108 protein-coding genes (2 of these 108 only partly in view) are annotated in these 111,280 nt (G+C 71.6%); 72 read left to right on the top strand and 36 right to left on the bottom strand.

Annotated elements, in window-relative coordinates; genetic code table 11:
- The 5 genes in view from ACZ7LS_RS13575 to ACZ7LS_RS13555 are tightly spaced (at most 1 nt apart) and all read left to right on the top strand, a layout consistent with a single transcriptional unit that may run on beyond the window.
- A protein-coding gene (locus ACZ7LS_RS13575) for an ABC transporter substrate-binding protein (RefSeq protein ID WP_382880935.1) crosses the window boundary here: on the top strand, window positions 1–1,528 show its 3' portion. The gene continues 128 nt to the left of window position 1, outside the view; the window shows 1,528 of its 1,656 coding nt (coding positions 129–1,656); its start codon lies off the left edge, out of view; the stop codon is at window positions 1,526–1,528.
- Window positions 1,528–2,547: an ABC transporter permease gene (locus ACZ7LS_RS13570; RefSeq protein WP_382529252.1), complete on the top strand. Its 1,020-nt coding sequence runs from the start codon at window positions 1,528–1,530 to the stop codon at window positions 2,545–2,547. Before ACZ7LS_RS13575 ends, ACZ7LS_RS13570 begins: the two co-directional genes overlap by 1 nt.
- A gap of 1 nt (window position 2,548) precedes the next feature.
- Window positions 2,549–4,570: a dipeptide/oligopeptide/nickel ABC transporter permease/ATP-binding protein gene (locus tag ACZ7LS_RS13565; protein ID WP_385129803.1), complete on the top strand. Its 2,022-nt coding sequence runs from the start codon at window positions 2,549–2,551 to the stop codon at window positions 4,568–4,570.
- A complete protein-coding gene (locus ACZ7LS_RS13560) occupies window positions 4,567–5,568 on the top strand; it encodes an ABC transporter ATP-binding protein (RefSeq protein WP_385129801.1) in 1,002 nt (333 codons plus the stop codon). Before ACZ7LS_RS13565 ends, ACZ7LS_RS13560 begins: the two co-directional genes overlap by 4 nt.
- Complete coding sequence (locus ACZ7LS_RS13555; RefSeq protein WP_385129799.1) at window positions 5,565–8,975, top strand: serine hydrolase; 3,411 nt, start codon at window positions 5,565–5,567, stop codon at window positions 8,973–8,975. Before ACZ7LS_RS13560 ends, ACZ7LS_RS13555 begins: the two co-directional genes overlap by 4 nt.
- Window positions 8,976–9,440: 465 nt before the next feature.
- Here ACZ7LS_RS13555 and ACZ7LS_RS13550 read toward each other — a convergent pair whose 3' ends face one another.
- Both ACZ7LS_RS13550 and ACZ7LS_RS13545 read right to left on the bottom strand, forming a co-directional pair.
- Window positions 9,441–10,790, bottom strand: coding sequence for a cytochrome P450 (locus tag ACZ7LS_RS13550; protein ID WP_385129797.1), 1,350 nt, complete (start codon window positions 10,788–10,790; stop codon window positions 9,441–9,443).
- A gap of 197 nt (window positions 10,791–10,987) precedes the next feature.
- On the bottom strand, window positions 10,988–11,587 hold the full coding sequence (locus ACZ7LS_RS13545; RefSeq protein ID WP_382529237.1) for a DUF1349 domain-containing protein: 600 nt from the start codon (window positions 11,585–11,587) through the stop codon (window positions 10,988–10,990).
- 142 nt (window positions 11,588–11,729) lie between these two features.
- On the opposite strand from ACZ7LS_RS13545, the gene ACZ7LS_RS13540 reads away from it, so the two are divergent.
- Window positions 11,730–12,143, top strand: coding sequence for a MerR family transcriptional regulator (locus tag ACZ7LS_RS13540; protein ID WP_382529234.1), 414 nt, complete (start codon window positions 11,730–11,732; stop codon window positions 12,141–12,143).
- Window positions 12,140–13,108 (top strand): aldo/keto reductase, encoded by a 969-nt coding sequence (locus ACZ7LS_RS13535; protein WP_385129795.1) that lies wholly within the window; start codon window positions 12,140–12,142, stop codon window positions 13,106–13,108. Before ACZ7LS_RS13540 ends, ACZ7LS_RS13535 begins: the two co-directional genes overlap by 4 nt.
- 46 nt (window positions 13,109–13,154) lie before the next feature.
- Here the strand turns inward: ACZ7LS_RS13535 and ACZ7LS_RS13530 are convergent, their stop codons facing one another.
- Window positions 13,155–14,054 carry a hypothetical protein gene (locus ACZ7LS_RS13530; RefSeq protein ID WP_385129793.1) on the bottom strand — a complete coding sequence of 300 codons (900 nt, stop codon included), beginning with the start codon at window positions 14,052–14,054 and terminating at the stop codon, window positions 13,155–13,157.
- A 132-nt stretch (window positions 14,055–14,186) separates the two neighbouring features.
- Window positions 14,187–14,834: a GNAT family N-acetyltransferase gene (locus tag ACZ7LS_RS13525; protein WP_382665648.1), complete on the bottom strand. Its 648-nt coding sequence runs from the start codon at window positions 14,832–14,834 to the stop codon at window positions 14,187–14,189.
- Between the two features lie 159 nt (window positions 14,835–14,993).
- Between ACZ7LS_RS13525 and ACZ7LS_RS13520 the strand changes: the two genes are divergently transcribed.
- Together ACZ7LS_RS13520 and ACZ7LS_RS13515 are read left to right on the top strand one after the other, a co-directional pair.
- Window positions 14,994–16,445, top strand: coding sequence for a serine hydrolase domain-containing protein (locus ACZ7LS_RS13520; RefSeq protein ID WP_385129791.1), 1,452 nt, complete (start codon window positions 14,994–14,996; stop codon window positions 16,443–16,445).
- 282 nt (window positions 16,446–16,727) lie between these two features.
- The gene (locus ACZ7LS_RS13515; RefSeq protein WP_382529219.1) at window positions 16,728–17,711 is read left to right on the top strand and encodes an LLM class flavin-dependent oxidoreductase; all 984 of its coding nucleotides are present in this window, start codon (window positions 16,728–16,730) and stop codon (window positions 17,709–17,711) included.
- Between the two features lie 120 nt (window positions 17,712–17,831).
- Here ACZ7LS_RS13515 and ACZ7LS_RS13510 read toward each other — a convergent pair whose 3' ends face one another.
- A complete protein-coding gene (locus ACZ7LS_RS13510) occupies window positions 17,832–19,103 on the bottom strand; it encodes a cytochrome P450 (protein WP_382529216.1) in 1,272 nt (423 codons plus the stop codon).
- Window positions 19,104–19,887: 784 nt separating this feature from the next.
- Here ACZ7LS_RS13510 and ACZ7LS_RS13505 point away from each other — a divergent pair.
- From ACZ7LS_RS13505 to ACZ7LS_RS13455, 11 genes are all read left to right on the top strand, one after another.
- Complete coding sequence (locus ACZ7LS_RS13505) at window positions 19,888–21,030, top strand: type III polyketide synthase (protein ID WP_382529213.1); 1,143 nt, start codon at window positions 19,888–19,890, stop codon at window positions 21,028–21,030.
- Between the two features lie 82 nt (window positions 21,031–21,112).
- A complete protein-coding gene (locus tag ACZ7LS_RS13500) occupies window positions 21,113–21,700 on the top strand; it encodes a cupin domain-containing protein (RefSeq protein ID WP_385129788.1) in 588 nt (195 codons plus the stop codon).
- Between the two features lie 37 nt (window positions 21,701–21,737).
- Entirely contained in the window at window positions 21,738–22,340 is a 603-nt protein-coding gene (locus ACZ7LS_RS13495) for a hypothetical protein (protein WP_385129786.1), read from the top strand.
- Complete coding sequence (locus ACZ7LS_RS13490; RefSeq protein WP_385129784.1) at window positions 22,337–23,419, top strand: PrsW family intramembrane metalloprotease; 1,083 nt, start codon at window positions 22,337–22,339, stop codon at window positions 23,417–23,419. Before ACZ7LS_RS13495 ends, ACZ7LS_RS13490 begins: the two co-directional genes overlap by 4 nt.
- 44 nt (window positions 23,420–23,463) lie before the next feature.
- On the top strand, window positions 23,464–24,117 hold the full coding sequence (locus ACZ7LS_RS13485) for a ScbR family autoregulator-binding transcription factor (RefSeq protein ID WP_382529201.1): 654 nt from the start codon (window positions 23,464–23,466) through the stop codon (window positions 24,115–24,117).
- Window positions 24,118–24,237: 120 nt separating this feature from the next.
- Complete coding sequence (locus ACZ7LS_RS13480; protein ID WP_382529198.1) at window positions 24,238–24,882, top strand: ScbR family autoregulator-binding transcription factor; 645 nt, start codon at window positions 24,238–24,240, stop codon at window positions 24,880–24,882.
- A 291-nt stretch (window positions 24,883–25,173) separates the two neighbouring features.
- The gene (locus ACZ7LS_RS13475) at window positions 25,174–25,959 is read left to right on the top strand and encodes an SDR family NAD(P)-dependent oxidoreductase (protein ID WP_382529195.1); all 786 of its coding nucleotides are present in this window, start codon (window positions 25,174–25,176) and stop codon (window positions 25,957–25,959) included.
- Between the two features lie 90 nt (window positions 25,960–26,049).
- Complete coding sequence (locus ACZ7LS_RS13470) at window positions 26,050–26,889, top strand: NmrA family NAD(P)-binding protein (RefSeq protein ID WP_382529192.1); 840 nt, start codon at window positions 26,050–26,052, stop codon at window positions 26,887–26,889.
- 97 nt (window positions 26,890–26,986) lie between these two features.
- On the top strand, window positions 26,987–27,640 hold the full coding sequence (locus ACZ7LS_RS13465; protein ID WP_382874442.1) for a hemerythrin domain-containing protein: 654 nt from the start codon (window positions 26,987–26,989) through the stop codon (window positions 27,638–27,640).
- A 67-nt stretch (window positions 27,641–27,707) separates the two neighbouring features.
- The gene (locus tag ACZ7LS_RS13460) at window positions 27,708–28,229 is read left to right on the top strand and encodes an anthrone oxygenase family protein (RefSeq protein ID WP_382529186.1); all 522 of its coding nucleotides are present in this window, start codon (window positions 27,708–27,710) and stop codon (window positions 28,227–28,229) included.
- Between the two features lie 142 nt (window positions 28,230–28,371).
- Window positions 28,372–29,361 carry an AraC family transcriptional regulator gene (locus ACZ7LS_RS13455; protein ID WP_382529183.1) on the top strand — a complete coding sequence of 330 codons (990 nt, stop codon included), beginning with the start codon at window positions 28,372–28,374 and terminating at the stop codon, window positions 29,359–29,361.
- 144 nt (window positions 29,362–29,505) lie between these two features.
- On the opposite strand, the gene ACZ7LS_RS13450 is transcribed toward ACZ7LS_RS13455, so the two are convergent.
- From ACZ7LS_RS13450 to ACZ7LS_RS13425, 6 genes are all read right to left on the bottom strand, one after another.
- Window positions 29,506–30,162 carry a 4'-phosphopantetheinyl transferase family protein gene (locus tag ACZ7LS_RS13450; protein ID WP_382665630.1) on the bottom strand — a complete coding sequence of 219 codons (657 nt, stop codon included), beginning with the start codon at window positions 30,160–30,162 and terminating at the stop codon, window positions 29,506–29,508.
- Window positions 30,163–30,166: 4 nt separating this feature from the next.
- Complete coding sequence (locus tag ACZ7LS_RS13445; protein WP_382518827.1) at window positions 30,167–31,015, bottom strand: alpha/beta fold hydrolase; 849 nt, start codon at window positions 31,013–31,015, stop codon at window positions 30,167–30,169.
- Window positions 31,012–31,500, bottom strand: coding sequence for an SRPBCC family protein (locus tag ACZ7LS_RS13440; protein WP_382518830.1), 489 nt, complete (start codon window positions 31,498–31,500; stop codon window positions 31,012–31,014). Before ACZ7LS_RS13440 ends, ACZ7LS_RS13445 begins: the two co-directional genes overlap by 4 nt.
- 85 nt (window positions 31,501–31,585) lie before the next feature.
- Complete coding sequence (locus ACZ7LS_RS13435) at window positions 31,586–33,094, bottom strand: FAD-binding protein (protein WP_382968355.1); 1,509 nt, start codon at window positions 33,092–33,094, stop codon at window positions 31,586–31,588.
- A 20-nt stretch (window positions 33,095–33,114) separates the two neighbouring features.
- Window positions 33,115–34,683, bottom strand: coding sequence for a flavin-containing monooxygenase (locus ACZ7LS_RS13430; RefSeq protein WP_382879782.1), 1,569 nt, complete (start codon window positions 34,681–34,683; stop codon window positions 33,115–33,117).
- Between the two features lie 10 nt (window positions 34,684–34,693).
- A complete protein-coding gene (locus ACZ7LS_RS13425; protein ID WP_382518837.1) occupies window positions 34,694–35,578 on the bottom strand; it encodes a class I SAM-dependent methyltransferase in 885 nt (294 codons plus the stop codon).
- 189 nt (window positions 35,579–35,767) lie between these two features.
- Between ACZ7LS_RS13425 and ACZ7LS_RS13420 the strand changes: the two genes are divergently transcribed.
- The 3 genes from ACZ7LS_RS13420 to ACZ7LS_RS13410 are packed head-to-tail and all read left to right on the top strand — an operon-like array spanning window position 35,768 to window position 37,778.
- The gene (locus ACZ7LS_RS13420; RefSeq protein ID WP_382518839.1) at window positions 35,768–36,028 is read left to right on the top strand and encodes a hypothetical protein; all 261 of its coding nucleotides are present in this window, start codon (window positions 35,768–35,770) and stop codon (window positions 36,026–36,028) included.
- A gap of 11 nt (window positions 36,029–36,039) precedes the next feature.
- The gene (locus ACZ7LS_RS13415; RefSeq protein WP_382665620.1) at window positions 36,040–37,026 is read left to right on the top strand and encodes a 3-oxoacyl-ACP synthase III family protein; all 987 of its coding nucleotides are present in this window, start codon (window positions 36,040–36,042) and stop codon (window positions 37,024–37,026) included.
- Window positions 37,023–37,778, top strand: coding sequence for a 3-oxoacyl-ACP reductase family protein (locus ACZ7LS_RS13410; protein WP_382518844.1), 756 nt, complete (start codon window positions 37,023–37,025; stop codon window positions 37,776–37,778). The genes ACZ7LS_RS13415 and ACZ7LS_RS13410 overlap by 4 nt, the downstream gene beginning before the upstream one ends.
- Before the next feature lie 75 nt (window positions 37,779–37,853).
- Here ACZ7LS_RS13410 and ACZ7LS_RS13405 read toward each other — a convergent pair whose 3' ends face one another.
- Entirely contained in the window at window positions 37,854–38,780 is a 927-nt protein-coding gene (locus ACZ7LS_RS13405; RefSeq protein WP_382518846.1) for an AfsR/SARP family transcriptional regulator, read from the bottom strand.
- Between the two features lie 392 nt (window positions 38,781–39,172).
- Between ACZ7LS_RS13405 and ACZ7LS_RS13400 the strand changes: the two genes are divergently transcribed.
- From ACZ7LS_RS13400 to ACZ7LS_RS13335, 14 genes are all read left to right on the top strand, one after another.
- Window positions 39,173–40,390 (top strand): aminotransferase class I/II-fold pyridoxal phosphate-dependent enzyme, encoded by a 1,218-nt coding sequence (locus tag ACZ7LS_RS13400; RefSeq protein WP_382518849.1) that lies wholly within the window; start codon window positions 39,173–39,175, stop codon window positions 40,388–40,390.
- 117 nt (window positions 40,391–40,507) lie between these two features.
- Entirely contained in the window at window positions 40,508–41,758 is a 1,251-nt protein-coding gene (locus ACZ7LS_RS13395; RefSeq protein WP_382518851.1) for a beta-ketoacyl-[acyl-carrier-protein] synthase family protein, read from the top strand.
- A complete protein-coding gene (locus ACZ7LS_RS13390; RefSeq protein ID WP_382518853.1) occupies window positions 41,755–42,645 on the top strand; it encodes a MaoC family dehydratase in 891 nt (296 codons plus the stop codon). Before ACZ7LS_RS13395 ends, ACZ7LS_RS13390 begins: the two co-directional genes overlap by 4 nt.
- Window positions 42,642–44,204 (top strand): AMP-binding protein, encoded by a 1,563-nt coding sequence (locus tag ACZ7LS_RS13385; protein WP_385129777.1) that lies wholly within the window; start codon window positions 42,642–42,644, stop codon window positions 44,202–44,204. Before ACZ7LS_RS13390 ends, ACZ7LS_RS13385 begins: the two co-directional genes overlap by 4 nt.
- A complete protein-coding gene (locus tag ACZ7LS_RS13380) occupies window positions 44,201–44,464 on the top strand; it encodes an acyl carrier protein (RefSeq protein ID WP_356518522.1) in 264 nt (87 codons plus the stop codon). The genes ACZ7LS_RS13385 and ACZ7LS_RS13380 overlap by 4 nt, the downstream gene beginning before the upstream one ends.
- A 2-nt stretch (window positions 44,465–44,466) precedes the next feature.
- Window positions 44,467–45,522, top strand: a complete 1,056-nt coding sequence (locus ACZ7LS_RS13375; protein ID WP_385129775.1) for an anthranilate phosphoribosyltransferase — start codon at window positions 44,467–44,469, stop codon at window positions 45,520–45,522.
- Window positions 45,515–46,354 (top strand): tryptophan synthase subunit alpha, encoded by an 840-nt coding sequence (gene trpA / locus ACZ7LS_RS13370; RefSeq protein ID WP_385129773.1) that lies wholly within the window; start codon window positions 45,515–45,517, stop codon window positions 46,352–46,354. The genes ACZ7LS_RS13375 and trpA overlap by 8 nt, the downstream gene beginning before the upstream one ends.
- A 2-nt stretch (window positions 46,355–46,356) precedes the next feature.
- A complete protein-coding gene (locus ACZ7LS_RS13365) occupies window positions 46,357–46,731 on the top strand; it encodes an ectoine synthase (RefSeq protein ID WP_129766282.1) in 375 nt (124 codons plus the stop codon).
- A gap of 98 nt (window positions 46,732–46,829) precedes the next feature.
- Window positions 46,830–47,975 carry an acyl-CoA dehydrogenase family protein gene (locus ACZ7LS_RS13360; RefSeq protein ID WP_382519431.1) on the top strand — a complete coding sequence of 382 codons (1,146 nt, stop codon included), beginning with the start codon at window positions 46,830–46,832 and terminating at the stop codon, window positions 47,973–47,975.
- Window positions 47,972–48,718, top strand: a complete 747-nt coding sequence (locus tag ACZ7LS_RS13355; RefSeq protein WP_385129771.1) for a phosphoribosylanthranilate isomerase — start codon at window positions 47,972–47,974, stop codon at window positions 48,716–48,718. The genes ACZ7LS_RS13360 and ACZ7LS_RS13355 overlap by 4 nt, the downstream gene beginning before the upstream one ends.
- Entirely contained in the window at window positions 48,715–49,425 is a 711-nt protein-coding gene (locus ACZ7LS_RS13350) for a beta/alpha barrel domain-containing protein (RefSeq protein WP_382518865.1), read from the top strand. The genes ACZ7LS_RS13355 and ACZ7LS_RS13350 overlap by 4 nt, the downstream gene beginning before the upstream one ends.
- 46 nt (window positions 49,426–49,471) lie before the next feature.
- Window positions 49,472–50,425, top strand: a complete 954-nt coding sequence (locus tag ACZ7LS_RS13345; RefSeq protein WP_385129769.1) for an alpha/beta hydrolase — start codon at window positions 49,472–49,474, stop codon at window positions 50,423–50,425.
- A gap of 159 nt (window positions 50,426–50,584) precedes the next feature.
- Entirely contained in the window at window positions 50,585–51,529 is a 945-nt protein-coding gene (gene metF / locus ACZ7LS_RS13340) for a methylenetetrahydrofolate reductase [NAD(P)H] (RefSeq protein WP_382518870.1), read from the top strand.
- Between the two features lie 222 nt (window positions 51,530–51,751).
- The gene (locus ACZ7LS_RS13335) at window positions 51,752–52,363 is read left to right on the top strand and encodes an anthrone oxygenase family protein (RefSeq protein ID WP_382518872.1); all 612 of its coding nucleotides are present in this window, start codon (window positions 51,752–51,754) and stop codon (window positions 52,361–52,363) included.
- Between the two features lie 98 nt (window positions 52,364–52,461).
- On the opposite strand, the gene ACZ7LS_RS13330 is transcribed toward ACZ7LS_RS13335, so the two are convergent.
- The 3 genes from ACZ7LS_RS13330 to rpmF all read right to left on the bottom strand — a co-directional run bounded on the left by ACZ7LS_RS13330 (window position 52,462) and on the right by rpmF (window position 54,096).
- Window positions 52,462–52,854 (bottom strand): SCO5389 family protein, encoded by a 393-nt coding sequence (locus tag ACZ7LS_RS13330; RefSeq protein WP_382518875.1) that lies wholly within the window; start codon window positions 52,852–52,854, stop codon window positions 52,462–52,464.
- 114 nt (window positions 52,855–52,968) lie between these two features.
- Window positions 52,969–53,922: an ATP-binding protein gene (locus tag ACZ7LS_RS13325; protein WP_382518877.1), complete on the bottom strand. Its 954-nt coding sequence runs from the start codon at window positions 53,920–53,922 to the stop codon at window positions 52,969–52,971.
- Window positions 53,923–53,925: 3 nt separating this feature from the next.
- Window positions 53,926–54,096: a 50S ribosomal protein L32 gene (gene rpmF / locus ACZ7LS_RS13320; RefSeq protein WP_382518880.1), complete on the bottom strand. Its 171-nt coding sequence runs from the start codon at window positions 54,094–54,096 to the stop codon at window positions 53,926–53,928.
- Between the two features lie 209 nt (window positions 54,097–54,305).
- Between rpmF and ACZ7LS_RS13315 the strand changes: the two genes are divergently transcribed.
- The gene (locus ACZ7LS_RS13315) at window positions 54,306–54,602 is read left to right on the top strand and encodes a hypothetical protein (RefSeq protein WP_382518883.1); all 297 of its coding nucleotides are present in this window, start codon (window positions 54,306–54,308) and stop codon (window positions 54,600–54,602) included.
- Between the two features lie 119 nt (window positions 54,603–54,721).
- On the opposite strand, the gene ACZ7LS_RS13310 is transcribed toward ACZ7LS_RS13315, so the two are convergent.
- Window positions 54,722–56,284, bottom strand: a complete 1,563-nt coding sequence (locus ACZ7LS_RS13310; protein ID WP_382519433.1) for an MDR family MFS transporter — start codon at window positions 56,282–56,284, stop codon at window positions 54,722–54,724.
- Between the two features lie 107 nt (window positions 56,285–56,391).
- The gene (locus ACZ7LS_RS13305; RefSeq protein WP_385129765.1) at window positions 56,392–57,081 is read right to left on the bottom strand and encodes a TetR/AcrR family transcriptional regulator; all 690 of its coding nucleotides are present in this window, start codon (window positions 57,079–57,081) and stop codon (window positions 56,392–56,394) included.
- Between the two features lie 64 nt (window positions 57,082–57,145).
- On the opposite strand from ACZ7LS_RS13305, the gene ACZ7LS_RS13300 reads away from it, so the two are divergent.
- The 3 genes from ACZ7LS_RS13300 to ACZ7LS_RS13290 all read left to right on the top strand — a co-directional run bounded on the left by ACZ7LS_RS13300 (window position 57,146) and on the right by ACZ7LS_RS13290 (window position 59,243).
- Window positions 57,146–58,138: an aldo/keto reductase gene (locus ACZ7LS_RS13300; protein WP_385129763.1), complete on the top strand. Its 993-nt coding sequence runs from the start codon at window positions 57,146–57,148 to the stop codon at window positions 58,136–58,138.
- A gap of 275 nt (window positions 58,139–58,413) precedes the next feature.
- Window positions 58,414–58,617, top strand: a complete 204-nt coding sequence (locus ACZ7LS_RS13295; protein WP_365743233.1) for a cold-shock protein — start codon at window positions 58,414–58,416, stop codon at window positions 58,615–58,617.
- Between the two features lie 200 nt (window positions 58,618–58,817).
- On the top strand, window positions 58,818–59,243 hold the full coding sequence (locus ACZ7LS_RS13290; RefSeq protein WP_382879054.1) for a pyridoxamine 5'-phosphate oxidase family protein: 426 nt from the start codon (window positions 58,818–58,820) through the stop codon (window positions 59,241–59,243).
- A 24-nt stretch (window positions 59,244–59,267) separates the two neighbouring features.
- On the opposite strand, the gene ACZ7LS_RS13285 is transcribed toward ACZ7LS_RS13290, so the two are convergent.
- Window positions 59,268–59,903 (bottom strand): histidine phosphatase family protein, encoded by a 636-nt coding sequence (locus ACZ7LS_RS13285; protein WP_382518891.1) that lies wholly within the window; start codon window positions 59,901–59,903, stop codon window positions 59,268–59,270.
- 259 nt (window positions 59,904–60,162) lie between these two features.
- On the opposite strand from ACZ7LS_RS13285, the gene ACZ7LS_RS13280 reads away from it, so the two are divergent.
- Complete coding sequence (locus ACZ7LS_RS13280) at window positions 60,163–60,426, top strand: type B 50S ribosomal protein L31 (protein ID WP_382879051.1); 264 nt, start codon at window positions 60,163–60,165, stop codon at window positions 60,424–60,426.
- A 148-nt stretch (window positions 60,427–60,574) separates the two neighbouring features.
- On the opposite strand, the gene ACZ7LS_RS13275 is transcribed toward ACZ7LS_RS13280, so the two are convergent.
- Window positions 60,575–61,033, bottom strand: a complete 459-nt coding sequence (locus ACZ7LS_RS13275) for a MarR family winged helix-turn-helix transcriptional regulator (RefSeq protein ID WP_382518896.1) — start codon at window positions 61,031–61,033, stop codon at window positions 60,575–60,577.
- 181 nt (window positions 61,034–61,214) lie between these two features.
- Here ACZ7LS_RS13275 and ACZ7LS_RS13270 point away from each other — a divergent pair, with 181 nt between their 5' ends.
- Window positions 61,215–62,432, top strand: a complete 1,218-nt coding sequence (locus ACZ7LS_RS13270; RefSeq protein ID WP_385129759.1) for an MFS transporter — start codon at window positions 61,215–61,217, stop codon at window positions 62,430–62,432.
- Window positions 62,433–62,604: 172 nt separating this feature from the next.
- Complete coding sequence (locus ACZ7LS_RS13265; protein ID WP_382518902.1) at window positions 62,605–63,429, top strand: aldo/keto reductase; 825 nt, start codon at window positions 62,605–62,607, stop codon at window positions 63,427–63,429.
- A gap of 46 nt (window positions 63,430–63,475) precedes the next feature.
- On the opposite strand, the gene ACZ7LS_RS13260 is transcribed toward ACZ7LS_RS13265, so the two are convergent.
- The 3 genes from ACZ7LS_RS13260 to ACZ7LS_RS13250 form a co-directional block, all read right to left on the bottom strand.
- Window positions 63,476–64,375, bottom strand: a complete 900-nt coding sequence (locus tag ACZ7LS_RS13260) for a ThuA domain-containing protein (RefSeq protein WP_385129756.1) — start codon at window positions 64,373–64,375, stop codon at window positions 63,476–63,478.
- Window positions 64,376–64,598: 223 nt separating this feature from the next.
- The gene (locus ACZ7LS_RS13255) at window positions 64,599–65,027 is read right to left on the bottom strand and encodes a protein-tyrosine phosphatase family protein (RefSeq protein WP_382665586.1); all 429 of its coding nucleotides are present in this window, start codon (window positions 65,025–65,027) and stop codon (window positions 64,599–64,601) included.
- Between the two features lie 66 nt (window positions 65,028–65,093).
- Window positions 65,094–65,801, bottom strand: a complete 708-nt coding sequence (locus tag ACZ7LS_RS13250) for a FadR/GntR family transcriptional regulator (RefSeq protein ID WP_385129754.1) — start codon at window positions 65,799–65,801, stop codon at window positions 65,094–65,096.
- 210 nt (window positions 65,802–66,011) lie between these two features.
- Between ACZ7LS_RS13250 and ACZ7LS_RS13245 the strand changes: the two genes are divergently transcribed.
- The 5 genes from ACZ7LS_RS13245 to ACZ7LS_RS13225 all read left to right on the top strand — a co-directional run bounded on the left by ACZ7LS_RS13245 (window position 66,012) and on the right by ACZ7LS_RS13225 (window position 73,487).
- Window positions 66,012–67,361: an SLC13 family permease gene (locus ACZ7LS_RS13245; RefSeq protein ID WP_385129752.1), complete on the top strand. Its 1,350-nt coding sequence runs from the start codon at window positions 66,012–66,014 to the stop codon at window positions 67,359–67,361.
- Between the two features lie 71 nt (window positions 67,362–67,432).
- Complete coding sequence (locus tag ACZ7LS_RS13240) at window positions 67,433–68,920, top strand: acyl-CoA synthetase (RefSeq protein ID WP_382665583.1); 1,488 nt, start codon at window positions 67,433–67,435, stop codon at window positions 68,918–68,920.
- Window positions 68,913–70,301: a carboxyl transferase domain-containing protein gene (locus tag ACZ7LS_RS13235; RefSeq protein ID WP_382665581.1), complete on the top strand. Its 1,389-nt coding sequence runs from the start codon at window positions 68,913–68,915 to the stop codon at window positions 70,299–70,301. The genes ACZ7LS_RS13240 and ACZ7LS_RS13235 overlap by 8 nt, the downstream gene beginning before the upstream one ends.
- 104 nt (window positions 70,302–70,405) lie before the next feature.
- The gene (locus tag ACZ7LS_RS13230; RefSeq protein ID WP_382665579.1) at window positions 70,406–71,446 is read left to right on the top strand and encodes a DUF2510 domain-containing protein; all 1,041 of its coding nucleotides are present in this window, start codon (window positions 70,406–70,408) and stop codon (window positions 71,444–71,446) included.
- Between the two features lie 562 nt (window positions 71,447–72,008).
- A complete protein-coding gene (locus tag ACZ7LS_RS13225) occupies window positions 72,009–73,487 on the top strand; it encodes a UDP-N-acetylmuramoyl-L-alanyl-D-glutamate--2,6-diaminopimelate ligase (protein WP_382518926.1) in 1,479 nt (492 codons plus the stop codon).
- Window positions 73,488–73,592: 105 nt separating this feature from the next.
- Here ACZ7LS_RS13225 and ACZ7LS_RS13220 read toward each other — a convergent pair whose 3' ends face one another.
- Window positions 73,593–74,147, bottom strand: a complete 555-nt coding sequence (locus tag ACZ7LS_RS13220) for a cupin domain-containing protein (RefSeq protein ID WP_382665577.1) — start codon at window positions 74,145–74,147, stop codon at window positions 73,593–73,595.
- Between the two features lie 243 nt (window positions 74,148–74,390).
- On the opposite strand from ACZ7LS_RS13220, the gene ACZ7LS_RS13215 reads away from it, so the two are divergent.
- The 15 genes from ACZ7LS_RS13215 to ACZ7LS_RS13145 all read left to right on the top strand — a co-directional run bounded on the left by ACZ7LS_RS13215 (window position 74,391) and on the right by ACZ7LS_RS13145 (window position 90,491).
- Window positions 74,391–74,888: an RrF2 family transcriptional regulator gene (locus ACZ7LS_RS13215; protein WP_385129749.1), complete on the top strand. Its 498-nt coding sequence runs from the start codon at window positions 74,391–74,393 to the stop codon at window positions 74,886–74,888.
- 59 nt (window positions 74,889–74,947) lie between these two features.
- Entirely contained in the window at window positions 74,948–75,970 is a 1,023-nt protein-coding gene (locus ACZ7LS_RS13210) for a DsbA family oxidoreductase (protein ID WP_385129747.1), read from the top strand.
- A gap of 671 nt (window positions 75,971–76,641) precedes the next feature.
- The gene (locus ACZ7LS_RS13205) at window positions 76,642–78,267 is read left to right on the top strand and encodes an ABC transporter substrate-binding protein (protein ID WP_385129745.1); all 1,626 of its coding nucleotides are present in this window, start codon (window positions 76,642–76,644) and stop codon (window positions 78,265–78,267) included.
- Window positions 78,264–79,403: an ABC transporter permease gene (locus ACZ7LS_RS13200; RefSeq protein ID WP_385129743.1), complete on the top strand. Its 1,140-nt coding sequence runs from the start codon at window positions 78,264–78,266 to the stop codon at window positions 79,401–79,403. Before ACZ7LS_RS13205 ends, ACZ7LS_RS13200 begins: the two co-directional genes overlap by 4 nt.
- Window positions 79,400–80,500 carry an ABC transporter permease gene (locus ACZ7LS_RS13195; protein WP_385129741.1) on the top strand — a complete coding sequence of 367 codons (1,101 nt, stop codon included), beginning with the start codon at window positions 79,400–79,402 and terminating at the stop codon, window positions 80,498–80,500. The genes ACZ7LS_RS13200 and ACZ7LS_RS13195 overlap by 4 nt, the downstream gene beginning before the upstream one ends.
- Window positions 80,484–81,674: an ABC transporter ATP-binding protein gene (locus ACZ7LS_RS13190; RefSeq protein ID WP_385129739.1), complete on the top strand. Its 1,191-nt coding sequence runs from the start codon at window positions 80,484–80,486 to the stop codon at window positions 81,672–81,674. Before ACZ7LS_RS13195 ends, ACZ7LS_RS13190 begins: the two co-directional genes overlap by 17 nt.
- Window positions 81,671–82,738: an ABC transporter ATP-binding protein gene (locus ACZ7LS_RS13185; protein WP_385129737.1), complete on the top strand. Its 1,068-nt coding sequence runs from the start codon at window positions 81,671–81,673 to the stop codon at window positions 82,736–82,738. Before ACZ7LS_RS13190 ends, ACZ7LS_RS13185 begins: the two co-directional genes overlap by 4 nt.
- A gap of 129 nt (window positions 82,739–82,867) precedes the next feature.
- Window positions 82,868–84,043, top strand: a complete 1,176-nt coding sequence (locus ACZ7LS_RS13180) for an LLM class flavin-dependent oxidoreductase (RefSeq protein WP_385129735.1) — start codon at window positions 82,868–82,870, stop codon at window positions 84,041–84,043.
- Window positions 84,040–84,339, top strand: coding sequence for a hypothetical protein (locus ACZ7LS_RS13175; protein WP_385129733.1), 300 nt, complete (start codon window positions 84,040–84,042; stop codon window positions 84,337–84,339). The genes ACZ7LS_RS13180 and ACZ7LS_RS13175 overlap by 4 nt, the downstream gene beginning before the upstream one ends.
- A gap of 154 nt (window positions 84,340–84,493) precedes the next feature.
- Window positions 84,494–85,681 (top strand): acyl-CoA dehydrogenase family protein, encoded by a 1,188-nt coding sequence (locus ACZ7LS_RS13170; RefSeq protein ID WP_385129731.1) that lies wholly within the window; start codon window positions 84,494–84,496, stop codon window positions 85,679–85,681.
- 160 nt (window positions 85,682–85,841) lie between these two features.
- Window positions 85,842–87,014, top strand: coding sequence for an LLM class flavin-dependent oxidoreductase (locus tag ACZ7LS_RS13165; protein ID WP_382519437.1), 1,173 nt, complete (start codon window positions 85,842–85,844; stop codon window positions 87,012–87,014).
- On the top strand, window positions 87,011–87,877 hold the full coding sequence (locus tag ACZ7LS_RS13160; protein ID WP_385129729.1) for an alpha/beta hydrolase: 867 nt from the start codon (window positions 87,011–87,013) through the stop codon (window positions 87,875–87,877). The genes ACZ7LS_RS13165 and ACZ7LS_RS13160 overlap by 4 nt, the downstream gene beginning before the upstream one ends.
- Before the next feature lie 23 nt (window positions 87,878–87,900).
- Window positions 87,901–88,509: a flavin reductase family protein gene (locus ACZ7LS_RS13155; RefSeq protein ID WP_385129727.1), complete on the top strand. Its 609-nt coding sequence runs from the start codon at window positions 87,901–87,903 to the stop codon at window positions 88,507–88,509.
- Window positions 88,510–88,806: 297 nt separating this feature from the next.
- On the top strand, window positions 88,807–89,475 hold the full coding sequence (locus ACZ7LS_RS13150) for an RNA polymerase sigma factor (RefSeq protein ID WP_382665559.1): 669 nt from the start codon (window positions 88,807–88,809) through the stop codon (window positions 89,473–89,475).
- Window positions 89,472–90,491, top strand: coding sequence for a CU044_5270 family protein (locus tag ACZ7LS_RS13145; protein WP_385129725.1), 1,020 nt, complete (start codon window positions 89,472–89,474; stop codon window positions 90,489–90,491). Before ACZ7LS_RS13150 ends, ACZ7LS_RS13145 begins: the two co-directional genes overlap by 4 nt.
- A gap of 52 nt (window positions 90,492–90,543) precedes the next feature.
- Here ACZ7LS_RS13145 and ACZ7LS_RS13140 read toward each other — a convergent pair whose 3' ends face one another.
- A complete protein-coding gene (locus ACZ7LS_RS13140; protein WP_385129723.1) occupies window positions 90,544–91,542 on the bottom strand; it encodes an alpha/beta fold hydrolase in 999 nt (332 codons plus the stop codon).
- Between the two features lie 291 nt (window positions 91,543–91,833).
- On the opposite strand from ACZ7LS_RS13140, the gene ACZ7LS_RS13135 reads away from it, so the two are divergent.
- Window positions 91,834–92,802 (top strand): SDR family NAD(P)-dependent oxidoreductase, encoded by a 969-nt coding sequence (locus ACZ7LS_RS13135; protein WP_382518965.1) that lies wholly within the window; start codon window positions 91,834–91,836, stop codon window positions 92,800–92,802.
- Between the two features lie 122 nt (window positions 92,803–92,924).
- A complete protein-coding gene (locus ACZ7LS_RS13130) occupies window positions 92,925–93,683 on the top strand; it encodes a class I SAM-dependent methyltransferase (protein ID WP_385129721.1) in 759 nt (252 codons plus the stop codon).
- On the opposite strand, the gene ACZ7LS_RS13125 is transcribed toward ACZ7LS_RS13130, so the two are convergent.
- Window positions 93,673–94,704 carry a LacI family DNA-binding transcriptional regulator gene (locus ACZ7LS_RS13125; protein WP_382665551.1) on the bottom strand — a complete coding sequence of 344 codons (1,032 nt, stop codon included), beginning with the start codon at window positions 94,702–94,704 and terminating at the stop codon, window positions 93,673–93,675. The two genes, ACZ7LS_RS13130 and ACZ7LS_RS13125, sit on opposite strands and share 11 nt — an antisense overlap.
- 266 nt (window positions 94,705–94,970) lie before the next feature.
- Here ACZ7LS_RS13125 and ACZ7LS_RS13120 point away from each other — a divergent pair, with 266 nt between their 5' ends.
- From ACZ7LS_RS13120 to ACZ7LS_RS13100, 5 genes are all read left to right on the top strand, one after another.
- Window positions 94,971–96,281, top strand: a complete 1,311-nt coding sequence (locus ACZ7LS_RS13120) for an ABC transporter substrate-binding protein (protein WP_382518974.1) — start codon at window positions 94,971–94,973, stop codon at window positions 96,279–96,281.
- Window positions 96,282–96,503: 222 nt separating this feature from the next.
- Entirely contained in the window at window positions 96,504–97,541 is a 1,038-nt protein-coding gene (locus ACZ7LS_RS13115; RefSeq protein ID WP_382518976.1) for a carbohydrate ABC transporter permease, read from the top strand.
- A gap of 19 nt (window positions 97,542–97,560) precedes the next feature.
- On the top strand, window positions 97,561–98,487 hold the full coding sequence (locus ACZ7LS_RS13110) for a carbohydrate ABC transporter permease (protein ID WP_385129718.1): 927 nt from the start codon (window positions 97,561–97,563) through the stop codon (window positions 98,485–98,487).
- A gap of 140 nt (window positions 98,488–98,627) precedes the next feature.
- Complete coding sequence (locus ACZ7LS_RS13105) at window positions 98,628–100,049, top strand: GH1 family beta-glucosidase (protein WP_385129862.1); 1,422 nt, start codon at window positions 98,628–98,630, stop codon at window positions 100,047–100,049.
- 116 nt (window positions 100,050–100,165) lie between these two features.
- Window positions 100,166–100,996 (top strand): aldo/keto reductase, encoded by an 831-nt coding sequence (locus ACZ7LS_RS13100; protein ID WP_385129716.1) that lies wholly within the window; start codon window positions 100,166–100,168, stop codon window positions 100,994–100,996.
- A 73-nt stretch (window positions 100,997–101,069) separates the two neighbouring features.
- Here ACZ7LS_RS13100 and hypE read toward each other — a convergent pair whose 3' ends face one another.
- The 6 genes from hypE to ACZ7LS_RS13070 all read right to left on the bottom strand — a co-directional run bounded on the left by hypE (window position 101,070) and on the right by ACZ7LS_RS13070 (window position 107,563).
- Entirely contained in the window at window positions 101,070–102,059 is a 990-nt protein-coding gene (gene hypE, locus ACZ7LS_RS13095) for a hydrogenase expression/formation protein HypE (protein WP_382519443.1), read from the bottom strand.
- 118 nt (window positions 102,060–102,177) lie between these two features.
- Window positions 102,178–103,320 (bottom strand): hydrogenase formation protein HypD, encoded by a 1,143-nt coding sequence (gene hypD, locus ACZ7LS_RS13090; RefSeq protein ID WP_385129714.1) that lies wholly within the window; start codon window positions 103,318–103,320, stop codon window positions 102,178–102,180.
- Between the two features lie 94 nt (window positions 103,321–103,414).
- Window positions 103,415–103,774, bottom strand: a complete 360-nt coding sequence (locus ACZ7LS_RS13085) for a HypC/HybG/HupF family hydrogenase formation chaperone (protein ID WP_382518988.1) — start codon at window positions 103,772–103,774, stop codon at window positions 103,415–103,417.
- Window positions 103,775–103,840: 66 nt separating this feature from the next.
- Window positions 103,841–106,309 carry a carbamoyltransferase HypF gene (locus ACZ7LS_RS13080; RefSeq protein WP_385129712.1) on the bottom strand — a complete coding sequence of 823 codons (2,469 nt, stop codon included), beginning with the start codon at window positions 106,307–106,309 and terminating at the stop codon, window positions 103,841–103,843.
- Window positions 106,306–107,157, bottom strand: coding sequence for a hydrogenase nickel incorporation protein HypB (hypB, locus tag ACZ7LS_RS13075; RefSeq protein WP_382665541.1), 852 nt, complete (start codon window positions 107,155–107,157; stop codon window positions 106,306–106,308). Before hypB ends, ACZ7LS_RS13080 begins: the two co-directional genes overlap by 4 nt.
- Window positions 107,141–107,563 carry a hydrogenase maturation nickel metallochaperone HypA/HybF gene (locus ACZ7LS_RS13070; protein ID WP_382518994.1) on the bottom strand — a complete coding sequence of 141 codons (423 nt, stop codon included), beginning with the start codon at window positions 107,561–107,563 and terminating at the stop codon, window positions 107,141–107,143. Before ACZ7LS_RS13070 ends, hypB begins: the two co-directional genes overlap by 17 nt.
- Window positions 107,564–107,712: 149 nt before the next feature.
- Between ACZ7LS_RS13070 and ACZ7LS_RS13065 the strand changes: the two genes are divergently transcribed.
- Window positions 107,713–108,111 carry a helix-turn-helix transcriptional regulator gene (locus ACZ7LS_RS13065; RefSeq protein WP_382518996.1) on the top strand — a complete coding sequence of 133 codons (399 nt, stop codon included), beginning with the start codon at window positions 107,713–107,715 and terminating at the stop codon, window positions 108,109–108,111.
- A gap of 71 nt (window positions 108,112–108,182) precedes the next feature.
- On the opposite strand, the gene ACZ7LS_RS13060 is transcribed toward ACZ7LS_RS13065, so the two are convergent.
- The 5 genes in view from ACZ7LS_RS13060 to ACZ7LS_RS13040 are tightly spaced (at most 5 nt apart) and all read right to left on the bottom strand, a layout consistent with a single transcriptional unit that may run on beyond the window.
- On the bottom strand, window positions 108,183–108,341 hold the full coding sequence (locus tag ACZ7LS_RS13060; protein ID WP_165371973.1) for a DUF6893 family small protein: 159 nt from the start codon (window positions 108,339–108,341) through the stop codon (window positions 108,183–108,185).
- A gap of 5 nt (window positions 108,342–108,346) precedes the next feature.
- Window positions 108,347–108,913 carry a hydrogenase maturation protease gene (locus ACZ7LS_RS13055; RefSeq protein ID WP_382518999.1) on the bottom strand — a complete coding sequence of 189 codons (567 nt, stop codon included), beginning with the start codon at window positions 108,911–108,913 and terminating at the stop codon, window positions 108,347–108,349.
- 1 nt (window position 108,914) lies between these two features.
- Entirely contained in the window at window positions 108,915–110,417 is a 1,503-nt protein-coding gene (locus ACZ7LS_RS13050; RefSeq protein WP_385129709.1) for a hypothetical protein, read from the bottom strand.
- On the bottom strand, window positions 110,414–111,052 hold the full coding sequence (locus tag ACZ7LS_RS13045; RefSeq protein WP_382665534.1) for a DUF6084 family protein: 639 nt from the start codon (window positions 111,050–111,052) through the stop codon (window positions 110,414–110,416). The genes ACZ7LS_RS13050 and ACZ7LS_RS13045 overlap by 4 nt, the downstream gene beginning before the upstream one ends.
- Window positions 111,049–111,280, bottom strand: partial view of a DUF5947 family protein gene (locus ACZ7LS_RS13040; RefSeq protein ID WP_385129707.1) — the final stretch only. The gene runs 527 nt beyond the window's last position; the window shows 232 of its 759 coding nt (coding positions 528–759); the start codon falls outside the window, past its right edge; it ends in the stop codon at window positions 111,049–111,051. The genes ACZ7LS_RS13045 and ACZ7LS_RS13040 overlap by 4 nt, the downstream gene beginning before the upstream one ends.

Here is a 111,280-nt window from a genome sequence, read left to right as displayed (position 1 = left end):
CGGGCAGTCCGGCCAGGACCGGACCGCGAACGGGAAGCCGGTGAACGGCAGGACATTCACCCAGGCGATCGCCTCCGACCCCGGCACTCTCGACCCGCACATGGCCGTCATCTCGGTCGCTCTGCAGGTCGACCGTTATCTCTACGACCCACTGCTCCATCTCGACCCGGACGGGAAGCCGGTGGCGGGACTCGCCGAGAAGTGGACCGTCACGGCCGACAAGGCCACCTTCACCCTGCGCAGCGGGATCACCTGCGCCGACGGCTCTCCGCTGACCGCGAAGGATGTCGCCGCGAACATCAATTTCGTCGGCGACCCGGCCAACAAGTCGCCGATAGCGGGCCTGAACATCACTCCGGGCACGAAGGCGACGGCCGACGACGCGACCCGCACCGTCACCCTCACCAGCGGCGCGCCGGACGCGTTCCTGCTCCGTAACGCGGGCAGCCTGCCGATCGTGTGCGCGGCGGGCCTCAAGGACCGTTCGCTGCTCGCCAAGGGCGGCGCCGGTACCGGGATGTTCAGCCTCACCGACGCCGTGCCCAACGACCACTACACGCTCACCCGGCGCAAGGATTACACATGGGGACCGGGCGAGTGGAAGAAGGACCAGCCGGGGCTGCCCGAGCGCGCGATCATACGTGTGATCCCCAACGCGAGTACCGCGTCGAACCTGTTGCTGTCCGGCGAGCTCAACGCGGCCGAGATCTACGGGCCCGACAAGAAACGGCTCTCCGCCCGGAAGCTGTTCCACATCGACTATCTCTCCGTCATGGGCGAGATGTTCTTCAACCAGGCCGAAGGCCGGGTGAGCGCGGACGGCGGCGTCCGGCGCGCCCTGGTCCAGTCACTCGACCTGGCGAAGATCGGCAAGGTCCTCACGGGCGGGGACGGCGAACCGGCCACCGGGATGGTCACCGCCGAACCCAAGTCCTGTACGGGCGACTCCGTGACGGGCAATCTGCCCGCGTACGACCCGGCTGCGGCCAAGTCGGCGCTGGACGCGGCTGGTTGGCGCACGGGCCCGGACGGCGTACGCGCCAGGGACGGCAAGCGGCTCGCCCTCGACGTGATCTACGGGAGCCAGTTCGGGCCGACGTCGGCGCCCACCGCCGAGCTGGTGCAGAAGACCTGGAAGGACATCGGCGTCGATGTCGCGCTGAAGAGCGCCGACAGCAGCAGCGTCAGCCGGGCGCTGTTCGACACCGGCGACTGGGACGTCTCGATGAATCCGGTGGGCTCCGCGCTGCCGAGCCAGGTCGTGGCGTTCCTCTCGGGGCCGAAGCCGCCACAGGGCACGAACTTCGCGCACATCGAGAACGCGACGTATGAGGCGAAGGTGCGTGCGGCGATGACGAAGACCGGCGAAGCGAGCTGTCCCGACTGGCTCGCCGCCGAGACGGCTCTGGTCAAGGAGGTCGACGCGGTGCCGTATATGAACTCCGTCAACTCGTACTTCGGCAACGGCGCGCGGTTCGCACTCAGCCAGGACAGCATCACCCCGACGTCCATCCGAATGTATTCCTGATGGCGGCCACCGTCCCCGCACCTGCTCCCGCGACATCCGCCGTGGCGCCCGGCGCGCGTGCCGGAGTCCGGGGCATCCCCTGGCTGCTGTTCGCCCGGCACCGGCTCGGCCGGTTCGTCGTGTCGCTGTGGGTGCTGGTGACCACCGCGTTCCTGATGATCCAGCTGGTCCCGGGCGACCCGGTCCGGGCGTCGTTGGGGCTGACCGCGCCCGCCGAACTGGTCGAGGCCCGGCGGCACGCGCTGGGCCTCGACGACCCGGTATGGGTGCAGTACGGCCACTATCTGGGCGGTCTGTTCGCCGGCGACTTGGGCATGTCGATGGGGAGTGACCTGCCGGTCTCGCAGGTGATCGGCGACCGGCTGCCCGCGACGCTGGAGCTGGCGGTCCTGGCGTTCGCGGTGGTGGTCGTCGTGGCGATCCCGGTGGGTGTTCTGTCCGCGGTACTGACCCGGGGCGGCAGGCGGCGCGGTGGCGAGCTGGCCTTCACCTCGGTGAGCGTTCTCCTTGCCGCCGTCCCCGAGTTCCTGGTCGCGGTCGGTCTGGTCGCGCTGTTCGCTGTCCGTCTGGGCTGGTTCCCGGTCGCCGCCGGCGACGGCGCGAGCGCGTACGTACTGCCGGTGGTGGCAATGGCGGTCGGCCCGGCGGCGGTGCTGGCGCGGATCGTACGGGTGGAGATGCTCTCGGTCCTCGGCGCCGACTTCATCCGCACCGCACGGGCGAAACGGCTGCCGGCCCGTGCGGTGTACCTACGGCACGCGCTGCCGAACGCGCTGACCGCGGCGCTGACCCTGGGCGGGCTGATGTTCACCTCGATGGTCGCGGGCACGGTGCTGGTGGAGAACGTCTTCGCCTGGCCGGGACTGGGCTCGACGATCGTGTCGTCGATTCTGGAGAAGGACTATCCGCTGGTGCGGGGCATCGTGCTCGTGTACGGCATCGGGGTACTTCTGGTGAATTTGACGGTCGATGTGCTGCTGGCGCTGATCGACCCGCGTTCGACGATCCGGGAGAGCTGAGATGACGGCTGGGACGACGGAGAGCCCGCAGAGGGCGGAGCCGGAAGCGGCGGCGGGAACGCGAAGGCGAGCCGCACCCTGGCTGGCGGCCGTACGCACACCGATCGGCGCGTGCTCCGCCGTCCTGCTGGCGGCCGTGGTCCTCCTGGCCGTCCTGGCACCGGTCCTGTGGGGCGACAGGGCAGCCGCGATCGACACCGACGCGATCGGCCAAGGACCCTCCCGGGGGCACCTGCTGGGCACGGACTCCCTCGGCCGCGACATCCTCTACCGCACACTGGTGGCGACCAGGCTCTCCGTCGAACTGGCGGTGACCGCCACCGCTATCGGCGTCACGGCCGGACTGGTACTGGGAACCCTGCCGACGGTGCTGCCGCGCCGTGCCGGCCGGCTGGTGACGTCCGCGGTGAACATCGCGGTGGCGTTCCCCGGTCTGCTGCTGGCGCTGTTCTTCGCCGTCATCTTCGGCGTCGGCACCCGCGGCGCCATGCTCGCGATCGCGTTCGCCATGGCGCCCGTGTTCGCGCGGCTGGCACAGACGCTCGCCGCCTCCGTGGCGGGGCGGGACTACGTGTCGGCGGCGCGGGTCGCCGGCGTCGGCCGGATCCGGCTGCTGGTACGGCACATCCTGCCCAACATCGGCGAGCCGCTGGTGGTGAACGCGACCGTCGGCGCCGGCACCGCCCTGCTCGCGTTCGCCGGGCTCTCGTTCCTCGGCATCGGCGTCCAGGCCCCCGCCTACGACTGGGGACGGCTGCTCGGCGAGGGCCTGGACGGGCTCTATGTGAACCCCGCGGTCGCCCTGGCACCGGGCGTGGCGGTGGTGCTCGCCGGTCTGGCGTTCAACCTCGTCGGCGAGACCGTCGCGGCGGTCGTCGGAGTCCGTACGCCGTCGGCGCGGATCCGGGAACGGCTGGTGCCGGCCGCCCGTACGGCGCCGGCCGAGGAGACCGGCACGGCGCCGCTGCTGGCGGTGGAGAACCTTCAGGTGGCGTTCCCCGGCCAGGCAGGCTGGACGGTGCCGGTGCGCGGCGTGAGCTTCACTGTCCACGCCGGGGAGGCGATCGGCGTCGTCGGGGAGTCCGGGTCCGGCAAGAGCCTGACCGGGCTGGCGGTGTCACGCCTCATCGAGGCGCCGGGTGTGGTGACCGCGGACCGGCTGGAGTTCGCGGGTACGCCGCTGCTGACGACCCCGGAACGGGAGTTGCGCGGCGTACTCGGCACCTCGCTCGCGATGGTGTTCCAGGACCCGATGACCTCCCTCAACCCGACCCTGCGGACCGGGCGGCAACTCGCGGAGGTGTCCGAACAGCATCAGGGCCTGTCCCGGGGACCGGCGCTCGCCCGCGCCGTCGACCGGCTGCGGGCGGTGCGGATTCCCGCCGCCGAGCGACGCGCACGGCAGTACCCGCATGAGTTCTCCGGCGGGATGCGGCAGCGCGCGATGATCGGCATGGGCCTGATGGGGCAGCCCCGGCTGATCGTGGCCGACGAACCGACGACCGCGCTGGACGTCACCGTGCAGCGGCAGTTGCTGCGCCTGCTGGCACGGACGCGGGAGACCGAGAACGCCGCGATCCTGCTGATCAGCCACGACATCGCGGTCGTCGGGCAAACCTGCGACCGGATCCTCGTCATGTACGCCGGGCGCGTCGTGGAGGACCTGCCGACCGCCGACCTGACGACCGCGCCCCAACACCCGTACTCACGCGCGCTGCTGGACGCGACCGTTGAGCTGGACACCGACCGGGACAGGCCGCTGGCGGTGATTCCCGGGCGCCCACCCGAGCCGGACCGGATGCCGGTGGGCTGCGCGTTCGCGGCCCGGTGCGAGCGGGCCACGGAGCGGTGCGCGGCGGAGGACCCGGAGCCGGTACCGGTCGGGCCGGGACACCGGGTCGCTTGCTGGCACCCGCACACGGCGCCGGCCCCGCACACGGCGCGGACCCCGGCCCCGCACGTACCTGAAACCGCCGGCCCGCGGTCCGGCCGGGAAACCGTCACCGCCGGAGGGGACGAATGAGCGAGTTGGTGTTCGACGCGGTGAGCGTGCGCTACGGCGGCGGACACGGCGGCCTGACCGCCGTCGACCGGGTCAGCCTGACCGTCCCCAGCGGCCAAGTGGTCGGCCTGGTCGGGGAGTCGGGCTCGGGCAAGTCGACGCTGGCGCGGGCCGCGGTCGGCCTCTCGCCGGTCAGCTCGGGCCGTGTCCTGCTCGACGGCACCGACATACGCCGCCTGCCGCGGCGCCGACCGCTCCAGATGGTGTTCCAGGACCCGTACTCCTCCCTGGACCCCCGCATGAGCATCGGCGAGTCGATCACCGAGGCCATGCCGCGCGACGCGCACCCCGGCCCGGCCGGCCGGCGTGCCGAGGTGGCCCGGCTGCTCGGCCTGGTCAACCTGGACCCCGACCGCGCCGCCGTGCTGCCCCGGCAGCTCTCCGGCGGCCAGCGCCAACGCGTCGCACTGGCAAGGGCGCTGGCCGGGCAGCCGCAGGTGCTCATCGCCGACGAGATCACCTCCGCACTGGACGTCTCGGTGCAGGGTGCCGTACTCAACCTGGTCCGTTCCGTGCAGCGGCAGCTGAACCTGTCGATGCTGTTCATCTCCCACAACCTCGCCGTGGTGCGGTACGTCAGCGACATCGTCGCCGTCATGTACCTCGGCCGCATTGTGGAGGCGGGCCCCGCCGAACAGGTACTCGATGACCCGCGGCACCCCTACACCCGCGACCTGCTCGCCGCCGCGCCGTCCGCGCACATGGGCCTGTTCGACGACGAAGGGGACGGTGAGGGCCCCCTCCACGACATCGACCCGCCCGACCCGCACCATCCACCAACGGGCTGTCGCTACCACCTCCGCTGCTCGATCGGCCCGCTCGCGCACCCCGAGCGCACCGTCTGCGTCACCACCGACCCGGTCGACGACGCGGTCCACCGTCGCCACCGGGCGGCCTGCCACTTCACCGGAAGCGGCACCGGACAACTCGCCCCACCCAAAGGAGGCAGCCCGCTATGACCCGACGCCAGGGCATCGACGACCTGTATGGCTTCGCACTCCCCGAGCAGCCCGCGGTCTCACCGGACGGCCGTCGGATCGTGTACGTCCTGCGCACGGCGGACCGTACGCGGGACAAGAACGCGTGCGCGCTCTGGCAGGTCCTCGCCGCGGGCGGCGAGGCACGGCAGCTGACCCGCGGCACGGCCGACACCGCCCCCGCCTGGTCGCCCGACGGCAGCCAAATCGCCTTCCTGCGGGCGCGGGACTCGGCGCCGCAGCTGTGGCTCCTGCCCGCGGCGGGCGGGGAGGCCGAGCAGGTCACCACACTGCCGCTCGGCGCGGGCGCACCCGTCTGGAGCCCGGACGGCACCCGGATCGCGTTCACCGCTCCGGCAGATCAGGCGGCGGAGGACGGCGAGGACGACGACGCCCGCGAGCGCCGCGCCAAGGCGCCGGTGGTGGTCGACCGGCTGGACTTCAAGGCCGACGGCGCCGGGCTGCTGCGTACCGTACGGACCCATGTGCACGTCCTCGACACCGGCACCGGGGAGATACGCCAGGTCACCTCGGGGGACTGGCACGCCGGTGATCCCGCCTGGTCGCCCGACGGCGGCCGGCTGGCGTTCCCGGCCGCGCAGGACCCCGACTCCGACCTCACACTGCGCTCGGGGGCGTACGTGGTCGACGCGGCGGAGCGCGCCGCGACGCCGCGGCTGACCGGTTCCGGCGAGGGCGTGGCTGCCTCGGTCATCTGGACCACCGACGGCTCGGCGCTGCTGGTCGTCGGCCGCCGGGACACCGAGATCGGGCACGCCGGTCTGCTGCGGGTACCGCTGGACGGGGGCGACACCGTCGACCTGACGGCGCCCCTGGACCGCAACGTGATGCCGGGCGGCCCCGGTTACCCCGGCGGGCTGCCCCGGCCCACCGACGACGGACGCGTGCTGTTCTGCGTCCGCGACAGGGGCTGCACCCATCTCTACGAGGTGGCGGCCATGGGGGATGCCGGTGACACACCGCGGCATGTGGCAGGCGGCGCCGGGGACACCATCGCCGGTCTGTCCGTCGCGGGCGGCACGGTGGCGGTCGTCCTCGCGACGCCGACGTCGTACGGCGAGATCGCGACCGTAAGCCGGGCGGGGAAAGCGGCGGAAGCCCTCACGCGACACGGCGCGAGCGACGCCGACGTTCGGCTGTTCGTTCGCGAGGAGCGCGAGTTCACCATCTCCGACGGCACGGTCGTACAGGGCTGGCTGGTGCGCGACCCCGCGCGCGGCGGTCCCTCCCCGCTGCTGCTGGACATCCACGGCGGCCCGCACAACGCCTGGAACGGTACGGCCGACGCCACCCATCTCTACCACCAGGTACTGGCCGCGCGCGGCTGGACGGTCCTGCTGCTCAACCCGCGGGGCAGCGACGGCTACGGCGAGGCGTTCTGCACGGCGGCGGTCGGTGCCTGGGGCGAGGCCGACGCCGCCGACTTCCTCGAACCGCTGGATCAGCTGGTCGCCGAGGGCGTCGCGGACCCGGAGCGGCTGGCCGTGGCCGGCTACAGCTACGGCGGATTCATGACCTGCTGTTTGACCAGCCGCGACAACCGTTTCGCCGCCGCTGTCGCCGGGGCGGTGGTCAGCGATCTGACGAGCATGGCGGGCACGTCCGACGCCGGGCACTACATCGCCGTCCGTGAACTGGGAGGCGAGCCCTGGGCGGTGGAGGGGCGGTACGCGACGCGGTCACCGCTCAGCCACGTCGACCAGGTGCGTACGCCCACGCTGATCGTCCAGGGAGCGGACGACGTGCGCTGCCCCGTCGGGCAGGCCGAACAGTGGTTCACCGCGCTGCGCGAGCGGGGCGTGCCGACCCGGCTGGTGCTCTATCCCGGCGGCTCGCACTTGTTCATCCTCAACGGGCCGCCGTCGCACCGCGCGGACTTCAACCGCCGCGTCGTCGAGTGGGTGGAGCAGCACGCGGGCGCCCGGGGGAGCGCCCCGCGCGTCCCCATCGACGCCGCGCGCTGGCGGCGGCGGCTGGGCGAGCTGGCGCGCGAACACCGTGTCCCCGGCGCGTCGTTGGCCATTCTGCGGCTCGGCGCGGACGGCCTGCGCAGTGCCGGCGGCGTGGGCGACGCCGGTGGTGCCGGTGGTGCCGACGAACTCGTACAGGCGAGCTACGGAGTCCTGAACAAGAACACTGGCGTCGAGGTCACCGACGACACGCTGTTCCAGATCGGCTCGATCACCAAGGTGTGGACGACGACCGTCGTCATGCAACTGGTCGACGAGGGCCTGCTCGACCTCGACGCGCCGCTCGCGGACGTACTGCCCGAACTGCGGCTCGCGGACCGGGACGTGGCCAAGCAGGTCACCATGCGGCACCTGCTCACCCACACGAGCGGCATCGACGGCGACGTGTTCACCGACACCGGGCGGGGTGACGACTGCCTTGAGCGCTATACCGACCTGCTCAAGGACGTCGGGCAGAACCACCCGCTGGGCGTGACGTTCTCCTACTGCAACTCGGGATTCACCCTCGCCGGCCGGGTGATCGAGAAGCTGACCGGCAAGACCTGGGACACCGCGCTCCGCGAGCGACTGATCGTCCCGCTCGGCCTCACCCACACCGTCACACTGCCCGAGGAGGCGCTGCTGTTCCGCGCCGCGGTCGGCCATGTCGCCGCCGGCGGCGAGGAACCGGAGCCGGCGCCCGTCTGGCTGATGCAGCGCTCGGCGGGCCCGGCCGGGCTCATCACGGCGGCGACCGCGGACCTGCTGGCGTTCGCCCGGCTCCATCTGACCGGCGGCCTCGCCAAGGACGGCGAGCGGCTGCTCTCGCGGGCGTCGGCGGACGCGATGGCGGAAAAGCAGGTCGACCTGCCCGACAAGCACAGCATCGGCGACTCGTGGGGACTGGGCTGGATCCGGTTCGACTGGGACGGACACGAGGTTATCGGCCACGACGGCGGCACGATCGGCCAGTCGGCGTTCCTGCGGCTGCTCCCGGAGCAGGGCCTGGCGGTGGTGCTGCTCACCAACGGCGGCAGCACCCGCGACCTGTACGAGGACTTGTATCGGGAGATCTTCGCCGAACTGGCCGGGGTGGCCGTGCCGTACACGCTCGTCCCGCCCGCGGAGCCGCCGGCCGTCGACGCGACACGTCATCTCGGCGTATACGAGCGGGCCACGTATCGCACGGAGATCCTGCGGACCGACGCAGGGCTCCGCCTGCGCCAGATCACCACCGGGCCGGTCGCCAAGCTGATGCCGGAGACGACACAGGAATACGACCTGGTACCGGTTTCCGACATGCTGTACGCGTATCGGGCGCCGGATTCGGGGATCTGGACCCCGGTGACGTTCTACTCGTTGCCGACGGGAGAGCCGTACCTCCACCTCGGTGTGCGGGCGGCCCCGAAGATCTCCTGACCGGGACGCGGCCGGTGCCTTTCTCCCAGGGTGGGAGGGGGAGCGCCGACCGTCAATCCGCCAACGAGCGCGGCGGGTTGATCCAAGCCGCCGCCGGCGGCGAGGTCGGCGCAGTCCGTCCAGGCCTGGATCCGTTCGGCCTCGGTCTGGTCGAAGACGCACTACCTGGTCCACGTCCCGGCCCGGATCGCCCGCTCAGCAGGACGCATCACCCCGCACCTGCCACACAACCGGCCCTGCGGCACGCCTGGACACACCTCTTCGACACCGTCCGCGACCCACCCGGACCGGCCTGACAGCCCCCGCCCAACCCCGCCCGCCAGGGCCCGGCCGGAACCGAACCGTGAACAGCTGGACCGACCAGCAGGTGCCACCTGTCCAACCACAGCCACCAACCGGAACCAGCTCACAAAACGATCAGGAGATCAGCTTCGGAGCACGTCGGTGGATCGAGGCCACCAGCCCTCAGGGCGCGTCCTGGCGGCTCCGGATGGCGTGGAGGGTGCCGCGGACGGGGCGTGACGGCTGGAGGGTGAGGCCCGTGCGCGGCGGGATCTCGCCCTCGTCCACCTCGACATGGAAGCGCCGCGCGAGCGTGGCCAGGACGAGTACGGCCTCCACCATCGCGAACCTGGCCCCGAGACAGGCGCGCGAACCGCCGCCGAACGGGAACCACGCGTGGTCCGGTACGGAGGCGGCCGCGTCCTCGTCCCACCGCTCGGGACGGAACGCCTCCGGGTCGGGGAACCAGCGCGCGTCGCGGTGGGCACTCCACTGGCTGGTCCAGAGCACGGTGCCCTTCGCGACCGGACGGCCACCCAGTGTCGAACGCTCCGTGGCGATCCCGGTCATCAGCCAGACCGGGGGATAGAGCCGCAGTGTCTCCTTGATGATCTGCTCGGTCCAGGGCAGCAGCCGGAGGTCGTCATGGCCCGGCGCCCGGCCGCCGAGGGCGTCGGTGACTTCCCGGGTGAGCCTGGCCCGCGCCTCCGGGCTGCGGGAGAGCAGATACCAGGCCCAGGTGAGTGTGGTGCCGGTGGTCTCGTGCCCGCCGATATAGAGGGTGACCGCCTCGTCCCGGATCTCCTTGTCGGTGAGCGGACGGTCCTGTTCGTCCCTGGCCGCGAGCAGCCGGCTCAGCAGATCGTCGCGCTCCTCGCCGCCGCGGCGGCGTAATTCAATGACATGGGCCACCTCACGGTCGATGACGGCGACGGCCCTCTTCAGCTTCCGGCGGCCCGGAGTGGGTATCCAGGGCGGCAGAAACAGCGTGACGCCGCGGAACTCGTCGCCTATCGCCCGCTGTGCGATGTCCATCGCCGGTCCGATCGTGGCCTCGCGACCCACGGTGTCGGCGCCGAAGAGCGTCCGTACGGCGATCCGCTGGGTGAGCCCCAGCATCGCGTCACGCACATCGAGACGCTGGCCGGGCCGCCAGGACTGCGCGAGCGTGGCCGCGCAGTCGGTCATCGTCTCCGCGTAGCCCCGCACCTGGCGGGGGCGTACGGCGGGCTGTACGAGGGCGCGCTTGCGGCGCCAGGAGGGACCCTCCGAGGTGACGACGCCCTCGCCGAGCACGAGCTTGAACGCCCAGCCGAGCTGGGGGTGGCGGTACTCGCTCTCGATGCCCGTGAGCAACTCCCCGATGTGCTCGGGACGGGAGAGGAACAGGGCCCGCTGCGGCCCGAGCCGCCACTCGACGAGGTCGCCGTGGCCGCGCAGCCGGGTGAAGAAGCCGAGCGGATCGCGCGCGAAGGCGGGCAGATTCCCGACGAACGGCAGTCGGCGCGGACCGGGTACGGGGACAGTCGTCATGGCGGGACTCCTCGGCGGTCGAAGGCTGCGGGAGGTGCGGTTCGGAGACGACGGGGCCCGACAAGCAAAGCGTCAGGCCACGCCCCGCGCCAGAGGGCCCGCGGCCGCACACGGGGCGGGAACGGAGCACGGCTCCGTATCCGACCGCGAGAGGGCCCCCGCCACCGGCGGCCCGGCCGCTCCGCTCGCCCGCCGGATCAGTCCGTTTCGAGGCGCAGCGCCGTGAACCGCGTGGTGAAGCCCGTGCCGTCGGGCGACGCGCACATCGGTCCGGCCTGCGCGGCCGCCTCCGGCGGGAAGTAGGCGAGCCGCAGCATCGTCCCGGGCTCGCCGTCGAGACCGTAGAGGATCGTCACGGTGTCGCCCTCGCGCCGCAGTTCGACGGTCACCGGTGCCGGGGTGTCGGTGAGGTGGGCGAGCGGTACGACGTTCCAGTCCGACACCTCGCGCGTGACGACGGCGCTGAGCTGCTGGCGGCCGTCGACGTACTCGATGCCGGTCTTGATCCAGTTCTTCTCGTCGAGCCGCAGCAACAGCCCGGCCTGGTCGTACTGTTCGCGGTAGTCACCGGAGAACGTGACCCGCAGCCGGAAGGCCGCGGGCACCGGCCGCAGCAGGGCGTGTCCCGTGTCCCGTACGAAGCCGTAGTGCGTGGTCACCCAGAAATCCGTGTCGGGTTCCGTGGTGATGTCCAGGGCGTCGTCGTACGCGGTCCACTGGGCGGGCCGGTTCAGCCACGTCCAGTCGGTGAGACCGAGACATGATTCCGTGCTGGTGCCGTTGGTGCTCTCGCCCATGGTGTCTCCTCGCGTCGGCGGTCGGGCGACCACATTGCCACGGCGGCGCGCGGCTCCGGCGAGCGGGGGCAGGGCGCCGGGGTGCGCCGGACCCGCCGGTTCCGCTTGCCCTGGAGCGCGCTCCAGGGTGGAGGCTTGAGGCATGAGCGCAGTGGTTCCCCGGCTGGAGCCGGAAGTGGAGATTCCGCACGGCGGACTGACGATCGGCGAAGCCGCGGCGGTCTGCGGCCTCAGCATCGACACCCTCCGGTACTACGAACGCGAGGGGCTGACGGCGCTCCCCGCCGATCGCGCGCCCTCGGGCCAGCGACGCTACTTCGCCCAGGATCTCCGCCGGCTCGCCGGGATCGTCATGCTGCGCGGCACCGGTATGCCGATCCGCGACATCCGCGCCTTCACCGAGATCTGCCGGTACGAGGGCAACGAGGCCGAGCGGCTCGCTGTGCTGGAGCAGCACCGTGAGCGCGTACTCGAACAGCTCAAAGTGACCCAGAATCATCTGGCCGCCATTGAACGGAAGATCGATTTCTACCGAAAGGGCGTCTCCTCGTCATGAAATCCGTGAAACTCGGTTCGCAGGGCCTCACCGTCTCCGCCGAGGGCCTGGGCGCGATGGGCATGAGCGTCTGGTACGGCCCCCGGGACGAGCGGGAGGCCATCGCCACACTCAACCGGGCCGTCGACATCGGGGTCACACACATCGACACGGCCGAGGCATACGGCCCGTTCGAGAACGAGAAGCTGATCGGACGCGCCCTGAGCGAGCGGCGCGACGAGATCACGATCGCGACCAAATTCGCCATCGAGTTCGACGACGACGGCACCCCGCACGGTCACAACGGCGGCGCCGCGTACGCGCACCGGGCGGTGGACCGCTCCCTGCGGCACCTCGGCACGGATGTCATCGACCTGTACTACCTGCACCGCGTCGACCCGAACGTCCCCATCGAGGAGAGCATCGGGGCGATGAGCGAGATGGTCCAGGCGGGCAAGGTCCGCTACATCGGAGTCTCGGAGGCGAGCCCCGAGCTGATCCGCCGGGCCCACGCGGTGCACCCGCTGACCGCGCTCCAGTCGGAGTACTCCCTGTTCTCCAGGGACGTGGAGCACAACGGGGTGCTGGAGACCGTACGGGAGCTGGGCATCGGGTTCGTCGCGTTCTCGCCGCTGGGACGCGGCTTCCTGTCCGGGAAGATCCGGCGCCGCGACGACCTCGCGCCCGACGACGCGCGCCGCGGTCTGCCTCGGTTCACCGAGGAGAACATCGCGGCGAATCTGGCGGTCGTCCACAAGGTCACCGAACTGGCGGAGGCCAAGGGCATCACGCCGACGCAGCTGACGCTGGCGTGGCTGCTGGCGCAGCGGGTCGTGCCGATCCCCGGCACCAAGCGGCGCACCTATCTCGAACACAACGCCGAGGCCGCTGATATCGAACTGACCGACGGCGATCTCGCGGCGATCGACGCGGCGGCGCCGCACGGCATCGCGGCGGGCGAGCGGGACGCCTCACCCCGCACGTGACGTACCTGATGCGGCCGTGGTACCGCGCGGCGTCCGTCCCGCCCGGTCACTCCCGGGGCAGACACGCCCGACCGTGGCCGTCGCGTACGTCGCGGATCACCTGGAAGTCCCCGACCGGATTGCCCTTCGGGTCCACCGTCAGGACCACCGCGTGGTCACCCGCGCGGCGCGCGCCTTCCCCGGCCTCGTCGCAGAACAGGACGTACCCCTTGAGCCGGTCGACCGTGCCCGGTTCGAGCCACCAGAGCCCGGACACCATGTCGACCCCGGCCCGGGGTCGCGTCGTGCGCAGCCAGTCGCGTACGGCGTCCCCCACCGCCTTCTCGAGCGCCCTCCGGTCCTCCCACGGAAAGGAGAGGTACGCCCTGCCGGACGCCGGATCGACCACCCCGTCGCGCACGGTGTTCACGGTCACCGAACGCCTCGGCGCGCCGTTCGCGTCGCGGGCCGGGCCCCACGTCCGTACGCACGCGCCGAGCTCGGCCAGTACGCGCGTGACGGTGGCGTTCGTCGGCGCGGCGGCGACCCAGGGGCCGGAGAAGGCCGGGTCCACGCCCACCAGTTCGTATCCGCGGTCGGTGAACGCGCCCCTCATCCACCGCAGTTCGCCGGCCCGGGACCTGCCGCGCTCCACCGCCTCGTCGAGCGCGCGGTCGCGGGGCCCGCGGTCGCGGGTGCCCGCCGCGGTGTCGATCCGCAGCAGGACCGCGGCGTCGGGGTCGTCGGCCACCGGGAAGGTCACCTCGGATCCGCCGGCCTGAGGGAACAGTGTGCGCGCGGAGAGGACGTCGAGGATTCCGGGGTACCGCGCCTCGGCCGGCTCCGCCGCGCGCTTCCGGTCGTTCTTCGTCGTCACCACTCCGCGGCCGGCGACCAGCAGCGCGAGCGCGCACAGCAGCACGCCCGTCGGTCCGCCCAGGACCCGTCCGCCCCATGTCGGCGCCATGGTCCGTCTCTCCCCCCGCCCGGCCCGCGCCCGCTCCTCGCCGGTACGGCGAATCGCGGCGGCCTGTGGCGGCCTGTGGCGACTTGTGGCGACGATAGGAGACGGCGGGGCGCGGCAGATGAGTACGGCTACTCAACTGCCGCCCACGCGACTGTCCTCGACGGTGGTCGAGCGCCCGAGATAGGTGAGCGGACCCGGATCCGGCACCGCGATCTCATGGAAGCCGAGCCGGTCGTAGAAAGCGCGGGCGGCGGTGTTGGCGGTGACCATCGAGAGATGGACCGCGCCGGCTCCCCGGTCGCACAGGGCGCGCAGGAAGGTGTGCATCAGGGCCCGGCCGTACCCCTGGCGCTGCACGGCGGGCAGCAGGTCGATATGCAGATGCGCGGGATAGCCGGCCAGTTGGGGCACGATCATCCGCTCCGGCCGGTGCAGCAGGGCGATCATCTCCTCGCTCGGGGTACGGGCCGGGCCGGCCGGTTCCGGATAGCGGTCGGCGAGCGGCGGCAGCCACACCTCGCGGAACGCCCTGACGAAGCCGGCGGTGTCGGCGGTGCCGAGGACATAGCCGACGGCCCGGCCCCGGCCGTCATCGAGGACGAAGGTCAGCTCGGGCTCCAGCGCCGCGTACGGCGCGGCGAAGATGCTCGGCATCAGATCCGGATCCGGATAGAGGTGCCGGGAATCCCGGCCCTCGTCGGCGGTGCGTACGCAGATGTCGTGGAGGGCGGGAAGGTCCTCGGGGCGGTAGGCGCGGACCGTGGTGGGTGGAGGCGGCACAGCAACGCATGGTGCCAGCGCCGGGAGCGCTCCCACAAGAGTCGTACGCCGTGCGTAATTGCGCACAGCGTACGGTCTCCGTACAGTGTGCGGAGCAACGTACACCGTTCGTACGGATGCGCCGACGCCGTCGCCATTCGAAGCCGCTGGAGAGATGACATGTCACAGAGCCCGCACCAGGACCAGCACGCCGCCGCCACGGCCCCGGCTTTCGACCCCGCTCGCTGGCAGGCCCGGCTCGATGAACTCCTCGCCGTCCACCACATCCCCGGCGCCTCGCTCGCGGTGCTCGCAGGCGGTGAGATCCATGAGCTGGCGGGCGGAATTCTGCACACCGGTACCGGCGTCCGGGCGACGACGGACTCGGTCTTCCAGATCGGCTCGATCAGCAAGGGCTACACCGCCGCGCTCGTGGTGCACCTCGCCGACGCCGGGAAGCTGGACCTGGACGCACCGGTCGTGGACGTACTGCCGGGCTTCGCCGTCGCCGACGCGGCGGCCGGCGGAACGATCACGGTGCGGCAGCTGCTCAACCACACCAGCGGTATCGAGGGCGACTTCGTGAGCGACACCGGCCGGGGCGACGACTGCCTCGCCCGCTATGCCGAGGGCGTCAGAAACGTGGGGCTCACCAACCCGCCCGGCGCCACCATGTCGTACTCCAGCACCGCGTACAACGTCCTCGGCCGGATCATCGAGGTCGTGACCGGCCTGACCTGGGACGAGGCGCTCAAGAAGCTGATCCGCGAGCCGCTGGGGCTGGCGCACACGATGACGCTGCCCGAGGAGGTGCTCCGATTCCGCGCCGCGATGGGACACATGGGCGAGCCCGGCGAGGACCCGGTCCCCACGCCGCTGTGGAACATGCTGCCCCGCTCGGCGGGTCCGTACGGCGGGATCTGCGCCACCGCGGCCGATGTGGTGCGGTTCGCCCGGCTCTTCATCGACGGCGGTACGGCGCCGGACGGCACACGAGTGCTCTCCGCCGGGGCCGTGGAGGCGATGCTGACGCGTGAGGTCGAGATGCCCGACCAGTGGTTCCTCGGCGCCCACTGGGGCCTGGGCTGGGGGCTGTTCGAGTGGGACGGTGCGCGCGGCTTCGGCCACGACGGCAGTACGTTCGGGCAGCTCGCCTACCTGCGCGCCATCCCGGAGGCGGGGATCGCCCTCGCGCTGCTGACCAACGGCGGGGGCGCCGCGCCGAAGGTCTTCGAGACGCTCTGCCGCGAGCTGACCGCCGAACTCGCCGGGGTGACCATGCCGGGGTTCGGTCCCGCGGCAGGGGCACCGGGCGCGGATGCCGTGCGACCGGCCGTGGATCCCACGCCGTTCGTCGGCGGCTACCGGCGTGAGGGGTTCCTGATGACGGTCACCGACCGGCCCGCGGGCGAGGGCGTCCTCCAGGTGAGGTACGAGGGCGCCGACGGTCTGAAGGACACGTTCGAACCGCTCTTCTGGAACCTGGTGCCGGTGTCGGACACGCCGTCGAAGACCGTGTTCGCCGGGCGGCGCAACGAGAAGGACGCCTGGATACCGGTGGTCTTCTACGCGCTGGCGGACGGCTCCCGGTATGTGCACTTCGGCGTGCGGGCCACGGCGAAGTCCGCGTGAGAACCGGCGGGACGGGCCCGCGTGAGGCGAACCCCGCGTACGGGCACGTCCGTTCGCGGCCCGGTGACCGCGACGATGCCGCGTGGGGGCCGGGGCGATGGCGTCCGGGGGCGATGGCGGCCGGTGACGCGGGGCCGGGGACGCGATTCATGAGCGCGGCTCGTGCGTCCGGCCCGTGCGAGCGGCTCGTGAGCGCTGCCATACCGCGTACATACGGGCGCAATGTCCGAGGACAACAGTAGAGGAGGGTGCCTTCGAACCGCCCGGCAACGCAGGGGAGTCATGACCGTGACCGTACGAGAACAGCTGAGCCTCGGCATCGCGCTGGACGGGGCGGGCGCGCACCCGGCGGCCCCCGGCGGAGCGCCGCCGCCCGAGGAGTTCATCAGGCTGGTCCGGCGGGCGGAGGCGGCCCTGCTCGACTTCGTCACCGCCGAGGACGGACCGGGCCGGCTCGACTCCACCGTGCTGCTGGCCGCGGCGGCGGGCTCCACCTCACGGATCGGGCTGGTGCCTCTCGCGCCGGTGACGGGAGCGCCCGCCGCCTACGCCACACAGGTCGCCACCCTCGACAGACTCAGCGGCGGACGGGCGGGGATACGGCCCCGGGTGGCGACGAGCGCGGCGGATCACGACGCTCTCGTCCAGCTGATCGGCACGCCGGAAGGCGACCGCAGGATCGCCGAACTCTTCGATTCCGCGGCGGAGTTCCTGGGCGAGGTCGAAGCGGAGTGGAACGGCGCGGCCGAGGGAGCGGGGGCGCCGCAGGGACGCCCTCCGGTACTGGTGCTGGCGCATGACACCGTGCCGTACCGGCTCGCCGCGCGCCGGGCCGATGTGGTGTTCGTGACGCCCGGGGACCTCAAGGGCCTGCGGCCGATCCGCGAACAGGTGGGGCGGCTGGCGGAGGAGGCGGGCCGGAAGCCGGACTCGCCGCGGGTCTTCGTGGATCTGAACGTCATCCTCGCCGACACGCCCGAGCAGGCCACCGAACGCCGGGAACAGCTCGACGCCGCGGCGGGCGCGCCGTTCGTGTCGGACGCGCTGATCTTCACCGGCACCCCGGACGGCCTGGCCGACCTGCTGGAGGAGTGGGCCGGCGAGGGCGGCGCCGACGGATTCCGGATCAGGCCGGCGGCGCTGCCGGAGGATCTCTACGCGCTGGTGGACCGCACGGCCCCGGAACTGGTCCGGCGCGGACTGCTGCGCTCCGCCTACGGCACCCGCACGCTCCGCGGCCATCTCGGCCTCGGAGACGCCCGTTGAACCGGCCCCGGAACGCGGGAGCGGCGGCTTCGGTCCGGCGCGCGCGGTACGCCATCCAGGCCGGGGCCGCGCGGCCGGTCGAGTAGGACGCGGGGGACGCGGGGACGGCGGGGAGCACCGCTACCGGGCGCCGAGGGCCGGAATCCGGGCCGCCGCGAACTCCACCGGAAGGGAGACCGGGATCCGCGTCCAGGGCGAGGGGTGCCAGGAGACCTCCTCGGCGGGGATGGCGAGCCTCATGTCGGGCAGCAGATGCAGCACGGTGTTGACGGCGGTGCGGGTGATCAGGCGCGCGGGTACCTGCGCGGGGCAGACGTGGGGGCCCGCGGAGAAGGCGAGGTGGGCGCGGTTGCCGGGCTCTCCGGCGGGGTCGTCGGGACGGATGGCGGGGTCGTCGTTGGCGGCGGCGATGCCGAGGATGAGGACATCGCCGCGGCGGATGCGCCGGCCGCCGAGTTCGGTGTCGCGCAGGGCGTAGCGGGCGGGCATGTTGTTCATGGGCGGATCGCGCCAGAGGGCCTCGTCGAGGGCGTCGTCCACGCCGAGGCGACCGCCGTGCATCCGGGCGGCGAACCGCGGATCGGTGAGCATCAGCCGCAGCGTCAGTGATGTCCAGGCGTTGACGCCCTCCGTGCCCGAAGAGATCATCACCGCCATCGACTGGATACGTTCCGACTCGTTGCGCAGATTCGGGTGGTTGATGAACGCCGTCGTCAGATCGTCCGTCGGGCTCTCCTGCCGGCGGCGCAGCGCGTCGACCAGGATCTCCTCGAAGTGGCGGTTGCCGTCCTGCGAGTCGTCGGCGCTGCCGAAGAGCGCGATGAGCGCCCGCAGCAACTCCTGGCCCTCCGCGCTGTTCAGACCGAACAGGGAGGCGATGGAGAGCAACGGCACGATCGTGGCGTAGTCGTTCACCAGATCCGCCCGGCCCTGCTGCGAGAAGCGCCCGATCAACTCCGTACACACCGACTGGACCTGACGGCGTGCCTTGCGCTGGTCGATCCGCGCCACACCGTCGTCCAGCGGCTGACGCAGCCGGCGGTGCTCGGGACCGTCCGCGCCGATGACGTTGGCACGCCAGGCCATCATCGGCAGCAGCCCCGAATGCGGCGGGACGACGCCCTCGTTGAGATCGCGCCAGTTGCGGGCGTCGCGGGAGAAGACCTGCTCCTGCCGGGTGATCGTGAGCAACTCCCGGTAGCCCATGACGAGCCAGGCGGGTACGCCCGGTTCCAGCTCGACGCGGGCGACATTGCCCCACTGCTCGCGCAGTCTTCGATAGACCTCACGGGGTTCGGACGCGCCGGTCGCGGCGGACAGGGGGAGCGGCTCCGCACCGGGGGAGTGGGCCGGACACTCCGCAGGCGGGGAGAGCGGGGAGGGGTGGTTCATGAGGCGGTCTCCTCGGCACACCGCGCCGACCCGCGGCGCGCATTCGACAAGGCTGATCAGGGCTTCCACCGACGGGGCACGGTCACGCGGACGGGGCACGTGCACGCATGTGAGGCATCACCAAAGTCGTTTCCTCCTCCGGGCAAACGACCCACTCGCCACGGAGGACACGGGCAGCGGGAGGCGGGTGGGCGCGCGCCCCTGTCCCGTGCCGCGAACGCTGTTCGCGGCACGCGCCGCCCGGATTCCCCGCCCCGCGAGGGAACTTACGGGTCCGTGCCGGACGAACGGCCGCGACGACGACGGGCCCGCGCCCCCGCGGTGATCACGCGCGGCCCCCGCGCGGCGGGGGTTCGGCTCACCGCACGACCCGGACGGGCGTACGTTCCACGGCGTCCTGAACGCACCCGCCGGTGCCGGGGGCGGCCACGCGGCTTCTCCTGGCAAGGGCGGACGACGACGAGACAAGGCTGACAATCAGTAACTTCTCGCGGATGCCGTGCCCGGCCGTGAACAGATCGCGCGCGTCCGATCAGGCGGGGCGTCGGGACTTGCCCGACACGCCGGGCAGGCGTCACCCGAACGGACGAGACGGCCCGGCCCTAGTTAACGGTGCGTAGTTGCCGTGCGAAGCCCCGGAGGCCCTTCGGATCCCGCGCCGGGACCCTTCGGAGCAGCCGTCGCCGCCTCCTTCGACCCCCCGCTCCCGGGTTGCGGGGCGGTTGCCCACCGGTGAGTGTGGGCCGCAGTTCACAGCGGACACGAACGAAGGAGAGAGCGCGTCGTGGCGACTCTGTGTAAACCCGCGGTCTCGGTTCCCCAGTATGTGATCACCATGGAGGACACGCTCGCTCTCGCGCGCTCGCTGCACGCGGACCATCCTCAACTTCCCCTGGCGCTACGGCTGATCCAGAACACCGGGGTGGCCAAACGGCATATCGTCCAGCCGATCGAGGAGACGCTGCGGCATCCCGGCTTCGAGGACCGGAACATGCTGTACGAGGCCGAGGCCAAGGCACGCGTCCCCGAGGTGATCAGGCGCGCCCTCGACCACGCCGAGCTGCGCCCCGCGGACATCGACATGATCGTCTATGTCTCCTGCACCGGCTTCATGATGCCGTCGCTGACCGCCTGGCTGATCAACACCATGGGCTTCCCCGGCGACACCCGTCAGCTCCCGATCGCCCAACTCGGCTGTGCGGCGGGCGGCGCGGCCATCAACAGGGCGCACGACTTCTGCCGCTCGTACCCCGGCGCCAACGTACTCATCGTCGCCTGTGAGTTCTGCTCGCTCTGCTACCAGCCGACCGACCTCGGAGTCGGATCGCTGCTGTCCAACGGGCTGTTCGGGGACGCCGTCGCCGCCGCCGTCGTACGCGGCGAGGGCGGCACGGGGATCGCGCTGGAGCGCAACGGCTCCCACCTCGTACCGGACACCACCGACTGGATCGCCTACAGCGTCCGGGCCACCGGCTTCCACTTCCTGCTGGACAAGCGGGTACCCACCACCATGGAGCCGCTGGCGCCCGCACTGCGCACGATGGCCGACCAGCACGGCTGGGACGCCACCGGGCTCGACTTCTACATCATCCACGCCGGCGGACCGCGCATCCTGGACGACCTCAGCCACTTCCTCGAAGTGCCGCCCGAGGCATTCCGGTTCAGCAGGGGCACGCTCACCGAGTACGGCAACATCGCCAGCGCCGTCGTCCTCGACGCGGTGCGCAGGCTCTTCGACGAGGGCGGGGTGCCCGACGGCGCGCGCGGCATCATCGCCGGCTTCGGGCCCGGCATCACCGCCGAAATGGCGCTGGGGCGCTGGACGACCGCCGGCGCCTCCGCCGGCACCATGGTGACCGGAGACCAGGTCATGGAAAGCCTGGAACGCGACAGCGAGCCGTCGCCCGTGACCGAACCGGTGAGATGACCGCGCGGGCCCCCGTCACCCGAACGGCCCCGCGTCCCCGCACCGCCGTACGACCGTCACCCCCACCGTCATGGAGCACCGCATGACCCAGCTGACCCGGGCCGAGGGGCTCATCGTCCCCCCGGGCGGGGGCACCACCATCCTCACCGATGCCCAGCAGGTGACCTTCAAGGTCACCGGGGAGCACTCCCGGGTCTCCTCCAGCTTCGAGGTCGTCGTGCCGCCCGGCTTCGACGTCGGCGCCCACCGGCACACGCACAGCGAGGAACTGTTCTACATCCTCGACGGCGAGCTGGACGTGATGGCGTTCGAACCCCGGGTGCTCGGCGAGGACTGGCGGCACTGGGAGTCCTCGTCGGGGCTGAAGTCCGTACGGGCCACGCCGGGCACGGTCATCGTCGTACCCCCCGGCTGTCCGCACGCGTTCGCCAACCGGGGCGACGGCCCGGCCAAGATGTTCTTCCAGTCGTCCCCGCCCTCCGACCACGAGCGGTACTTCGAGGAACTGCTCGACATCCTCAAGGACGGCGGAACGCCCGATCCGGCCGCCATCGCCGATCTCCGGCTGCGCTACGACATCGAGCAGCTCACCCCGCTGCGCCATGACGCCCAGGACCGCCCCGGCGGCGACGTCGGCGCCGGTTCCACGGCCACTCGTATGAGTCACTGACGCTGCGTGAACCCGGTCCCTGACTGACCGTAGGGGGATGGACTCCGCATTGGACATCAGGCGCCCACCGCGGCGAACCTCCCGGCGGGCCCGGTCGTCGGTCATCGGCGTCCTGCTCGTCATGGCCGCTCTGACCGCGGGCTGGCCCCTGATCGACCGGGCCCTGAACGATCACCAGCGGCTGCCGGACGGCACGCTGCTGGAGCTGGGGCCCGACGACAACATCGCGGTCCTGCGGGTGACCGGCGCGGGCTGGGCCCTCAGCAAGTCGGAGAGCGATCCGGACTCGATGTACGTACTGACCCGTGACGGCGTCGACCTCGTCGCCGGGTATGTCGCCCTGTCGGCGCCCGGCCAGGCCGGCGAGCTGTGGGCGGGCCTGCGCAAGGTCCAGTCCGTCCCGGACGCGAACACCCGGCTCGGCGCTCCGCACCCCGTCACCAGCGCCGGGGGCGCGCAGGGCGAGACGGGCACCCTGACCCGTGGCGGCCGTACGGGCACGGCCACGGTATGGCTGCCGCCCGACCTGAGCTACGCGGTCGGGATCACCGTGCTGGCCGGGGCGGACGCGGATCCGCGCGCCTCCGCGGACGCCGCGGCCATGGTCCGTTCCGTCGCCTTCCCCCGGGAGGCGCCGTGACGACGGCGGCCGCGTCCTCCGCGTACACCGGACTGCGCGGCTCCGTCCGACGGCGGCCGGTGGGCTGGCTGTGCGGCGTCCTGTGCGCCCTCGGTCTCGCGCTGCTCGCCGTCGAATACGGCCCGGCCATCAGGGTGTTCCCCGGCCCGGCGCTGCTGGCCTTCCTGCTGCTGCTGTTCACGCTGGGCATCGGGGTGGCCGTCCTGGGGCGGGTACGTCCGTTCCGGGCGCCGCCGCGCGGCTGGGCCTGGAGCGGGGTCGCCTGGGGAGCCACCGCGGCGACGGGCTGCGCGATCGTGGCCAACGGCGGGCTCCAGGGCATCTGGTCCAAGGCGGCCGGTATCGACTTCGGCTCGCAGTGGGGCGCCGCGCTCACCGCCCCGCTCAACGAGGAACTCCTCAAGGTGTCCGGCGTCGCGCTGATCGCCCTCGGCGCACGGCGGCTGGTGCGCGGGCCGCTCGACGGGTTCTTCCTCGGGGCCTTCACCGGACTCGGCTTCCAGGTCATGGAGAACTGGACGTACGCGATGAACTCCATCCTCAGCGGTGGCGGAGTGAACGCGGACAACGACGTCTTCCAGTCCTTCGTCACCCGGGTCGGGCTGACCGGTCTCGGCTCGCACTGGGCGATGACCGCCGTCTCGGGGACGGGCGTCGGCATCCTGCTCGCCCACAGCGGCCGGCCGGTGCGCCGGCGGATCGTGCCCGCGGCCCTCTGCCTGCTGACCGCCATGGCCATGCACTGGCTCTTCGACTCACCCCTGCTCGGCTCCGCCCCGGGCCTCGCCGGCAAGGTGGCCGTCAACTTCCTTGTCGCCGTGGGGTTCTATGTCGTCCTGCGGCGCGCCGCCCGGCGACGGGCCCGCGCCTTCCTGCTCTCGCCGGGATCCCCGTACTCCATCGAACTGCTCACACGCCGCTCCCGCAGGCGCGCCCTGCGCCGGGTGCCGCCGGCGCGCCGCCCCGCCGCCGCCCTGCGGGCCGCGGACCACCTCGCGGTGGTCGAGGAGTACGCCGGGGCAAACCGACCACCCGGTTCGACGGATGTCCTCGACGGTGAGCGACGGGTGCATGAGTGACGTCCGCTCGGTGAATCACTGAACGACTCGACGGGAGCGTCCCGATGCCACAACTCCGTGCGGTCCGTACCCGCGCCGCGATCCTGGCGGCGGCGGCCTCCGTCTTCGACCGGCGCGGTTATGACGCCGCGACGATCGCGGAGATCACGGCGCGTTCCGGGACGACCAAGGGCGCCCTCTACGCCCACTTCTCGTCCAAGGAGGAGCTGGCGCGGGGCGTGCTCCGCGAACTGACCGGGATTCTCGCCGTGGAACCGGCGGATTCACGTGTCCAGGAACTCATCGACACGACGATGGCCCTCGCGTACCGCTCCCTGCGCGACCCGGTCGTCGGCGCGGGGCTGCGGCTGGCCGGGGAGCGCGGCTCGGTCGACTTCTCCGAGGCGGGCCCTCTCCCGGCCTGGGCGGAGCTGAGCGAGGACCTGCTGCTGCGGGCCGCGGAACGGGGCGAGCTGCTGCCGTACGCCGTGCCTCGGGAGACGGCCGAACTGGCGGTCAGCGCCTGGGTGGGGATCCAGGTCTACGCGCGCGCCGTGACCGGCCGCCGGGACGTGGAGCGCCGGATGTCGGTGATGTGGGCGCATCTGCTGCCCAGCGTGGTGATGCCGCGCCTGCTGCTCGAACTCGACGTGGCGCCCGATCGCGGCGCGCGCGTCGAAGCCGTCCGCGCTCTCCGGTCGGCCTCAAGCGGATCTTGAGCCGGGAGGGGGCCGGTGGTGGCTGGGATCGGCGAGAATAGCGGACACGCAAACCGCGATGGCGGATTGTTTTCACTGGACCCGCCGCATACCGCTTCCGGTCCTCCATGGCAGGAGACGATGATGGTCACACAGGACCGCGCCGCGCGCACCCGGCGGTCACTGATCCGGGCCGCCGCGGAGATCTTCGCGGTCGAGGGATTCGTCCCGGCGTCGCTCACCATGATCAGCCGACGTGCCGGGGTGAGCAACGGAGCGCTGCACTTCCACTTCAAGAGCAAGGAAGCCCTGGCGGGCGCGGTCGAGGAGGAGGCCGCGCGAGAGGTACGGCTGATCACCGAGTGCCGCGACGGCGACGAGGTGCCGGTCCTGCAACTCCTGGTCGACGCCACCCACGCGTTGATGCTCCGCCTCGACGAAGACGTCGTCTTACAGGCCGGCTTCGAGCTGAGCGGCGAACACTCGCGCCTCGGCGGCGTCGATCTGTGGCGGCAGTGGCGGGGCTGGACCGAGGGCTTACTCCAACGGGCTTCGTCGGACGGCGAGTTGGCGCACGGTGTGTCGCCGGACGCCGCCGCCGATGTCCTGCTGGCGGCGACCGTCGGGTTCGAGGTGCTCGGCGCCCGGGACGGCAAGGAGTGGATCTCCGGGCACACGCTGGCCCGGTTCTGGGAGCTGATGCTGCCAGGACTGGCCGCGCGGCCGGACTCCCTGATCGCCCCCGGGTCTCCGGGAGTTGTCCGTCCCCGCGCGAGCGAATCCTGAATCATGCCTCGGCGGGGGCTTCCTATGCGCGGGGCCGTGGAATTTTCCGCATTGTTTACCCGCGTCCCGTCGCTCCTTTCCAGCGGTTGTCGCGTACCCCAATTCCGCCGTCATACCCGGTAAATAAAGGCGTTGGAGATGTGCTCGACGGTTACTCAAGAATTCAAGAATCTACGCCCGCGCGGGACTAGCATGCCTGGCGTCGAAGAGTCATTCGGCGGGGATTCGACGAGGTGCGGGAGGAAAACCGTGGAGATGCAGGTTCCGGGGCCGCTACGACGGGAAAGACCGATGAGGGTGCCGGGAAATCCGGTGGCCCTGATCACGGGCGGGACACGGGGGATCGGGCTCGGGGTGGCACGGGAGCTCGGTGGCCGGGGCCATCGCGTCTTCATCTGCGCCAGGACCGCGCAAGAGGTCAAGCTGACGGTCGAGGAGCTGCGCGCGGAGGGGATGGAGGCCGAGGGCGCCGTCGCCGACGTCCGCGACCGCGCGTCGGTGTCCGCGCTGGTGGCCGCCGTCGTCGCGCAGTTCGGCCCGGTCAACATCCTGGTCAACAACGCGGGCCGGGGCGGTGGCGGCCCCACCGCGGAGATAGCAGATGAGCTCTGGTACGACGTGATGGACACCAATCTCAACGGAGTGTTCCTGCTGACACGCGAGGTCCTGGTGAACGGCGGTCTGCTGGAGTCGGGTTACGGACGCATCATCAACATCGCCTCGACCGCCGGGAAGCAGGGTGTCCTGCTGGGTGCCCCCTACTCCGCCTCCAAGCACGGTGTCGTGGGCTTCACCAGGTCGCTCGGCAAGGAACTGGCCCCGCTCGGCGTCACCGTGAACGCGGTCTGCCCGGGATACGTGGAGACGCCGACCGCCGAACGGGTGCGCCAGGGGTACGCGGCGGCCTGGGACACGACCGAGGACTTCGTCCAGGCGCAGTTCGAGGCGAACATCCCGCTCGGCCGCTACTCCACCCCCGAGGAGGTGGCGGGCCTGGTCGGCTATCTCACCACGGAGAGCGCCGCCTCGATCACCGCGCAGGCGATCAACGTCTGCGGCGGTATGGGCTACTCCTGAGCCGCCTCGCGCCAGGATCGTAGACGCACGCGTATGGAACTGAGCTTCGCGGCTATGTTCCGTCTCAACGGAGTGGACTTGACTGTACGCATGACACAGACCACGCAGAACACCCGGACAGAGACGAAGACCACGCTCGTCATCGGTGGCACCGGCAAGACCGGACGCAAGGTCGCGGAGCGGCTCGCCGGCAAGGGCCTGCCGGTACGCATCGGTTCGCGCACCGCCGACCGCCCCTTCGTCTGGGAGGACCCGGCCACCTGGGCGGGCGCGCTGGAGGGCGTCGGAGCCGTATACATCACCTACTACCCCGACCTCGGTTTCCCCGGCGCCGCCGAAGTCGTCAGCGAGTTCTCGGCGTTCGCCGTCGCCCGCGGCGCCCGCCGTCTGGTGCTGCTCTCCGGCCGCGGCGAGGAGGGCGCGCAGGCCGCCGAGGAGAAGATGAAGGCGTCCGGCGCCGACTGGACCGTGGTCCGGGCCAGCTGGTTCAACCAGAACTTCAACGAGAGTTTCTTCCTGGAGCCCGTCCTCGCCGGGGAACTGGCGCTGCCGACCGGCGACGCCGTCGAGCCCTTCGTGGACACCGACGACATCGCCGATGTGGCCGTCGCCGCGCTGACCGGAGACCAGCACATCGGCAAGACCTACGAACTCTCCGGCCCCCGGCTGCTCAGTTTCCAGGACGTCGCCACCGAGCTGTCCAAGGCCACCGGCCGGGAGATCAGCTACATCCCGGTCTCGATCGACGACTACCGCGCCGCACTGGCGGAGCACGGGCAACCGGTCGAGTTCGCCGACCTGTTCGGCCTCATCCTCGACGGCCGCAACGCGTTCCTGGTGCACGGAGTGGAGGAAGCACTCGGCCGCAAGCCCCGTGACTTCTCCGACTTCGCCCGCGACGCCGCCGCCAGCGGCGTCTGGAACGTCTGATCCCGCACGGCGAACGGCCGGGCGGTACCGGTACGCGGACGGCCCCCGCGTACCGGTACCGCCCCGCGAACGACGCACCATCCGCGAGGAGGCGGCCATGAGTACCCCCCTGTCCAGTGAGTACGGACTCGCGTCCCTGCCCGGTCACTTCCACGGGTTCGCGCTGATGCACATCGCGATGCGCCGGGACGCCCGCAGACTGCTCGCCGCCGCGCCCGCGCTGACCCCGGCCGGGCTCGGCGCCGCCGCCGCGTGGTGGCGGCAGCTGCGCGACATCATCGACTGGCACCACCACAGCGAGGACGAGGTGCTCTGGCCAGGACTGCTCAGCAGGGCGCCGCGGTTCGCCGCCGAGGCACAGCGGCTCGCCGACGACCACGCGGTGCTCGACCGCGCCATGGAAGCGGTCACGACCGCGCTGCGCCCCGGCGGGAACACCGCGGCCGTCGGCCCCGCGGCCACCCGCTTCGACTCCGTGCTCCGCGACCATCTGCGGGACGAGGAGAGCGTCTCCTTCCCCGTCTTCGCCCAGCTCTCCCCGGCCGACTACCTCGCCGTCGAGCGGAAAGTGATCGCCAGCGCCCCGTTCGCGGTCATGACGCGACTCCAGCCCTGGATGTTCGACGGCGCCGACAAACGGTCGGTGGCACACGTCGCCGCCACCATCCCGCCGCCCGTCCGGCTGATCGGCAATACGGTGCTGCGCCGACGGTACGAACGGACCCTCGCCGGAGTGACCCGCCCCCACTGACCCACCCCACCGCCCCGCCCCCGCCGACCCGCGCCACCGAACCGCCCGACCGGATGAGGAAGCCCCGATGCAGACCGCTCCAGCAGTCGCCGGCCCCGTGCTCGCCGCCGCCACCATCGGCACCGGGCTGATGGCCGGCCTCTACTTCGCCTTCGACGTCTCCGTCATGCCGGGACTCGCCGGCGCCGACGACCGTACGTTCGTCACCGTGATGGGCGGCATCAACCAGGTCATCGACAACAGCGCCCTGTTCGGCCTGCTGTTCGTCGGGGTGTTCCTCGCCACGGGCGTCGCCGCCGTACTCCAACGACGCCTGGGCCGGCCGGAGGCCGCGCGCTGGACCAGGACCGCCTTCGCCCTCTACGCCCTGTCCGTCGCGATCACCCTGTGCGTCAACGTCCCGCTGAACAGAATGCTGGCCCGCGCCGTATCACTCGGCAGCACCCCCGACTTCGGTGCGGTACGCGGCAGATTCGAGCGGCCGTGGACCTCCGCCAACGTCGTCAGGACCCTGGCCTGCACGGCGGCCCTCGGCGCGCTCGGCCGCGCCCTGGTCCTGCACCGCAGGGGAGCGGCCCAGCCGCTCTGACGGCCCCTCGGCCCGTCCGGGCCCACCCGAACCGCGCCCGTCCTCCTACTCGTTCCCCCGCGGGGAGGGCGGGCGCGTCCCATCCTGAGACGGATCCCAAAGAAACAGTGACCCCGCATACGTCGTCGTCTAAGGTGATGACATGGACACACTGACCGGTCTGCTCGAAGGCCCGAAGGCCCGCGGCGCGTTCCTGCTCAAGTCGGTCTTCAGCCCGCCGTGGTCCCTGCGCGTCGAGGACCGTGCGCCCATCTCCGTCGTCACGATGGTCCGCGGCGACGCCTGGATCCTCCCCGACAACGGGCATCCGGTCCGGCTCTGCCCCGGTGACGTCGCCGTGATGCGCGGGCCCGACGCGTACACCATCGCGGACCGGCCCGACACCCCCGTCCAGATCGTCGTCGGCCCCGAACAGCGCTGCAACACCACCGAGGGCGAGGACGTCACCGAAACGATGGCCCTGGGCGTACGCACCTGGGGCGACGACAGCCTGGCCGGTTCCTCGGTCATGCTCAGCGGTACGTACCAGGCCCCCAGCGAGATCGGCCGACGGCTGCTGGCGGCGCTGCCCGTCGTGCTGGTCCGCCCCGCGGAGGCGGGCGACAACCCGCTGGTACGCATCCTCGCCGACGAGATCGGCAAGGACGAGATCGGCCAGGAGCTGGTCCTCGACCGGCTGCTCGACCTGCTCCTCGTCAGCGTGCTGCGCACCTGGCTCGCGGTCCCCGAGTCCGGCGCGCCCGGCTGGTACCGCGCCCAGAGCGACCCGGTGGTCGGCCCGGCGCTCCGGCTGCTGCACGAACAGCCGGGCAGGGCATGGACGGTGGCCTCGCTCGCGGACAACGTCGGTGTCTCCCGCGCGGGTCTGGCCCGGCACTTCACGACGCTCGTGGGCGAGCCGCCGATGGCCTACCTCACGGGGTGGCGGCTGACCCTCGCGGCGGATCTGCTGCGCGAGCCGGACGCGACGGTGGCGACGGTGGCGCGGCGGGTGGGGTACAGCGGGGCGTTCGCGCTGAGTGCGGCGTTCAAGCGGGTACGGGGGGTGAGCCCGGCGGAGTTCCGGCGGGGTGGAGGGGCGTCGGCGGAGCGCGCGGGCGCGCCGAAGCGGACGGTGGTCCTGGACCGCTGACGCCTGCCGTCCGGCTGTGGGGAAGGGGGACCGATGCGGCCCGGTGGGTTCCGCCGCCCGTCCCCGACCCCGCCGCGTGTCGCCGGACTCCCTGGACAACGACCCCCGCCGTACCCGCGACCACGGCCCCGGCCGAAGCGCGGCTCAGGCCCCGTCCGCTCGCGCGGCGAACGTCACCAGAAGATCCCCCCGCGTCAGCCACCGCCCCGAGAACCGCAGGGCCGCCCCCCGCGGCGGGGGCGTCGTCGGGGTGAGCTTCGCGGTGAACGTGCCCGTCGGGGCGAGGCGCACCTCCGCCTCCGCGAAGCCGAGCCACCGCCCCGTGGACGGGAACCACGCCTTGTAGACCGCCTCCTTCGCGGAGAACAGCAGCCGGTCCCAGTACACCCCCGGCCGCTCAGCGGCCAGCCGTTCCAGCGCCGCGCGTTCACCGGCGGAGGCGACCAGCCCCAGTACGCCGCGCGGCAGCGGCCCCGCCGGCTCCGCGTCGATGCCCAGCGCGGCCACGTCCGCCGCTCTGGCCGCCACCGCCGCCCGGTAGCCGTCGCAGTGGGTGATGCTGCCGACCACCCCGTCCGGCCACCGGGGCGCGCCGCCCGCGCCCGGCAGTAACGGTACGGGCGCCAGGCCCAGTTCGGTCAGGGCGCGGCGCGCGCAGGCGCGCGCCGTGGCGAACTGCGCGCGCCTGCGCTGCCGTCGGCCCGCCATCAGCGCCTCCTCCTCGGGGAACAACGGCGCGGGCGCCAGATCGTCGAAGGCTTCGGCCGATCTGACGCCCGGGGGGAGGATCTCCTCGATCACGGTCTCAGCGGGGACGGGCGAGAAGGCCCGACACGGCGCGTACGATCTCCGCCGGCCGTTCGAGCGGCAGCGTATGACCGGCGCCCGGGAGGCGTTCGAACCGCGCGTCCGGCAGCGCCCCGGCCAGCGCCTCGCCCAGCTCCGGCTTGACGACCCGGTCCCGCTCGCCCGCGAGCACCACGGCGGGTACGTCGACCGTGGCCAGCTCCGCGCGCAGATCCATGCCGCGTGACGAGGCGAAACAGTCGGCGCGTACCCGCGGGGAGGCCGCCGCGAACATCTGCCGGTTGACTTCGAGGGCGTACGGGTCGACCCCCTTGCCCATCGTCTGGGCCAGCAGCCGCCGGCCGAGCGCCGGCCGGCGCAGGGCCCGGGAGAACAGCGCGCTGCCCATCATGCGCACCTCGCTGTCGGGGGTGTCCTGGTCGTGCGCGGCGGTGCCCAGCAGGACGAGCCCGCGCAGTCCGCGCGCGGCGGCCCTGTGGGCGGTGACGTACGAGAGGGCCGCGAAGCCGCCGCCGGAGTGCCCCACCAGGAGCGCGTCACGGGAACCGGTCTCGCCCAGCACCGCCGCCAGGTCCGCGCCGAAGCGGCGGATGGCGATCGGCTCCTTGCCCAGGCCGGAGGCGCCGTGCCCGCGCTGGTCGTACAGCACCACCCGGTGGCCGGAGCGGATCAGCCGGTCGGCGACCGTACCCCAGATCCGGCGGCCGGCCGCCCAGCCGTGCGACAGGACGACGGTCGTGCCGGTGGGCGCCCGCAGCGGGGCGAGGACGGTGACGGCGAGCGCGGCGCCGTCGTCCGTACGTACCGTGGTCTCCTCGGTACGCGAGCCGGCCCTCGTGGTGCTCACCGGGACCTCCCGGCCAGCGGCTCGGTCAGCAGCGTGTTGAGCGAGCCGAAGGCGGCCAGCGTCGCCTTCGAGTGCTCGGCCCCGATGTCGGCGACCTTGGCCAGCAGCTTCAGCTTGCCATGCGGGCGCCCCCGGAAGTGCATGCTCACGCGGGTGCGGTGGCCGTCGTCCAGTGGTTCCAGGATGAAGTCGCTCGGACCGCGGAAGGCTCCGTCGACGTACTCGACGGTCAGCCGGCGGCCCGGCTCGACGGAGACCGTGCGGGCGGTGAAGCGGAGCTTGAGTCCGCCCTTGTCGACGCCCTTGGTGTGGACGGTCACGGCGACCTCGCCGCCCACCACGTCGGGGGCTCCTGAGACGGTCGCGAAGGTGTTGGCGGGCACCCACCAGCGGGCTGCACCGCGGAACTCGGCGACGAGCGCGTCCCAGACGACGTCCGCTGGGGCGTCGACCACCGCCTCGTCGATGATGTCGTAGCCGTTCATGCCAGTCTCCCTGTAGGGGGCGGCGGATGGGAAGGTCGGGAAGCGGGGCCCGGGGAGGGGCCCCGCTCCGGTGCGGCCGGGCCGGTCAGGCGAAGAAGCCCTGACCGGGGGTGAGAATGCCGGCCGGGTCGTAACGCCGCTTCGCGTTGCAGAGGTCGGAGTAACGGTTGCCGAAGTGCCTCTTCCAGTCCGCGGGCGTCATCCGCGGGATGGCACCGACCAGATAGCGCTTGGCGCCCAGGGCGACGGCCTTGTCGTACAGCCGCCGGTTCTGCTCCAGCATCCCCGCGATGTCCGGCTCACCGGGGTGCGGGAAGCGCAGCAGGTCGAAGAGGTAGCCCACGGAGTCGTTCGGCTGCACCGCCATGGGACGCCTGAGCTTCGACGTACGGTACGGGTAGGTCAGCACGAAGCCGACGCCCAGGTCGTTCGCGGTGAGATCGGCCTCCGCGATCTGGAGGAACTGCTTCACCTTGGAGGCCGGCAGGAACAGGCTCAGCCAGGGCTTGGGCTGGTCCCAGTAGTCCGCCTCCTTGTAGTACTCGACATAGGCGTCGAACCGGTAGACGTAGTCGAGGAACGCCATGTCGTCGATGACGGCCTCGGAGCGGACGTCCCGCAGCCCCGCGATCAGCGGCTCCCGGGCGGGAGCGGTGCCGGTGTAGGTCGCGCCCAGCTCCATCTTGTAGCGCCAGCCCGAGTCGTCCGGCTTGCGCTGGAGTTCACCGGCCTGGACCTCGAACCGGCCCTCCGCCAGGACCTTCTCCGCGTCGGCGAGGTAGGTCGCCACGTCGTTGTAGACGAGGTTGAAGACGACCACCCGCTCCTTGGGCGGAACGATCCTCACCGTGGCGCGGACGATGATCCCCACCTGGCCGCCGCCGGCCAGCGCGGCGTTGAACAGGTCGGGGCGTACGGAGGGGGAGGCGGTGAGGAGCTGGCCCGCACCCGTGACGATGTCGATCGACTCGATGGTGTCGACCGCCAGGCCGTACTTGCCGACCGTGCCGCCGATGCCGCCGACGCTGATCGTGCCGCCGATCGACAGATGCATGTAGTCGGGCATGGCCGGCGGCATCTTGCCCTTGGCCAGGGCCGCCTCGGTGAGCTGGTGCCAGGTGACACCCGCCTCGACCACCGCGGTGTTCGCACCGATGCTGACGACCTTCGACAGACCGCGCGAGTCGATCGAGATACCGCCCGGGACCGCCGCCTGGCCGTAGTTGGAGTGCGATTCGAGATCGTCACCGGTGCCGCTGCGTCCGTTCGCGGCGATCTTCAGGTTGTTGGCCCGCGCGAAGTTGACCATCTTGACGATGTCGTTGACCGAGCCCGGCACCAGCACGGCCCACGGGGTGATGTCCGGCACCAGGTTGCCGAAGTCTTTGCTGAACTGCACGAGGTCGGCCGCCGAGGTCTTGAGCGTGCCGTCCAGCGCCGGTACGGGCGACACGCTGCCGCCGCCGCCGTGGCCGCGGCCCGCCTCCGCGGCGGTGGCCCACGTCTGCGTCGCGACGTTCCAGCCCACGACGGTCGCGGCGGTGGCGGCCATGCCGCCCAGGACTCTGCGCCGGGAAGGGGTGTTGGTGCTCATCTGGTCCGTTCTCCCGTTCGTCATGCGTGATCGACGGCCGGTCGCCCGGCGCCCACGGTGGTGGCGAGCTGGTACTCGCCCAGGTCGAAGTGCTTGGTACCGTTGCGGAACCGCCAGGTGTACGTGGGCCAGATCGACGGGTTGCGCCCGGCGCTGTCCAGGTACCAGCTCTTGCAGCCGCCGGCGCTCCAGACCGCGCGCGCCTGGCGCTTGTCGAGCGTCGCGTTGTACGCCCGCTGCGCCTCCGGCCGCACCTCGACGCTGGACAGCCCGCGCTTGTCCATCTGCTTGAGCGCGTCCACGACGTAGGCGATCTGGGACTCGATCATCACGGTCTGCGAGGAGTGGCCCAGTGTCGTGTTCGGGCCGAGCATCATGAAGAGATTGGGGAACCCCGCGATGGTGGTGCCGCGGTGCGCGGACATCCCCTCGCTCCACGCCTCCCGGAGCTGGACCCCGCCCCGTCCCCAGATGCGCCGCGCGATCGGACGGTCCGTGGCGAGGAAGCCGGTGCCCATGATGATGGTGTCCACCTCGCGCTCCCGGCCGTCCTTGGTGACGATGGACTTGGCGCGGACGTGGTCGATGGAATCGCTGACGATGTCGACGTTCGGCTGCTGGATCGCCGGGTACCAGGTGTTCGAGAACAGCAGCCGCTTGCAGGCCACGACATAGTCGGGGGTGAGCCGCTCCCGCAGCGCCGGGTCCTCGACGCTCTTCTTGAGATGGTCCGAGGCCATCTTCTGGACCTTCTCGGCGACCTTGGGCCGGGCGAAGGCGAAGGCCAGGACCTCCCGGCCCCACATGTTGAAGTTGCGCCGGAAGCTCTGGTAGCCCGGGAAGCCGCGCAGCATCCTCGTGTGGAACGCGCTGTTGACCTTGTCGTTCTTGGGACCCACCCAGGGAGGCGTGCGCTGGTACAGGTCGAGGTGCCCGACCTCGGGCTGGATCTTCGGCACGAACTGGATGGCCGAGGCCCCCGTACCGATCACGGCGACGCGTCTGCCGGTCAGATCGTGGCCATGGTCCCAGCGGGCCGAGTGGAAGACCTTCCCCTCGAAGTCACCGAGCCCCGGCAGATCGGGGACGGCCGGCTCACTGAGATAGCCGGCGCCCGCGACCAGGACCTGGGCGGTGTACGCGCCGCCCGAGGTCTCGATGTGCCAGCACCGGGTGTGCTCGTCCCAGCGGGCCGCGATCAGCTCGTGGTTGAAGCGGATGTGCGGGCGCACCCCGAAGCGGTCGGCGCAGTCCCGCAGATACGCGTACACCTCGTCGCGCTTGGCGAACGTGCTCTTCCACTCCGGATTGCGGGCGAAGGAGAAGGAGTAGAGATGGGCCTGGACGTCACAGGCGCACCCGGGGTAGTCGTTGTCGCGCCAGGTGCCGCCCACCTCCTCGGCCCGTTCGAAGACCAGGAAGTCGTCGACGCCCTGCTGGAGCAGCCTGATGGCCGTTCCCAGGCCCGAGAAACCGGTGCCGATGACCGCGACCCGCAGATGCCGGGTCGGTCCCCGCCCGGCCGGGCGCTCCGGCTCCGTACCGCCGCTCACCCCGTCTCCGCGGGCGGGTTCGAGAATGCTCGTCACGGCGGCCTCCTCAGCCCCTGCGCGCGATGGTGACGCGGAAATTGTTGAAGAACTTGTCCTCAAGCGTGTAAGCGAAGATGTCGAGGTAGCGCTCGAAGCGGGCCACGACCTCCTCGCCCTCCAGGGCGACGGCCGTCTCACGGTCCGCGGCCAGCCGCTTCAGCCAGGCGCGGCACGCCAGCGCGAAGGACTCCCGCTCGTTGACGATCTCCACGACCTCGAACTGCCCCTCGGCGGCGGCGGCCAGCTCGTGGAGATGCGGGATGTGCATCCCCTCGAACTCGGAGCGCTGGAGGAACTTCAGATCGGCGAGCAGCTCCCGGTTCATGGGCTGCGCCTCGGCCGTCATCGTGTGCAGGACGAACTTCGCGCCCGGGTTGAGCGCCTTGTACACCTGGCTGAAGAAGAAGCGGTAGCGCTTGGTGCGCTCGCGCGGCGGCAGGTTGGACGAGACGAAGTGCTCCAGCGCGTTGATGCAGAACGCCGCGTCGTACTTCTCGTCCGTCTCGTGGTCCGCCCAGCTCTCCACCCGCGTGGTGATGCGCGGGTTGTCCAGGCCGGCGATGAACGCCTCCTGGGTGCGGCTCAGCGTGAGACCGACCGCCTCCTCCACCCCGTGCACGGTGGTGAGCCGGTTGAGCATGGTGCCCCAGCCGCAGCCGATGTCCAGTACGCGGCGGGCGCCCTGGGCCCCGGCCAGCGCGGCGAACACATCGAGCTTGCGCTCCTGGGCCTCGTCCAGTGTCGCGACGAGATCCTCGCCCTGCTCCCAGTAGCCGCCGGAGTACATCATGGTCGGGCCCAGCAGGAGCCGGTAGAAATCGTTGCTGACCTCGTAGTGGTGTCTGACCGCGTCGACCTCGGGGTCCACCGACCTGGGTGCGACCGTTGTCATCCTCGACCTCTTTCCTGATCCTGTCGCTGCGCCGCTCGTACCGACCGTGTGATGCGGTCACGAGATAACCGCGTGGCTCGCAACAGATGTGCAAGACGCCCGCGCGTCAGCGGTGTTGCGTCCCGGTTGCGCGCGCCGCGCTTCCATGCCACTCGACACCGGATGCACCGCGAGAGAGGACCGAAGCTCATGACGCTGCCCACCATCGAAGAACTGGCGAGCCAGCTGGAGGCCGTGTCGGGCGCCGAGGAGGTCAGCCCCGACGCACCGCTCCAGCACATCGCGGACGTCGACTCGCTGGACCTGATGGAGTGGCTGTACGGGTTCCAGAACCAGTACCCGCACATCCCCGCCGACGAGTCGCTGTTCGCGGACCTCGACGACACGACGACGCTGCGGCATGTGTACGAGCGGATCGTCGCGCTCGTCCCGCAGCCGGCGCAGGCGTAGCGAGAGCGCCCGTGAACGGCTTCGACATCACCGGGTGGGGCATGGCCGTACCCGAGCGCAAGGTCACCAGTGTGGAGCTCGCGGAGCGGTTCGGTGTCGACGAGAACTGGATCGTCAGCCGCTGCGGCATCCGGGAGCGCCGCGCCGTGGGGCCGGGACAGACGACCGCCTCGCTGGCTGTCGAGGCCGGCCGGCGTGCCCTGGAGAAGGCGGGCCTGACCGGTGGCGACATCGCCCATCTGATCGTCGCCACCGCCACGCCCGAGCAGCCCTCACCTGCCACGTCCGCGTTCGTCCACCACGATCTCGGCATTGCGGGCAGCGCGCACGACGTCAACTCGGAGTGCGCGGGCTTCGTCTACGGTCTGGTGTCGGCGATGGCGCTGATCGCCATCGATCCCCGGCCGATCCTGCTGATCGGCTCCGACACGCACACCCTGACGGCCAACCCCGCCGACCGCGATCTGTCGATCCTCGTCGGCGACGGGGCCGGCGCGGTCGTACTCCAGCCGGGGCCCGAGAACCGGGTCAGGGCGTGGAACCTCGGCGCGGACGGCTCGTGCACCGGCAGCCTGAAGGTGCTGGCGGGCGGCAGCAGGATGCCGACCACCGAGGAGACGGTCCGCGAGGGGCTGCACTTCGCCAAGATCAACGGCAACGAGATCTATCTCAACGCCGTGCGCTACACGGTCCGTACGGTCCGGGAGACGCTGGAGAGCGCCAAGGTCGACGCGGCCGACGTCGACCACGTCATTCCGCACCAGGCCAATATCCGCATCATCAACTCGATCCTCAGCCACACCGGACTGCGGCCGGAGGCGCTGGTCACCAATCTGGAGCGGTACGGCAACACCGCGTCCGCGTCCATCCCCATCGCCCTCACCGAGGCGCTGGAGGACGGCCGGATCCAGCCGGGCGACCAGGTGCTGCTGGCCGGCTTCGGCGCCGGGATGACCTGGGGATCGATACTCCTGGAGTGGGGCGGGGAGAGGAAATGAGCCGTAACAGCGAGCCGGGCGCCCGTCCCGAGCGGCCGGTCGCCCTGGTCACGGGGGCGTCCGGCGGGCTCGGGCAGGCCCTGGCCCTCGAACTCGACGCGCTCGGCTGCCGGGTCGCCGTCCACTACAACAGCTCGGAGGCGCAGGCCCGCGCCGTACGGGAGAAGCTGGGCAACGACTCGGTCGTCGTGACCGGCGACGTCGGCTCCTGGGACGCTGTCACCGCGATGTACGCCGAGATCAGTGAACGGCTCGGCCCGGTCGACGTGCTCGTCAACAACGGCGCCATCCGCAAGGACGCGCTGATGGCGATGCAGTCGCCGGCGGACTGGCAGCAGGTCATCCAGACCAATCTGATCGGTTCGTTCCACACCGCGCGGGTGTCCGTTCCGTACATGCTCCGGCAGCGGTGGGGCCGGATCATCAATGTGGTGTCGCCCTCGGGTCTGATCGCGACGGCGGGTCAGACGGCCTATTCCGCCTCGAAGGCGGGCCTCATCGGCTTCACCCGCACCCTGGCGGCCGAGTGCGGCAGACGCGGTGTGACCGTGAACGCGCTCTCCCCGGGGTTCATGATCACGGGTATGACCGAGAACCTGCCGGGACATGTCATCGAGGGGATGGAGGGCAAGGCCCCCATTCCGCGCTTCGTCACAGTCGAGGAAGTGGCCCGCAGCGCGGCCCTGTTCCTGGACCAGGACTGTATGACGGGCCAGGTCATCAGTATCGACAGCGGCGTCTCGATCACCTGAGACCCGCTCGCGCGCACGAAAGAGGCGGCCCGGCGTATTCGCCGGGCCGCCCGCGTATGTTCCCCCGCCGAGCCCCTAGGCCACACGCCACTCGGGCGCCGGCGGCGCGGGATGGGTGAGGCAGCCGTCCGGAGTCAATAAGCAGGGCCGCGGCGGGGCGGGGCGTGGGCGCGGGGCCTCGAACATGCCCATCAGCAGCGGGTCCAGCCGGGTCACGGCGCCGGTGTCCGGCTCCGGTCTTCGGCGGGTGTCGGAGCTGCGCAGCAGTTCCAGATAGGCCGCCTGGCTCTCCGGCGCGGGATCGATCCCCAGCTCCTCGGCGAGCACCTCCCGCAGCTGCTGGTACGTGCGCAGCGCCTCGGCGCGGTTGCCGGCCGTCCGGTGCGCCGCCATCCGGCACCGGTAGGCGCTCTCCCTGAACGGGGCACGCCGTACGGCCTCCTCGGCGTACCGCAGCGCGTGATGCTCGTCGCCCAGGGCCGCCGAGGCCAGACTCGCCGTCTCCAGCGCGGACAGCCGCAGCTCGTCGAGCCATTCCCGCACGCCGTTGACCCACTCGCCCTCGTGAGCGGGCAGGAATGACCCGCGTAGATTCGACACCGCCGCGGCGGCGAGCTGTTGCGCGACGGCGAACGAGCCGGTGGCGTACGCCTCGGCCGCCTCGGTCGCCGCCGCCTCCGCGCATTCGAGGTCGACGGCCGCGTCGTCCGGCAGCCGCAGCAGATAGCGGCCGCCCTGGGCGACCAGCGGGGTGACACCGGGCCGCTGCTGGGGGAACGTGACGAACGTACGGACCCGGCTGACAACACTGCGCAGGGCCGAGGCCCAGGTGTCCGGCAGCCCGTCGGGCCAGACCGTGTCGGCCAGTTGATCCCGGCTGGTACCGGCGGACCGTTCGAGGATGAGCCTGGCGAACGCGACTTGAGCCTGAGCGCTGGACAGATGCTGCGGCGGAACCCCTTCGGGTTCGATCGTTACAAGGCCAGCGAGTCTGATGAGCAAGCTGTACTCCCCGGTGCGGTCGGCTCTGGGCCGGTTGCACCGACGGCGGGTGCCGCCGGCGAGGGTGTCGACATCACGCCAGGGGGCCCCGTCCCAGTGGTCCTTGTGAAGGAGTTCGGGACACTCTGTGCATGCCCCCTGCACAGAAATTGGACGATATCAATCGGCCATCTCGGTGTGTCAATAGTGGCCGGGGAACATTCCCCTGGATTTCCCTGGAGACCTTCATTCCGCTTGCGGAAAGCTGTCGCTCTGTTCTTGCGTTCCCCTCTTTCCCCACTTCAGCGCCGTGTTGCGCGCGCCTTGCGCGCCTGTCGTTGAATTGCGTCGCAACTCTGAGTCCAGGTTGAGCGGACTCCGGTAATTGTCCGAAACGTGGTGAGGAGATGTACGTGAACACATCCGGCGGCTGGGAACGTCTCGCGCCGAAACTGGCCGCGACACACCGCCGCGTGCGGGCCCTGGAGTGGGAGCCCGCCCGCCGCAACAGCTTCGTGACGTACACGGTCGAGCGCGACTCCGCCTACGCCGACCTCGACGGCGAACGCCTCCTGATGATGTCGGGCTACAGCTATCTGGGCCTGGCGGGCGACGAACGGGTGGTCGCCGCGGCCAAGGCCGCCGTCGATCTGTACGGCACCGGCAACCACGGAGTGCGGGCGCTGGCGGGTTCGATCCCGCTGCACGAGGAACTGGAGGCGGAGGTCGCCCGGTTCGCCGGCCGCCAGGAGGCGCTGGTGTTCGGCTCCGGGTACGCCGCCAACGTCGGCACGGTCGGCGCGCTGGTCGGCGCCGGGGACACCGTACTGATCGACAAGTACGACCACGCCAGCATCGTGGACGGCTGCCGGCTGAGCGGCGCCACCGTCACCCGCTTCCGGCACAACGACGTGAGCCACCTCGACCGCAGGCTCGCCGCCGCGAGCCCGGACGGGATCCGGCTCGTCATCGTCGACAGCGTCTACTCCATGGACGGCGACATCGCGCCGCTGCCGGAGCTGCGCCGGGTGTGCGACGACCACAACGCCCTGCTGATGGTGGACGAGGCCCACGCGCTGGGTGTCATCGGCGCCACCGGCAAGGGCATCGAGGAACACTTCGACTACACCGCGAGGGTCGACGTCAAGCTGGGCACGCTCTCGAAGGCCATCCCCTCGATGGGCGGCTGGGTGGCCGGACCGAGCGAGCTGATCGGCCATCTCAAGTACGCGGCACGGCCGTTCCTCTTCTCCGCGGCCCTCGGCCCGGCCCAGTCGGGAGCGGCGCTCGAATCGCTGCGGATCCTGGAGCGCGAGCCCGAGCGCGTCAGCCATATCCAGCGGGAGTCCGCGCGCTTCCGGCGGATGCTGAACGACGGCGGGATGCGGACCGGCGACAGCGAGACCGCCGTCGTCCCCGTCATCGCCGGCTCCGACGACGCCGCGTACGACTACGCCACCGCCTGCCGCGCGGCCGGTGTCATCGGACTGCCGGTGGTCACCCCGGCCGTCCCCAACGACCTGGCCAGGCTGCGGATCGCCATCACCGCACGCCACACCAAGAGCGACATCGACTTCGCCGCGGAGGCGTTCCTCAAGGCCGCCCACGTGTGCGGGCTGATCAAGGACTGACGGCCGGCTCGGCCCGCGTCCTGCCTCCGCCCTGCTCTCCTGCCCCTCCTGCCCCTCCTGCCCCTCCTGCCCTCTGTCCTCCGCCCTCCGACGTTCGTACGGGATACGGGATCCGAGATGCCAAACTCACCGAGGCACGCACCGCCACACGCGCCCGTCGCGATCACCGGCATGGGCGTCGTCACCCCGGCCGGCTGCACCCCCGACGACCTGTGGGCCGCGCTGCGCGCCGGGAAGTCCACCGCCGCCGCGCTGACCCATCTCGATCTGGAACGCCACCGGGTGCGCATCGGCTGCCGGGTCCGCGGGCTCGACTCCCTCGGCCTCGTGCCCGCCAAGGACGCGCGCCGGATGGACCCGTTCGCGCTGTACGGGACGACCGCCGCCCTCGCCGCGCACCGGGACGCGGGAGCGCCCGCCGCGGACCCCGGCCGTACCGCTGTCGTCGTCGGCAACGCCGTCGGCGGCCGGGCCACGAGCGACCTGGAGTCCCGGCATTTCACCGAGTCGGGACCGCACCGGGTCAACCCGCTGATGCCGCTGATGACCATGCCCAACGCGGCGGCGGCCCAGATCTCGATGCGGCTCGGCTGGCACGGCCCCGCCCTGACCATCGCCACCACCTGCGCCAGCGGCGCCGACGCCATCGGCCACGCGCTGACACTGCTCCAGACCCACCGGGCCGATGTCGTCCTGGCCGGCGGGTGCGAATCGACGCTCACCCCCGTCACCCTCGCGGGGTTCGGCAACCTCAACGCCGTATCACTGCGCAACGACGACCCGGAACACGCGTCCAGGCCGTTCGACGCCGACCGGGACGGCTTCGTGATGGGGGAGGGCGCCGGGTTCGTCGTCCTGGAACGCCTCGACGACGCGCGGGCGCGCGGTGCCCGTACGTACGCCACCGTCGCCGGTTACGCCGCCACCTCCGACGCGTACCACCTGGCCATGCCGCTGCCGGACGGCGGCGCGGCCGTCGGCGCCATGGCCGGAGCCATCGCCGACGCGGGCCTGGCCCCCTCCGACATCGTCCATGTCAACGCGCACGGCACCTCGACCCCGCACAACGACAGGGCCGAAGCGATCGCGCTGGCCAAGGTGTTCGGCACGGACGGGCCCCCGGTGACCGCCAACAAGAGCGTCATCGGCCATCTCATCGGGGCCGCGGGCGCCGTCGAACTGATCGCCACCGTGCAGGCGATGAGCCGGTGCGAGGTCCCTCCCACCGCCAACCACGAACAGCTGGAGCCAGGTATGGAAATCGATGTGGTCCACGGCGCCCCGCGCGCCGTGGCGTCCGGACCTGCCCTCTCCAACTCCTTCGGTTTCGGCGGGCACAACTCCAGCCTGGTGGTGGCCCCGATATGACCACCGCCCCCGCCCCGGCGGTGACGCGAACCGTCACCGCCGAAGAGATCGCCGCCTACCGGGGCGCCGTCCGCGCCGGGCTGCCCGCCGCGCGGGACCAACTCGCCTCGCCCGTGCACGCGTTCGTCCTCGCCCACACCGTCGCCGAGCAGACCGTGGCGGCCCTGACCGCCGACGAGCCCGGCCCCGTGTCCGTCGTCCACCTCGGCCAGGACATCCGCTGCCGGCGGCTCGTACGCCCCGGTGAACAGGTCACCGTACGGCTCGATGTGCTCGGCGCCCGCCGCGAACCGCGCGGGGTGCGGGTCGCCCTGCGCTCCCGGCTGACCGGCGACGCCGCGGATTCCACGGGATCCACGGCATCCACGGAGCCGGGCGCCGCGGAGCCGTTCGCCGAACTGGTCACCAGCGCCCTGCTCGTGGGCGCGACCGCCCTCGAACCCTTCGGAGAGATCTCCGGCGGCGCCCCCGCTCCCGCACCCGCCGGAGCCGCCGAGCCCGCCACCGTCGTCCATGAACCGACCGTGGAGTGGATCCGCCGCTACGCCCTGGCATCCGGCGACGAGAACCCGATCCATCTCGACGCCGACGCGGCCCGCGCCGCCGGCTTCGGCTCGGTCATCGCACACGGCATGAGCGTGCTGGCCCTGGCGGTCGAGGAGATCACCGACCGGTACGCGGACGGAGACACCGGCCGGATACGAGGCATCGGCGGCCGCTTCTCCGCGCCCGTCACGCCGGGAGAGCCGCTCCGCTTCGACCTCCAGCCGGACGCGGCCCGGCGGGTGGTGCGCTTCGGCTGCCGCACCCCCGCGGGACCCGCCGTCAAGAGCGGCTGGGTCGAGCTGGCCGCGCACGCGGCGGAAGAGAACGGGAGCCGGCCATGACGACGAACGGCTCTGGTGCGAACGGCCTCGGTACGGACGGCCTCGGCCTGGTGGGCGGCTTCCTCTCCCAGGTCCGCGAACGGCCCGACGCCACCGCCCTGGTGTGGAACGGCGAGGAGACCACCTACCGCGCGCTGTACGAGCGGGCCGGACGCGACCGCGACCGGCTGGCCGGGCTCGGACTCAGCCCCGGCGAGCCCGTCGGCATCCTGGCGGCCAAATCGCCCGCGGCCGTCGCGCTGGTGCTGGCCTGCCTGCTGTCACGGCGCCCCTTCCTGCTGCCGTCGCCCGCGCTCGCCGACTCCCTGCTCGCGGATCTCTTCGCCCAGGCGGGCTGCCGACAGGTGATCACCGCCGACGGCACGGACGCGGCGGTGACACCGAACCCCGAGGTCACCGCGCAGCCGCTGGCACCCCGCGAGGCCGCCGAGGTGTCGTTCATGCTCACCACCTCCGGCTCCACCAGCCTGCCCAAGATCGTCCCCCTGGGCCGGGACGCGGTGAACCGGTTCGTCGCCTGGGCCGCCCCCGCCTTCTCGATCGGGCCCGGCGTCACCGTCCTCAACTACGCGCCGCTCAACTTCGATCTCTGCCTGCTGGACATCTGGACGACCCTCGCCCACGGCGGCCGGGTGGTCCTGGTCGACCCGGCACTGGCCGCCCGGGGCGCGCATCTGCTCGACCTCCTCGTGCGCCATGACGTACGGGTCGTCCAGGCGGTGCCGATGTTCTTCGGGCTGCTGCTCGACGCGGCCGAGCGGCGCGGAGTGACGTTCCCCGCGGCCGCGCACGTGATGTTCAGCGGCGATGTCATCCCCGACCGCACCTTCGCCGCACTGCCCGGACTCTTTCCCGGGGCACGGATCCACAACATCTACGGCTGCACCGAGACCAACGACAGCTTCGTCCACGAGGTCGACACCAGCGCCACGGAATTCCCGCCGGTACCGATCGGCCGGCCGCTGCCGGGAGTCGGGGCCCTGATCCTCACCCCGGACGGCGCGGCCGTCGAGGGGCCGGGCTCCGGCGAACTGTACGTGTCCACGCCCTTCCAGGCGGCCGGCTACCTCGACCGGACCCGCCACGCGGACAAGTTCACCGGCCATCCGCTGGGTCTCGACGACCGGCGCTGGTTCCGCACCGGCGATCTGGTGCGGCGCGACGCCGACGGCCGGCTCCATCTCACCGGACGCGCCGACCACCAGGTCAAGGTCCGCGGTGTCGCCGTGAACACCGCGGAGGTCGAACGGGTGCTGCTCGACCACCCCGCCGTACGTGAAGCGGGCGTGGCCGCCGTACCCGACCCGATCGAAGGACGCCGGCTCATCGCCGCCGTACAGAGCGAACCGGGCAGCGGACTCAGCTCCCTGACGTTGCGTCAGCACTGTGCGCGACGCCTGCCGAGGGCGGCCGTACCCGCCAAGCTCCGGATCGTCGACGAGCCGTTGCCCAAGACCGCCACGGGAAAGGTCGACCGCAAGGCGCTCGACCGTCTCGACGAGCTGTCCACCGTCTCCACCGTCACGTCAGCCACAACCGCCCAGGGAAGGACGTCATGAGCCACGCCGGCACCATCAAGCAGTTCGTCATCGAGGAGTTCCTGCCGGACATCACCGCCCAGGAACTGGCGGACGACCACGATCTGCTCTCGGACGGGGTCATCGACAGCCTCGGTGTGCTCAAGCTGATCGCCTGGGTCGAGGACCGCTTCGAGCTGCCGATCGGCGACACCGACCTGGACCCCGACAACTTCCGCAGTGTGGCGGCCATCGACGCGTTCATCGCCGGTGCCCGCCGTCCCGAGGTGGCGGGCGGCTAGCGGTGCATGACGCACTCACCGGCCTGCTGGAGCGGCGCGCACCGGTCGGCCTCGACACCTGGCGGTCGTTCTGGGACCAGCTCGGCGACGGCGGCCTCGACAGAGCGCAGTCCCTCGCCCTGCTGACCTCCCTGGCCACCGCACTGCCCGGCCACGACACCCTGCGTCCCCTGCTCGACTCGCTCGCCGAACGGCGGCCCGCCCGGCCCGCGGGCCGCTGGCCCGGCACGGTCAACGTGGTGGGCACCGGAGGCGGACCGAAGACCTTCAACATCTCCACAGCCTCGGCGTTCGTCGCCGCCGCGACCGGGGTGCGGGTCGTCAAGACGGGCTCGCGCGCGTACACCAGCTCGCTCGGCTCGGTCGATCTGCTGGAACGGCTCGGCGTCCGGCTGACCTCCTCCTACGACCAGACCGCCGACACACTGGACCGGTACGGCATCGCCTTCGCCGGACCGTTCGTCTACCCGGCGCAGCTGACCCGGCTGGCCAGGACCATCGCACCGACGAGCATGAAACCCTTCGGCCGCTTCCTCAACGCCATCGGGCCGTTCCTCGCGGACCTGCCCGTCACGGCGCAGGTCACCGGAGTCTCGGCGAACGCGCCCCTGGCCGTACTGCGCTCGCTCGCCGAGACCGAGCCCCGGCCCGGCCGGACGCTGTGGCTGACCACCAACGACCGCGGCGCCGACGAACTGCTCGGTTTCGCCGACAACACCATCCACACCCACGACGGCCGCGAACTCCACATCCCGGCAGGCGAGCTGGTGCCGTCCGACGGCGATTTCGACGATCTCGGGCCCGCCCGGGACCCCGCCTCGGCACCCGCCCACTTCCTGTCCGTCCTCGACGGCACCGAGGGGGAGGTGGCCACCCGTACGGTCTGTCTCAACGCGGCGGCGCTGGCCGTGGCGAGCGGTCACACCACCGACTGGACGCGAGCCGTCGCCGCCGCCCTGGACGCGGTACGGAGCGGCGCCGCCCGCGCGCTCGCCGAGCGCGTACGGGCCGGGACGCGCCCGCCGCCCGCCCGGACGAGAGAGATGACCCATGGCTGACTTCTTCTCCCGCACCGGTGCCGGCGAGGGACCGGGCCTGGCCCTCTTCCTCAACGCCGGGGACCCACCGCTCGATGTCCTCGCCGACCTCGTTCTCATGCTGGACGAGGAGGGCGTCGACTGCCTCGAACTCGCCGTGCCCTTCCCCGACTCGGTCACCGACGGGCCGGTGATCCGCCGCTCCGCCCGCCGCGCCCTCGACCGGGGCGTCGGGCTCGACGAGGTCCTCGCCTTCATCGCGTCCGTACGCCCCCGGCTGCGCCGGCTGCGGATCGCGCTCCTCGCCGACTGGAGCCACTCCCTTAAGCACCGGGACCGTGAGCACGGGGACCCGGCGCACACACTCCGTACCATCGCCGGCTCGGGCGCGGACGGACTGCTCGTCCACGCGCTGCCGCCCCGGCTGCGCGCCGCACACTACGCGGCGGCCCGCGAGGCAGGGCTGCCCGTCGTCACCACCTGCTACCAGCAGAGCCCGCCGCCGACCATGGCGGAGGCGGCGGCCGAGGCCACCGCCTATCTCTATCTCGTCGCCCACTACGGACGCAGCGGCACCGCCCCGGCCACCGGGCACGCCGCGCTGGCGACCACCGTCGCCGCGCTCCGGGCGCACACGGAATCCCCGATCGCCATCGGCTTCGGGGTCAGGACCAGACAGGACGTGGAGACCGTGGGCGCCTGCGGAGCCGATGCCGTCATCATCGGCTCGGCAGGCGTCGCCCGGATCGAGCGGTCGCTCGCTCAGGGGGACGACGTCGTCGACGGGTTCCGCGCCTTCGTCAGGTCCGTATCACCCAACCGTTCCATCACACCTGAGACAACAGGGAGCTGAACATGTTCGTCCGTGACCTGGAGAGCGTGAAGACGGTCGAGTGGGGCAACGGCCTGAGCCGTCGCTTCATCGTGGCCGCCGACGGCCTCGACTACAGCATCACCGACACTACCGTGCGCGCGGGCACCAAGTCCCGTCTGGAGTACCGCAATCACATCGAATCCTGCTACTGCATCGAGGGTTCGGGAGAAGTGATCGAGCTGGACGGCACCTCGCACCCGATCGTGCCGGGCCGTCTCTACTCGCTCAACGAGCACGACGCCCACTACCTCGTGGCGAGCCCGCACGAGGACCTGCGCCTGGTGTGCGTCTTCTCCCCGGCGCTCCAGGGCGACGAGGTGCACCAGCTCGACGAGCAGGTCTCCTCGGCGTACTGATCCGCGCCGCGCCAGTCGCCGACCGTCCGCCACCGACCCGCCCGTCACCGATCCGTCAACGAACCGCCCGTCACCGAACCGTCATGGAAAGGCTCGCCGTGATCCGCTGGAACGCCGACCAGACCGAACTGCGCGAAGGTCTGGCCCGGTGGGGTGAGGCGCTCAGCGCCGGCCACATAGAACAGGACGAACAGGCCACGTTCTCCTGGGACAAGTGGAAACTGATCCGGGAGACCGGCATCCTCGGACTGCCCTTCGAAGAGCGCTGGGGCGGCCTCGGCCAGTCCCTGCTCACCACCATGTATCTGCTCGAAGGGCTGGGCGAGCACTGCCGTGACTCCGGGCTGAGCTTCTCGGTCACCACCACCATGGCCAGTACCGGTGTGCCACTGGAGAAATTCGGCACGGACGCGCAGAAGGAGCGGTATCTGACCCGGATCTGCTCGGGAGAGGTGATCGGCGCCCATGCCATCACCGAGTCCGAGGGCGGCTCGGACGCCATGGCGATGACCACGCGAGCGGTACGGGACGGTGACCACTTCGTCCTGAACGGCTCGAAGATCTTCGTCAGCAACGGGCCCGTCGCCGATGTGTTCGTCGTCTACGCGCGTACGCATCCGGACGGCGGCCCGCTCGGGGTCACCGCGTTCCTCGTGGACCGGAACACCCCGGGGCTCACGATCGGCCCGCCGACCAAGAAGATGGGACTGCGGACCTCGCCGCTCAGCGAGTTGTTCTTCGATGAGTGCCGGGTCCCGAGGACCCAGGTCCTCGGCCGGGTCGGCGGCGGATTCATCGTGCTCGACCACGTGATGAAGCGGGAGATCCTCTTCTCCTTCATCGTGAACGTGGGGGAGATGAGGCACCGGCTCGACCGCTGCCTCGACTACGCGAAGACCCGCCGTTCGTTCGGCAGACCGATCGGCTCGTACCAGTCCGTCGCCAACAAGATCGTCGACATGAGGATCCGGCTGGAGACGGCGGCCAAGTGGCTGTACGACACCGGTGAACGCCTCGCCGCCGGCGAGAACGTCACGGTGGATCTGGCCATCGCCAAACTGGTGACGAGCGAGAGCAATGTGGCGACCAGCCTGATGGCCGTGCAACTCTTCGGCGGGCACGGCTATATGACCGAGTACGGTCTGGAGAAGGACGTGCGCAACGCCGTGGCCGGCACGATCTACTCCGGCACCACGGAAATCCAGTACAACCGCATCGCCTCGATGCTGGGTCTGGGCACATGAGCCCGGAGCCCGCCTCCGGGCTCCCGGCGGGACACTCGGCCGCACCCGAGACCCGCCGGGTTCTGAAAGTCTGCGGCGCCACCTCGCCCGGCGACATCACCACGCTCGCCTACGCCGGAGCGGACTGCGTCGGCCTGTGGCACGGCATCCCCGGCGGCCATGCCGAGCTACCCGAGCGGCGCCTCACCGAACTCGCCGCGGCGGCCCGCGCCACCGGCCGGCTCGAACCGGTCCTCGTCACCTTCCTCGGCGACCCCGAAGCCCTCACCGGCCTGGCCCGTCGCACCGGCCTGCGCTGGCTCCAGCTGCACGCCTACCAGCCGCCCGCGGTGGTACGGGCGCTGCGCGCCGCCCTGCCCGACGCGGTCCTCGTCAAGGTGCTCCATCTGCGCGGCGGCAGCTGTCTCGAACGCCCGCTGATCGGCGCGTACGAACGGGCCGGGACCGACCTGTTCCTCCTCGACACGGCGACCGAGGACGGGCGGATCGGCAGCACGGGACATCAGCTGTCCGAGCGGGATGTGCTCGGCCTGCTGCCCCGGCTCACCCGGCCGTTCCTGCTCGCCGGCGGTATCTCCCCGTACAACCGCCCCGACTACGGGTCCGTCGCCGCCCACCCCGGCTTCCGCGGCATCGATGTCGACACCGCCGCCCGCGATGCCCACGGACGTTTCTCGGCGCCCGCCGTCACCGCTCTGGCCCGCGCCTGGCGGACCGACACGTCCCCTGAGGAGTCCCGATGACCGCCCGATTCCTGGAAGCCCTGCTGACCGCCGGCCGCCCGCTGGTCATGGAGATCAAACGGCGCGACGCGCACGGCTACGATCTGCTCGGCGGCCGCACCCCCGCCGCGATCGTGGAGTCGTACGAAGGCGCGGGCGCGCCCTGTATCTCGGTGGTGACGGGACGCTGGTTCGGCGGCACCACCGATCTGCTGCGCGATGTCGCCGCGCTCACCGATCTGCCGCTGCTCCAGAAGGACTTCATCACCCGCAAGGACCAGCTGTCGACCGCAAGGGACCTCGGCGCCTCCGCCGTGCTGCTCACCGCGGCCCTGCTGCCCCGGTCGAGTATGCGCACCCTGATCACCGCCTCTCTGGCCCTCGGCCTCACCCCGTTCGTGGAGGTGACGGAAGAGGCCGAACTCGACGGTCTGCCACACGCCGAGGAGTGCGTCGTCGCCGTCAACAACAAGGACATCAAGGCCAAGGAGCGTGACCGCGGCGACCTCGACCGCAGCCTCGCCCTGCTGCCGGCGGTCCGGGCCTCGGGCACCCGCTGCCCGGTCAGCGCCAGCGCCATCGACGGCCCGCTCGCCGCCGCGAAGCTGCTCGACGCGGGATACGCCGGCCTGCTCGTCGGCACCTCGCTGCTGCGTACCGACAGCGCGGCCGGCTGGGTCGACCGCCTGGACCGCGCCAGGACCCGCCCCGCGGGCCGGCCCAACTGAACGGCCCTGTCCGGCCCGCCCCCGCCGCCTTGGAGAACCGCCTGCCATGACCGCTCCCGTATCCACCCCCGCTCCCGTGCCCACCGCCACTCCTGCTCCCGTCTCCGTTCCCGCCCTCGCCTCCTCCCCGGTACCCGCCGTCCGTGCCGTGACCCTCGACGCGGGCGGCGTACCGCTGTCGGGTCTGATCGCCGAGCCGGACGGCGCCGCGGGACCCCGCTCCGTGATCCTCGCCATCCACGGCCGGGGCATGTGCGCCGACTACTTCAACGGGCTGACCGACCCGGCCGACTCGCTGCTCACCCTGGGCGCCCGGCTCGGTCATACGGTGCTGGCCCTGGACCGGCCCGGTTACGGCTCCTCCGCCGGTCCGCTGCCCGACGGACAGCCCCTCGGCGAGCAGGCGACCACCCTGCACCGGGCACTCGCGGACTTCGCCCGGTACCGGCCGACCGGCGCCGGCTTCTTCGTCGTGGCCCACTCCGACGGAGGCAAGGTGGCGCTGCACCTGGCCGCGCAGGACGCGGGCAGCGCGCTGGTCGGTCTCGACATCAACGGATGCGGCTGGCGGTACGCACCCGAGGCGCGGCACTTCCCCGATACCCTCGGCGGTGGCGCGTCCCGGCTCAACTGGGGCCCGCTGCGCCTGTATGCACCCGGCACGTTCAAGGCGAGCCGCTCCCTGCTGAGGCCCGTACCGGCGCGCGAGGCGGCCCAGACGGCGACCTGGCCCCTCCAGTACCCGCGACTGGCCGGCCGTATCACCAGCCCGGTCAGACTGACCTTCGCGGAGCATGAACTGTGGTGGGAGCTGGACGACGAGGCGGTGGCGGCGATGACGGGGCTGCTCACCGCCGCGCCGCTCGTCGCCGTGGAGCGGCTCTCCGGTGCCGGGCACAACATCAGCATCGGCCGCGCGGCCCGCACCTACCATCTGCGGGCGCTGGCCTTTCTGGAGGAGTGCCTGCGACGTGCCGGAGAGGCCCCCGCCGGGTCCTGAACTCCGCACGGGAGCAGGGCGGTTGCCGTGGAAGCGTCCTCCCGGTGATCACTGGGTGATCAATCCGTGGTCATGGCGGGGGAGCGGCGCGCATCGCGGCTACTGTGTGCGCACCGTATTCGTCCACGCACCGAGCGACTCCAGGAAGGACTCCTCCTTATGGCGGCAGAGACCGCGGACCTCCCACAGCACCCCAGGCCGGGCCCGCGTGCCCTGATGGCCGACGGGCAGCGCTCGTACTCCTTCGAGTTCTTCCCGCCCAAGACGCCCGCCGGGGAGCGCACGCTGTGGAACGCGATCCGCCGGATCGAGGCGCTCGCGCCGTCCTTCGTCTCCGTGACCTACGGCGCCGGCGGCTCCTCGCGCGACCGGACGATCGAGGTCACCAAGCGCATCGCCGCCGAGACCACCCTGCGCCCGGTCGCCCATCTCACCGCGGTCGGCCACTCGGTCGCCGAACTGCGCCACATCATCGGCCAGTACGCGGACGCCGGTATCCGGGACGTGCTCGCGCTGCGCGGCGACCCGCCGGGCGACCCTCGCGGTGAGTGGGTCCGTCATCCGGAGGGATTCGCCCAGGCCAGTGAACTCGTCGCCCTCATCAGGGAACTGGGCGACTTCACCGTCGGGGTGGCCGCCTTCCCCGAGCGCCATCCGCGCTCGCCCGACTGGGACAGCGACATCCGCCACTTCGTCGCCAAGTGCCGGGCGGGCGCCGACTACGCGATCACACAGATGTTCTTCGACGTCGAGGACTATCTGCGGCTCCGCGACCGGATCGAGGCCGCGGGCTGTACGACCCCGATCGTCCCCGAGATCATGCCGGCCACCGACGTACGGCAGATCCGCCGCTTCGCCGAACTCAGCGACGCCCGCTTCCCCGACGCACTGGCCCAACGGCTCGAAGCGGCCCGCGACCGGCCCCAGGACGGGCATCGCATCGGTGTCGAGTACGCCACGGCCATGGCCGAACGACTGCTGGCCGAAGGCGCGCCCGGACTGCACTACATCACCCTCAACCGCTCCACCGCCACGTTGGAGATCCACCAGAACCTGGGCGTGGGGGTACGGCGCGACCGTCCGCTGGCCGGGACCCGGCCCTGATCGCCCGGCCCGCCGGTGCGCCGTCCGCCCCCTTGGACGCTGGAACATGGACCTGAGCTTCATGGCTATGTTCCGGTCGCACCGCGCCGTACTTGACTGGTCCCCTGACGCAGTACGTGAGAAAGCCGTGTCACATGTCGGCGGCGGCGTTGGCGACGACACCGTGGCGGTCGCCGGATCACCTCGTATCGGACGGCTTCGACCACCAGACAAGGAAGTCCCATGAGCTTCAACCCGACCGGAACCCCGAACCCCTACGCCGCCTATCCGCCCGCCCCCGCGGTGGCGCCCGTGCGCCGCAGCAAGGCGGTGGGGCCGCTGCTGATGATCGCCACCATCACGACGGGGCTGATGGCGGGTCTGTTCTTCGCGTACGACATCTCGGTGATGCCGGGGCTGGCCAGGACCGACGACCGTACCTACGTCGACGCGATGCAGAACTTCAACGCCCTGATCGACGGCAACGGTCTCTTCGGCATGATCTTCATCGGAGCGCTGCTGGCCGCGGCGGTCGCCGCGTTCCTGGAGCACCGCCAGGGCCGGCGGGGCGCCGCGCTCTGGATCGGCGCGGCGGCCGCGCTCTATCTGGTGGCCCTGATGATCACGTTCAGTGTGAACATCCCGCTCAACAACGAGCTCGCGGCCGCCGGTGACCCCGCCAAGATCACGGACTTCTCGATCGTCGAGAAGTTCAAGGGCACGTGGGAGACGAGCAACATCGTGCGGACCCTGGTCTGCACGGCCGCGCTCGGCTTCCTCGCCCGCGCCCTGGTGCTGCACGGCCGTGGCGCCGGCGCCGCCGGCGGTGCCGCGATGCGCCCGCACGGCGTCTGAGCGCGGGCCGACGGAGAGCGGGGCGGCGGGGTTCCTGCCCCACCGCCCCGCTCCGTGATCGCCCGGCGGCTGTTCGCCGGCCGTCCGGAGCGGCCCGCTCAGCAGTCCCGGAACTCGGGCGACTGGTTGAGGATCTGCGAGCGCACCGAGGTGAACCGGGTGTGCGTCGCACCGCCCCGGTCCTCCGGACGGAAGACGGCGACGCGGTGGCAGTTCATGAACGCCAGGGTGACCCCGAAGTGCCGCTCCAGGCTGGAGCGGATGGCGTCGCTGGCGAGAGCGCGCAGCAGCTGGCCGCGCTCGCGCTCGGACGGCGGCGGTGTCTGGTTGTCGGCGAACACGGCGTCGCCGCCGCGCAGTTCGCCGACCAGACCGGCGATGAGGTGGTACGCGTACGGCAGGGAGGTCCGGACGGTGTCCACGAAGTCCTCTTCGCGGACCTGGCCGTTCTCGGCGTCGGCGAGCAGCGTGGGCGAGACATCGAGTGACATGGGTGTGTGTCCTGTCGGGTCGGGGGTCACAGGGGCCCCGGTGGGGGAGGGAGCGGCGCGGCGGAAGCCGGGCTGGACGTGTCGGAACGCGTCGGACCTACTCGTCCGGGGCGCTTACACGTCCAGGGCGTCCGGGCCGTGCCGGAAGCCGGGGTCGACCTGGAGCGCCAGTTCGCTCCCGGTGGCCCGGTCGGCCCACGCGCGCGCGTTGCGCAGATGGAACTCCACGGCGTGGCGCTGGAACGCGTCCCAGTCCTTGGGGCGCGCGTCGACGGCGGCGCGCAGCTGGCGCAGGGTGTGCGCGTTGTGCGGTTCGAGCCCGCCGCCGGTACGGCCCTGTTCCTGTGCCCGTACCCAGGGGGACTGCTCGCAGTAGGCGATCAGATCGTCCCCGACATGCTCCTTGAGGAAGAGGAGGTCGTCCTCGCCCGTGACCTTGTTGCCGACCACCGCGAGCGCGATCCCGAACTCCCGTGCGTGATCGCGGTACTGGCGGTAGACGGAGACGCCCTTGCGTGTGGGCTCGGCGACCAGGAACGTCAGATCGAACCGGGTGAACAGGCCGGAGGCGAACGCGTCCGCGCCGGCGGTCATATCCACGACGACGTACTCGCCGGGCCCGTCGACCAGATGGTTCAGATACAGCTCGACGGCGCCGAGCTTGGAGTGGTAGCAGGCCACCCCGAGGTCGCTGTCGTCGAACACCCCGGTCACCATCAGCGGCACCCCGCCCACCGGACGCGCGTGGTGGGCGTGCACCGGGTCCTCGCCGAGCAGTCGCAGCAGCCGCGAACCGCGTCCCGGCGGGGTGGTCTTGATCATCTCCTCGCGTGAGGCGATCCGTGGATTGTCCCCGCGCAGCCAGTCCTTGATCTCGCCGGTGCGCGAGCTGAGCGGTGGCGCGCTGTAGCTCTCTCCCTCGCCGGGGGAGAGAGCCTCGGCCAGATGCTGGTTGATGTCCGCGTCGATGGCGACCACGGGCGCCCCCTCGGCGGCTAACTGCCGGGCGAACAGGGCCGACAGTGTGGTCTTGCCACTGCCGCCCTTGCCGACGAACGCTACGCGCACGGCTCAGCCCTCCGGAGTCAGCAGGCCGCGCTCGTACGCCCTGACGAGTCGCTGGGGTACAAGATGGGACGTACCGTCGAGGGTGACAGGCACCAGGGTCGGCGTGACGCCTTTCCACTGGGCCCGGCGGTGACGGGTGTTGCTGCGGGACATCTTCCGTTTGGGTACGGCCATGGCGGACCTCCTGAGTGCGCGGAGCACGACGTGACGCCGTCGAACGCTACATGCAAATGAACACCGTTACCAAAACCGCCTCGCCGCACCCGATTACCGCAGGGATGCCGACGAGCCCCGCGCGGGGCTCGCCGGGAAGGCGGCATCGGGCCGGCGCCGCCGACGGGACCTGGGGCGGCCGGCCGTCCGCGAACGAACTGGAGAGAGCCATGACCGCTGCGCACGCCCCCCACCCGCACCACACCCACCGGCACGGCACGGGCTGTGGCCATGTGTCGTTCCCGCACGACGGGCATGTGGACTACGCACACGACGGCCATGTCCACGCGGTTCACGAGGACCATGTGGACGAATGCGAGCCCGGAGCCCACGCCCCGCACGGTGGTCACGCCCACCAGCACGGGGAAGGGTGCGGGCATGTGTCAGTGCCTCATGGCAACCATGTGGACTATGTGCACGACGGACACCGCCATGCCGAGCACGACGGTCACTGGGACGACCACTGACCCCTCCGCGTACGGCCCGGTCGTCCAGGGCCTGTCCGGATCTACGCGTACGGCCCCGGTCGCACCCGAGAGGGCGCGGCCGGGGCCGTGATGTCATGCCGTGCGGCAGTTCCCGCGGATCAGCCGACCGGGGAGGGCGGAGCCGGCGTGGAGCCCTCCGCCTGCTTGCTCTCCTCCGCGAGCCGCTCCATGCCGCTCGTCGTCTTGAGCGGCTTCTCCTTGATGAAGAGCACCGCGACGAGCGCCAGCGCGGCGAACGGCGCGGCGACGAGGAAGAGTTCCGCCGTGGCCACACCGTAGGCGTGCTGCACGATCTCCCGCATGGCGGCGGGCAGCTTCGACACGTCGGGTACGGCGCCATGGCCCGAGCCGCCGGACGCCCCCTGGCCGGACTCGCCCAGGCTCTTGGTCATCTCGGTCGCCACCCGGTTGGCGAGCACCGCGCCGAGGACGCTCGTACCGATCGTTCCGCCCATGCTGCGGAAGAACGACAGGACGGATGTGGCCGCGCCCAGTTCGGCGGCGGGTACGTCGTTCTGTGCCACGAGCACCAGGTTCTGCATGAGCAGCCCGACGCCGACACCGAGCACCGCCATGTAGAGGCTGAGCAGCCCGAAGCCGGTGTCGGCACTGATGGTGGCCAGCAGGCCGAGACCGGCCGTCATGATCACGCCGCCCGCGATCAGATAGACCTTCCACTTGCCGGTGGCGCTGATGATCTGGCCGGCGACGGTGGAGGAGACCAGCAGACCGAGGATCATCGGCAGGCCCATCAGCCCGGCGACGGTCGGGGACTTGCCGAGCGAGATCTGGAAGTACTGCGAGAGGAAGACGGTGCCGCCGAACATGGCCACACCGACCAGCAGGCTGGCGACCGTGGTGAGGGCGACCGTGCGGTTACGGAAGATGTCCAGCGGAATGACCGGCTCGGGGACCCGGGCCTCCACGAAGACCGCGGCCACCAGCAGCACCACACCCGTGCCGGTCAGGGCGAAGGTCTGCCAGGACGCCCAGTCGAACTGGTTGCCCGCCAGGGAGGTCCAGATCAGCAGCGCGGAGACGCCCGCCACGATCAGGAACGCGCCCAGGTAGTCGATCTTCACCTCACGCCGGACCGTGGGCAGCCGCAGCGTGCTCTGGAGCATCAGGATCGCGGCCAGCGCGAACGGCACGCCGATGAAGAAGCACCAGCGCCAGCCCAGCCACGAGGTGTCCACCAGCACGCCGCCGATCAGCGGCCCGGCGACCGTACCGACGGCGAAGACGGCGCCGAAGATCCCGGAGTACTTGCCCAGCCGCCGGGGCGGAATGACCGCGGCCATGACGATCTGCGCGAGCGCGGTCAGACCGCCGGCGCCGATGCCCTGGACGACACGGCTGAAGATGAGCAGGCCGACGCCCTGGGAGAAGCCGGCCAGCAGCGACCCGATCACGAACATGGCGAGCGACAGCTGGAGCAGCAGCTTCTTGTTGTAGAGGTCCGACAGCTTGCCCCAGAGGGGCACGGTCGCCGTCATGGCGAGCAGTTCGGACGTGACGACCCAGGTGTACGACGACTGACTGCCGTCGAGGTCGGCGATGATCCGGGGCAGGGCGTTGGCCACCACCGTGCTGGCGAGGATGGCGACGAACATGCCGGCCATCAGCCCCGACATGGCCTGGAGTATCTGCCGGTTGGTCATGGAGGTCTGCGCCTGTTCGGGCGCCTCTATTGCACTCAAGGTGTCCTTCTTCAAGTCCAAGGTCGATGCGTGGGTGGAGCCAGTGGAAGCGGTGGAGGAGCGGGCCGTCAGCCGTCAGCCGGGGGTTCCGGCAGGCCGGCGGCCAGCTGGGCGAAGACGCACCGGAAGACGTCCGGGAAGGTGACCTCCGGGCCCTGCGCGCACCAGTGCTCGACGGAGACCCGTACGGCCGTCGTGGCGACGGCGGCCAGCAGCCGTGGGTAGAGCCCGAGCGCGGAGGTGTCAGGAACATGCGCGCAGGGACCGGGGCCACGGGTGCTCCGCTCGCCCTCGGCCGTACGGAACGCCGGCGCGCCGAGCCGTTCCGCGATCGCCTCGGCCAGTTCGAGCTCCTCGGCCATGTGCGCGCCCATGCCGCGGACCAGCAGATGAGGGGAGCGCTGCAGCACCGTGGCCCGCAGCTCCCAGATTTCCTGCCGCTCCGCCACATCGGCCAGTTCGGTCGCGAGCGCCTCGCGGACCGCGTCGAGCGCGGGCACCGAGCCCGGTGCCTCGCGCACCGCCCGGCGTACCCGCTGGCCGATGCCCCGGTCGATCATGACGAACGCGTCGTCGTGACTGTCGAAGTAGTTGAAGAACGTACGCGGCGAGACCCCCGCGGCCTCGCTGATCGCCTCGACGGTGACATTCTCCGCGCCGTGCTCGGCGGCCAGGCGCACCGCCGCCTCCGCCAGCGCCGCACGCGTGGCCCGCTTCTTGCGTTCGCGGAGCCCCAGCACCGCACTCTCACTTCTCACATCTTGCAGCGTATGCAAAAGTGCAGGATCCGCAAAATTTATTACCCGCCACCGACGCCGTAACATGATCCGTATGGAGCAGCGCACACTGGGCAAAACAGGACGAAACGTATCCGTTGTGGGTCTGGGGACCTGGCAGTTGGGTGCCGACTGGGGCGAGGTGGCCGAATCGGACGCCTTCGCCGTCCTGGACGCGGCCGTGGAATCGGGCGTCACCTTCTTCGACACGGCGGATGTGTACGGCGACGGCCGCAGCGAGCAGCTCATCGGCCGCTATCTGAAGGGCCGCCCGGACGCCGGGGTGTTCGTCGCGACGAAGATGGGCCGACGGGCCGACCAGGTCCCGGAGAACTACGTTCTGGACAACTTCCGCGCGTGGAACGACCGCTCACGGGCCAATCTCGGCGTGGACACCCTCGATCTCGTACAGCTGCACTGCCCGCCCACGCCCGTCTACACGTCCGACGAGGTCTTCGACGCGCTCGACACCCTGGTGGCGGAGGAGCGGATCGCCGCCTACGCCGTGAGCGTCGAGACCTGCGCCGAGGCGCTCGCCGCCCTCGCGCGCCCCGGTGTGGCGAGCGTCCAGATCATCCTCAACCCCTTCCGGCTCAAGCCGCTGGAGGAGGTACTGCCCGCCGCCCGCGCCGCGGGGGTCGGCATCATCGCGCGAGTGCCCCTCGCCTCCGGCCTGCTGACCGGGAAGTACACCGTGGACACGGTCTTCGCCGCCAACGACCACCGCACGTACAACCGGCACGGCGAGGCCTTCGACCAGGGCGAGACCTTCTCCGGCATCGAGTACGGGACGGGACTGGCCGCCGCGGCGGAGTTCGCCGGACTGGCCCCCGAGGGTGTCACCCCCGCCGCGACCGCGCTGCGCTGGATCATTCAGCAGCCCGGCGTCAGCAGCGTCATTCCCGGTGCCCGCTCCGTCGAGCAGGCACGCGCCAACAGCGCGGCGGCGGATCTCGCGCCGCTGTCGCCGTCGGCCCTGGAGGCGGTCCAGGAGCTGTACGACCGCCGGCTGCGCGCCTCGATCCACCCCCGCTGGTAGCGCCCGGACTTCCGTGGCCCTGCTGGCGAACGGGTGATCGTGGGCCGTTCGCGCTCCGATTGCGCGGCACAGACGCAAGAGTTGGTCGTTTCTGTGGCTGTATCGCTTCGCGCCCTGTAGCGTCTTGATCAGCTGTCGTGGTTCCGAAGTACCGCTCGCCCGTGACGTGCCGTCACGGGCGTTTGTGCTGTTCAGCGTCTCTGCGGACCAAGGCGATCACCTCCGGTTCCCGTACGGTGCGGGAATCTTTGCGTCCCTTGAAACGGAGACTCATCATGGCCAGTGGAACAGTGAAGTGGTTCAACTCGGAAAAGGGCTTCGGCTTTATCGCTCAGGACGGCGGCGGCCCCGACGTGTTCGCGCACTACTCGAACATCTCGACGTCCGGCTTCCGTGAGCTGCAGGAGGGCCAGAAGGTCACCTTCGACGTCACCCAGGGCCAGAAGGGCCCGCAGGCGGAGAACATCCTCCCCTCGTAACACAGCGCCGTCCCAAGGGGCCTGAGCAGGACCCGAGCGTCGGCACGGAGCAAGAGGGCGCCGGCCCGGTGGAGCTTCCTTCCGCCGGACCGGCGCCCTTGCCGTTACCCCGTCCGTGAAACGGGGGAGGGCTTGACCGTGCCGGACGACCGCCGCGCGACGGAAGCGGTGGGGCCGGTCCGAGAGACGGAGGAGTTTCGGTGGCACTGACCCGAGAAGAGCGTGAACAGTTCCTGGCCGAGCCGCGTATCGCCGCGCTCGCGGTGGAGGCGGCGAAGGGCCGGGCTCCGCTCACGGTGCCGATCTGGTACCAGTACCGGCCGGGCGGAGACATCTGGATCATGACCGGACGGGACTCGCGCAAGGGCCGGCTCATCGCGGAGGCGGGCCGCTTCACCCTGATGGTCGAACGCGTCGAGCCCACGGTCCGTTATGTCTCGGTCGAGGGTTCCGTGACCTCGACGGAGCCCGCCACCCGCGAGGCGCTCCACGAGCTGGCGTCCCGCTATGTCGCCGCCGACAAGGTCGCCGCGTATGTCGACTTCGCCTGGTCCGAGCACGGCGAACAGGTCGTCATCCGGATGCGGCCCGAGCACTGGTTCTCCGCCGACCTCGGACAGCTCTGAGGCCCGCGGCCCCCGGCGCGCCGGTCAGGCCGCGTTCTCCTTCTCCCGCGCGGCGCGCCGCACGCTCTCGGGGAGGGCGAGGTTCCACGCGGTGATCACCGGCCGGTCGTGTTCCGTCCCGAGGCGGGAGACGGTCCCGGTGGCGAGCTGGAACAGGGCTCCCGCGGCCGGGGCCAGTCCGAGATAGCGCGCGGTGAGCACCCGCAGGAAGTGGCCGTGCGAGACCAGCGCGACATCGTCACCGGAGCGCAGCCCCTCCAGCGCCTGGGTGAGCACCCGGTCCGCGCGGTGCCCGACATCCGCGGGGCTCTCCCCGGGCCGGCCGTCGGGGCCGGGGACGGTGCCGTCGGTCCACAGGTCCCAGCCGGGGCGCGTGCGGGTGATCTCGGCCGTGGTGATGCCCTCGTAGCCGCCGTAGTCCCACTCACGCAGATCCGGCGTGGCGCGCAGCCCGTCGAGACCGGCCAGCTCCGCGGTGCGCCGGGCGCGCGCCATCGGACTGACGAGCGTGAGGCCGATCCGGCGTTCGTCGAGAAGAGGCACCAGGGAACGCGCCTCGCTCTCGCCGCGCTCGGTCATCGGCAGGTCGGTGTGGCTGGTGTGCTGGCCGGACAGGGACCAGGCGGTCTCTCCGTGCCGTACCAGGATCAACTCACCCATGGGTGCCGCCCACTTCCTGTTCCGCACTCCGCCGCCGGAGCCGTCCCCGGCGGTCGTTCGGCCCGGACGGCCCGCCCGTGCCGAAGAGGGAACCCGGCGGGCCCCGAGCGCATTCCTCGACGGGCCGCGGGAGACCCGTCACGCCCAGTGTCCCCTGTTCCGGCGCCCGGGACATGGCGGGGAATGCCGGGGCGAACCGTCGCGTTACCCCCATGTACCACCTGATGGAAACGATATCCATCATGAGGAGGGAGTTCCCATGAAGCCTCGTATCCACCCCGTCTCCCGTCCGGTCGTCTTCCGGGACCGCGCGGCGGGCACCGCGTTCCTGACGCGCTCGACCGCGGACTCGACGCAGCGTGTGGAGTGGGAGGACGGCAACACCTACCCCGTCATCGACGTGGAGGTCTCCTCCGCGAGCCACCCCTTCTACACCGGCACGGGGCGGGTGTTCGACACCACCGGCCGGGTGGAGCGGTTCGAGCGCCGTTACGGTGCCCGGCGCTCCGCGCGGAAGAGCTGACGCCGTACGGTTCGCTCGCCGGATCCGCGTCCATGACGCGAGTGCGCGACCTGTGTGAGAAGAGCCGGCCACAAGCCCCGAACAGGGTTTCCGGCCGGCTCTTCCGTGTGTGAGGCGCGAGGTGTGACGAGTCAGGGGGTCGGCCGGGTCAGGCGACGGAGCCGGATGACTCCACGGTCCTGACCAGGGCGGCCAGCTCGGGGACCTTCGCCGCCTCGTCGAGCGCCTCCCGCAGCGCCGTGTCGTTGGTGGGCCGCGCCTCGGCGAGCAGCCGCAGCCCCGCCTCGCTCACATTCGTGTAGATCCCCCGGCGGTCGGTCGGGCACAGATAGCGGGTGAGCAGTCCGCGGTCCTCCAGCCGGGTGACCAGCCGGGTGGTGGCGCTCTGGCTGAGGACCACCGCGTCGGCGACCTGCTTCATCTGGAGATGGCCGCCCTCGCCGTCGTGCTGACGGCTGAGGACATCGAGCAGGGAGTACTCACGGACGCTGAGGCCGTGCCCGGCCTGGAGCGCGCGCTCGATATGCCCCTCGATCCTGCCGTGCAGCAGCGAGAGGGCGCACCAGCCCTGGGCGAGCCCGGTGAGCGCGGTGTCCGTGGCGGTCATGGCTTCCTCCTGCGGGAGATGAGGGCGGGCGGCGGCGGGGCGACGTCCCTTCGGCCCCGTCCGGTCCCGTACCCCAGGATAGAGCACTCCTGCAATATAGCGCGCTTGCAATTAATCGGCGTCTGCAAGTATTGTCTTCGCTTGTAAGGCGCTCGCGCAATCGTTCTGGAAGGCCATACCCATGCCACTCGCGCTCCTCGCCCTGGCCATCGGGGCATTCGGGATCGGCACCACCGAATTCGTGATCATGGGGCTGCTCCCCGAGGTGGCCGCCGACTACGGCGTCACCATCCCGACCGCCGGACTGCTGGTCACCGGCTATGCCCTCGGAGTCGTGCTCGGCGCCCCGCTGATGACCGTCCTCGGCACCCGGATCCCCCGCAAGCGGATGCTGATGGTGCTGATGGGGCTGTTCGTGGTGGGCAATGTGCTCTCCGCGCTCGCCCCGAGCTTCGGACTCATGCTCACCGGGCGCGTCGTCGCCTCGCTCGCGCACGGGGCCTTCTTCGGGATCGGCTCCGTCGTCGCCGCGGGTCTGGTCGCCCCGGAGAAGAAGGCCGGCGCCATCGCCATGATGTTCACCGGGCTGACCGTCGCCAATGTCGTCGGCGTACCGTTCGGCACCTTCCTCGGCCAGAGCGCCGGCTGGCGGGCCACCTTCCTCGTGGTCGCCGGGCTAGGAGTCCTGGGCCTCGCGGGCATCGCCGGGCTCGTACCGGAACAGCCCAGGCCCGAAGGCGTACGGATACGGCATGAGCTCGCCGCCTTCCGTAACGCGCAGGTGCTGCTCGCCATGGCGATGACCGTGCTCGGCTTCGGCGGTGTCTTCGCCGCGATCACCTACATCACGCCGATGATGACCGAGACCGCGGGCTTCGCCCACTCCTCGGTGACCTGGCTGCTGGTGCTCTTCGGCCTCGGTATGGTCGCCGGCAACCTGATCGGCGGCAGGTTCGCCGACCGCCGGCTGATGCCGCTGCTGTATGTGTCCCTGGGCTCGCTCGCCGTGGTGCTGGCGCTCTTCAGCTTCACCGCGCACAACAAGGTGGCGGCGGCCGTCACCCTCACCCTGATCGGCGCCCTGGGCTTCGCGACCGTACCGCCGCTCCAGAAGCGGGTCCTCGACCAGGCGTCCGCCGCGCCCACCCTGGCCTCCGCCGTCAATATCGGCGCCTTCAACCTCGGCAACGCGCTGGCCGCCTGGCTCGGTGGCATCGTCATCGCCGCCGGGTCCGGGTACACGGCGCCGAACTGGGTCGGTGCCGCGCTGGCCGGCTCCGCGCTCGTCCTCGCGGTCGTCTCCAGCGCCCTGGAGCGCCGGACGGCCGCCACCGGACAGGCGGCCGTCGAGGCGGCCGCCGTACGGCAGCCCCAGCAGACCACCACCGCGGCGCGCTGACCCGGCTCGATCGTCCCGGGCCGCGGACCGCCACAGCGCGCGGCGCCGACGACGTCGTTACGTTGGAAGCCGGTGCGCCCGCTCTTTCCCCCGCCGATTCCCCCACCGCTCTCCCTCACCGCGTATCCGCGGTCTTTCCCCCCACTGTGAACCCGCGAAGAAAAGGAACACCATGAATTCCGTCCCCAACGTCGTACTCAACAACGGCGTCAGGATTCCCCAGCTCGGCTTCGGTGTCTTCCAGGTCGGCGACGAGGAGACCACCGGCGCGGTCCTCACCGCGCTGGAGGCGGGCTACCGCAGCATCGACACCGCCGCCGTGTACGGCAACGAGAACGGTGTCGGCCGCGCCATCGCGTCCTCGGGCCTGCCCCGCGACGAGCTGTTCATCACCACCAAACTCTGGAACGACGACCAGGGGTACGACTCGACGCTCGCCGCGTTCGACGCGAGCCTCGCCAGGCTCGGCCTCGACCGGGTGGATCTGTATCTCATCCACTGGCCCACTCCGGCGCGCGACCGCTATCTCGACACCTGGCGCGCGCTGGAGAAGCTGCTCGCCGACGGCAGGACACGCTCCATCGGTGTGTCCAACTTCCAGCCCGCCCATCTCCAGCGGCTGCTGGACGAGACGGGGATCGTCCCGGCCGTCAACCAGGTCGAGCTGCACCCCGGGCTCCAGCAGGAGGAGCTGCGGGACTTCCATGCCCAGCACGGCATCGCGACCGAGGCATGGAGCCCGCTGGCGCAGGGCGCCCTGCTCCAGGAGGAGGCGCTCACCGAGATCGCGGGGCGGCACGGGAAGACGCCCGCCCAGGTGGTGCTGCGCTGGCACCTTCAGCTCGGGAACATCGTCATCCCCAAGTCCGTGACCCCCGCCCGGATCCGCGAGAACATCGATGTCTTCGACTTCGAGCTCTCGGCCGGTGACATGGCCGCCCTCGCCACGCTCGACCGTGGTCTGCGCACCGGCCCGGACCCCGACACCCTCAACTGACCGGAGTCCGCGCCGGACGGCCGTGCGGCGCGCGCGGGACAGGGGGCTACCGCACGGCCGCCGCGCCCGTGCCGGCCGTGCCGGCCGGGCCCGCGGGAGCCGCGGCCGTCACACCGCCGAGCCACTTCAGCCCGTCGATGACGAACCGGTTCTGGACCTCGTTGCCGAACGTCCACGACAGTGTGGTGTTCGATCCGTAGTCCATGGCGTTGTGGCCGAAGTTGGCGTAGAGCATCCGGTAGTTCTTGTTGGTCCACACGATCGGGTAATACCCGCTGTACCAGGACTGGTTGGGGTCCGTACCCAGCGGGAAGCTGACCGGATCGACCGAGGCCAGAATATTGATGGCCGGATTCTTCCTGAGGTCGTTCGCCCAGCTGTACCACTCGCTCACGGCCGAGGTGAACGTCGCAGGCAGCCGGGTGGTCGAGGGATGGGTCCGGTTCTCGGTCCGCAGCACGGCGGTGGTCGGGCCCCAGGTGTTGGACTTGAACCCACCGCTGCCCAGGAACTCGTTGTGATACCAGGGCCACTTCTGCGCCTCGGTGGTGAACGCGGAGACATGGAAGCCCATCCAGGCTCCGCCGGCCCGCATGTACTGCTCGAACCCGGACCGTTGAGCCGCCGTCTGCGGCAAGTCGTCCAGGAACAGCACCACTTGGTAATCCCGGAGGCTCGCGGTGGTCAGGCGGTTCCAGTTGTTGGTCGACTCGTAGGAGAAGTTGTTGGCGGCGGCGGTCCTGGGGAACCACTCGTTCGCTTCATGGACGAAACTGATGTGGGCGGCGTCCCAGGTGCCGTTGTAGAAGGCGAGCACCTTGAACGCGGGGGCGGCAGGTGTCTGCGCGCGTCCGACGCCGGGCACCGCGGCCAGTCCCAGCAGGAGGGCGAGCAGTACGAGCAGGCGGAACGGGCCGCGTGCCGTACGGGTCTTGAGCATGGTCATCGTGACGATCCTTCCTGCGCCCGTCGGGTGAACGGAGACGCATGGAATGTGGGGGATGTCGCGCACATGACAGCAGGAAGCGCTTGCTGGACGATTTAAGAAGTGAACCAACGCCGTGTCAAGGCTTTGGTATGGACCAGTGGCCGGGCGGCCGGCCGGACGTGCGCTGTGCGGGGGCAGGGTGCGGGGGAGCGGGGCCGCGGGAGTGCGGGGATGCCGTGGTTCAGGGGAAGCGGGCGACGAACCGGCGCTGCCAGGGGGTCTCGACGGCGCGCCGGGCGTAGTGCTCCCGGACGTAGGCGACCGCCTCGGCCCGGGGCACCCCGTCCAGCACGGCGAGGCAGGCCAGCGCCGTGCCGGTGCGACCGATCCCGCCGCCGCAGGCGACCTCGACGCGCTCCGACCCGGCGCGCTCCCATGTCTCGCGCAGCGCGGCGGCGGCTGCCGCGCGGTCGGACGGCAGCCGGAAGTCGGGCCAGCGGAGCCAGCGGGATTCCCAGGCGACGGGGGCTGGTTGACGGCCCAGCAGATACAGCGCGAAGGCGGGCGCCTGGCCCGCGGGAAGAGGGCGGCGCAGTCCCCGGCCCCGGACGAGCCGGCCGGAGGGGAGTCGTAGTACACCCGTTGTCGCGGGGTCCCAGGTGGCGGTCACGGAGCGAGCGTAGTCGGTTCGTCCCCGTCGGGCGGAAGGGCAGGATCCGGTGCCTGTCCGGAGGCGTCAGGCGCTCTCGTCCGGATTCCACTCCAGCAGGCGCACCTTGGCCACGGTCCGCACATGCCGCCGCATCGCGGCGGCGGCCGCCTTGCCCCGGCCGCTCTCGATCGCTTCGAGAATGGCGCGGTGCTGGGCCAACGACCGCTTGGGGCGGCCGGGCTGGCGCAGGGACTCATTGCGGCTCTCGGCGATCTGCGCCGTGATGGAGCGCATGAACTCGGCGAGCAGAGCGCTGTGCGCGGCGGCGGTCACCGCGGTGTGGAAGAGCCGGTCGCCCTCCACTCCGTACCCGCCCGCCTCGATCTCGTCGGACATCTGGTGCAGCGCGTCGTGCAGCGCCGCCAGATCCAGTTCGGTGCGCCGCTCCGCGGCCAGCTCGGCGAGCTTGGTCTCCAGGGCCTCGCGCGCCTCCAGCACATCGGGCAGCCGGCGCTTGCGCTCCACCAGTCGCTCGACGGGCTCAGGATCGAGGCCGGACCGGGTCAGATAGGTGCCGCCGCCATGCCGCACCTCGACCAGGCCCTGGACCTCCAGGACGACGATCGCCTGCTTGACGGAAGCGCGGCTCACCCCCAGCCGCTGGGCCAACTCCCGCTCGGGAGGCAGCCGGTCGCCCGCGCCGAGGGCGCCCTCGCTGACATAGCTGCGCAGTCGGTCGAGGACCTGCTCGTACAAACGCGGCCGGGCCATCGGCCGCAGTGCGTCGGACATCCGGACCCCCCATCCCTGCCCACTATCTCCCGATCCTGTGGGTGTCAGCCTAACACCGGGCGGTCAAGTGGCTGAGCCAATTCCTGCCGGATCCCTTGACGCTCGCGCCGGCCGACCGTCAATGTGGTCCAGCCACTTGGCCAGTCGTCCAGTCAGCCAGTCGGCCAATTCCCCTCTGTAACCAGGGACCCAGGGACGGGAGCCCGCGCCATGTCCGCCGAACTGATCTCCATCCTCGTACTCGCGGTCGTCTTCGTGATCGCCACCACCCGCTCGATCAATATGGGCGCCCTCGCCTTCGCCGCCGCGTTCGGCGTCGGGGGCCTGGTCGCCGGTCTCGACGCCGACGGCGTCTTCGCGGGCTTCCCCGGCGATCTGTTCGTGGTGCTCGTCGGCGTCACGTACCTCTTCGCCATCGCCCGCGCCAACGGCACCACCGACTGGCTGGTCCATGCCGCGATACGGCTGGTCCGCGGCCGGATCGCGCTGATCCCCTGGGTGATGTTCGTGATCACCGGCGCGCTGACCGCCATCGGGGCCGTCTCCCCGGCGGCCGTCGCGATCGTCGCGCCCATCGCGCTCAGCTTCGCCGCGCGGTACGGGATCAGCCCCCTGCTGATGGGTGCCATGGTCGTGCACGGTGCCCAGGGCGGCGGCTTCTCACCCATCAGCATCTACGGTTCGATCGTCAACGGCATCGTGGAGCGGGAGAACCTGCCGGGCAGCGAACTCACCCTCTTCCTCGGCTCGCTCGCGGCGAATCTCGTCATCGCCGGGATCGTCTTCGTCCTCTTCGGCGGACTCAAGCTCTCCGGCAGGCGCGAGGAGCCCAACCGGGCCGCCCCGGACCAGCAGCGGGACCAGCGGGACCAGCGGGACCAGCGGGACCAGAAGAGCGAGCAGGACCAGCGGGACCAGAAGGGCGAGCGCGAGCCGGCGGCGGGGCGGCCGAGCGGTTCCCGGCTCACCCCCGCCGTCGGCGCCACCCTCGCCGCTCTGGTCGCGCTCGTCGTCGCCGTCCTCGGCTTCGATCTCGACGCCGGGCTCTCCGCGATCACACTCGCCGTACTGCTCAGCGCCGTCTGGCCGGACACCAGCCGGAAGGCCGTGGGCGAGATCGCCTGGCCGACGGTACTGCTCATCTGTGGTGTCCTCACCTATGTCGGTGTCATGGAGGAGATGGGCACGATCGACTACGCCGGTCATGCCGTCGGGGACATCGGCATCCCGCTCCTCGCCGCCCTGCTGCTCTGCTACATCGGCGCGATCATCTCCGCCTTCGCCTCGTCCGTCGGCATCATGGGCGCGCTCATCCCGCTCGCCGTACCGTTCCTCGCCCAGGGCGAGATCGGGGCGATCGGCATGATCACGGCGCTCGCGATCTCGGCGACGGTTGTCGACGTCAGCCCGTTCTCCACCAACGGCGCGCTGGTGCTGGCCGCCGCGCCCGATGTCGACCGGGAGCGTTTCTTCCGGCAGCTCATGGTGTACGGAGGGATCGTGGTGGCGGTGGTACCCGCCGCCGTCTGGCTGGTACTGGTGGTGCCAGGCTTCGGCTGACCGCCACCACCACCCTGACCGGCCAGACTGGTCAACACCGTCAACACCGTCAACACCAAGGAGAACGACGCGTGTCCCCTCTCTTCCCGGCTCTCACCGCGCGTTCGGAACGCCCCGCACTCCGGTTCGGTGACCGTGCCCTCACCCATGCCGAACTGGCGGACGCGGCCGGTTTCCTGGCCGCCCGTATCGCCGGTGAACGGCGGATCGCGGTGTGGGCCACTCCCACGCTCGGCACGGCCGTGGGAGTGGTGGCCGCGCTGCTGGCCGGGGTCCCCGCGGTCCCCGTCAACCCCAGGAGCGGTGAACGCGAGCTGGCGCACATCGTGGCGGACAGCGCCCCGACCCTGATCGTCGCGGAACCGGACGCCATCCTTCCGCCCGCGCTGGCCGAACTGGCACGCGTGGACGCAGGAATCGCCGGAGCCGGAGCCGGAGCCGCAGGCGTGGGTGCGGGCGGCGCGGCCACGGAACACCCGGGGGACGACGCCTTCCCCGAACTCTCCCCGGAAGCCCCCGCCCTGATCGTGTACACCTCCGGCACCACCGGGCCGCCCAAGGGCGCCGTCGTACCGCGCCGTGCCATCGCCGCGACCCTGGACGCGCTGGAGGACGCGTGGCAGTGGACCGCCGACGACGTACTCGTCCACGCGCTGCCGCTCTTCCATGTCCATGGGCTGATCCTCGGCATCCTCGGCCCGCTGCGCCGCGGCGGATCCGTCCGCCATCTGGGCAGGTTCGACACCGAGGGCGTCACCCGTGAACTGTCGTCGGGCGCCACCATGCTCTTCGGCGTACCGACCATGTACCACCGCATCGCCGAGGCGCTCGCCGGCGACGCGGCGCTCGCGAAGGCGCTGGCCGGGGCGCGGCTGCTGGTGTCCGGATCCGCCGCACTGCCCGTGCACGACCACGAGCGGATCGCGGCGGCGACCGGCCGCCGGGTCATCGAGCGGTACGGCATGACGGAGACCCTGATGAACACCAGCGTGCGGGCGGACGGCGAGCCGCGCGCCGGAACCGTCGGGGTGCCGCTGGGAGGCGTCGAACTACGGCTCGTGGACGAGTCGGGCGTCGCCTTCGAGGCGTACGACGGCGAGACGGTCGGCGAGATCCAGGTCCGCGGCCCGAACCTCTTCACGGAGTATCTGAACCGGCCCGACGCCACCGAGGCCGCCTTCACCGACGGCTGGTTCCGCACCGGCGACATGGCGATCCGCGACCCCGACGGCTATGTCCGTATCGTCGGCCGCAAGGCCACCGACCTCATCAAGAGCGGCGGTTACAAGATCGGCGCGGGGGAGATCGAGAACGTTCTGCTGGAGCACCCCGGGGTACGGGAGGCCGCGGTGACCGGCGAGCCCGACGCGGACCTCGGCGAGCGGATCGTCGCCTGGATCGTTCCCGCCCGCGCCGAAGCGCCACCGTCCGCCGAGGAGTTGGCGGACCACGTGGCGGCGCAGCTCGCCGCGCACAAGCGGCCGCGCACCGTGCGCTATCTGGACGCGCTGCCCCGCAATGACATGGGCAAGATCATGAAGCGCGCGCTCCATGGCTGAACGTCCGAGCGCGCGTGAGGCCGTCGCCGCCGTCGTCGACGAGGGCGCCTTCACCGAACTGCCCGCTCCGGAGGGCGTGTCCGCGCCGGACGGGCCGCTGGGCTGGGAGGGATACGACGCCTCCCGCGCCCGCGCCGGGGAACGTACCGGGGAGACGGAGTCCGTCGTCTGCGGCACCGCGCGGATCGGCTCGCTCGAAGTGGTGCTGATCTCCTTCGAGTTCGGCTTCCTCGGCGGCTCCCTCGGGGAACGCACCGGCGACCTGCTCGAAGCCGCGTACACCCGTGCGCGCGAGCGAGGGCTGCCGGTCGTCTCGCTGATCGCGACGGGTGGCAGCCGGATGCAGGAAGGAATGCGCGCGCTGCTCCAACTCCAGCGGGTGGCACGGCAGTCCGCCCTGACCCGGGCGGCGGGGCTGCCGCAGCTGGCGGTGGTGCGCGACCCGACGACGGGCGGTGGCTGGGCCACGCTCGGGGCGGGCGCCGATGTCGTACTGGCCCTGCCGGGCGCCCAGATCGGGTTCGCGGGCTCGCGCGTGCGCCCGGCGGACGCCGATCCGTACGCCTACACGGCGGAGGCACAGCTCGCCGCGGGCCATATCGACGCGGTGGTGGGCCGCGACGAACTGCGCGCCACCGTCGGCCACTGGCTGACACTCCTGACGGGAGGCGTACGGGACGGCGTGCCGTCCGCCGCCCCGCCTCCGGACGGGCTGGGCCTCGCCGGACCGCCCGCCACCGGATGGGAGGCCGTTCTTCAGGCCCGTGTCCCTCAACGTCCCCGGGCAGAGGCGTACTTGAACGCGTACTTCACGCACCGTGAGGCGATCGGCGGGGACCGCTGCGGTGGTACCGACCCCGGGATGCTGTGCGGTTTCGGCCGCCGAGAGGGCCGGACGATCGCGTACGCGGCGCAGCGCGGTACCGCCACGCGTCCGGCGGGGTACCGCACCGCCGCCCGGCTGGTACGGCTCGCCGGCCGGCTGGGCATCCCCGTACTGACCCTGGTGGACACCCCCGGCGCGGCCAATGACGCGGAGGCGGAGCGCGCGGGAGCGGGCAGCGCCATCGCGGACCTGTTCGCCGCCGTGGCCACCGCCACGGTCCCCGTCACCACCCTGCTGATCGGTGAGGGCGGCTCCGGCGGGGCGCTGGCCCTGTCGGCACCGGACAACACCTGGGCCACACCGGACAGTTACTTCTCCGTCATCGCTCCGGAACTGGCGGCGGCGATTCTCAAACGCGCCCCGGAGGAAGCCCGGGTGACGGCCGACCAGCTCCGGCTGCGCCCCCAGGACCTGGTGTCCCTGGGCGTGGTACGCGGAATCGTGTCGGCCCCGGGGTCGGTGCCGGTGCCGGATCCGGGGCGGGGAGGGGGGTAAGGCGGCCCGGGGCGACGGCCGGGAACGGCCGGGGACGGTCCGCGACGGGGGATTCTCATGGCCCTCTCACAAGCTTTTCAGACAATGTGCTTAAGGTGAGAGCCGTGACGTACACAACTCCGCCCGGCTGGCATCCCGACCCGGGGCACACAGGTGAAGGACCGCGCCAGGAACGCTGGTGGGACGGTTCCGCGTGGACCGACGAAGTCCGCGCCGCCCCGCCCGCCGAGTCGGATCCGCCCGCCGCGACGCCTTCCCCCGAGGCACCTCCCGCGACGGCCCCTCCCGCGATGCCTCCGGCCGCTCCGTCCTACGCCGCGTCGCCGTACCCGGCACCGCCGTACCCCGCGACACCGCCACCCGGCACGCGGCGCGGCGGGCGACGGATCGCGCTCGGTGCCATCGCCGTGGTCGTCGCGGTGGCCATCGCGGGAGGCTCCTATCTGCTCGGGCGCGACAGCGGCGACAACGCGGCAGGCCCCGAGGGCCCCGGTCCTTCCGCCGCCCCCTCGCGGCCCGGCCAGCAGAGCCCGGCGCCCGACGGACCGCGGGGCGGCGGCCCCGGCGGAGAGGGCGGCGCGCCCCAGCAGCAGCCGCAGACCGAGGACGGCTACGCCACCGACGCGGCCAGCGGGATCAGCCTTCCGGTACCGGACGGCTGGACCGGCGAATCGGGGACCATCGGCGCCGGGGTGACGACCGGGCAGTACGAGTGCCCGGGGGACACGTCGCAGAGCTGCGTACGGGGCGGGGTGTTCTCCGCTCCCGCGCCCGCCCTGAAGATCGACGCCACGACGGCCAAGGCGGCGGCCGAGAAGGACATCCAGGCCAATGCGGAGGAATCCTACGGCGGCGCGATCTACGGGGACATCTCCTCGCACCAGCAGCTGAAGTCGGAAGCGGTCACCGTCGCCGGGCAGAAGGGCTATCTGGTGCGGTGGAAGGTCGTCACGAGCAAGGGGGACGACGGCTATGTGCAGTCGCTGGCGTTCTCCTCACCGACGTCCCCGGAACTGATGGTTCTCGTACGCTCCGGGTTCGATGTCAACGACAAGGCACCGAAGCTGACCGTCATGGACGAGATCACCAAGGGGATCAAGGCGGCGGCGGGCACCGGCTCCGGAGGCAGCGGCCAGGGAGTCTGAGCGGGCCGGAATCCACACACACAGGCGGGTCGCTCCGAGCGGTCCGCCTGAGTGCTGTCCGGCGGTACTGAGCGCTGTACGTCGACAGGGCGGAGCCGCGAGCGGTCCTTCGGCCGTACACTCCACACATGGGTTGTACACGTGCCGTGAGGGAGTGCCTGCGACAGGCCCCCTGCGCGCTGTGCTCGGCCGCCGCCGCGATCGCCGCAGCGGGCCCCCTGTCGGCGCCGGAAGCCGGCTGCCGCGCCCTGCACGGCCACGGCTAGCAACCGATCCCCGGATCATGCAGCAGGACCGTTCTTCCAGTCCCGCCCGTTCCGGTCTCCTCCGGTAGGGCACCTGCCGCACGGCTCGCGCGTTCAGCTCGTCCGCTCGGCTCGTCCGCCCCGCCCGTCGCCCCGGCCCGCTCCCTCCCGGTCTGTTCCCCGTCACCCGCTCGCGAGAGCGCGCATCTCGTACGCACTCCCCGTACACCCACCCTTCCGCGACGCCACGGCGTGCCGTCGGTGCCCACTCGGCGACCGCCGGAGACCCGTCACGTCGCATCTCCGAGAGGACCCCTGTGAAGTTGAGCGCACTGCTCGCCGGGCATGACCACGAGATTCTGCGGGGGGATCCGGAGACGGCGATCACCGCGGGCACGTGTTTCGACACGCACCGGGTCTCACCGGGTTCGCTGTTCATCGCGGTTCCGGGCCACCGTGAGGGCGGACCGGAGTCCGTGGGCCCGGCCCTCGCGCGCGGTGCGGCGGCGGTCCTGCTCGACGCGGGGGCACCGGAGCCGCCGGTGTCGGTGTGGGCGGACACGGAGGTGTGTGCGGTGCGGGTACGGGACACGCGGGTCACCGCGTCCCTCGTCGCCTCCCGCTACTACGGGGAGCCCGGACGGGCCATGGACATGGTCGCCGTCACCGGTACCAACGGCAAGACCTCGGTGTCGTACATGGTCGAGTCCGTGCTGCGGCTCGCCGAGGGCGCGACGGTCGGGGTCATCGGGACGGCGGGCAGCCGGATCGGCGACGAACCGATCCCCATGCCGAGGTCGGTGCTCACCACCCCCGAGGCGCCGGACTTCCAGTATCTGCTGGGGCGCATGCGCGACCGCGGGGTCGGCACCGTGGTCCTGGAGGCCACCTCCATGGGCCTGTTGACCCACCGGGTGGACCACGCCCACACCGACATCGGGATCTTCACCAATCTGACGCAGGATCATCTGGACGACCACGGCACCATGGAGAACTACCGGGATGCCAAACTCCGGCTGTTCCAAGGGCTTTGCCGACGCGCCGTGGTCAACGCGGATGATCCGGTGGGCGCCGCCATCGGTGCGCTGATGCCCGGGGCCGTGACGACCTACGCGATCGATGCCGAGGCGGACTTCCGGGCGACGGACCTCACCATGGACGCGTTCGGTACGCGGTTCACGCTGCACCACGAGGGGCGCAAGTACCCGGCGGCGATCCCCGTCCCCGGCCGCTTCTCGGTGGCCAACGCCCTTGCCACCGTGGCCGCCTGCCGGCTGCTGGGGCACGATCTGGACGGCCTGGTCGGCGCGCTCGACCGGATGCCACCGGTTCCGGGACGGTTCGAGCGCTTCGAGACGCCGGCGGGCACGTCGGTCATCGTCGACTACGCGCACTCGCCCGACTCGCTGGAGAAGGTGCTGACCACCATCCGTGACTTCGCCCGCGGCCGGATCGTCACCGTCTTCGGCTGCGGCGGCGACCGCGACATCACCAAGCGCGCGCGGATGGGCGAGATCGCCGGGACCTACTCCGATCTGTGCGTTCTCACCTCGGACAATCCGCGTGACGAGGACCCCGAGGCGATCATGGACCAGATCACCCCGGGACTCACGGCCACCGGCACCCCGTTCGAGCGGCTCGCCGACCGGCGCCGTGCCATCGCCTCCGCCCTGGCGGACGCGGGCCCCGACGACATCGTCCTGATCGCGGGGAAGGGCAGCGAGCCGTACCAGATCGTCGGTGACCGACTGCTGCCGTTCAGCGATATGGCGACCGTGCGCGAACTCGTCCTGTAGCCGCGAACCCGTCCTGTAGGAGCCGTGCGCGAGGCAGGGACACGGGGCCGGCTGCCCGGGTGGTGTATGCCGTGCCCGAGCCGTGCCCCGTGCCCGGGGTGTGTGTCAGTTCGCGTCCGGCTCCCGGCCCAGTACGTACAGCTCGGGCAGATTGACGACGATCGCCTCCTGCGTGCTGCGGGCGATCACCACCACGGCCTCGTCGTCCGGGCTGGGATTCTCCTCGCGGTGCGGGACATACGGCGGTACGAAGATGTAGTCGCCGGGCGAGGTACGGATCCGGATCTCCTCCGGCGTACCGCTGGAGTCGTCCAGGAACACGAACTCCGGGTGTCCTTTCACCACATGGATCGCGGTCTCGGAGGCGCCATGGTGGTGGTTGGAGGACGCGGTGTCGGGCGCCACATGCGTCTGGCCCATCCAGATGCGCTCCGAACCGACGGTGGATCCGCTGATCGCGGCGAAGCGCCGCATGCCGCCGGTCTGCGCGGTGTCGCCGTCGAGCGCGTCGGCACGGATGTGATGCAGCCGCGCGCGCAGCGGCAGCCCGTTCTCCGCCGTACCGTGGTTCTCGTCGTGGTCGTGGTCCGGTAGGTCGGGATGGAACGCGTCGTGCGCGTCGTGCTCGGTGTGTTCCGTGTGTTCCGTGTGCGAGGCCATGGAGATCCTGCTCTTCGGTGGCGCGGGCCGCGGGCCGCGGGTGCCGGTCACGAGTGTGGGTGGCGGGCGTGGGCGCGTGGGTCGGTGCGTGGGTCGGTGCGCTGGGTCCCGGCGCCGACCGTAGAGAGCACGGCAAATGGATGTCAAGATGTGTCCATTACCGCCGAGCTGGCCGTTCCTGATGTCCGGCCGGTGGCTGAGCGGGTATGCGGGCAGGCAGGGAACCCTCGGGAGAAGGTGCACATGCAGATCTCGGCGAAGGCGGACTACGCGGTGAGGTCGCTCGTCGAACTCGCCGCCGACAGCGGACGGCCCTTGACGTGCGAGGGCATCGCCTCCTCCCAGGACATCCCGTTCCGCTTCCTCAAATCGGTCTTCCGCGATCTGCGCCAGGCCGGTCTGGTCCGGAGTCAGCGGGGCTGTGAAGGGGGGTACTGGATCGGCCGCGACCCGGCCGCGATCAGTGTCGCCGAGGTCATGACGGCGGTGGACGGTGAGTTCCTCACCCTGCGCGGGGCACGTCCCGACACGCTCAACTACCCCGGCGCGGCGCAGGGGCTGCCGGATCTGTGGCGCGCCGTCGAGGCCGCCGCGCAGGCGGTGCTCGGGCGTACGACGATCGCCGAACTCGCCGCGGAGGGGGTGCGGACGGACGGTGCCGGCCGGGAGCCGAGGGGTGAAGCCGGTCCGGCGCGTGACGTCGCTCCTGCCGTCCCCGTGTCCGTACCCGCGTCCGCATGACACCGGACGTGAACCGCATGACACCGGAGGTGAACCGCCGGGCACCGGAGGGGGACCGCATGGCTCCCGACCGGATCCGTACGGCTCCCGGGGCGGAGGCTCCTGGGACAAAGGCTCCCGGGGCCGAGACTCCTGGGGTGGACCGGCAGCTCGTCTCGGTCACCGAGTTCACCGACCCGGCCTGCCCCTGGGCCTGGGGCTCCGAGCCCGTCTTCCGGCTGCTGAAACTCACGCTCGGCTCTCGTGCCCACTGGAGGCCCGTCTTCGGCATCCTCTTCGACGAGGACGACGACCCGGCCCCCGATCCGGCGGCCGAGGCCCGCTGGTACGAGCGGTTCATCCGCGAGGTCACGGCGCACACGGACGCGCCCTGCGCGCCGCGGCTGCACTGGCTGACCCGGTCGAGCCTGCCCGCCTCGCTCGCCGCCACGGCGGCCCGGTCCCAGGGGCCCGAGATCGCCGAGCGGGTCCTGCGCCGGCTGCGGGAGAGCACGTTCGTCCTGGGCACGCCCGCCGATACTCCGGACGGAATCCGCGGTGTCGTACGGGGAGTCCCGGGCCTGGACAGCGACCGGCTGATGCGCGAACTCGCCGCCCGGGAGACCCGGGACGCGGTACGCGCCGACTGGACCGAGACCCGTCGGCCGATCCCCGAGGTGCTCGGACTCGACGGTCCAGGACCGCACCCCGGCCGGGCCAAGGAGGTCGGGGACCACCGTCGCTACGCGCTGCCGACGCTCCTGTTCGACGGTCCGGGCGGCCAGGTGTGCGTTCCCGGATGGCGGCCCTTGGAGACGTATCTCGAAGCCGCCCGCGCGGCGGCCGGGGGCCGGTTGCCCCTCACTCCCGTACGGCTCCCCGCCGTGGCCGCGCTGGAGCGCTGGCGCACTCTGACGGGGCCCGAACTCGCCCTGCTCACCGAGGAGTCGGCGGCCCCCGCCGAGGCGGTACGCATCGACACCGGGCATGGTCCGCTGTGGCTGCACCCCGACGAGGCACGCGCTTGCGCGCAGTCGTCGTTCCCGGTGAAAGCGCAGGTCGCCGAGGTCTCGGACAATGAGACACCAAGAGGTGTCCATTGACACCGTGTCGCGGGACCGTGAGGATACGGGGCATGCGTTCGATGCACCCCGCCGTGGTCTGCCGCTACGTGGATTACCTGCGTACCTCCAGCGCCCTCTGTCGCTGACCCGACCCGCCGAGGCGGCCCGCTGAGGCCCTCGGCTCTCCGGCCCTGCCGCTGTCCCCGTCCCCGGCCGCGCCGTCCGCGGTGAACCCGGACGACGCGACCGCGGGATGACCCGGGGGACGTACGCCGGTCCTCCGCCGGGCCCTTCGCATCCCGCGTTCCGGTTCCCCTCCGGGGCCCGGCCCTCCACGCCTCACGCACCCACGTCTCGTGCCCGGTGGGTGGTTCTCCGTCCTGAGAACGCAATCTCCCGAGTCGCCGTACCCGCCCCGATGCCGCGGTGGTGCACGGCGTCGCCCCTCGCGCGTCGCCGCGGTCCGCCGCCGTATCCGCTCAACCTCCCTGATTCCAGGGCCCGTTGCCCGGCAGTCCGCCATCGGTCGTCGGCGCTTCCGTGTCCCCTTCGGTCTCCTCGTTCCCCTCCTCGTTCCTCTCTCGTTCCTCTCTCGTTCCTCTCCCGTCCGTCCGCCCGGGGCGCCCGCCCGGGCGTCCCAAGGCCCCGCCCGCGTACCGCGTACCGCGTACCCGAGTGCACCGGCACGGCCCAGAAAGGTGGCGCACCCCATGCCGATCTTCCGCACCCCATCCACCACCGCCGGCGCGGACCGCCCGGCCACCGCAGCGTCGTCCACACCCCTGTCCGTTTCCGGCCTCGGCCTCGGCCCCGGACCCGGCCTGGGACGGCGGTCGTTCCTCGGACTCTCGCTCGGAGCGGGCGCCGCACTCGCCCTCACCGCCTGCGGAGGCGGGTCCACCTCGGCGGCCGGCGGTCAGGGCTCCACCCTCAAGTGGGGCTGGAACCTGACGACTTCCTGGGATCCGGTCACCTCGTCCGCCGGCTGGGACGTGCACTCCCTCTCCCTCGTCTACTCGGGACTCACCACACTCGACCAGGCCGGAAACGCCATACCCGCTCTGGCGACCTCGTGGAAGTACAACGCCGAGGGCACCGTCATCACGTTCACCCTCCGCCAGGGGCAGAAGTTCGGCGACGGCACGCCGATCGACGCCACCGCCGTGACGAAGAGTCTCGAACGCGGCCGTGACGACGAGAAGTCGCTGGTCGCCTCGCAGCTCGTCGGCGTCGAGCAGATCACGGCCGTGGACGCCCGTACCGTCGAACTGCGGCTCGCCGAACCCGACTTCCAGATACCGCTGCTCCTCGCCGGGAAGACCGGGATGATCGTCAACCGCAAGGTCTTCGAGAGCGACGCCGCGAGCCTCGCCACCGAACCGGCGGGCTCCGGACCGTACACCCTCGTCTCGTACGTACAGAACTCGAAGGCCGTGCTGCGCCGCAACCCGGACTACTGGGACGCCGGCCGCGTCAGGATCGAGAATTTCGAGCTCTACCCGCTCCCCGAGCCGTCGACGGTGGTCGCCGCTCTCACCTCGGGGCAGTACAACGTGGCGCAGATACCCGGCAGTCAGGTGGCGGCGGCCAAGGCCGCGGGCCTGGAGGTCCAGGTCATCCCGTCCATGGTGGTGGCCGTCCTCGATGTCCATATCGGCAAGGAGCCCTACACCGACCCCGATGTGGCCCTCGCGCTGAAGTACGCGATCGACCGCGAGGAACTGCTCAGGACCGCGTCCTTCGGACACGGCGAAGTCACCCGTCAGCCCTTCCCCAAGGGTTACGCGGGCCATGACGACGCGCTGGACGAGCTCTTCCCGTACGACCCCGAGAAGGCCAGGGAACTGCTGGCGAAGGCGGGCCACGCCGACGGGCTGAGGATCACGCTCTCCGCCCAGAACCCCGAGGGTGTACCGGAACTGATCCAGGCTCAGCTCAAGAAGGTCGGGATCACCGCCACGATCGAGGCCATCCCGTCGGCCCGCGCCACCCAGCTCGTCTACGTCCAGCGGAGCAAGGCGCTCTACGTCGACCAGTTCGCCGGGCGGGAGTCCGCCACCCAGGGCTTCCAGGTGCTCTTCGGTAAGGAGGGCCTGATGAACCCGGGCCGCACCACCTCGCCCGAGCTGGAGAAGGCACTCGACGAGGTCCGCCGCACACCGCTGGACGCGCCCGACTACCCGGCTGTTCTCCAGAAGGCCACCGGGATCGCCGTACGGACCATGCCGAACATCTTCCTCTACACCACGCCGCGCATCCTGGCGCGCAACCCCAAGGTCTCCGAGATCCCCGCGTACACCGTCGTCCAGCGGTTCGAGGGGGTCACCGTCTCATGACCGCGCCCGTACTGGCGGGGCCGGGGCGGACCGCGCGGCTCGCACGCGGGGGTTCCGTACGCCGGCGGCTCGCCGGGACGCCCCGGCCGCTCGGCCGGCTGCTCGTCACCACCGCCACGGTCTTCGTACTGGCCTCGCTCCTCACCTTCGCCCTCGGCGCCCTGTCCGACGCCAACCCGGCCGCGGCCGTGCTCGGCGACCAGGCGACCCCGGCCGACATCGCCCGGATGGAGGCGCAGTTCGGCCTGGACCAGCCTCTGTACCTGCAGTATCTGAGCTGGCTCGGCCATGCGCTCACCGGCGGTCTCGGCGTCTCGTGGTTCACCGGCGTCCCCGTCGCGGACAGCGTCGCGCAGGCGCTGCCGGTGGATCTGTCCATCGCCGGGCTGGCCCTGCTGCTGGCCGTGCTGATCGGTGGCGGAGCCGGGATCGCCGCCGCGCTCAACAGCGGCGGGCGGATCGACCGGGCCATCACGCTCATCTGCTCGGTCCTCGCCACACTGCCGCCCTTCCTCATCGGCATCGTGCTGATCGTCGTCTTCGCGGTGCAGCTGGGCGCGCTGCCCACCGGCGGGTACGTACCGCTCGGGCAGAGCCCGGGGGAGTGGCTGCGGTACGCGGTCCTGCCCGCGTTCGCCCTCAGCCTGGACGCCGCCGCGTCCATCGCACGGCAACTGCGGACCTCGCTCGTCGGGGCCCTGCGCGAGAACTATGTGACCGGCGCCGAGATGCGCGGTTTCTCGGCGCGCCGCGTGCTGTTCGGCCATGTGCTGCGCAACGCGGCGGGGCCCGCGCTCTCCGTCCTCGGGGTGAGTGTGCCGGTGATCCTGGGCGGCGCGGTCGTCACCGAGAAGATCTTCAATCTGCCGGGTATCGCCCAACTGTCGCTCCAGTCCGCCGAACAGCACGACATCCCCGTCATCCAGGGGACGCTGCTGGTCACCGTCGCCGTCGTGCTGGTCGCCAACATCGGCGTCAACGCCGCGCTCACCGCGCTGAATCCGGCGGCCCGCGGCCAGTCGCCCCGCGGCCAGTCGCCCCGCGGCCAGTCGCCCCGCGGCCAGTCGCCCCGTGGGCGGTCGGGCGGCGCTCAGCCCGGCGGCGCTCGTGGCCCTCGGAAGGGCGGGGCGTCATGAGGACACTGCGCCGCACCTGGCGGCTGCCCTCGGCCCGGATCGCGCTGGCCGTACTGGCTCTCGTCGCGCTGCTCGCGGTCGCGGGCGGCGCCCTCGCGCCCCACGATCCGCTGGCCCAGCGTTCGGTGGACATGCTGCACGGACCCAGCGCCGCGCATCCCCTCGGGACCGACTATCTGGGGCGCGATGTCCTCAGCAGGCTGCTGGCGGGCACGGGCTCCTCGATCGTGGGCGCCCTGGAGGCCGTCGGGGCGGCGATGCTGCTCGGAATCGTGCCCGGGATCGCCTCCGTATGGCTCGGCAGGACCGTCGAATGGACGGCGCAGCGGGCCGCGGACACCTTGATGATCATGCCGTTCACGGTCTTCGCGATCGCGGTGGTGGGTGCGCTGGGCAACGGTATGCACCAGGCGATGCTGGCGCTGGGTGTGCTCTTCGCCCCGCTGTACTTCCGGGTGACGCGGGCCGCGGCGCTGGGGCTGAAACAGGCGCAGTACGTCGAGGCGGCGGAGCTGATGGGCGCGTCCCGCTGGTGGATCCTGCGCACCCACGTCTGGGGCAAGATCCTTCCGACGGTAGCCGTCACGACGGCTCAGGCCGTCGGGCAGGCGCTGCTGGTGGTCGCGTCCCTGACCTTCCTGGGGCTGGGTGTCCAGCCGCCCGCGCCGACCTGGGGCGGGATGCTCGCCTCGGACCTGGGCTATCTGGCGCAGCAGCCGTGGGCGCCGTTGATCCCGGGCGCGGCGATCATGATCACGGTCGGCGCCCTCAACATTCTCGCTGACGCGGTGCGCGACAGCGGCACGGCGGCCGGCGATCCCCGGACGACGGTCCCGGTCCTCGCGTCCGGAACCCCCGCGTCCGGAACCCCCGCGTCCGGGCCCCCGGCGCCAGATCCCGCCGCCTCGGCCCCGGATCCCGCCGCCTCGGCCCCGGATCCCGCCGCCTCGGCTCAGGTGGCGGCCGCCGCTGCCCCTGATCAAGTCTCTGAACATAAAGGGGAGTTGGGCGAGTACGCCGCCTCCCCGCCGGGCCGCGTTCCCCCTGCCACGAACGGCAACTCAGAGGAGGCCGAGCAGCGTGTCACCACTGGCTGACCCCGGTACCCCGTCCGTCGCGGCGACCGCCCCGGCCGATCCCGTACTGACCGTCGACGGGCTCGATGTCACCGTCACCGGCGGAGCGCACGCCGTCCGGGGTGTGTCCTTCACACTCGGGCGCGGCGAAGCCGTCGGTCTGGTGGGGGAGTCCGGCAGCGGGAAGAGCCTGACCTGCCGCTCCGCCCTCGGAGTGCTGCCCGCCGGATGTTCGGTGTCGGGCGGCCGTATCACCCTCGGCGCCACCGGCTCAGAACCGGCCGCCGACCTCACCGCGTTCACCCGCAAGCAGTGGAACGCGGTACGCGGCAGCCGGATCGGCGCGGTGTTCCAGGACCCCGCCTCGTATCTCAACCCCTCCCTCACCGTCGGGCGCCAACTCACCGAGCAGCTGCGGGTGGGCGGCGCGCTCTCCCGTACGGACGCGCGCACCCGCGCCGTCGAGCTGTTCGCGGCCGTCGGACTGCACCGCCCCGAGGAGGTCTTCCACCAGTACCCGCACGAGCTGTCCGGCGGGATGCTCCAGCGCGTCCTGATCGCCGTCGCCGTGTCCTGCGCACCCGAACTTCTCATCGCGGACGAGGCGACCACCGCCCTCGATGTGGTCATCCAGGCGGAGATCCTCGAACTCCTCCAGCGGCTCCGTACCGAACAGGGCCTCTCCCTGCTCCTCGTCACCCACGACCTGGCCGTGGTCGCCGAGAGCTGCGACCGCATCCTCGTGATGTACGCGGGCGAGATCGTGGAGGACGGTCCGACCGCCGAGGTGCTCGCCGCGCCCGCGCATCCGTACACCGAGGCGCTGCTACGGGTCGCGTCGATCGGCGCGTGGGGACGCCGTGAGCTGGACATCATCCCCGGCCGGCCGCCGGAGACCGGCGCCGCGCTGCCCGGCTGCCGGTTCGCCGACCGCTGCGCCCACGCGGTCGCGCGGTGCACCGAGGGGCCCGTCGACCTGCACACGCTGGACGACGGACGCAGGGCGCGCTGCCTCCGCCCCGCCGGACTGCTGGACGAGGAGTCGCAGACGCGCCCCGGGGGCGCCGCCTCCGACCACGTTCCCGTACCCGCCGCTGCTTCCGTGTCATCCGCGTCGGCTGTGGCATCCGCGTCGGCTGTGTCTTCCGCGCCCGTGCCCGCATCCGAACCCGTATCGGAAGGAGCCTCCACATGACCACCGCCCTGGGCCGGGACCTGACCACCCGGAAGGAAGACGCGGCCACGTCACCACGGGACCGAGCGGCGCTGCTGGAGATCAGCGGACTGTCCGTGTCGTACGGCCGCCGGGCCACCACGTCGCGGCGCGCCGGCGCGACGCGGGTGCTGTCCGGTGTCGATCTCACCGTCGGCGCGGGCGAGATCCTCGGGATCATCGGCGAGACGGGCTCGGGCAAGACCACGCTGGCCCGTGCCACGGTCGGCCTGGTGCGGCCGGAAGCGGGCAGCATCGGGTTCGACGGGACCGATCTGGTCCGGCTCACCCGCCGTGAGCTGCGGGAGTTCCGGCGTACGGGACAGGTGCAGTTCATGTTCCAGGACCCGCTCCGCTCCCAGGATCCGGAGTTGACGGTACGCCGGACAGTGGCCGAGCCACTCGCCGCCGTCCGCGCGCTCACCCGGCGGGAACGCGCCGAGCGGGCCGACGAGGCGCTGGCCCTGGTGGGGCTTGACGCGGAGGCTCTCGGGTCGCGTATCCCCGGACAACTCTCCGGTGGCCAGCGGCAGCGGGTCTCGCTCGCCCGCGCCATCGTCACCCGGCCACGGCTGCTGCTCAGCGACGAGCCGGTCAGCGCGCTGGACGCCTCGAACCGCAATCTCGTACTGAGCCTGCTCGACCGCCTCCGCCGTGAACTGGGCCTCGCCGTCGTCGTCATCTCCCACGACCTCGGCTCGCTGGCCGGGATCGCGGACCGGGTGGCCGTCCTCTACCGCGGGCGGCTCGTGGAACAGGGCGCCATCAGCGAGGTGCTCGATCACCCCCGGCATCCGTACACCGCGCTGCTCACCGCCTCCGCCCCGAGCGTACGCCGTGAACACCGGTTGCTGCCCGCCCAGTTGAGGCCGGCTCCGGACCGCGAGCCGTGGCCGGACGACCAGGGCTGTGTCTTCGCGCCACGCTGCCGCTTCGCGGGACCGGAGTGCCGGGAGGAGCCGCGTCCCGTCGCCGTCACGGAGACCGGGCGGCTCCACTCCGTCGCGTGCCACCACGCGGACGGCTGGCGGGACCGGACCGGCTGAACACGGGACCGGCCGGCCGAGGAACGCGGGACCGGCCGGCCGAGGAACACGGGACCGGATCGGCCGGACGCGGGACCGGTCGGCCGGACGAATGAGGGAGAGAGCCATCCACGGAAGGAGAACCACCCCATGACCATCGAGTTCATCGGAATCGCCGCCACCCAGGAGACCAGCGAGAGCGGCTCCGCCACCCCGGCCCCGGGCCGCGACGGCATCTCCACCCAGAGCGAGACCGGCCGTGCGAGCGGCCCCGTCGTCCAGCCCGCGTATTTGCGTGAACTGGCCCGCGCCCATGAGGAATCGGGGTTCGACCGGGTCCTGGTCGCGCACTCCTCCGCGAGCCCCGACGGGTTCACCGTCGCCGATCAGATCCTGACCCACACCGACCGGCTCGGGGTGCTCCTCGCGCACCGCCCCGGCTTTGTCTCCCCGACCGTGGCCGCGCGGAAGTACGCCACGCTGGACGCCTTCCACCCCGGCCGGATCGCCCTGCATGTCATCACCGGCGGCGATGACGCGGACCAGGCGCGCGACGGCGACTTCAGCGACAAACCCACCCGCTACCGCCGCACCGACGACTTCCTCGACGTGGTCCGCAAGGAGTGGAACTCCACCGAACCCTTCGACCACGACGGGGAGTTCTACCGGGTACGGGGCGGCTTCTCCGCCGTACGGCCGGCCGCTCCCGTCCCCGTCTACTTCGGCGGCGCCTCCGAGGACGCCGTACGGGTCGGCGGCAGGCACGCCGACGTCTACGCCTTCTGGGGCGAGCCCCTCGCCGGAATCGCCGAACGCATCCGTGACGTACGGGCGGCGGCAGCGCCGTACGGCCGCGCCCCCCGGTTCAGCGTCAGCCTGCGCCCCATCCCGGCCGCCACCGAAGCCGCGGCCTGGGGGCGGGCCCGGGAGATCCTGCGGCTGACCAAGGAGCGCGCGGGCGAGGCACACGCGTCCTTCAACCTGAACCACGCCGAACAGCGCGGCTCCCAGCGGCTGTTGCGGTACGCGGCGCAGGGCGAGGTCCATGACAAGAGGCTGTGGACCGAGATCGCCAGGACCACCGGAGCGGCGGGCAACTCCACCGCGCTGGTGGGCAGTTACGAACAAGTCGCGGAGTCCCTGCTCGATTACGTCGCCCTCGGAGTGACCACCCTCCTGATCCGCGGCTTCTCCCCGCTGGCCGATGCCCGCGACTACCGCACCCTCATCGACCTGGTCCGCGCCGGGGCGGCGGGCATCCCTCAGGCGGCCGGGGACACCGCGGTGGACGCCGTGGACCCCGTGGACCCCGTGGTCCGCGTATGAGTGCCCCGCCCGCACCCGGCCGGGACGCGCTGCCGACAACCTCGCACCGGGGCGCGTACCGCGTACGCCCCGGCCCCGGCGCCGGCGCCGACGGCGGACTCGGCGTCACGCCGCACCCGCGGGACCCCTCGCCGTCCCCGCTGCTCCAACAGGACCCGAGCCGGCCGCCGTGGTGCGCGCACGGCGACCCCGACACCCTCACCGCCGATATCCCCACCTCGCGCCTCACCCAGGGCCGCACCGGCCGGCACGCGCTGGTCCAGGCCGGGAAGTTCACGGGGGAGCCGCCCCGGTGACCGTACGGAGCCCACCGCCCCCGCTCGCACGCGACCCCCACCCCGACGACCGGCCGGAGACCACACCGTGACCCGCATCCGTACCCATACCGACGACCCGCCCGGCGGACGCGTCCCAGGAGCCTCCGGGGTATCAGGGGTTCCCGGTGCCCCGGTGGTCCGCGCGCTACAGGCTCTGGACCTCGGCCGGCTCCCCGCCCTCACCACCGCGCTCGCCGCCCGCGCGGCCGAGCACGACCGCGACGCCACCTTTCCGGCCGAGGGGTTCGACCTCGCGCGGGAGGCCGGGCTGCTCACCGCCACCGTCGCGGCGCGGCACGGCGGCCCCGGGGCCGGACTCGCCGACACCGTCCTGATTCTGCGCGCGCTCGGGGCCGGGGACCCGGCCGTGGCCCTGATCACCGCCATGACCCTCTTCACGCACGCGGCGGAGGCCCGTACCCCGGGCTGGCCGCCCGCCGCGTACGCCGCGCTTCTCGACGAGGCGGCCACCGGACCCGCCCTGGTCAACTCCCTGCGCGTGGAGCCGGAGTTGGGCAGTCCGGTGCGCGGTGGCCTGCCCGCCACCACCGCCCGGCGCGACGGCGGCCGCTGGCTGCTGACCGGACGCAAGATCTACTCCACCGGCGCCGTCGGCCTCAGCCGGATGCTGGTCTTCGCGCGGACGGACGAGCACCCCGTACGCGTCGGCACCTTCATCGTCCGCGCCGGCAGCCCGGGGCTGACCGTGGAACCGACCTGGGACCATGTCGGACTGCGCGCCAGCCGCAGCGACGATGTCGTCCTCGACTCCGTACCCGTACCGGCCGGCGACGTCATCGCGCTCGACGAGCCGGGCGACATCCCCGGCGCCCGGCCCGACGCGGTGACCGGCGCCTGGAACGCCCTCGGGCTGACCGCCCTCTATCTGGGTGTCGCGGGCGCGGCCCGGGACTGGCTCACCGGCTTCCTCCACGACCGCGTCCCGACCGCGCTGGGCGCGCCGCTGGCCGCACTGCCCCGGTTCCAGAGCGCCGTCGGCGAGATCGAGGCCGCGCTCCTGGGGGCGAACACGCTGGTCGACGCCGTGGCCGGCCGGATCGACGACGGCGACCCGGAGGCCGTGGAACAGGCGGGCGCCATCAAGGTGCTCGGCACCCGCGCCGCCATCACGGCCGTCGAGCAGGCCGTCGCCCTCACCGGCAATCACGGTCTCACCCGCACCAACCCGCTTCAGCGGCACTACCGCGACGTGCTGTGCGCACGGGTGCACACACCGCAGGACGACTCCGTACTCCTCACCACCGGCCGTGCGGCGCTCGCCCGCGCGCTCGACCGCCGGTCCGCACCGAAAGGCGACTGAACCCATGCCGGATCCGACCGCACCGTCCGCTCCCGAGGACTCCGCCGCCCCGAACGGCCCGAACGGTCTGAAGGGCCTGAACGGCCCGAATGGCCTCACCGGCCCGGACGCCCTGGCCGCGCCGGGCGCCGCTGTCGTCTCGGGCGTCGAGTTCATCGGCATGATCGGGACCCAGGACGCCTCCGAGACAAGGCCGCCCAGCGGGCCTGTCATCGACCCCGACTACACGGCCCGGTTCGCCCGCGCCCACGAGGACGCCGGCTTCGACCGGATCCTCATCGGCTACAGCTCCAGCAGGCCCGACGGCGCGCAGGTCGCCGCGTACGTCGCCGCCAGGACGGAACGCCTCGGGCTGCTCGTCGCGCACCGCCCCGGCTTCATCGCGCCGACGCTCGCGGCCCGTTCCTTCGCCACGCTCGACCGGTTCACCGGCGGACGCGTCGCCGTACACACCATCACCGGCGGCAACGACACCGAGCAGCGCAGGGACGGCGACTACCTGGACAAGGAGGAGCGTTACGACCGCACCGACGAGTATCTGTCGATCCTGCGCCGGGCCTGGTCGTCCGCCGAACCCTTCAGCCACCAGGGGCGCCACTACCGCTTCGAGGAGTACGGCTCCGAGGTCCTGCCCTTCCACACCTCGGGCATCCCGCTCTACTTCGGCGGCTCCTCCGAGGCGGCCTACCGGGTGGGCGGCAGGCACGCCGACACCTTCGCGCTGTGGGGCGAGCCGCTCGCCGAGACCGCCGAGCAGATCGCGTCCGTGCGCGCGGCGGCCGTCGCCGCCGGGCGCACCACACCACCCGGGATCAGTGTGTCCTTCCGGCCGATCCTCGGCGCCACCGAGGAACTGGCCTGGGAGCGTGCGCACCACATCCTGGACACCATCAAGTCCGGTGCGGGACGCCCCTTCTTCGACCAGGCACGCCACCACCACGGGCAGGGCGGCCCGACGAGCGCCGGCCCGGCCAACGTCGGTTCGCAGCGGCTGCTCGCCGCCGCGGCCAAGGGCGACCTCCACGACCGCGCGCTGTGGACGCCGACGGCCACCGCCACCGGAGCGGGCGGCAACACCACCGCGCTCGTCGGCACCCCGGAGACCGTCGCGCGTGCGCTGCTCGACTATGTCGACATCGGTGCGACCACGCTGCTCATCCGTGGATACGACCCGCTGGACGATGCCATCGGGTACGGGCGTGAGCTGATCCCGCTCGTCCGTCAGGAACTCGCCCACCGCAGGGCCACCGCGGCTGCCGCACCCGCCGCCTCTTCCGGCCCGTCCGCCCTGCCCGCCGGATCCGCCCCCGACCCGCTCGGAAGCCACCGATGACCGATCTGTTCAGCCCCGCCGTCGGTGCCCGCTCCACCGCGGCCGACTGGCAGCCGCCCGCCGGCATCGCCCCGCGCGGCACACTTCTCATCCTGCCGGGCCGCGGTGAACACCCGCTGGTCTACGAGCGGTTCGGCCGTCGGCTGGCCGCCGACGGATATGCCGTGCACGCGCTCGGGACGGCCCCGGAGGACGGCACGGCCGACGTACTGGCGCGCGCGGCCGAGGCCGCGGGGCCCGGTCCTGTCGCGCCCGTGGTGCTGGTCGGCAGCGATACGGGAGCGCTCCAGGCCCTCCACGCGGCGGCGGCCGCCGACCCGAGGCTTCCGGTCGCGGGGATCGTGATCGCGGGGGCCGCCCCGACCGGGGACGTGGCCCGGCCACTGACCGGGGGAGTGGCTCAGCCACCGGCCGCGCGGCTGGATGAGCCACCGGCCGGAGCGGTGGCCGGTCCACCGGCCGGTCCACCGGCCGGTACAGCCGGGACGGGCACCTGGGACGCCGAACTGGCGGCGCGTACCGCGTGCCCGACCCACCGCAAGCGCCTCAGCGAGGACCAGGGTTTCGTACGGGGACAGCTCATGGCTCCCGTCCCCGCCCCTCTGCTCGCCGAGGCGCGGCCGGAGGCCCCCGCCCTGATCCTGCACGGCGGGGCCGACCCGGTCACTCCAGTCGAACACGCCCGTGAACGGGCCGCCGGGCTCCCGCGCGCCACCCTCGGCGTGCTGCGCGAGGGGCTGCACGACGTCCTCAACGACGCCTCGCACCGGATCACCGCGGCGGCCGTCGTGCTGTGGCTGGAGCGACTGCGCGCCGACCCGGGGCTGCGCCCGGTCCTCACCGTCGAGACGGGTGACCTGTGACCATCCGGATGAAGGGAAGCGGCATGACCGTGTCCGCAGAACGCACCACCTCCACCGATCCCCCCACCTCCACCGATCCCCCCACCTCCACCGATCCCCCCACCTCCAGCTCGTCGGCCACGTCAACTCCCGCCGCTTCCAGCCCTGTTGGGGCTGATGAGATACTCCGCCGTACTCTGCGGCGGCACGCGGCCGGGGTCACCGTGATCACCGTGCCGGGACCGGCAGGCTTCACCGCCACCTCGTTCACCTCGGTCTCGCTGGAACCCGCGCTGGTCTCGTTCTGCCTCGGCGTCACGGCGTCCACGCTCGCCGCCGTGCGGCACGCCGAACGCTTCGCCGTCCATGTACTGGGCACCGAGAACACCACGCTCGCCCGGCAGTTCGCGCGCAGCGGCATCGACCGGTTCGCCGGCGTCCCCTGGCGGGCGGATCACGACGGACTGCCGCTCCTGGAGGGCGTACCGGCCTGGCTCAGCGCACGGGTGACGCTGCGACAGCACATCGGGGACCATGTGCTCGTGGTCGGGGAAGTCGAGTCGGGCGGTGGCCATGGCGAGGGGCCCGCGCTGGTGCACCACAACGGCGCGTTCGCCACCCCCGTACCGCTTCCGCCGCATCCGGGGACCTGACGCCGCCAGGCCACCCACGGCGGTCACCCCTTCGCGGGGGCGTTTCCGTGGGTGGCCGGGTGGCCGGGTGGCCGGGTGGCCGGGTGGCCGGGCGGCCGGGCGGCCGGGTGACCGAGTGACCGGGGCCGCTTCGGTCTCCCGCACCTGCTCGTGCCCACTCGCACCCTGATGCTCCGTTTGATCCCGGTATGGCGCCGATGCTTACGGGGTGTCGCCCTCTTGACGTTCACTGTTCAGCTCTCCGACACCCGCTCTGCGGGAAAACGACCGTATGTGCATATGGCGTGAGTCACGGCAATGCAGGAACGACGTCGGACAGAGAGAGATGTGAACCATTCGACCCGCGCCCGCATAAGAGCCGGAGACACGGCCGCGTTCGGGCAGTTATTCGAAGACCACGCGGGAATCGTGTATCGCTATGCCATGCGCGTCACCGGCAATTGGGCCACCTCCGAGGACGTCGTATCGCTGACCTTTCTGGAGGCGTGGCGGCTGCGCGAGAAGGTGCACGCGGAGGGGGAAAGCCTCCGTCCCTGGCTGCTCGGGATCGCCACGAACGTCATGCGCAATATCGTGCGCTCGGCCAGACGCCATGACCTCGCGCTCGCCCGGCTCCCGGAACCGGAAGCCGAACCGGACTTCGCGGACGGTGTGGCCGCCCGGCTGGCGGACACCGAGGAACTGGCCGCCGCCCGGGTGGCGCTGGGCGGACTCCGGCGCGCGGAACGGGAGGTCTTCATGCTCTGCGTCTGGGAAGGGCTCGACCACGCGGCGGCCGCCGAGGCCCTCGGGGTGGCCGTCGGCACCGTACGCTCCCGGCTGTCCCGGGCGCGCGGGCGGCTCCGTAAACTCACCGAAGCGGAGCTCCGCCGGGGCAGGGGGAACGCGCAACACTCCGCGTCCTGCGGACAGTTCATAGGAAGCCGCGCTTCGGCGGTCACGTCGGTACAGGAAGGGAACCGATGAGCTTCTTCTCGCGACGGCAGTCCCGCGCCGGGCATGAGGAATCGTCTCCGGTTCCTCCGGCGCCGCAGTGCCAGGACCTCTCCGCCGACCGGCGGAGTATCCTCAAAGAGCGCTTTATGCGGCAGATCACCCAGGAATCCGCGCCCGCGCCCGCGCTCCCGTTCGTGTCCACGCCCGTACGCCCGGCCCGTCCCGGCTGGCGGCGGCGGACCGCTCTTGTCGCGTTCCCCGCACTGCTCGTGGCCGCCGTGGCCACGGCGACGAGCCTCACGGGCGCGTTCGGCGACTCGACGCCGTCCGAGGTGAGCGCGGCCGACCACCACGAGGCGGTGCGGCTGCTGAACCGTATCGCCCTGGCGGCCGCCGGACGCCCGGCCGGCACGGTGCGCGACGATCAGTACGTGTACACCAAGATCAAAGGCTGGCGGCCGGTGTCGGACCAGGGTACGGACGTCTTCGTCCGTGAGGACTGGATCGCGGTGAACGGCGAACGGAACGGCCTCGCCCGGCAAGTGTTCGAACAGGGCAGCCCTTCGCTGGATCCCCGGAAGGCGGAGGGCAAGATGCTGCTCTACCAGGACCCCAACATGACCACGTACCGCGAGCTTGAAGCCCTTCCCACCGACCCCGACACCCTGCTGAAGAAGATCGAGAAGGACACCGAGGGCCAGGGCCCGACCCAGGGCGAGGCGGTCTTCGAGGCCATCGCCGAGATGCTCCCGCAGGCGACCCTCCGGCCCGAGCTGAACGCGGCGCTGTACCGGGCGACCGCCAAGATCCCCGGAGTCGTCGTCAGGCAGGACGCCGTCGACGCCTCAGGACGGCACGGCGTCGGCCTCGCCCTCCGTACGGACAGGGACAGGGACACGGACAGGGACAGGGACAGGGACAGGGACACGGACACCGTCGTCTGGGTCTTCGACAGGGACCGGCTGAGCTATCTCGGTACGAACGAGGTCGCGCTCCTCGATGTGGGCATCGCCGACGCGACGGACCAGCGGCCCCTCTCCCGCTGAGGGGCGGTCCACGCCGCCGTCGGCCCCTCCCCGGGGCCGGCGGGCCCGGCTCTCAGGACGCGGCGCTCTCGACGGCGCCGACGGCCGTGCCCAGCGTCTCCGGCCTGCTGGCGTACGACAGGTCGTCCAGTGACCGGTCGGTACAGAACCGCGCCATCAGATCGGCGAAGTCCGCGATCCGCTCCACCGGGGCCAGATGGTCGGTCTCGTCGATGGTCAGGAACCGCGCCTCGGGAAGCTGGGCGGCCACCTCACGTCCCATGGCGGGCGTGCACAGCGTGTCGTGCTCACCGGTCACCACCAGGCTCGGCACGGCGGGTACCGGCTCCGGCCGGTACCACTCGTGCCGCATCAGCCGGGTGTTGTGCTCGGCGGACTTCCTCAGCTGCTCGGGGTCCTGCCCGGCGATCTGCTGGTACACCAGCCGGGACACGGCGGCGTGCTTGCGTACCCGGCCCGTGCCGGGCGGCGACATGAAGCGGTCGGCCAGCTCGCGGGCGATGGTCTCCGTCTCACCGCGGTCGATCATGACGGACCAGCGCTCCATCGCCGCCGCGTAATCCGCGGGGATCCGGGTGGTCATACCGACCAGCAGCAGCCGGGCGAGCATCCCCGGGTAGTGCTGGGCGAAGCGCAGGCCGACCGCTCCGCCGTAGCAGGCGGCGACCAGATTGACGCGCGGTACGTCCAGTTCGGTGAGCAGATGCCGGACGGCCGCGGCGAGAAAGTCGACGCCGTAGTGCGCGGGCAGGAAGTCGGCCGTACCGTACCCCGGCAGATCCACGGTGATCACCTGCCCCAGCGGAGCCAGCCACTTCTCGTGCCGCACCCAGGAGTTGCGGTCCTGGGAGGAACCGCCCAGCACGAGAAGGGGCTCGGTCAGCGCGGAGCCGTGGTCGACGACGCGGCAGGTGTAGCGGAAGCCGTCGAACGTCACGTCACGTTCGTCGACCGGACCGTCCGGCCCGCCCTCCTCGGCAGGCTGCTCCGGGATCAGCGGAGTGACCATGGGCGAGTCATGCTCCTGGGTGAGAACGGCATCGATGGGCATGGGTGACTCCAGAGCTACGGAACGGACACGAACGTCCCTGCCTAGCAGTTGACCCGGCCCGATCGCGCATCGCTGACCCGATCGTGGGCGGTTCGCGCCCCGCGACCCGCTGGTGGATTCGACTCTCGCTCAGCAGCACGGCGGATCGGTGCCCCACGGAGTACGGATACGGCCCGCCGCGGCGTCCCGGCATCGCCGACTTCCCGGACAAACCCGTCACCAGGGTGAACCTTACGAGGCCCGGCCGGCGCCCTTGACTTCGAGTGCGCTCCAATTCGTAGCCTTTCGGTCATGACAACCCCACAGCACAGGATCGGATCCGGGTTCGGAGCCCGCAGCACCACACAGGATGTGCTGCGCGGTATCGACCTCAGTGGCGCGCTCGCCGTCGTCACCGGCGGATACTCGGGCCTCGGCCTGGAGACCACACGCGCTCTCACCGGCGCCGGCGCACAGGTCGTGGTGCCCGCCCGGCGGCCCGAGACCGCCGAGAAGGCCCTCCACGGCATCGACGGCGTCGAGGTCGGTGAACTCGACCTCGCCGATCTCGACAGCGTCCGCCGGTTCGCCGAGCGTTTCCTCGACTCGGACCGCACCATCGACATCGTCATCAACAACGCGGCGGTCATGGCCTGCCCGGAGACCCGGGTCGGTCCCGGCTGGGAGGCGCAGTTCGCGACCAACCACCTCGGGCACTTCGCGCTCGTGAACAGGCTCTGGCCGGCGATCGTGCCCGGCGGGGCCCGGGTCATCTCGCTCTCCTCGTCCGGCCACCGCAACTCGCCCATCCGCTGGGACGACATGTGGTTCGCGCACGACTACGACAAGTGGCAGGCCTACGGCCAGGCGAAGACCGCCAACGCGCTGTTCGCCGTGGAGCTCGACGCGCTGGGCCGCGACTCCGGTGTACGGGCCTTCTCGGTGCACCCCGGTGGCATCCTCACCCCGTTGCAGCGCCACCTCGCCAAGGAGGAGATGGTCGCCGCCGGCTGGATCGACGAGCGGGGCAACGGCGTGAACCCCGCGTTCAAGACGCTGGAGCAGGGCGCGGCCACCCAGGTGTGGGCGGCGACGTCACCCCAGCTGGCGGGCGAGGGCGGGGTGTACTGCGAGGACTGCGACATCGCCGAGCCCGCCTCCCAGGACACCTCGGTGGCCGGCGGTGTACGCGCCTACGCGACCGACCCCGAGCAGGCCGCGCGCCTGTGGCGGCTCTCGGCCGAGCTGACCGGGGTCAACGCGTTCGCGGCGACCGCGTGAGCGGACTCCTCCGCCGCAGGGACCCGCTCCGCCTCACCGGCCGGCCGCGCCGGCTGGTGAGGCCCGTCCGCCCCGTCCGCCCGTCCGGACACGGGACGGGCGCGCCGGATAGCGTGCGGGTCATGAACTACACGGATCTGGTCCAGGGCGCGGCCCACGCGCCGTTCGAGGGCTGGGACTTCGGGGTGTTCGCCGGACGCTTCACAGAAGAGAACACCTCATGGGACTTCGCGGAGCTGGTGCGGTCGCGGCTGGCCGATGGGGACGCACTGCTCGATCTGGGCACCGGCGGCGGCGAGTTCCTCTCCGGACTCGCCCCGCTCCCGCCGGGTACCACCGCGACCGAGTCCTACCCGCCGAATGTCCCCGTCGCCCGCGGCCGGCTCGCACCGCTGGGGGTACCGGTCATCGACACCAGCGACGAGGACGAGGATCTGCTCCCACTGCCCGACGCGGCGTTCGGGCTGGTCACCAGCCGGCACGAGAGTTACGCGCCGGCCGAGGTCGCACGGGTGCTGCGCGGCGGCGGGGTGTTCGTCACCCAACAGGTCGGCGGTCGGGATCTGGCGGAGCTGAACGAGGCGCTCGGCGCGCCCGGACACGGCTACAGCCACTGGGACCTGGCCGCGGCGCGCGCTGGGCTCGCGGGCGCCGGCTTCGAGATCCTGGACGCCCGCGAGGAGTTGGTGCCCGCGGCCTTCCACGACATCGGAGCCGTACTGCTCTTCCTGCGCGTCACGCCCTGGCAGATCCCCGGCTTCGACGCCGACCGCTATGACGCCCGGCTCCGCGCGCTGCACGCGCGGCTGAGCTCCGGCAGCCCGCTGACCGTACGCTGCCACCGCTTCATGATCACGGCCCGCCGGCCGCTCACGCCGTGAGCCGGTGGACGAGAGTGGTCGGCAGCGTGAGCCGGCGGCGCGGCCGGGACGGGTCGTTGATCTCGTCGAGAAGCAGCCGGGTGATGGCCCGTCCGATGTCCTCGCTCGGCTGATTGACACTGCTCAGGGGCGGGACGGTGTGTCGCGCGACGATCGAGTCGTCGAAGCCGATGACCGCGACGTCCGACGGGACACGCCGTCCCCGCTCCCGCAGCTCCGTCAGCGCGCCCGCCGCCATGACGTCGGACGCGGCGAAGACGGCGTCCAGGTCCGGGCGCCGTTCGAGAAGTTCACGCATGGCGGCCCGGCCGCCCTCCTCGGTGAAGTCCCCCGACACGACCAGGGATTCGTCCGCCCGTCGCCCGCCCTCTTCGAGATGCGCGTCCCGCCACCCCTGAAGGCGGCTCCGGCCGACGTCCATGTCGAGCGGCCCGGTGATCGTGGCGACGGCCCGGCGCCCCTGGCCGAGCAGATGACGTACCGCCTGCGCCGCCCCGCCGATGTTGTCGGCGTGGACATGGCTGAGCGGCTCGTCGGGTGAGCGCCGGCCCGCGAGGACCGTCGGTATCCGCGTCTTCTCCAGGAACGCGGGCAGCGGATCGTCCTGGTGCACCGAGACCAGCAGCACCCCGTCCACCCGCTGCGCCTCCACGAACCGGGTCAGCCGGTCGAGCTCGCGCTGATTGCGTACCAGAATCAGCAGCAACTGCATCTCGGTGTCGGCGAGTTCGGTGCTCACCCCCCGGATGACCGCCGAGAAGTACGGCTCCGCGGCCAGCCGGCTCTCCGACTCGGGGATCACCAGCGCGATGCTGTCGGTGCGGCTGGTGACCAGGCTGCGGGCAGCGGGGTTCGGTACGTAGTTCAGCTCCGCGATGGCCGCCTCGACGGCGGCGCGCGCCTTCGCGCTCACGCCCGGGGAGCCGTTGACCACGCGCGAGACCGTCCCGCGGCCCACACCCGCCAACTTGGCGACAGCTTCAAGAGTTGGCCTCCGGCCTGACCATTTGCTGCTGCTCATCACATCTCCTCAACTCTGCTCCTGGCGCGGCGTCACGGCGCTCACCAGGAGATTGTGCGGGGCCGCCGATCCGCCGATGGCCCGGAACGGGACACATTCCGGCAACGGAACCGACTTCGACTCTTGACAGAGCCTGGTCTCTGCGGAGAGTCTTCCACAACCCGTTGGGAGCGCTCCCAGTTTTCTCCCGGCACGGGTTTTTCGATCCCACTCGACCGTGAGCCGCAGCAGGCGCGCGCCTGAGCGCCGCTGCTAGGAGGAAGCACATGGGCACTGCCCGTAAGCGCTTCGGTTCGACCCTCGCCACCGTTACGGCGGCCGCCGTGTCCCTCGTTCTCGTCGCCGGCTGCGGAGGCGGCGGCGACTCGGACAAGGCACGGACCAAGGACGGCAAGACCGTCATCAGCATGGGCCTCTTCGGAGTCATGGGGTTCAAGGAGACCGATCTCCTGGACCGCTATATGAAGGAGAACCCGGACATCCTCATCGAGGCCGATGTGGCCGGTGACGAGCAGACGTACTACACCGCCCTCCAGACGCGCCTCGCCGCGGGCAGCGGACTGAAGGACATCCAGGGCATAGAGATAGGCCGGGCCAAGGAACTGGTCGACACGCAGGCGGACAAGTTCGCGGATCTGTCCGGGACGGCCGGTCTCGATCACTTCCTGCCGTGGAAGTCGAACCAGGTCACCACCGAGGACGGCAAACTGCTCGGCCTGGGCACCGACATCGGCCCCATGGCCGTGTGCTACCGCAAGGACCTGTTCGAGCAGGCCGGGCTGCCCACGGACCGCGCGGAGGTGGCGAAACTCTGGGAGGGGGACTGGTCCGAGTACGTCCGGACAGGCCGCGACTTCAAGCAGCACTCCAAGGACGGCGACGTCTCCTTCATGGACAGCTCGACCGGCCTGTTCAACGCGATGATCTACGGCGCTGAGAAGCAGTTCTACGACAAGGACGGCACACTCGTCTACCAGGACAACCCCGCCGTCAAGGACGCCTGGGCCCTCGCGTCGGACGCGGCCAAGTCCGGACTCACCGCCAAGCTGCGCCAGTTCCAGCCGGGCTGGGACCCGGGGCTGGCCAACGGCACCTTCGCCACGGCGGTCTGTCCCGCCTGGATGCTCGCCCACATCAGCGAGAAGGCCGGTCCCGCGAACAAGGGCAAGTGGGATATCGCCAAGGCACCCAAGGGCGCCAACTGGGGCGGCTCGTTCCTCGGCGTGATGGAGAAGAGCCCCGTCAAGGAGGAGGCCAAGAAGCTGGTCGCCTGGCTGAGCGCGCCGGAGCAGCAGGCGTACATCTTCGAGAAGCTCGGTAATTTCCCGTCCTCGAAGACGGCGCTCGACCTGCCGGAGGTCGCGGGCGGCACGTCCGCGTACTTCAGCGACGCGCCGATCGGCCAGATCTTCGGTGCCGCGGCGAAGGAGATCCCCGACGAGCAGATCCTCGGACGCAAGGACGGCACGATCAAGGACACCTTCTCGGCGGGCCTCCAGCTGATCGAGTCACAGGGCAAGAGCCCGGACGAGGCGTGGAAGACCACGGACGAACGCATCCAGAAGCTGGCGCGCTGACCGTCGCGGCCCGCCCGCGCGGCCGGTGGCCCGACGCCCCGGCCGCGCGCCCCGCCCGGCCCAGCCGTCGTCCCCCGGCTTCTCCGCCCTCCGGTCTCTTTGCCCAACCGCTCTCTTTGCCCCACCGCCCCCTCGGTCCTGAACCCCCTCGGTCCTGGGCCCCCTCCACTCTGTGTCACCGCCTCGCCGTCCCACCGCATCACTCCACGGAAGGAAGCCCGCGTGGCCACCTCCACCCCGGCTGCCCCCACGGGCGGGCAGCCGCGCCCCGCGTCGGCCCGGCCGCCCGGAAAGGGCACCGGCTCAGAGCCGTCCCGTCAGGCGCGACGCACTCTCCTGCACCGCCTGGACCTCGGCACGGTGCCGTACGCCTTCATCGCCCCGTTCTTCCTGATCTTCGGCGCCTTCGGTCTCTATCCGCTCCTCTACACCTTCTGGATCTCGCTGCACCGCGTCGAGCTGTCCTCGATGGACACCCGGGAATGGCGGGGCCTCGCCAACTTCACGGAACTCTTCGCGGACGACCGGTTCTGGAACGCGCTGACCAACACCTTCACGCTCGGCGTCATCTCCACCGTCCCGCAGCTCCTGATGGCCCTCGGCCTGGCCCATCTGCTCAACTACCGGCTTCGTGGCTCGACGTTCTTCCGGGTCGCCGTCCTGACCCCGTACGCGACCTCCATCGGCGCCGCCGCGCTCGTCTTCACCATGCTGTTCGAGCGCGACTTCGGGATGATCAACTGGGGGCTCGGCCTCTTCGGTGTCGACAACGTCGACTGGGAGAGCCAGAAGTGGCCCGCCCAGCTCGCCATCTCCCTCATCGTGATCTGGCGCTGGACCGGCTACAACGCCCTGCTCTATCTGGCCGCCATGCAGGCGATACCCAGAGATCTCTACGAGGCCGCGGCCATCGACGGGGCCTCCCGCTGGCAGCAGTTCCGCACCGTGACCGTCCCGGGCATCAGTGCCACGATCATCTTCACCATCGTGCTCTCCACCATCGGAGCGACCCAGCTCTTCGGCGAACCGCTGATCTTCGGACAGGGCCCCAACGGCATCAGCGGCGGCGCCGACAACCAGTACCAGACGCTCGGTCTGCTGCTCTACGAAGAGGGCTGGAAGAACTACCAGATGGGGCGGGCCTCGGCGATCGCCTGGGCCATGTTCCTCATCCTCCTCCTCGTCTTCGTCCTCCAGCGCGTCCTCGCGCGCGTCACGTCCCGTACGTCCCGTACTCCTCGTACACCCCGTACGTCCTGACCAGGGAGCAGCAGGCCCCATGACCACCGATATCGCGCAGGTACGGGCGGACGCCCGCGACCGGGCGCCCCATCCGCCGCCGTCCGTACCGCGCCGGTTCGGCCGCGTGCTGCGTCCCGGCGCCGGCCGTCAGCACCACGCGGGACCCCTCGCGTACCTCCTCCTCGGCTTCGCCGCGCTGGTCTCCCTCTTCCCGCTCTACTGGACGATGGTGGCCGCCTCCACCGACAACACCCGGGTCTCCCAGACCCCGCCGCCGTTCCTGCCCGGCCCGAACCTGTTCACCAACCTCGCCACGGCGTGGCAGGACGCGGCGATGGGCCGGGCGATGGTCAACAGCCTGATCGTGGCCGGGGTGATCGCCCTCTCGACCGTCTTCTTCGCGACCCTCGCCGGCTTCGCCTTCGCCAAACTCCGCTTCAGGGGCCGCAACCTCCTGCTGATGCTGGTCATCGGCACGATGCTGGTGCCGCCGCAGCTCGGAGTCGTCCCGCTGTTCATGATGATGGCCGACCTCGGCTGGGGGCAGTCACTGCCCTCCGTCATCTTCCCGACGCTGGTCAGCGCGGTCGGGGTGTTCTTCATGCGGCAGTATCTGAAGGAAGCCCTGCCGGACGAACTCATCGAGGCGGGACGGCTGGACGGGGCGCACTCCCTGCGGATCTTCTGGAGCATCGTCCTGCCCATCGCCCGGCCCCCGATGGCCGTGCTGTTCATGATCACGTTCGTTCACGCCTGGAACGACTTCTTCTGGCCCTTCATCGCGCTGGACATGACGAACCCCACGGTCCCGGTGGCCCTCACCCAGCTCAGCGCCGGCTATGTCCGCGACCAGTCGGTGATCATGGCGGGCGCGCTGCTCGGCACGCTGCCGCTGCTGGCGATGTTCCTCGTCTTCGGCCGCCAGATCGTCGGCGGCATCATGCAGGGAGCCATCAAGGGCTGACGGCCCGCCACCCCCCACCGCCGTACGCACACACACTCCGAGCGTTCACACGCCGAGCGCACACGCTCCACGCACCACACCGTTCGATCTCTGCGGAAGGACCCTTCGTGGCCACCTCAGCACTTGACCCCGGGCGCGCCCTGGACCCCGACCCCGCGGCCCCCCTGGTGTTCCCGCCCGGCTTCCTCTGGGGTACCGCGACCGCCGCGTACCAGATCGAGGGCGCCGTCGCGGAGGACGGCCGCACGCCCTCCATCTGGGACGTGTACTCCCACACCCCGGGCAGGGTACGCAACGGCGACACCGGCGACATCGCCACCGACCACTACCACCGCTGGCGCGAGGACATCGAGATCATGTCCGGCGTGGGCGTCGGCGCGTACCGCTTCTCGGTGTCCTGGCCCCGGGTCCGGCCCACCGGCGCCGGGCCCGCGTCACAGAAGGGGCTCGACTTCTACCGGCGGCTGGCCGACGGCCTGCTGGCGAAGGGGATCCAGCCCGTCGTCACGCTCTACCACTGGGATCTGCCGCAGGAGTTGGAGGACGCGGGCGGCTGGCCCGCGCGCGACACGGCCCACCGCTTCGCCGAGTACGCGGGGATCGTCGCCGACGCCCTGGGCGACCGGGTGACGACCTGGACCACCCTCAACGAGCCGTGGTGCAGCGCCTTCCTCGGATACGGCTCGGGCGTCCACGCCCCCGGCCGTACCGACCTCGCCGACTCCCTGCGGGCCGCGCACCATCTCAACCTCGCTCACGGCCTCGCCGTCCAGGCGCTGCGCGCGCGGCTGCCCGCCACCGCGCAGGTGTCCGTCACGCTCAATCTGCACCGGGTGCGGCCGCTGACGGAGAGCGCGGCCGACGCGGACGCCGTCCGCCGTATCGACGGCACCGCCAACCGGATCTTCACCGGCCCCATGATGTCCGGGGCCTACCCGGCCGATGTCATGGAGGACACCTCGGCGATCACGGACTGGTCGTTCGTCCGGGACGGCGACACCGCGCTCATCCATCAGCCGCTCGACTTCCTCGGCGTCAACTACTACTCACCGACCCTGGTCTCCCACCACTTCGGCCCCGCCGTCCACGGCTCGGACGGACACGGCGCGAGCGACCACAGCCCCTGGCCCGGCGCGGACCACGTCGCCTTCCACCAGACACCGGGCGGCAGGACCGCCATGGGCTGGACGATCGACCCGGACGGCCTCTACGAACTGCTGATGCGGGTGCGCCGTGACCATCCGGACCTGCCGGTGATGATCACCGAGAACGGCGCAGCCTTCGACGACTACGCGCGCCCGGAGGGCGACGTACACGACCCGGAACGCATCGCCTACCTGCGCGGGCATCTGGCGGCCGTGCACCGCGCCATCGGATCGGGGGCGGACATCCGCGGTTACTTCCTCTGGTCGCTGCTCGACAACTTCGAGTGGGGGTACGGCTACAGCAAGCGCTTCGGCATGGTGTACGTGGACTACGCGACCCAGCGCCGGGTCCTCAAGTCCAGCGCGCGCTGGTACGCGGAGCTGACGCGCACCGGCACCCTCCCCGAGGGGCGGTAGCCCACCGCACCCGCACGGGCCGCGGCCGGCGCCACCGGTCACCGGCCCGCCGGGTGCGGCGGCCGGTCCCGTTCTACGCTGGACGGACCGGTACGCGCGAGGAAAGCGAGAGATCCGTGACCAGTACCCCGGTCCACACGCTCAATGACGGCACCGCCCTGCCCGCCGTCGGTCTGGGCACCTATCCGCTCGACGACGACGCGTGCGAGAAGGCCGTCGCCGGCGCGCTGGCACTCGGCTACCGGCTGATCGACACCGCGCTCAACTACCGCAACGAGACCGGCACCGGACGGGGTGCCGCGCGCGCCGGGGTGCCGCGCGAGGACATCGTCGTCACCACCAAGCTGCCGGGCCGGCACCACGGTTACGACGCGACCCTCGCGTCCTTCGAGGAGTCCCGCGCCAAGCTCGGCCTCGACTACGTGGACCTCTATCTCATCCACTGGCCGCTGCCGCGCGCGGACAAGTACGTCGATTCCTGGAAGGCCATGATCAAGCTCCGGGAGGACGGGCTCGTCCGGTCCATCGGCGTCTCCAACTTCACTCCGGCGCACATCGAGCGGCTGGAGGCGGAGACCGGCGTCCTGCCCTCGGTCAACCAGATCGAGATGCATCCCGACTTCCCCCAGGAGGAGCTGCGCGCCGTGCACGCGGCCAAGGGGATCCGTACCGAGAGCTGGAGTCCGCTCGGGCGGGGCAGCCGGCTGCTGAAGGACCCGGAGACCGTGGCGATCGCCGAAGAGCACGGCGTCACCCCGGGGCAGGTGGTGCTCCGCTGGCACACCCAGCTCGGCGCCGTACCCATCCCGAAGTCGGCCGACCCCGGCCGTCAGCGGGAGAATCTCGACATCTTCGGATTCGAGCTGACGGCCGGTGAACTGGACAGGATCTCGGCGGGGCCGCACCGCAGGCTCGGCGGCGACCCGGAGCACCACGAGGAGTTCTGACCGGCGGCGCGTGCGCGGTGCCCGGTCCCGCCGTGTCCGGGCCGTGGCGCGCGTCGGCGGATACGGGGGCGCGTCAGCAGATACGGGGCAGCTGCTCACCCAGTGGCATGTCCACCACCCGGGTGCCGCCCAGACCGGTGTGCGCCACGACCATGCCGGGGTGGTCCGTCGTGCACGTGCCGATCGCCACCGCCCCGCGGCCCCGCGGATGCGCCCGCATGGCCGCCAGCACCTCGTCGGCGTGCTCCGGCGGTACGAACGCCACGAGCTTGCCCTCATTGGCGACATACAGCGGATCGAGGCCCAGGAACGCGCACGCGTTGGCGACGGAGTCCGGGACCGGTAGCGCCCGTTCCCGCAGGGTGATCCCCACCCCCGCCGCCGACGCGATCTCGTTGAGCGAGGTCGCCAGCCCGCCCCGGGTCGGATCCCGCAGCACATGCAGATCGCGGCAGACGTTCAGCATGGCCTGGACGAGCGAGGCGAGCGGCGCCGTGTCGCTCACGATCTCCACCCCGAACTCCAGGCCCTCCCGGACGCTCATGATCGCCACGCCGTGCTCACCGATCGCACCGCTGACGATGACCACATCGCCGGGCGCGGCCCGGCGCGGACGGATGTCGATCCCGTCCGGGATCAGCCCGATGCCCGCCGTGTTGATGAAGATGCCGTCGCCGTGCCCGGCGTCCACGACCTTGGTGTCACCCGTGGCGACGACCACCCCCGCGGCCCTGGCGGCCGCTCCGAGCGCCTCGGCCACCCGGCCGACCGTGGCCAGCTCGACGCCCTCCTCCAGGATGAACCCGCAGGACAGATAGGCGGGTGTGGCGCCCATCATGGCCAGGTCGTTGACCGTTCCGTTGACCGCGAGATCGCCGATGCTGCCGCCCGGGAAGAACAGCGGGCGGACGACGTACGAGTCGGTGGAGAAGGCGAGCCGCGCCCCGCCGAGAGTGACGGTCGCGGAATCGCCCAGCTCCGCGAGGACATCGCCGCCGAACGCCGGAGCGAAGAGATGTTCGACCAGTTCGGCGGAGAGCTGTCCGCCGCCGCCGTGTCCCATCACGACCTTCGCGTGGTCACGGAGCGGGGCGGGACAGGTCCACCCGGAGAAGTCGGCGATGGCGGGCGGCGCCGCGGGCAGGACGGCGTCCGCCTCGTTCACCCGGAGCCCGGTCGTCTCAGCCAAGGGAAGTCACCTCTTCGCGCGTACCGGCGGTGCCCGCCGCCTCCGGTGTCGCCATCCTGCGGTACAGGTAGTACGCGGCGCAGGCGCCCTCGCTCGACACCATCGTGGCGCCGAGCGGATTACGCGGGGTGCAGGTCGTACCGAACGCCTCGCACTCATGCGGCTTGATCAGCCCCTGGAGCACCTCACCGCTGCGGCACTCCGTGGACTCCTCCGTGTGCATCCCCGTCACCGAGAAGCGGTGCTCCGCGTCGTACTCCCGGTACGCGGGCGACAGCCGCCAGCCGCTGGCCGGGATCATGCCGATACCGCGCCAGGCCCGGTCGGTGACCTCGAAGACATCGGCCAGCATGGCCTGCGCGGCCGGGCTCCCCTCCGTCTGCACCGCGCGCGGATAGGCGTTCTCGACGGTGTGCTCCCCGGCCTCCAACTGCCGTACGGCGCGCCGGATGCCCTCCAGGATGTCCAGCGGTTCGAAGCCGGTGACGACGATGGGGACACGGTGCCGCTCGGCGAGTTCGGGGTACTCACCGATCCCCATCACCGTGCAGACGTGCCCGGCGGCGAGGAACGCCTGCACGCGGCAGTCGGGCGAGTTCATGATCGCGTCGATCGCCGGGGGCACGCGTACGTGCGAGACCAGCAGGCTGAAGTTCGCGATGCCGAGCTTCTTCGCCTGGTAGACCGTCATGGCGTTGGGCGGAGCCGTGGTCTCGAACCCGATCCCGAAGAAGACCACCTGACGGTCCGGATTCCGCTGGGCGATCCTGAGCGCGTCGAGCGGGGAGTACACGACCCGTACGTCCCCGCCCTCGCTCTTGACCTTGAACAGGTCACGGCCACTGCCGGGCACCCGCAGCATGTCGCCGAAGGAACAGAAGATGACGTCGGGGCGGGAGGCGATCTCCAGCGCCTTGTCGATGGTGTCCAGCGGGGTCACACAGACGGGGCAGCCGGGGCCGTGGATGAGTTCGACGCCCTCGGGGAGCAGCTGGTCGATGCCATGGCGGATGATCGAATGGGTCTGGCCGCCGCAGACCTCCATCAGGGCCCAGGGCCGGGTGACGGTGGCGCGGATATCGTTGAAAAGGCGCCGGGCCAGCTCGGGATCGCTGAACTCGTCGAGATACTTCATCGATTGGTCTCCTCCTTCAGGACTCAGGACTCAGGACTCAGGACTCAGGACTCGGGATTCGGGATTCGGGATTCGTGGTAGGGGGCACGGGCGCTCAGGGCCGGGGACTGAGGGGCTCGGGGCCGGCGGAGCCGGTCCGCGCCACCCCCGGGGCCGGCGGCGTGCCGGCCGGACGCTCGGCGCCCGCCTCCCGCGCGGCCCGCCCCCACGCGTCGCCGAACTCCTCCTCCAGAACGCCCAGATTCTCGAAGAGCGCCAACGTCTGCTTCGCGGACTCCTCGTCGAGCCGCTGGAGCGCGAAGCCGACATGGACGATCGCGTAATCACCGACCTTCATCTCCGGTACGTACTCCAGGCAGACGTCCTTGACGACGCCGCCGAAGTCGACCCGGGCCATCCGGGTCCCGTCGCGCTCCTCGATCTCCAGCACTCTGCCGGGCACGGCAAGGCACATCGCTCCTCCTTCACGTCAAACGGTGGTCAACGGGTGGTCGGTCCGGCCGGAAGCCCGGCCGGTGGCTCAGCTCGGCCGAATCCTGGCGGCGACCATCAACTGGCCCAGCGCCAGCCCGCCGTCGTTCGGCGGTACCGTGCGGTGCCGCAGCACGGTGAATCCGTCGCGCTCCAGCCGCTGCGCACAGCCGCTGGTCAGCAGGGCGTTGCAGAACACCCCGCCGGTCAGTGCGACGGTGGCCAGTCCGGTACGGTCACGGGCCGCCCGGCACACCTCGTGCACCAGCGAGACGACCGCGCCATGGAACCGGGCGGCCACCGTGCTCGCGTCCGCGCCCGCCCGCAGGTCCTCGACGGCGGCGGCCAGCACCGGCGCGGGGTCGGCCGACCACGGCGCATCCCCCGGCCTCGGGGCGGCGGGCAGCCCGAACCGGTAGCCGGAGGACCGTATGTCCCCGGCCGCCGTCAGCGCCGCGTGCTCCAGCTCCATGGCCGCCTGGGCCTCGTACTCCACGCGATGGCACACCCCGGCGAGTGACGCGACGGCGTCGAACAGCCGTCCCATACTGGAGGTGGGCACGCAGTTGATCCCCCGGTCGAGCTGACGCTCCAGCAGGCGCCGTTCCGCGGGCGGGCACGCGGCGACACACGGCAGCTCATCGGACCAGGGCAGGCCCGCCGCCCGCAGCTGGGAGAGCGCCATCCGGTACGGGTTGCGCACGGCCGCGTCGCCGCCCGGCAGCGGCACATACGCGAGATGGGCGAACCGCCGGAAGCCGTCGTAGTCCGCGAGCAGCACCTCACCGCCCCACACCGCGCCGTCGTCGCCGTAGCCGGTGCCGTCGAAGGCCACACCGATCACCGGCACCGAGCCGTCCAGGCCGTGTTCGGCCATCGCGGACGCCACATGCGCGTGATGGTGCTGGACACGGCGCACCGGCCGGCCCTCCGCGTGCCGGTCCGCCCACTGCCCCGAGCGGTAGCCAGGATGCAGGTCCGCGACGAGCAACCGGGGGGTGACCGAGGTCAGCTCGGAGAGCTGGCCCACCGCGCTCTCGAAGGCGGTCAGCGTCGCCAGGTCGTCCATGTCGCCGACATGCGCCGACAGCCACGCGTACCGGCCCTCCGCGACACAGAAGGTGTTCTTCAGATCCCCGCCGACGGCGAGCGCGGGCTGCACCTCGACGGGCAGGGCGACCGGCAGCGGCGCGTAGCCGCGCGAGCGCCGTACGGGCAACTCCTGCCGCGCGCACACCCGTACCACCGAGTCGTCGCACGGCACCCGCACCGGCCGGTCGTGCGTCAGCCAGGCGTCCGCGAGACCGTCCAGCCGGACCAGCGCCTCCTCGTCATCGGTGACGATGGGTTCGCCCGACCGGTTGCCGCTGGTCATCACGAGCACGGGCGGGCCGGCCGGATCACCGGGCAGGCCGAGCAGCAGATGATGCACGGGCGTGTACGGCATCAGTACCCCGAGATCGGGACTGCCGGGCGCGACACCGTCCGTGACGAGGGACCGCGGGCCGTATCCGGCCCGCCCCCGGGACCCGGACCCGGATCCCGGCCCGGCCCCGGAACCGTCACGGCGCCGCAGCAGGACGACGGGTCTGCGCCGGCCGAGCAGCAGCTCACGCTCCAGCGGGCTGGTGAAGACGAGGCGCTCCACCGTCTCCAGCGAGCCTGCCATCACGGCGAACGGCTTCGCGCCACGGTTCTTGCGTGTACGCAGCGTCTGTACGGCGGCGGGATCGGAGGCGTCGCACGCGAGGTGATAGCCGCCGAGCCCCTTCACCGCGACGACCGCTCCCGCGGCCAGCAGCCGGCGCGCCCCGGCCAGGGCGTCCTCACCGGTCGGACGCGGACCCGCGGACCCCCGGGTGACCAGCGTGAGCCGGGGACCGCAGGCGTGACAGGCCACCGGCTGGGCGTGGAAGCGCCGGTCGGCGGGGTCCGCGTACTCGCGCGCGCAGTCGGCGCAGAGCGGGAAGCCCGCCATGGTGGTCAGCGCCCGGTCGTACGGCAGTCCGGTCACCACCGTGAAGCGGGGGCCGCAGTGGGTGCAGCTGATGAACGGATGGCGGTAGCGGCGGTCGCCGGGGTCGGCCAGTTCCGCCAGACAGTCGTCACAGGTCGCCATGTCGGGCGGGACGAGGGTACGGCCGCCGCCGCCCGCCGAGGGGCGGATGGTGAACCCGCTGCCGCCGGCGGTCGGTACGGTCCGCGGCTCGACGGATTCGACGATGGCCAGCGGGGGAGCGTCGGAGGCGAGCCGCCGGCAGAACGCCGCCACGTCGGGCAGCGCTCCCTCCACCTCCGTCTCGACACCGTCCGCGTTGTTCGTGACCCAGCCCGTCAGGCCCAGTTCACTGGCGAGCGCGTACACGAACGGGCGGAAGCCGACGCCCTGGACCACGCCGTGTACGACCACGCGCCGGCGTTCGAGGGAGGCGTGCCGGGCCCCCGGGGGAGCGACGGCGCTGTCGGAGCCGGCGCCCGCGCCGGTATCGGTGTCGGTGTCGGTCACGGGTCGGCTCATGGCGCGTCTGCCGCTCCGGGGACGGGGACGGGGGCGGCGGCCGGGTGCTCGTGGGAGTGGCCGGCCGCGTGCCCCTCGTGCGTGTGCGCGGGGCCGTCCGCGTGCTCCCCGTGCGTATGGCCGTCCTCGTCGCCGTGATCGTGGTGCAGATAGCGCTCGTGCTGACGCGCGAGCACCGGCCGGTGGACGGGAGCCCCGTCGGCGACCCCGAGGATCAGGGCCAGCAGTTCGTCCACGCCCGCGCCGGTCCGCGCCGAGGTCTCCAGCACCGGCACTCCCGGATTCACCTGCCGCACATTGCGGTGGAACGCCGCCGCGTCGAACTCGACGGCCTCCGCGATATCCGTCTTGGTGATGACCACGAGATGGGCGAGGCCGAACGCCGTCGGGTACTTGAGCGGCTTGTCCTCGCCCTCGGTCACCGAGCCCAGCACGATCCGCAGGCTCTCCCCGAGATCGTAGGAGGCGGGGCAGACCAGGTTGCCGACGTTCTCCACGAAGAGCACCCGGGTGTCCCGTGGCAGCCAGCCGTCCAGCCGCGCCCGGAGCATCCCGGCCTCCAGATGGCACAGCCCGTCCGTGAGCACCTGCTTGACCGGCGCACCGGCGCGGGCCAGCCGCCGCGCGTCGTTCTCGGTGGCCAGATCGGCGGTCACCGCGGCGACGGCGGTGCCCCCGGAGACGGCCCGCGCGAGCAGCACCTCCAGCAGCGCCGTCTTGCCGCTGCCGGGACTGGACAGCAGATTCACCTCCGTCGTTCCACGGGCGGCGAGATGTTCGCGCAACTCCACGGCGCTGGCGTCGTTCTTGGCCAGCACGGCTTGACGCAGATCAACCACTCGGCACATGGGTTGCCTCCTCGGGCGTATCCCGATCGTCACCGCTCACCGGGCCCGGCGCATCCGAGGGATCCGCGAGGACGACCTCGGCGATCTCCAGCTCCCGTCCCGACAGCAGTTCGCCGAGCGGGCGCGCGCAGTCGGCGCACCACAGCATCGGCGGCACGCCGGTGTCACTCTCCCGGCCGCAGCCTTCGCAGCGGGCGCGGCCGGGGACGGCCTCCACCTCCAGCCGGGCCCCGGCGAGGACCGTTCCCTCGCTCGCCAGCCCGAAGGAGAACCGGAGCGCCTCCGGCACCACACCCGCCAGCTCGCCGATCCGCAGCCGCAGCGAGATGACGCGAACGCCGCCGTTGGTACGGACGGCCTCCTCCACCTGGGCGACCACGGCGGTGGCGATGGACAGTTCATGCACGGCTCTCACCTCGTCGAGGAGTCCTGTCGGGTCCGGCGGTCCGCTGCCGCGCCGACGGGTGACGGCTGGCCCGGCCGGACCAGGCTGGTTAGCGTGGGAGAGGGCCACTGTCCGCACCGTCGCCCGGCCACCCGCAGGAGATCGCCGCCATGACGACGCATGACACAGAACGCCGGGCGCTGATGACCCCCGTCATCCTGCTGCTGCTCTCCGAACGGCCGGGACACGGATACGAACTGACCCAGCGGCTGGGCGCGTTCGGCTGGGCCGAGGCCGAGTCCGCGCATGTCTACCGGCTGCTGCGCGGCATGGAGAAGTGCGGCCAGATCTCCTCCCAGTGGCGGGCGTCCGCCTCCGGACCGGCCCGCCGGGAGTACGAGATCACCGCGGCCGGGGCGATGAGTCTGGCGCTGTGGTTCGTCCGGCTGGGGGAACTGCACAGCACGCTGCACCTGTTCCTGGAGCGCTATGCCCAGTTGAACGGTCCGGACCTCGCGGGGAGCGACGCCGACGTACAGCCGCTGTTCGGGCGCCGGCCCGCCACCTGATCCGGCCGGCACCCGGTCCGTCCGCCGTCCGGTCCGCCGGCCCCGGCGCCCTCCCGCCTCTCCCTCGCCGCTCACATGCGCCGCATGCGCAGATAGCGGCGCAGGTCGGGCACGGATTTCGCCGTCTCGTAGGCCACTCCGGCCATGACCACCCCGGCACAGACCCACAACCAGGTCAGATCGGTGTCCCTGGCGTGGTCCATTCCCTTCATCGGACGTGTCGTGTGCATGGAACTCATCTCCTTCGGTGTGCCGTGCCGGCGGCCGCGCCGGGCGGGCGCCGTACGAGGTCGAGTACGAGGTCCGCCGCCGGTCCGACGGCGGCGGCCACCGGCGCGCTCAGCCCGATGCCCTCCTCGGCGGAGAGCGGCTGGCAGCCGACCACCTGGACGTGTTCGGGGAGCGTGCCGCCCGCCCCGGCGTGCAGATCCCCGACCAGCCGGAGCACCGCCGCCGGGTCCATGCCGTGCCCGTCCAGCTGGGCGGGCGGCGCCCCTTCCGGCGAGGCGCCCGCCGGGTCCACCTCGATCACATAGACCGTGCCCGGGGGAGCGCCGCGGTCGACGGTGTCGACCAGCACGAGCCTGCGGTAGCCGTCCAGCAGCCGGTAGGCGAGATGGACACCCCGGATGCCCGCGTCCATCAGGTCGACCCCGGGCGGCAGCGGCCGGCCGGTCAGTCTGCGGACGGCCTCGACGCCGAAGCCGTCGTCGCCGAGGAAGATGTTGCCGATGCCCGCGATCAGGGTCCTGCCGTGCGAACTGTCCGGCAGCGGTACGGAGACGGATTCCGTGGCGGCCATGTCAGACGCCTCCTTCGCCGTCCCGCGCGCCGTCCCGCGCGGGCTCCGGCAGGGGATCCACCTCGTCGGGGCGGAAGTAGAGGAACCGGCCCTGCTCGCGCCGTACATCGACGCCGGGATCCCCGTCCACGGTGACCGCGATATGGGTCTCGCCGTCGAAGTCCTCCAGCACCGCCTCGACCGTCGCCGTGCGGCCCGTCAGGAAGATGTCCTGGGCGTCGGACCTGCGCGGTCCCGGCTGGAGCAGCACTCTGCTTCCGGCGCCGAGCACCTGCCCGTCGACGGTGACCGTGCCCCCGCCGGGCGCGGATGCCGTGTCCTGGGCGGGGTCCCACCAGGGCAGTCCCGGCCCGGTGGGCAGCCGGAGCCCGGCCGAGGGGGGCGCGGCGGACGGGTCCACGACGGTCAGGCCGATACCGACGTCGTCGGCGCCCGTCGGCTCGCCGGTCACCTCGCGCAGTCCGCGGATCGCGCCGTGCAGCCGCTCCATCACCTCGGCCGGCATACCGTCCACCAGATCGATCACCTCGGCGGCGCGGGCGTCCGTCCCCCGTGCCTCGCGCTTCTCCCGGTCGGTGAGCGCGGCCGTACGCAGCGAGAGGATCTCGTCGATCTCGGTGGAGTCGTACAGCGGTCCCGGGCTCTCCGCCGCGACCTCGGGGTGGTCGTCGAGGATGATCGGCGAGGACAGCATGACCTCGTCCCGGCCCTCCTCGCAGGCCAGTACCGGCCAGGTGTGCTCGTTGCGGCAGGTGCGCGCCGCGGGCCGGGCCCACTCCGGCGGGTCCGCCATCGACAGGAACCGCCCGCCGGGCAGCCCCAGCAGCAGATGCGCCCCGATCAGGCTGTGCGGCAGGGCGGACGCACGGTCGCCCGCCTCTTGCGGACCGGGCGTCCAGGCCGACACATTGCGTACGGTCGCGGTCAGCCGCAGCGCCCCGTACGGACCGGGCAGCGGCTCGGTGGTGAGCCGGATCTCGCCCGCCAGCGGCCGGGTGCGGCGCACCAGCCGCCCGACGACCCCGGCCGCGCCGTCGTGCACCGGCTCGTGCTCCACCCCGCCGGGCAGGTCGAACCGCCGCGTGTGCCCCTCCCCGGTGAGCCAGGCGAGCGGCACGTCGAGTGCGACGCGCTCCTCCTCGCCCTCGTCCCAGGGCACCAGCACCCGGTCGGGCAGGTCGAGTTCGGCCGCCTCGGTCCAGCTCCCGCCGTCCGGCGAGAGCCGCTCGACCGTCCGGCGGCGCACCTGGAGAAACCGCAGCTCCACGAGGAGCCGGTCGGCGCGGCGGGGCTCCAGGAGGCATTCCGTACGCTGCCAGGTGTGCTCGCCGCCCGCGTCCTGCCAGGCCGGCGGCACCAATACGCCGAACTGCCAGCGCAGTTGGTTCTTCCGCGCGGAGGCGCGGTACGGATACAGCACGTACCCCTCGAACAGGAGCGCGTCCGCGACCCGGCGGGCCTCGGTGAAGCCCGCCGTCACCCGCTCCACGGTGTCCCCGGTCATGGCTGCCCTCCTTCGGCGGTGCGCAGCAGCTCCTCGAAGACCCGCTCCCAGGAGGGCAGGGCCCGCTCCGAGCGGTAGCGGCGCAGGGATTCCAGACAGTCGTCGCGTACCCGCAGCCAGCCGGAGCCGGGGAAGTACTGCTCGATCATGTTCTGCCAGACCTTGACCGGCATCCGGAAGCCGGTCTCCTTGTGCCAGGGGACAGGCTCCGCGGTGAAGCCGCGCTCACCGGTGAAGACCGTGCCGGAGAACAGCAGCAGGAGCGGGATCTCACCGTCCGCGAGGGCGCGGAAGTACTTGGCGGACGCCACTTCCATGTCGTACGTACAGGGCACCGGCAGCTCGATCTCGGCGGCGCCCGTGAAACCGGGCACGGTCACCGAGGCATGGGCGAACTGGAGCGGTTTGAGCGTGCTGCTCCACCGCTCGGGCTCGCCGAAGAGATCGCCGAGCATCTCCATCTCGGCCGGGGCGTACCGACGTTGGACGGGTTCGATCCGGAGCTGGCAGCGCAGCGCCAGGGCGTGCACCCGCGCACCCCCGGCCGCCTCGATCCGCAGCCGGAACAGCAGGGTCGGGCCGGTACCGTACGGCTCCGGCCGTACATCGAGACAGGAGAACTCCAGCTCGGTCATGGGCCGTCCTCCTCCGCCGGGGGGCGTGCCGCGGCCCGGACCCGGGCGAAGAAGTCCGCCAGATCCGCGCGGGCCTCGGCGCCGCCGTCGAACCCCTGCCAGTGCAGCCGCATCCGGCCCACCAGCTCGTAACAGGCGTCGACCGGCACGAGATAGCACTCACCCGTGCCGGGTCCTTCCGCCTCGCGCTCGCGCCGGATCAGCAGCGCCTCGGTGTCGGGCCGCAGC

Source organism: Streptomyces sp. NPDC039430, from assembly GCF_055639435.1.
The sequence above is the reverse complement of the archived record's forward strand: the minus strand, read 5'-3'. Positions and strand labels throughout refer to the sequence as shown.

What these genes read in the sequence shown, in the direction of transcription:
- ACZ7LS_RS13570 (WP_382529252.1), top strand. Translation starts at nt 1,528, where the DNA reads ATGGCGGCCACCGTCCCCGCACCTGCTCCCGCGACATCCGCCGTGGCG.
- ACZ7LS_RS13565 (WP_385129803.1), top strand. Translation starts at nt 2,549, where the DNA reads ATGACGGCTGGGACGACGGAGAGCCCGCAGAGGGCGGAGCCGGAAGCG.
- ACZ7LS_RS13560 (WP_385129801.1), top strand. Translation starts at nt 4,567, where the DNA reads ATGAGCGAGTTGGTGTTCGACGCGGTGAGCGTGCGCTACGGCGGCGGA.
- ACZ7LS_RS13555 (WP_385129799.1), top strand. Translation starts at nt 5,565, where the DNA reads ATGACCCGACGCCAGGGCATCGACGACCTGTATGGCTTCGCACTCCCC.
- ACZ7LS_RS13550 (WP_385129797.1), bottom strand. Translation starts at nt 10,790, where the DNA reads ATGACGACTGTCCCCGTACCCGGTCCGCGCCGACTGCCGTTCGTCGGG.
- ACZ7LS_RS13545 (WP_382529237.1), bottom strand. Translation starts at nt 11,587, where the DNA reads ATGGGCGAGAGCACCAACGGCACCAGCACGGAATCATGTCTCGGTCTC.
- ACZ7LS_RS13540 (WP_382529234.1), top strand. Translation starts at nt 11,730, where the DNA reads ATGAGCGCAGTGGTTCCCCGGCTGGAGCCGGAAGTGGAGATTCCGCAC.
- ACZ7LS_RS13535 (WP_385129795.1), top strand. Translation starts at nt 12,140, where the DNA reads ATGAAATCCGTGAAACTCGGTTCGCAGGGCCTCACCGTCTCCGCCGAG.
- ACZ7LS_RS13530 (WP_385129793.1), bottom strand. Translation starts at nt 14,054, where the DNA reads ATGGCGCCGACATGGGGCGGACGGGTCCTGGGCGGACCGACGGGCGTG.
- ACZ7LS_RS13520 (WP_385129791.1), top strand. Translation starts at nt 14,994, where the DNA reads ATGTCACAGAGCCCGCACCAGGACCAGCACGCCGCCGCCACGGCCCCG.
- ACZ7LS_RS13515 (WP_382529219.1), top strand. Translation starts at nt 16,728, where the DNA reads ATGACCGTGACCGTACGAGAACAGCTGAGCCTCGGCATCGCGCTGGAC.
- ACZ7LS_RS13510 (WP_382529216.1), bottom strand. Translation starts at nt 19,103, where the DNA reads ATGAACCACCCCTCCCCGCTCTCCCCGCCTGCGGAGTGTCCGGCCCAC.
- ACZ7LS_RS13500 (WP_385129788.1), top strand. Translation starts at nt 21,113, where the DNA reads ATGACCCAGCTGACCCGGGCCGAGGGGCTCATCGTCCCCCCGGGCGGG.
- ACZ7LS_RS13495 (WP_385129786.1), top strand. Translation starts at nt 21,738, where the DNA reads ATGGACTCCGCATTGGACATCAGGCGCCCACCGCGGCGAACCTCCCGG.
- ACZ7LS_RS13485 (WP_382529201.1), top strand. Translation starts at nt 23,464, where the DNA reads ATGCCACAACTCCGTGCGGTCCGTACCCGCGCCGCGATCCTGGCGGCG.
- ACZ7LS_RS13480 (WP_382529198.1), top strand. Translation starts at nt 24,238, where the DNA reads ATGATGGTCACACAGGACCGCGCCGCGCGCACCCGGCGGTCACTGATC.
- ACZ7LS_RS13475 (WP_382529195.1), top strand. Translation starts at nt 25,174, where the DNA reads ATGAGGGTGCCGGGAAATCCGGTGGCCCTGATCACGGGCGGGACACGG.
- ACZ7LS_RS13470 (WP_382529192.1), top strand. Translation starts at nt 26,050, where the DNA reads ATGACACAGACCACGCAGAACACCCGGACAGAGACGAAGACCACGCTC.
- ACZ7LS_RS13465 (WP_382874442.1), top strand. Translation starts at nt 26,987, where the DNA reads ATGAGTACCCCCCTGTCCAGTGAGTACGGACTCGCGTCCCTGCCCGGT.
- ACZ7LS_RS13460 (WP_382529186.1), top strand. Translation starts at nt 27,708, where the DNA reads ATGCAGACCGCTCCAGCAGTCGCCGGCCCCGTGCTCGCCGCCGCCACC.
- ACZ7LS_RS13455 (WP_382529183.1), top strand. Translation starts at nt 28,372, where the DNA reads ATGGACACACTGACCGGTCTGCTCGAAGGCCCGAAGGCCCGCGGCGCG.
- ACZ7LS_RS13440 (WP_382518830.1), bottom strand. Translation starts at nt 31,500, where the DNA reads ATGAACGGCTACGACATCATCGACGAGGCGGTGGTCGACGCCCCAGCG.
- ACZ7LS_RS13435 (WP_382968355.1), bottom strand. Translation starts at nt 33,094, where the DNA reads ATGAGCACCAACACCCCTTCCCGGCGCAGAGTCCTGGGCGGCATGGCC.
- ACZ7LS_RS13425 (WP_382518837.1), bottom strand. Translation starts at nt 35,578, where the DNA reads ATGACAACGGTCGCACCCAGGTCGGTGGACCCCGAGGTCGACGCGGTC.
- ACZ7LS_RS13420 (WP_382518839.1), top strand. Translation starts at nt 35,768, where the DNA reads ATGACGCTGCCCACCATCGAAGAACTGGCGAGCCAGCTGGAGGCCGTG.
- ACZ7LS_RS13410 (WP_382518844.1), top strand. Translation starts at nt 37,023, where the DNA reads ATGAGCCGTAACAGCGAGCCGGGCGCCCGTCCCGAGCGGCCGGTCGCC.
- ACZ7LS_RS13395 (WP_382518851.1), top strand. Translation starts at nt 40,508, where the DNA reads ATGCCAAACTCACCGAGGCACGCACCGCCACACGCGCCCGTCGCGATC.
- ACZ7LS_RS13390 (WP_382518853.1), top strand. Translation starts at nt 41,755, where the DNA reads ATGACCACCGCCCCCGCCCCGGCGGTGACGCGAACCGTCACCGCCGAA.
- ACZ7LS_RS13385 (WP_385129777.1), top strand. Translation starts at nt 42,642, where the DNA reads ATGACGACGAACGGCTCTGGTGCGAACGGCCTCGGTACGGACGGCCTC.
- ACZ7LS_RS13380 (WP_356518522.1), top strand. Translation starts at nt 44,201, where the DNA reads ATGAGCCACGCCGGCACCATCAAGCAGTTCGTCATCGAGGAGTTCCTG.
- trpA (WP_385129773.1), top strand. Translation starts at nt 45,515, where the DNA reads ATGGCTGACTTCTTCTCCCGCACCGGTGCCGGCGAGGGACCGGGCCTG.
- ACZ7LS_RS13365 (WP_129766282.1), top strand. Translation starts at nt 46,357, where the DNA reads ATGTTCGTCCGTGACCTGGAGAGCGTGAAGACGGTCGAGTGGGGCAAC.
- ACZ7LS_RS13355 (WP_385129771.1), top strand. Translation starts at nt 47,972, where the DNA reads ATGAGCCCGGAGCCCGCCTCCGGGCTCCCGGCGGGACACTCGGCCGCA.
- ACZ7LS_RS13350 (WP_382518865.1), top strand. Translation starts at nt 48,715, where the DNA reads ATGACCGCCCGATTCCTGGAAGCCCTGCTGACCGCCGGCCGCCCGCTG.
- ACZ7LS_RS13345 (WP_385129769.1), top strand. Translation starts at nt 49,472, where the DNA reads ATGACCGCTCCCGTATCCACCCCCGCTCCCGTGCCCACCGCCACTCCT.
- metF (WP_382518870.1), top strand. Translation starts at nt 50,585, where the DNA reads ATGGCGGCAGAGACCGCGGACCTCCCACAGCACCCCAGGCCGGGCCCG.
- ACZ7LS_RS13335 (WP_382518872.1), top strand. Translation starts at nt 51,752, where the DNA reads ATGAGCTTCAACCCGACCGGAACCCCGAACCCCTACGCCGCCTATCCG.
- ACZ7LS_RS13330 (WP_382518875.1), bottom strand. Translation starts at nt 52,854, where the DNA reads ATGTCACTCGATGTCTCGCCCACGCTGCTCGCCGACGCCGAGAACGGC.
- rpmF (WP_382518880.1), bottom strand. Translation starts at nt 54,096, where the DNA reads ATGGCCGTACCCAAACGGAAGATGTCCCGCAGCAACACCCGTCACCGC.
- ACZ7LS_RS13315 (WP_382518883.1), top strand. Translation starts at nt 54,306, where the DNA reads ATGACCGCTGCGCACGCCCCCCACCCGCACCACACCCACCGGCACGGC.
- ACZ7LS_RS13310 (WP_382519433.1), bottom strand. Translation starts at nt 56,284, where the DNA reads ATGACCAACCGGCAGATACTCCAGGCCATGTCGGGGCTGATGGCCGGC.
- ACZ7LS_RS13300 (WP_385129763.1), top strand. Translation starts at nt 57,146, where the DNA reads ATGATCCGTATGGAGCAGCGCACACTGGGCAAAACAGGACGAAACGTA.
- ACZ7LS_RS13295 (WP_365743233.1), top strand. Translation starts at nt 58,414, where the DNA reads ATGGCCAGTGGAACAGTGAAGTGGTTCAACTCGGAAAAGGGCTTCGGC.
- ACZ7LS_RS13285 (WP_382518891.1), bottom strand. Translation starts at nt 59,903, where the DNA reads ATGGGTGAGTTGATCCTGGTACGGCACGGAGAGACCGCCTGGTCCCTG.
- ACZ7LS_RS13280 (WP_382879051.1), top strand. Translation starts at nt 60,163, where the DNA reads ATGAAGCCTCGTATCCACCCCGTCTCCCGTCCGGTCGTCTTCCGGGAC.
- ACZ7LS_RS13275 (WP_382518896.1), bottom strand. Translation starts at nt 61,033, where the DNA reads ATGACCGCCACGGACACCGCGCTCACCGGGCTCGCCCAGGGCTGGTGC.
- ACZ7LS_RS13270 (WP_385129759.1), top strand. Translation starts at nt 61,215, where the DNA reads ATGCCACTCGCGCTCCTCGCCCTGGCCATCGGGGCATTCGGGATCGGC.
- ACZ7LS_RS13265 (WP_382518902.1), top strand. Translation starts at nt 62,605, where the DNA reads ATGAATTCCGTCCCCAACGTCGTACTCAACAACGGCGTCAGGATTCCC.
- ACZ7LS_RS13260 (WP_385129756.1), bottom strand. Translation starts at nt 64,375, where the DNA reads ATGACCATGCTCAAGACCCGTACGGCACGCGGCCCGTTCCGCCTGCTC.
- ACZ7LS_RS13250 (WP_385129754.1), bottom strand. Translation starts at nt 65,801, where the DNA reads ATGTCCGACGCACTGCGGCCGATGGCCCGGCCGCGTTTGTACGAGCAG.
- ACZ7LS_RS13245 (WP_385129752.1), top strand. Translation starts at nt 66,012, where the DNA reads ATGTCCGCCGAACTGATCTCCATCCTCGTACTCGCGGTCGTCTTCGTG.
- ACZ7LS_RS13235 (WP_382665581.1), top strand. Translation starts at nt 68,913, where the DNA reads ATGGCTGAACGTCCGAGCGCGCGTGAGGCCGTCGCCGCCGTCGTCGAC.
- ACZ7LS_RS13220 (WP_382665577.1), bottom strand. Translation starts at nt 74,147, where the DNA reads ATGGCCTCGCACACGGAACACACGGAACACACCGAGCACGACGCGCAC.
- ACZ7LS_RS13215 (WP_385129749.1), top strand. Translation starts at nt 74,391, where the DNA reads ATGCAGATCTCGGCGAAGGCGGACTACGCGGTGAGGTCGCTCGTCGAA.
- ACZ7LS_RS13210 (WP_385129747.1), top strand. Translation starts at nt 74,948, where the DNA reads ATGGCTCCCGACCGGATCCGTACGGCTCCCGGGGCGGAGGCTCCTGGG.
- ACZ7LS_RS13205 (WP_385129745.1), top strand. Translation starts at nt 76,642, where the DNA reads ATGCCGATCTTCCGCACCCCATCCACCACCGCCGGCGCGGACCGCCCG.
- ACZ7LS_RS13200 (WP_385129743.1), top strand. Translation starts at nt 78,264, where the DNA reads ATGACCGCGCCCGTACTGGCGGGGCCGGGGCGGACCGCGCGGCTCGCA.
- ACZ7LS_RS13195 (WP_385129741.1), top strand. Translation starts at nt 79,400, where the DNA reads ATGAGGACACTGCGCCGCACCTGGCGGCTGCCCTCGGCCCGGATCGCG.
- ACZ7LS_RS13185 (WP_385129737.1), top strand. Translation starts at nt 81,671, where the DNA reads ATGACCACCGCCCTGGGCCGGGACCTGACCACCCGGAAGGAAGACGCG.
- ACZ7LS_RS13180 (WP_385129735.1), top strand. Translation starts at nt 82,868, where the DNA reads ATGACCATCGAGTTCATCGGAATCGCCGCCACCCAGGAGACCAGCGAG.
- ACZ7LS_RS13175 (WP_385129733.1), top strand. Translation starts at nt 84,040, where the DNA reads ATGAGTGCCCCGCCCGCACCCGGCCGGGACGCGCTGCCGACAACCTCG.
- ACZ7LS_RS13165 (WP_382519437.1), top strand. Translation starts at nt 85,842, where the DNA reads ATGATCGGGACCCAGGACGCCTCCGAGACAAGGCCGCCCAGCGGGCCT.
- ACZ7LS_RS13160 (WP_385129729.1), top strand. Translation starts at nt 87,011, where the DNA reads ATGACCGATCTGTTCAGCCCCGCCGTCGGTGCCCGCTCCACCGCGGCC.
- ACZ7LS_RS13155 (WP_385129727.1), top strand. Translation starts at nt 87,901, where the DNA reads ATGACCGTGTCCGCAGAACGCACCACCTCCACCGATCCCCCCACCTCC.
- ACZ7LS_RS13150 (WP_382665559.1), top strand. Translation starts at nt 88,807, where the DNA reads ATGCAGGAACGACGTCGGACAGAGAGAGATGTGAACCATTCGACCCGC.
- ACZ7LS_RS13145 (WP_385129725.1), top strand. Translation starts at nt 89,472, where the DNA reads ATGAGCTTCTTCTCGCGACGGCAGTCCCGCGCCGGGCATGAGGAATCG.
- ACZ7LS_RS13140 (WP_385129723.1), bottom strand. Translation starts at nt 91,542, where the DNA reads ATGCCCATCGATGCCGTTCTCACCCAGGAGCATGACTCGCCCATGGTC.
- ACZ7LS_RS13135 (WP_382518965.1), top strand. Translation starts at nt 91,834, where the DNA reads ATGACAACCCCACAGCACAGGATCGGATCCGGGTTCGGAGCCCGCAGC.
- ACZ7LS_RS13130 (WP_385129721.1), top strand. Translation starts at nt 92,925, where the DNA reads ATGAACTACACGGATCTGGTCCAGGGCGCGGCCCACGCGCCGTTCGAG.
- ACZ7LS_RS13125 (WP_382665551.1), bottom strand. Translation starts at nt 94,704, where the DNA reads ATGAGCAGCAGCAAATGGTCAGGCCGGAGGCCAACTCTTGAAGCTGTC.
- ACZ7LS_RS13120 (WP_382518974.1), top strand. Translation starts at nt 94,971, where the DNA reads ATGGGCACTGCCCGTAAGCGCTTCGGTTCGACCCTCGCCACCGTTACG.
- ACZ7LS_RS13110 (WP_385129718.1), top strand. Translation starts at nt 97,561, where the DNA reads ATGACCACCGATATCGCGCAGGTACGGGCGGACGCCCGCGACCGGGCG.
- hypE (WP_382519443.1), bottom strand. Translation starts at nt 102,059, where the DNA reads ATGGGACACGGCGGCGGCGGACAGCTCTCCGCCGAACTGGTCGAACAT.
- hypD (WP_385129714.1), bottom strand. Translation starts at nt 103,320, where the DNA reads ATGAAGTATCTCGACGAGTTCAGCGATCCCGAGCTGGCCCGGCGCCTT.
- ACZ7LS_RS13085 (WP_382518988.1), bottom strand. Translation starts at nt 103,774, where the DNA reads ATGTGCCTTGCCGTGCCCGGCAGAGTGCTGGAGATCGAGGAGCGCGAC.
- ACZ7LS_RS13080 (WP_385129712.1), bottom strand. Translation starts at nt 106,309, where the DNA reads ATGAGCCGACCCGTGACCGACACCGACACCGATACCGGCGCGGGCGCC.
- hypB (WP_382665541.1), bottom strand. Translation starts at nt 107,157, where the DNA reads ATGTGCCGAGTGGTTGATCTGCGTCAAGCCGTGCTGGCCAAGAACGAC.
- ACZ7LS_RS13065 (WP_382518996.1), top strand. Translation starts at nt 107,713, where the DNA reads ATGACGACGCATGACACAGAACGCCGGGCGCTGATGACCCCCGTCATC.
- ACZ7LS_RS13060 (WP_165371973.1), bottom strand. Translation starts at nt 108,341, where the DNA reads ATGCACACGACACGTCCGATGAAGGGAATGGACCACGCCAGGGACACC.
- ACZ7LS_RS13055 (WP_382518999.1), bottom strand. Translation starts at nt 108,913, where the DNA reads ATGGCCGCCACGGAATCCGTCTCCGTACCGCTGCCGGACAGTTCGCAC.
- ACZ7LS_RS13050 (WP_385129709.1), bottom strand. Translation starts at nt 110,417, where the DNA reads ATGACCGGGGACACCGTGGAGCGGGTGACGGCGGGCTTCACCGAGGCC.
- ACZ7LS_RS13045 (WP_382665534.1), bottom strand. Translation starts at nt 111,052, where the DNA reads ATGACCGAGCTGGAGTTCTCCTGTCTCGATGTACGGCCGGAGCCGTAC.